The sequence below is a fragment of the Actinomadura chokoriensis genome, assembly GCF_039529475.1.
Lineage (GTDB): Bacteria > Actinomycetota > Actinomycetes > Streptosporangiales > Streptosporangiaceae > Spirillospora > Spirillospora bangladeshensis.
In genome coordinates this window covers 1-112,734 of record NZ_BAAAMW010000005.1, presented here as the reverse complement: position 1 = coordinate 112,734, position 112,734 = coordinate 1, and the positions used below count along the sequence as shown (strand labels likewise).

Below are 112,734 nucleotides of genomic sequence, written 5' to 3'. Positions count from 1 at the left end.
CCGGCCAGGGCCGCCTGGCTCAGGCGGCCGGCGGGTCAGGCTTCGCGGTAGGCGCCGCGGATGTGCCGGAGGTGGTCGCGCATGGCGGCGCTGGCGGCCTCCCCGTCGCCCGCCTCCAGCAGCTCGATGATGTGCTCGTGCTGGTCGTCGACCTGCGTCCAGAACTCGGCGGGCGAGTCGGTGTTCAGGAACCGCGTCCGCAGGACGTGGAAGACCGGCTGCGTCATCATCGTGAGCAGCCCGTTGCCGGTCGCCTCCATGATGATCCCGTGAAAGTGCCGGTGCTCCTGGAACTTCCCGCTCCGGCCGCGGCTGCGCTTCTCGCGCTCCGTCACGGCGCGCAGCGCGTCGAGGTGCCGCTGCTCGCGCCGCTCCGCCGCGACGGCGGTGGCCGGCACCTCCAGCATCTCGCGGGCTTCGAGGATGGCCTGCAGGGGCAGGGCGTCCGAGCCCGACATCAGCCCGATCCCGGCCTCCAGGAAGTCGCTGATCTGGTCGGGCTCGATGTGCGAGACGAACGTGCCGCCGGTGGTGCCGCGCACCGTCTTGACCAGGCCCTGCGAGGCCAGCACGCGCAGCGCCTCGCGGACCGTGCTGCGGCTCACCCCGAAGTTGCCGCCGATCTCGCCCTCCGGCGGGAGGCGGTCGCCCGGCGCGAGCGACCCGTCCAGGATCAGCTCCCGCAGCTGGTCGGCGACCTGCTGGTAGGCCGGGCGCAGCCGGCTCACCGGCAGCGCGGTCGCCGTCCCCGCGCCGGAGCGGCCGGAACTGTTGCCTTTGGTGCTGGGCACGTCGCTGTCCCCCTGGTCGGGCCTTCGTGGTGCTGATTCGTTGAGTCGGGAACTCCGGGACACCGGGACTCACAGCATGGCGAGCATACATCAGACATCGTACTCACCCTGTCTGCGCGGGGGACACATACATCCGACCCGGCCCGGAACCGTTCCCATGACGACGATGACGACGGCGGGCTCGTTGCCCGGCGCGCCATCCGCTACGCTGAGTAGGTCATTGCGTAATACATCAGACATTAGTTTCGGCGAGTGAGGCGGGTCAGTGTTCGACGGCATCGACATCGTGGTCCTTCCGGTGGCCGACACCGCGCCTCTGCACGACCTCTACGCGGACGCGATGGGCTTCGAGGTCGTCGAGGCGGGGCCCGTCCGCGACCCTGGCCTCTGGGCGCGCCTGTGGGGCCTGCCGCTTCCCCCCGCCGACTCGGTGCTGCTGGGCAAGCCCGGCAGCAAGGGCGGCTGGATCCGGCTCGTCGGCGTGCCCGGCCTGCCCCCTCCGGACGCGGCCGGCGCGCCCGACCGTCCCGGCGCCTACGCGCTCGACTTCTACCTGCGCGATCCCGCCGCCACGGAGGACGTCCTCGGGCGGCGGGGCTGGACGTTCGTCAGCGATCCCGTCGACTACCTCCTCCCGGGGACCGGGCATCCGGTCAGGGAGCGCATGCTCGACCAGACCCGCTCGGGGCTGCGGCACGCCTTCGTCCAGTACCGGGAGGGCCGGACGCGGTGCGTGCTCGGTGACCGCCCCGACCTCGGCGTCAGCGAGGTCAACGCCGTCGTGTTCGCCACCGGCGACCTCCCCGGCGCGCGGACGTTCGTGACGGACGTGCTCGGCGGCCATGTCTACTTCTCCGGCCGCTTCGAGGGCCCCGCGATCGAGCGGCTGCTCGCGCTCGCCCCCGGCGCGGGGTTCGATGCCGTCATCGCGCGCGGCCCGGCGTCCCGCAACGCCCGGCTGGAGTTCCTCCGGCACATCGCGCCCGCCGTCCCGAGGCCGCCGCACGCCCACCCGAGGGCCGTCGCGGGCTGCGCGATGGACGATCTCGAAGCCCTCGCCGCCCGTCTCGGCACCGGCGAGCACGGCCCGTCCACGGGCATCGTCGAGACGCCGGACGGCCCGCAGCTGGGGCTGCGCTCCCGCTACGGCGCCTGCTTCCACTTCTGGCAGCGGTGAGAACCGGCGGCTAGCGCTCATGGCACGCGAAGGTGGTCATGGCGCTGATCAGGGCGTCGTCCCGGCCGGGCGCGGCGACCCACTGCAGGCCGATCGGAAGCCCGCCACCGCCGGCCCCGAGCGGCTGGGTGCCGCAGGGCAGCGCGGCCAGGTTCGCGAGGACGGTGTACCGCATATGCGCCTCCGCCAGCGGCACCTCCGCATCGCCGACCGGGATCGTCCCGCCGGCGGCGGCGTCCGCGCGGGGCGCGACGCACGGCATCGTCGGCATCGCGAGCAGGTCGACGCCGGACAGGACCGACAGCGCCTCGCCGCGCAGCACCTGCCGCACCCGCTGCGCCCGCACGTACGCACCGGCCGGGAGCTCGTCGGCGAGGTCGAGCATGGCGCGCACGTCGGCGCCGAACAGCTCGTCGCCGCCCGGCCCGCGCCGCTCGCGGTGGTAGTCGAGGCACTCCGCGAGGATGATCGTCATCCCCGCGGCGACGGCGGCCCAGCCGTGCGGGATCTCCACGTCCACGATCTCGCCGCCGAGGTCGCGGACGGCGGCGAAGGCCCGCTCGACCGCCGCGCCGACGGCGGGATCGATGGGGTCGTCCAGCACGCCCCTCGGCACGCCGACGCGGAGGCCCGCGAACCCGTCCGGACGTGCCACGCCGCCCGCCGGGGCGATGGTCCCGAGGGCCGACGCGAAGCCCGCGAGGTCGCCGGCGGTCGCGGCGATCAGCCCGATCCGGTCCAGCGACCAGGCGAGCGGCAGGACGCCGTCGCCGGGCAGCCGTCCGGGCGAGGGGACGTAGCCGGCCGTCCCGCAGTAGGCGGACGGGATCCGCACCGATCCGCCGGTGTCGCTGCCGAGCGCGAGCGGCACGTGCCCGGCGGCGACGGCCGCCGCCGAGCCGCCGGACGAGCCGCCCGGGATCCGCGCGGTGTCGCGGGGGTTGCGGGTCGGCGGCGTGGTGCCGCCGAACGCGTACTCGTGCGTGGTGGTCTTGCCGACGACCACGGCCCCGGCCTCCCGGAGCCGCCGCACGCAGCCCGCGTCGGCCGCGGGGACGCGCGCCCGGCCCGGCCCGGACAGGTGCCGCGAACCGCCGCCGGTCGGCAGCCCGGCCACGTCGATGAGGTCCTTCACCCCGACCGGGACGCCGCGCAGCGGGCCGTTCCCCGGCTGGCTGCGGGCGCCGTCCGCCTGGGCGCGGGCGCCTTCCGCGTCCACCAGCGCCCACGCCCGGATCTCGCCGTCGGTGGCGGCGATCCGCTCCAGGGCCTGCTCGACGAGCCCGACCGGGACGGGCGCCTCCCCGGTCGGGACGGGCAGCGCGGTCCCGGCCGGCGGGTCGGCCTGGAAGAGCGCGCCGGGCAGGCCCGCCTCGTCCAGCGGGATCCGGTAGAGGCGCGCCAGGTCCGCGCGCAGCCGCGCACCCGGGCTCATCACGCCCCCAGATAGGCCGAGCGGACGACGTCGTCGCCGGTCAGCTCCTCGATGCTGCCCTCGACCACGACCGCCCCCTGCCGCAGCAGGTAGCCCCGGTCGGCCAGCTCGAAGGCCAGCGGCGCGTTCTGCTCGATGAGCAGGATCGACAGCCCGCCCTCGCGCAGCGCGGCGAGCGCGTCGAACACCTCCCCGGTGATCTTCGGGGACAGGCCCATGGACGGCTCGTCCAGGATGAGGATCTCCGGCTCGGCCATCAGCGCGCGGCCCACCGCCACCATCTGCTGCTCCCCGCCGGACATCGTCGAGGTCTGCTGCCCGGCCCGCTTGCGCAGTACCGGGAACAGGTCCATGACCTTCTCCAGCCGCTCCTCGACGGCCGCCTTCGGCACCTTCCCGTGGTAGCAGCCGAGTTCCAGGTTCGTCCGGACGGTCTGCTCCACGAACAGGTGCCGGCCCTCCAGCACGCTGCCGATGCCGCGCGCGACCGCCTCGTGCGGACGCCTGGACAGCGGCTCGCCGTCGACCAGGAGCGTGCCCTCGGCCGGCCGGTAGAGGCCGCCCGCGATTCGGGCGAGGGTCGTCTTGCCGGCGCCGTTCGGGCCGATGACGCAGACGGCCTCGCCTCGGTCCACCCGCAGGTCCACACCCCGCAGCGCGCTGATCGCCCCGTACCGGTAGACGATGCCGCGCGCTTCGAGCAGCGGCCTCTCCGCGTTCCGCGCCTGCGCCATCAGTCCTCCTCGCCCGTGGTCACGGGGGCCTCGACGTCCGAGGCCCGGTGGTGCCGTCCGCCCAGGTACGCCTCCAGGACGGCCGGGTCCGCGGTGACCTCCGCGGGGGTGCCGCGTGCGATCACCCGGCCGAAGTCGAGCACCGTGCAGTTCTCGCAGACCGCGTGCACGAGGTCCATGTGGTGCTCGACGAGGATGACCGTGACGCCCGCGTCGCGCATCTCGCGGAGCATGTCCGCGAGGTCGTGGCGCTCCTGCGGGCTGAGGCCGGCGGCGGGCTCGTCCAGCAGGACGACCGCCGGGTCGGCCACCAGCACCCGGGCGAGTTCGACGCGCCGCTGCAGCCCGTACGACAGGGCCGCGGCCGGCTCGTCCGCGAGGCCGTCCAGCGACAGCCGGGCCAGGACGTCCTCGACCCGCTCCCTCGCCTGCCCCGGGCCGGTCGTCGTCCGCGCCGCGATCACCAGGTTCTGCCGGACCGTCATGCTGGAGAACAGCCGGACGGTCTGGAACGTCCGCACCAGCCGCGCCTTCGCCACCAGCCGGTGGCTCGGCCAGCGGGTCACGTCCTCGCCGCCGATGACCACCGACCCGCCGGACGGGCGCTGGAGCCCGCTCAGGATGTTCAGCAGCGTCGTCTTCCCGGCGCCGTTCGGGCCGATGATCCCGTGGATCTCGCCCTTGGCGACCGCGAAGCTCACGTCCGCGACCGCGGTCAGCCCGCCGAAGCGGCGGGTGATCCCGCGCGCCTCCGCCGTCCCCGGTGTCCTCACTTCGGCACCTCCGTGACCACCGCGCCCGCCCCCGGCGCGCGCCGCCGCATCCGGGCCGCCAGCGCGCGGCCCACCCTGCCGAGGCCCGCGAGCCCGTCCGGCAGCACGGCCATGAACACGATGACGATGACGCCGAGCACGGTCAGCGCCCACGAGCCCCGGCCGGGCACCACCGAGATCAGCCAGGTGAGCAGGGCCGCGCCGCACACCGCGCCGTAGATGCTGCCGAGCCCGCCCAGGATCACCATGACGAACAGCTGGATCGAGATCGCCGCCGAGAACAGCGACGGGTCGATGGCCGTCTGCAGCGGCGCGTTGACGCCGCCCGCGAGCGCGCCGATCCCCGCGGAGACCGCGAACACCTGCACCTTCCGCGCGGTGATGTTCACCCCGACCGAGCGCGCGGCGACCTCGTCGTCGCGGATCGCCGCCAGCTCCCGGCCCATCCGGGCCGTCAGCAGCCACCGCGACCCGAGCAGCACCAGGATCAGCAGGCCCGCGACGAGGAGGTACTGGTCGCGCGGGTCCAGGAACCGGTACCCGAAGATCTCCGGGAACGGGATCGGCGCGTACCCGTTCACGCCGCCGAGCGGGCCCGGCAGCATGAGGAACGCGTGGATGCCGGTGCCGACCGCGAGGGTCGCCATCGCGAGGTAGTGGCCGCGCAGCCGCAGCGCGATGTAGCCGACCAGCACCCCGACGACCAGCGCCATCACGACGCCGAGGACGAGGGCGGGCAGGAAGGCCATCTCCCGGTCGCGCATCAGGTACGCCGTCCCGTACGCGCCGATGGCCATGAACCCGGCCTGGCCGAGCGCGAGTTGCCCCGCGCCGCCGATGGTCAGCGTCAGTCCGACCGCCGCGATGGCCGCGACCCCGATGTTCACGCCGAGGGCGAGGTCGGTCGCGCCGGGGTTGGTGAACGCGAACCCGACCAGGACCACGGCGGTCACGAGGGTCGGGCCGAAGTGCCGCCCGGCCCGGAGGGCGAGGGCTCCGCCTCTGCCCCGGGCTCCGCTGCTGCCTCTGGCTCTGTCAGGCAAGGCGCTGCCTCCTCAGGCCGAACAGGCCGTTCGGCATCACTAGCAGGATGATGATGAGGGCGATCAGCACGATCGGCTCGACGATGTTGTTCGCCAGCACCAGGGCCAGCTCGCTCTCGATGACGCCGAGCAGCACCGCGCCGGCGAGGACGCCCCGGGTGCTGCTCAGGCCGCCGAGCACCGCGCCGGTGAAGCCCTTCAGCGTGAGCGCCGTGCCGAGCGCCCCGCCGGCGAGGGTGATCGGGGCGATCAGGACGCCGGCGAGCGCGGACAGCCCGAACGCCAGCGCGAACGCGATCGCGCGCATCCGCGAGACGTTGATGCCGACGGCGGTGGCGGCGAGCGGGTCGGTGGCCGCGGCGACCATGCCGCGGCCGGTCCGGGACCGGTCGAGCAGGAGCGCGAGCCCGATCCCGACGGCGACGACCACCGCCCAGATCAGCAGGTCCTGGTAGCCGATCCGCACGCCGCCGAGCTCGACCGCGCCGCCGTGCACGGGCGGGAACGGCTTGCCGTCCGGGCCCCAGATGATCTGGCTCCCGTTGGCGAACACCAGCGTGATGCCGACGGTGGCCGCGATCGCGGCGATGGGGCCGTTGCCCTGCGTCGGCAGGATCACGATCGCGTCGTAGGCGACGCCGAGCACGATCCCGATGGCCAGCACGATCAGCGCGACGAGCAGGATCGTGGACAGTCCCTGCCGGACCAGGGTCAGCCCGATCAGGCCGCCGATGATCACCTTGTCGCCCTGGGCGAAGTCGATGACCCCCGTCATCTTGAAGACGAGGTGGAAGCCCAGGGCGACGAGCGCGTAGATGGCGCCGAGCGTGAGCCCGGAGACGAGAAGGTCGATGAAGCGCACGGGCGGGTTCCTTTGACCGGACGGCGGCCGGGCCGGTGCCGGCCCGCCGCCGTCGTCTGCTGCTTGCGGGGGTCAGCCCTCGTCGGGGGCCGCGTACTCGCCGTTCTTGAAGCCGACCGGCTTGAAGGCGTCGGCGTTCGGGCCGCCGTGGTAGGAGTCGGTGTAGGCGAGCGTGCCGATGATGCTCTCGAAGTTCAGCGCCTGGATCGCCTTGGACAGCTCCTCGCCCTTGTAGGCGCCCGCCTTCTCGATGCCCGCGGCGACCATCTTCACCGCCACGTAGGCGTACGCGCTCAGCACGGAGGCGCCCTCGTTGAACTTGGCCTCGTAGGCCTCGAGGAACTTCTTGGTCTCCGGGTCGGGCGACCCGTAGTTGACCGGCGTCAGCGACACGACCCGGTCGGCGGCGTCGCCGGCGGTCTTCGGGATGGTCGGGGTCGAGTAGGCCAGGTCGCCGATGATCTGGCCCTTGTAGCCCGTCGCGACCATGGCCTTGAGCAGCAGGGCGTCGCTGTTGCCGCCGCCGCCGTACAGGAAGACGGCGTCGGGGTTGCGGGCGGCGGCCTTGCTCGCCTGCGCGGTGAAGTCGAACTTGCCGCCGTCGAAGCCCTCGGAGTTGACGATGTCGATCCCGGCCGCCTTGGCGGCGCTGGAGATGTCCTTGTTGCCCTCCTGGCCGTACGGGGTGTTGCCCCAGATGATCGCCGCGGACTTGAAGCCCCGGGCCTTGGCGTAGTTGACCATGGCCTGCGAGTTGGCCTTGCCCGGCAGCGGCACGCCGAAGACGTTCTTCTTGCCGTTGGCGATGTGCGGCTGCGCGACCAGCAGGACCTGGGTGACGCCGTACTGCTCGGCGAGCGGGGCCGACGCCATGGCGTTCGCCGTGATGCCGGGGCCGATCACGACCGGCACCTTGGTGTCGGTGGCGAGCTTCTTGAACCCGGCGGTGGTCAGGTTCACCGAGCCCTGGTCGTCCACGGTCTCCAGCTTGAGCTTGCGGCCCTTGACGCCGCCGGCCGCGTTGATCTCCGCGACGGCCAGCTCCATGCCGCGGGACTCCTGCTGCCCGACCGCGCCGACGGCGCCGGTCATCGAGTTCAGGACGCCGATCGTGTAGGTGTCGCCACTCGAAGCGTCAGACGTATCCGACCCAGATGACCCGCAGGCCGTCGCCGTCAAGGTCAAGGCGGCGAGTGCCGCGATGACCGCGTGGCCGCGTTTGGCTGCTCTCATGGTGTCTCCTCAGTGATCGCCGTGGTCAGGCGATGCAAGGCCACCCCCTCAGGGACAGGAGGTGAATACATCAGAGTTTGCAGTACGAGGTCGGTCCGAGACAACCCCTGGAGGCCGGTGTTCGTACTGGTAGGTCGGATTCAAGCCGGGTCGGACGGGGCTCGTCCCCACCGCCGCCCTCGGCTAGTGTAGGAATACATCAGTCTTTTACATCAGTCATTGACATCCAGGTAACACGGGAGGCCGGTGTGCGTCCGACACCCTCGGCGGCGGAGCTGGACGAGCTGCGCGAGACCGTCCTGCGGATCTGCCGCGAGTACGGGCACGAGTACTACGTCCGCGCGTCCGACACCGGCGACAACGCGCGCGAGCTGTGGCGCGCGCTCGGCGGGATCGGCGCGCTCGGCGCCGGCGTCTCCGCGGAGCACGGCGGCGCCGGCGCGGGCGTCGAGGCGCTCGCCGCGGTCGCCGAGTCGATCGCCGAGGCGGGCGTGCCGCTCATGCTCATCGCGCTGTCGCCCGCCGTCTGCGCGACCATGATCGACGGATTCGGCTCGCCCGCCCAGAAGGCCGCGTGGCTGCCGGGCCTCGCGGACGGCTCCCGGGTGCTCGGCTTCGCCATCACCGAGCCCGACGCCGGCTCCAACACCCACAACATCCGCATGCGCGCCCGCCGCGACGGCGGCGGCTGGGTGCTGTCCGGCCAGAAGTACTACGTCTCGCACGTCGACAACGCCGACGCGCTCCTCACCGTCGCCCGCGTCGAGGACGAGCTCAAGGTCTTCCTCGTCCCTACCGACGCGGACGGCCTGACCGCGAGCCCCATCGAGGTCGAGATCCTCTCCCCCGAGCGGCAGTACAGCGTCTTCTACGACGACGTCCGGGTGGACGACTCCGCGCTGGTCGGGCCGGACGCCGGCATGGCCGTCCTGTACGCGGGCCTCAACCCCGAGCGCATCGTCAGCGCCGCCCTCCTGAACGGCATCGCCCGCTACGCGCTCGACATCGCCGTGGCCTACGCGCGCGAACGCACCGTCTGGGACGTCCCCATCGGCGCGCACCAGGCGGTCTCCCACCCGCTGGCCCGCGCCGAGACGGCCCTGACCGCGTCGCGCCTGCTGACCGCGTCCGCCGCCCGCGCCTTCGACCGCGGCGAACCCGGCGGCGTGGAGGCGGCCATGGCCAAGTACACCGCCTCCGAGGCCGCCTCCGCCGCGCTCGACGCCGCCATGCAGACCCTCGGCGGCAACGGCATGTCCCGCGAGTACGGGCTGGCGACGCTGCACGGGCTGGTCCGCCTCTTCCGGATCGCCCCGGTCAGCTCGGAGATGCTGCTGAACCACATCGCGCACAAGCGGCTGTCGCTGCCGAGGTCGTACTGATGCGCGTCCGGCGCGAGGGCGCGCTGGTCAGGGCGACGCTGTCGCGTCCTCCGGTGAACGCCCTGGACTCGGCGGCCTACCGGTGGCTCGCCGAGACGTGCGGGGCCATGCGCCCGGACGAGTGCCTGCTGCTCGACGCCACCGGCCACGTCTTCAGCGCCGGCCACGACCGCGGCGAGCCGGCCGCGGGCGACGCCCTCACCGCCGGCGCCGCCGCTGTGACCGCCGTGCTGCGCTGCCCCGCCCCGGTGGTCGTCGCCGCCCAGGGACCCGCGATCGGCGCGGGCGCCCTCCTCCTCGCCGCCGCCGACGTCCCCGTGATCGCGTCCTCCGCCTGGCTGCGGCTGCCCGAACTCGACATCGGCGTGACGGTCGGCCAGGCCGTCCTCCGCCGCCTCCTCCCGCCCGCCATGGCGAGCCGCGCCTTCCTGACCTCGGAGAAGATCCCCGCCACGAGCATCGGCACCGCCGTCGTCCGCCCACCGGAGGACGTGTCGCGGGTGGCGGCGGAGGCGGCCCGGGCCGTCCTCGGCAAATCCCCCGCCCTGGTCTCCCTCGCCCGCCGGACCTGGGCCGAGCGCGAGCAGGCCGCGGCCGCCTACGAGGCCGAACTGGCCGCCTTCCTGGCCGCCACCTGACACCCTCACGCCCTGTGATCATCTGATCACTAGACTGTCGGGTGATGGGCACCTCGAACGGCGCGGACGGTCCGGCCCCGGCCACGAGGCGGGGCGGCCGCACGGCCCCTCTCTCGTGGCCGGCCGTGATCCTGTGGCTCGTCGGGATCACGGCGGTCCTCGCGGTGACCGGCGTCATCCTCAGCAGGGAGACGGGCCTCGCGCCGTTCCTGGTCTTCCTGCCCACCCTGATCGCCGGACGGGGCACGGCCCGGCAGACCGCGGTCGCCGCCGGGTGGACGACCCTGGTCATCGCCGGCTCCCTGATCCGCAGCCCGCTGGAGACAGCGGCGGCCAACGCGAGCGTGCTGGTCTTCGCCGTCGCGCTGAACGGCCTGAGCGTCGCCCAGGCCGTCCAGCGCGTCCGCAACGAGGGGGAGATCACCCGGCTGCGGTCCGCGGCCGCCGCGCTGCAACGCCAGGTCCTGCGCCCCTTTCCCCTGGTCACCCACGAGTTGCTCGTGCACGGCCTGTACGAACCCCTGGAGGAGGACAGCCAGGTCGGCGGCGACATCTACGAGGTCGTGGCGACCCCGTACGGCAGCCGGGTGCTCATCGGCGACGTCCAGGGCAAGGGGCTGCCGGCCATCAGCACGGCCTTCGCCGTGCTCAACTCCTTCCGCGAGGCGGCCCTGGCGCAGCCCACCCTCACCGCCGTCGTGGACGCCCTGGAGAGCTCGGTGCAGCACCACAACGCGTTCGCCGCCCAGGCGGGCGAGGCGGAGCGCTTCGTCACCGCCCTCGTCCTGGACATCGGCTCCGACACGAAGATCCAGGCGATCGACTGCGGACACGTCCCGCCCTACCTCCTGGAGCACGGCCGCGCCGGCCAGGTCCCTTTGGGCGAGGCGTCCGTCCCGCTCGGGCTGGCGCCGCTCGCCCCCGAATCACGCACCGTCACATTGGTCGACTTCCCCTACGGCTCCACCCTCCTCCTGTGCACCGACGGGGTCACCGAGGCCCGCGGCCCGTCCGGCGCCTTCTTCCCCTTGGCCGAGCGCGTGGCCGCGTGGAGCGACCTCCCGCCCGAGGACATGGCCCCGGCCATCAGCCGCGAACTGCAGGAACACACCCGAGGCAGCCAGAGCGACGACACGGCCGTCCTGATCCTCCGCCGCAACCCCCGCTAGGGAAGAGCACTCATCGGCCGTCCGGGGCGCCTGCCCTGGACCGAATAGAGCGCATATGAGCGAGCTCGGAAGCCGGGGTGGGCGAGCAGTTCGCGCACGTCGGACAGCTGCCTTTCGGTCATTCCCGCACGGATGAACTTGTCGCGCAGGTGCCGGGTGTGGTGGGCGACCAACTGGAGGCCAGGTGAGTCGGCGTTCCACACGTCGGAGCGGCGGTGGGAGGTGACGCCGGTCAGTCCTGCTCGGCTCATCGCGTCGGACGCCTTGCGTCCCCAGGCGATGTCGACCTCCTCACCGGCCATGATCTGCGCCTTCGCGTCCATGAACGTCCGGTAGAGCCGGTGCGCGGCGGGATCGGGCACCCGCAGGGCGGGCGCGTCGGTGGCGTCGAACTCGTCCACCTGGAGCACGCCGCCCGGTTTGAGGGCCCGGACGAGCCGGTCCAGCACGGCGAGGCGTCCGGGCAGCAGCCGCAGCACCAGGCGGACATGCACGAGATCGAACTCTCCCTCGGGAAGCGGGTCGCGGACGATGTCGTGCCGGACGACGTCCAGACCCGCGACCGCCGGGCCCCGGACGGGCCTGATGTCGGTGGCCACGACCCGACCCGCCGGGGCGACGCGCCGGGCCAGCCATGCCGCGATGCCGCCGTCGCCCGCGCCGACCTCCAGGCACTGCCAGCCCGGTCCGAGGCCGGTCCGGGCGAGGCGTCCGGTGGTGAAGGGGTCGAAGGCCAGGCCCAGGAGGCGGTGCTGCTCGGCGTTGTGGTCGTCGTGTCCGCCGAAGACGGGCGGGGGCCGGAGCCCGGACGTCGCGCTCACCTGCGGCTCCTCACATCCAGGCGTTCGGGCGCAGCGCCGGACGCTCGGTGTCGGCGGTGTCGGCGGTGTCGGGGGCGTCCGCGGGGACGGCGGCCTCGGCGGCGATGCGGGTCAGCGCGGAGACGTCGACCTTCCCGGTCGGGCCGAGCGGGAGTTCGGGCAGCATCAGGAAGCGTTCGGGCAGCCCGCGCTTGTCCAGGCCGCGGTCGAGCAGGTAGGCGATCAGGGCGGCCGGGGTGGGCGGCAGGGCGCCGGGGCGCGGTGCCAGGCAGGCGCACATCCGCTCGCCGAGGTCGCGGTCGCTCACCGGGACGCAGTGCACGTCGGCGATGTCGGGGTGGCCGATGAGCGCGCGCTCCGCCTCGGCCGGGGATATCCCGATGCCGCCGCGGATGACGACGCGCTTGAGCCGGTCGAGCACCCACAGCGCGCCGTCGCCGTCCAGCCGGCCGAGGTCGCCGGTGCGCACCCAGCCGCCGGGGGCGCGGTACCGGGCGTCCAGTTCCGGGGCCGCGACGTAGCACAGCGGGGTCATCGGCCCGAGCGCCCAGATCTCCCCCGCCCGCCCGGCCGGCAGGGACCGGCCCTCCGGGTCGCGGATGCTGATCCGCGCCACGTCGGGGTCGGGGACGCCGGCCAGCCCGGGTTCCCAGCGGTCCGGGTCGTGGCCGGTGTGGCAGTTGACCCCGTCGCTGGAGCCGTAGATGTTGACCGGAGGCATGCCGAACCGGCGGACGCAGGCGTCCCGGACGTGCCGGTGCACCGGCCCCGCGCTGGAGATGACGGCGGCGAGCGACGACACGTCCGCGCCGGCCTCGCATTCGGCCATGCGCCACAGCATCGTGGGCACGGCGAACAGATGGTCGGGGCGGTGCCGCTCGACGGCTTCGAGCGCGGCGGCGGCGTCGAAGCGCGGCAGCAGCACCAGCGTGCCGCCGTGGCGCGCGACGATCACGGAGGTCGCCAGCGATCCGTACGACGACGCGAGGGAGACCAGCACGAGGGCGCGCATGGGGCCGGGCCCGCGTTTCAGGGCGGCCACGTAGTTGCCGCGCCCGCCTCCCATGGCGTTGTGGGAGTAGGCCACCATCTTCGGTTCCGACTCCGAACCCGAGGAGACCAGGATGCGCGCCGGCGCCTCGGGGTCGATGGCTTCAGGCCGCCAGGCCCGGACGTCGCCGTCGCCGGCCTCGTCGAGGGAGTGGACGCCGTCCGCCGGCGGCGTGCCCGGCGTCCACACTTGCAGGTCGTCCGGGCCGCCGGCCGTTGCGACCCGGTCGGGGGCGGTGATGAGCGCGGCGGCTCGGGACCTGGCGAGCAGGCGGGCGACGTCGCGCCGCCCGTGCGTGTGGGGGATCGGCAGGGCCGCGGCGCCGATCGCCGCGATCGCCAGTTCGGCGACGACGGCGTCGCGTCCGTTGGGCAGCAGGACGGCGATGATGTCGGCCGGTCCGCGGCCCGCCGCCCGCAACGCGGCGGCCGCCCGGCGGACGCGGCCGTCCAGCCCGGCGTAGTCGAGGACGCCCGCGCCGTCGATGACGGCGGCGCGCTCGGGCGCGGCCAGGACGTGGTCGCGGAACAGCGCGTAGAGGTCCCGGCCGGGGCAGAGCCCGGCGGCGGTCCACGCCGCGCGCGTCTCGGCGGGGACACGGTCGACCAGCGTGACGCCGTTGGCAGATCTCCAGGTTGAAGCGGCAGCGGATGTCATAGGGCCTCTCTTCATGGGTGGGAGGGCTGCGGAGTGAAGGTCCACGGGCTGCGGCTGTAGGCCGCCTCGCCGTCGGTCTCGAAGAGCGCCTCGTAGGCCGGGTCGGCGGCCATCACCGCGAGGTCTGTGACCACGGGCGCGGTCGGCGCGGTGTCCGCGGCCGGGCGGTCGGCGTGCGCGTCCCGCAGGAGGCGGGCGGCGTCGACCAGCCCGGTCTCGACGCGGACGCCGGTGCCGGTGCGGGCGCGGGCGAGCAGGCCCGCGATGGTCCCTTCGGCGCTGATGAGCGCGCCGAGGACGTCCGTGACGGTCATCAGCGTCGGCGCCGGGGGCCGTCCGCGCTCCGCCAGCAGTGCCGCGACTCCCGTGTACGCCTGGACGAGGTAGTCGGTGCCCATGGGCTGGGGCGCCGGGTGCACCTCGGCCCAGCCACCGGCATGCGCGTAGACGAGGCCGGGCCGGACGGCGGCCAGGTCACCGGCGTCCAACTCGAACAGGTTCGCGCGGCCGGGCGGCCAGTTCTGCAGGAAGACGTCCGACGAGGCGACGAGGCCGAGCGCCGTCTCGCGTCCCGCACGGGTCTTCAGATCGGCCTCGACCGCGCCCTTGCCCCGGTTCAGCGCGAGGAAGCGGACGGAGCAGTCGCCCGCCAGCGGCGGCACGCCGCGCATCGGGTCACCGCCCGGCGGCTCCAGGCGGACGACCTCGGCGCCGAGCAGCCCGAGCAGATGCCCGGCGAGCGGCCCCTGGATCCGGTTGGTGGCCTCGGCGACGCGCACACCGCCGAGAGGAGCGTGACCGCCTGCGGGACGGTGCTCCGGTATCCAGCCGCCCGGTCCGGCGGTCGGACGCAGCCGCCATGGGGACGTGAGCGGCGGCAGCGGCCACCCGGCGTCCTCGTTCACCTCCACGATGCTGACGCCGACGGCGTGGGCGGCGGCGCGGACGTCCTGGTAGGGAAGCGACTCGGCCGCTTCCCGCAACGCGGGTGGAAGGACGCAGGTCGCGGTGGCGAACCGCTGCTGGAAGGGCGGCCAGCCCGCGACGATCGCGGGACGTCCGGCGCCGAGCGCCGTCCAGAAGGCCAGCCAGTTCTCGGCCGCGAACGTCTCGATCTCGAACCGGACGCCGTCGGCCGACCGGAACGGCGGCGTCCGCTCGGCGGCCTCGGGCGGACACCGTCCGGCGCCGGGCTCCGACGTGGCGACGGCGACGTACTGGTTGAGCGCCAACGCGGCGGCCTGGGCGACGGACGTCTCCGCGCGGACGGAGGGCCCGCCGCGCAGCACCGCCAGCATCCCGGCGGCGAGAGCCTTGACCGCCAGGACCCCGGCGCACACCGAGGCGAAGTCGACCGGCAGCGCACGCGGCGCGCCGGCGGCGCGCCCGTGGACGTGCATGATGCCGCAGGCGGCCTGCACATCGCGCTCCCCCTCCATGGGCACCTTCACCGGCCCGGACCAGCCGATGCGGCACTCGGGCAACGCCCGCTCCCCGGACACGAAGGGCGCGCGGACGACGCCCAGCCATCCCGCCGGCGCATCCGGCGGCGCCTCGCGAGCGGTCTCGACCAGGCAGCCGAGCGCGCGCAACCGGGCGGCGGCGACGCGGACCGCACGGGAGTCGCCGAGCGCTCGCACGACCGTCCCGTCCAGGGGCCGGGCCGCGAGGGCTTCCAGGGCCCGGGGCGCGGCCGTCCTCATGTCCATTTCCCCGTCCCGTGGGTCTCGGGCGGCAGGCCCAAGTGCTCGCGCAGGGCCGCCCGCCGCACCTTGCCGGTCGCCGTGCGCGGCATCTGCTCCCAGGTCACGAGGACGGGTTCGGCGAGGTCCGGCAGGTCGGCGACCGCGCCGCGCCACTCGTCCGGGTCGAGGCGGCCGTCGTCGACGACGAGCACGGGCTGCGCGGGACGGCCGGGGACGCTCAGGACGACGCACTCGACGACGCCGGGCAGCCGGTCCTCGATGACGTCCTCGACCTCGACGCAGCTGGCCCTGGGCAGGGAGTCGGCCTCCCGGTCCAGCAGGAGCAGGCGCCCGCTCCGGGTGAGGACGCCGAGGTCGCCGGTGATGAACCACTGCCCCGCGCGCTTGCGCAGATAGCGTTCGTGCTCGGCGACGTAGTCCAGGCACAACGCCCTGGTGCTGCACGCCAGCAGGCCCACGGTGCCGCGCGGGACGGGGCGCAGCGTGTAGCGGTCGATGACGCGCAGCCGCGTGCGGCCGGGGACGGGACGGCCGAGGTCGCGGGTGGTCGGATGCCGCTCGCGCTCGGGGCGCATCGCGCGCCGGGTGAGGAACCGGAAGGTCAGCGGCCCCGTCTCGCTCTGCCCCCACCCCTGCAGCCAGACCGGGCGCGGATGCCGGGTGGCGCCGAGGAACGTCCGGACGGCCGGCGGGTGCACCGCGTCGAACGTGCTGACATAGAGGCGGACGCGGTCGAACGCCCCCGACCGCGCGTGCGAGCGCCAGCGCGCGAACGTCGAGGGCTGCGCCTCCATGATCGTCGGCCGGTGCCCGGCCAGCAGCGGGCGCGCCTCGTCCCAGTCGGCGGACGTGATCACCAGCATCTTCGCGGGGCCGAGGGCCGCGACGGCGGCCGTCCAGGCGAGCGCGCGCCCGTGCGCGAAGGAGAAGGCGGCGGCCGCCACGTCGTCCGGACGGCTCGCGAGCACGGGCCACCGGTGGGCCTCGAAGTCGGCGAGGCGCCGCAGCAGCGTGCGGGTGGAGTGCACGACGAGTTTCGGCACCCCGGTGGTGCCCGAGGTGTGCAGGATGACGAGGGGGTCATCGGCGGGCGGACGCCAGGGCGCGGGCGCGGGATGGCCGCGCACGTCGTCGAGCGACAGCACACCGGGCCCGGCGGCCTCCCCGCCCAGCACGAGCGTCGGGACGGCCGCCGAGGCCGCCGCCGACCGGGCCGCGTCCACGACCAGCAACGCCGGATCGAGCCGTTTGAGCAGAACGTCCAGGACGTCCGGCTCCAGGTGGGCCGACAGCGGCGCGGGCACCGCGCCCACGCGGGCGGCCGCGCAGCACAGCAGCACCATGTCCCAGTGGTCGCGCTTGCTGATGGCGACGCGGTCGCCGGGTTTCACGCCCGCTGCGGCGAGCCATCCGGCGGCGTCCCGCACGAGCCCGGCCAGGGCGGGCAGGTCCAGGACGGTGCCGCGGTCTGGGGCGATGTCCAGCGGGCGGCTGAGGTGCACGACGGTGGAGTGACCGCGGCCGGCCACGTCCTCGAACAGCGTGCCCAGCTCGATGCGCTTTCCGAAGAAGGCCATCCGGTCACCTCGTCTCTTCGCCGGCGGGGACGGCCGCGCGCCGCGCGCACCCCGACAGGTGGGCGCGGACGCGCTCGGCGGCCAGATCGGCCGAGGTGACCGCGCCCTCGCTGCACGGGCGCAGCGGCACCCAGTCGCCCGCGTACTCGACCGCCGCGACGGGCCGGTCGGCGAAGGCGCCGCGCAGCCGCAGCGCGCGCGGCGTCGCCTCGGGCAGCCCGTGCCGGAACCGGTGCACCCGGACCTGGGACGGGCCGGCGGCGTCCAGGCCGGGGACGAAGCGCCCGGCGCGGGCGATCAGCCGCTCCGCGACCGTCCGGTCCGGTGCGTCGAAGAGCTCGCGGCAGCCGCGCGGCGATGGGATGAGCGAGATCAGCGCGCGCCCGCGCGGCGCCCGCCCGGGATGCTTGCGGTGGTCGCGGGTGACGACGTTCAGCAGCGGGTCGGCGGCGGCGGGGACGAGCGTGGCGAAGCTCGCCCGCGCCGGCTCCGGCAGCGCGTCCAGGACGAGGCTGACCCGCAGCATGGGGGTGTACCCGCACTCGGCGAGGAACAGCCGCGCGGCGGGCCGGGGCTCGTCGTACAGGCCGGCCGCGACCGGGGCCGGGACGGCGAGCACCACCGCCCGCGCGGTGACGGTGCCGCGCGGCGACTCCACCCGGACGGCGTCGCCGTCGACCGCCACGCGGGTGACGGGGTGGTCGGTGGTGACGTCCAGGCGGTCGGCGAGGGCGCGGGCCAGGGTGTCCATGCCGTCGCGGTAGGTGTGCCAGGTGTGGGAGCCGCCGGACGCGGCCAGGTGCGCCGCGAACGGGGCGGCGGCCGAACGTGCGGGATCCCAGCCGAAGAACCCGCCGACCAGTGGATGGACGAGGTAGTCGTAGACGTCCGGGTGGTAGGGACGGACCAGGTCGGCCACGGTCTCCTCGGCGATGCCCGCCCGTTCGGGACGGTCGGGGTCGAGGCCGCCGAGCCGCCCCCGCAACCGCATCAGGTCGGCGCGGGCGCGCAGGCTCAGGCCCGCCCCGGTCAGCAGGCCCAGCGGACGGCCGGCGTTCGGGCGGGCCCTGCCGTCCCGCCACACGGCCAGCGCGTCGCGGACGCTCGGCACGGCGGCGGGGTCGCGGTCCAGCCCGAGGTCGGCGATGAGCTTCCAGGTCGCCGGGTAGCCGGCGCGGCCGGGGAACATCTCCGCGCCGGTGTCGATCAGGCAGCCGTGCTCGCGGACGGTCCGCATCCGCCCGCCGACCGCTCCGGCGGCCTCCAAGACCCGGACCGTACGTCCCTGCCCGGCCAGCGCGTACGCGGTGGCGAGCCCGGCCGGCCCTGCGCCGACCACGGCGACGTCCAGCGGCGCGTTCACGCCGTCGCCCCGGCCGCGAGAGCGGCCGCCACCAGCAGGACCACCGTCACGCGGTGGGCGTGGATGGCGATCCGGCGGGCCCGCAGGATGTCGCCGCGGAAGCCGATCACCAGGTGGGCGAGCCGCATGGCGACGAGCGGCAGCATCACCGGGGCGAACCACCACGGCGCGATCCCGGTCAGCGGCGCGGCGGCGATGAGCGCGATCTGGGCGGCCGTCAGGACGGCGATGAACAGGCGGTGCGCCGGGGCGGAGACCATCGTGGCGACGGTGATGCGCCCGGCCGCCCGGTCGCCGCCGGCGTCGTTGGTGTTGGAGTACAGCCCGAACAGCATCGGCCCGGCCCCGAACAGCACCGCCGCCACGAGGGCGAACCCGGTCGTCCCGCCGGTCAGCAGCGCGTACGGCACCAGCGTCCAGCCGATGCCGAGGCCGATGAGGAAGAGCTCCTGGAACCCCCGGTAGCTGATCTTCAGCCCCCACGAGTACTGGACGGACGCGGCCACGCAGACCGTTGCCAGCACGACCGCCCACAGGGGGCGGTGCGGGGCCGCCGCGACGACGGCCGCCCACAGCGCCGACCCGGCCGCGGTGGCCGTCCAGGAGAAGCGCAGCGCCTGTGCCTCGGTGAGCGTCCCCGCGACGAGGGGTTTGCGGGCCAGCCGCCGCCGCGCCGCGTCGGAGCCGTAGTTGGCCGCGTCGCTGCCGTCGCGGTGGCCGGTGATGTCGTCGAAGCCGACCATGGCGGCCACGACGACGACCTCGGCGACCAGCGTCAGCGCGAGCAGGCCGAACGTCCGCGGTTCCCAGCGCGCGGCGGGCGCCAGCAGCGCCCACACGACCGCGAGCCCGAGGTAGTAGTCGTAGATGTCGAGTTTGGCGAGGCGTGCGTAGGCGGCGAGGGTGCCGTGCCCGGACACGCCCGGCACGCGGACAGCGGTCTGGTGGCTCATGCCTGGCCCCCGTGGGTGTCGGCGAACGCGCACACGGTGTCGGCGATGTGCTCGACCTGCGCGTCGGTCAGGTTCGGGTAGAGCGGCAGCGAGATGTTGCGGCGGGCGGCGTCCTCCGCGTTCGGCCAGGACGCGCCGGGCCGCGCGCAGGGGGCGAACGCCGGCTGGGCGGGCAGCGGGCGCGGGTAGTACACGTGGGCGGCGATGCCGTGTTCGGCCAGGTGGGCGCGCAACGCGTCCCGCCGCTCGGTGAGGACGGTGTAGACGTAGTGGAACCGGCCGTCCCCGCCCTCCGGCGGCACCACGAGACCCCGGTCGGCCAGCGGCGCGAGGCGCCGGGTGTAGTGCGCGAAGATCTCCGCGCGGCGGGCGAGGCGGGCGTCGAGGCCCGGCAGCCGGTGCAGTTGGAAGGCGGCCATCACCTCGTCGAAGCGGCTGTTGTGGCCGATCCGGTGGTGGACGAACCGGTGGACGCCGTCCTGCCCGTGGTTGCGGAGCATCCGCACGTCCCTGGCGAGGGCGGCGTCGTCGGTGACGACCACGCCGCCCTCGCCGGGCATGCCGAAGGTCTTGACCTGGACGAACGAGTAGAGGCCCGCGTCCCCCCAGCGGCCCGCGGGCCGGCCCCGCAGCGTCCCGCCCTGGGCGAGCGCGGAGTCCTCGATCAGGCGGAGGCCGCGGCGGTCGGCCAGCGCGCGGAAGGCGGGCATGTCCGCCATCACCGAGAACATGTGGGCGGCCACCAGCGCCTTGGTGCGCGGGGTGATCAGCGCCTCGGCGGCGGCCGGATCGATGGTCAGCCGCACCGGGTCGATGTCGGCGAACACCGGGCGGGCGCCGGCGTCCAGGACGGTCGCGGCCGGCGGCGGGCAGCCGAACGCGGGCACGATGACCTCGTCGCCCGGCCCGACGCCCATCGCCGCGAGGATCAGGGCCAGGGCGGACGTCCCGCTCGAACAGGCGACGGTCTCGCGCGCGCCGATGCGGTCCGCCAGCTCCCGCTCCAGGCGGGCGGTCCGCTCGCCGAGGATGAACGTCTGCTCGGGTGCGGTGCCGATGGCGCGCACGGTCTCCAGGAGCGCCTCCCGGTCGTCCTCGAACAGCTCGGGAGAGAAGAACGGGATGGTCGCGATGGGCGGGGCGGTCATCGCGTCCTCCCGGTGGAGAAGCGCTCGATCTCGTCGCAGACGCGGTCGGCGTGCGCGTCGGGCAGGTCGGGATACAGCGGGAGCGCGATGGCGGCGGCGCAGGCGGCCTCCGCGCGCGGGAAGTCGCCGGGCCGGTGGCCGAGGTGCGCGAAGCACGGCTGCAGGTGCAGCGGGACCGGGTAGTAGACCTCCGTGCCGATGCCGCGCGCGGACAGGTGCGCGGCCAGGGCGTCCCGGTCGTCGACCTGGAGCAGGTAGACGTAGACGACGCGGTTGCTGCCGGCGAGCGGCGGGCGCGCTCCCGGGACGCTCCGGACACCGGGGAGGCCGCGCAGCCGGGCGTCGTAGCGGGCGGCCAGGTCCGCGCGCCGGGCGATGCCCGCGTCGAGGGTCGCGAGCTTGGCCAGCAGGACGGCCGCCTGGACGTCGTCCATCTTGCTGTTGCGCCCCGGCAGCACCGTCGTGTTGGAGATGCCGGGGAAGTTGTCGATCGTGCGGCCGCCGCGCCCGTGGTGGCGGAGCATCCGGGCCGTCTCGGCGACGGACGCGTCACCGGTCAGCACCGCCCCGCCGTCGCCGATGCCGCCGAGCGTCTTGGCGGGGAAGAACGACAGGACCCCGCCGGCGCCGAGCAGCCCGGCGTGGACGCCGTCCATGCGCATGCCGATGGCCTCGGCGCTGTCCTCGACGAGGGTCAGGCCGCGGCGCCGCGCGATGTCCGCGAGTCCGCGCAGGTCGGCCATGCGGTCGAACAGGTGGACCGGCATGATCATCGTGGTGCGCGGGGTGACCGCCGCCTCCACCGAACCGGGATCGACGCCGTGGCCGTCCTCCTCGATGTCGGCGAAGACCGGGACTCCCCCGGCGAGCGCCACGGCGCTGGCCGTCGCGATGAACGAGTAGGCGGGGACGATCACCTCGTCGCCCGGCCGCAGCCCGGCGGCGCGCAGCAGCAGGATCAGCGCGTCCGTGCCGGAGTTGACCGCCACCACGTGGCGGGCTCCGGTCCAGGCGGCGAGCCGGTCCTCCAGTTGCGCGACCTTCGCGCCGTGCGAGAACTTCCCGTTGTCCAGGACGTCGGCGATGTGCCCGCTGATCTCACTCCAATTCTCCTCGAAACTCTCTGCCTGGCTGAAGAACGGAATAGGGGGCGCGGCGGCCGGCGCCGCCGCGGACGGCGTTTTCTGCACTGTTTCCCTTCGCGCTGTGCGGCCTTTCCGGCCGGTGCGAATGGACGACCGGCGCGAATGGACGGCCGGTGCGAATAGACGACGACGGGAACCGTCCGGGGAAGGCCGGGAGGCCCATGGAGCGGTGCCCACGGAACTTCCCCGGACGGCGTTCCTGGCGGACGGCCCGGTCAGCGACCGAGCAGCGGGATGTCGTTCCGGCCGAGGTGGTAGTCGCGGACCGCGTTGACCAGTTCGGCGACCGACAGCTTGCCGCTGCCGTCGGTGTCGAGGTCGCGGAAGGCGCGGTCGGCGACCTCGCCCTCCAGGCCGATCGCGGCGAACCATGCGTGCATCTCCGACGGGGAGATCTCGCCGTCGCCGCTGCGGTCCAGGACGCCGACGATCGCCTCGATGGTCGGCCGCACGACCGCGCCGAAGCCCGCGTCGCCCTTGCCGATGATCTCCTGCTCGGCGGCCGCCAGGAACTGGTTGCGGGACAGCCGGTCGGCGCCGGCGGCCGCGGACAGCTTGTCGAACATGCCGAGGTAGGCCTGCCGGAGCTGGTCCGCCTTCGGGGTGCCCTGCGCGCCGAGCCGGGCGATGATCTCGTCCGCCTCGCGGGCGAAGTCCTCCCGCTCGATGACGCCGTTGCCGTTGCGGTCCCAGAGCCGGAACCGCTCTTCCAGGCGGTTGGACTGGGTGGTGGCCATGACCATGTGCATTTCCTCCTGCCATTCGGGGCTGATGCACTACGTATTTTTCCGGCCGCTGCCCGCCTTGAACGTGCAATTAAGGTAAGGCTTGGATATCTCCCGAACGAAGGCCGTATAGCGGCAATAGACCGAGATCAGGGCATGCGTCATCGCCATTTCTCACAATTCAGTCGGCGACCGGCGAATCGGTCGGTATTCAGCGCGGGAGGCGGCCCTGGCGGAACGCCAGCCGCATTCCCGGCGCCAGGCCGAGCTCGGTCCCGGTACGGGCCGGCTCGGCCCGGACGAGCACGTTGTAGTGGTTGGGCAGATGGCAGCCGTCGAAGCCGAGCAGGACGCCGATGCGCCGCCCGTCGATCCACAGCTCGTCGCCGCGGTCGAGCACGCCCGCCGCGCCGATCTCCGCGAAGCCGAGGAACGCGACCCGGTCGATCCGCGCGCCGGGGGCGGTCTCACCGTGGTCGGTCGCCACCAGCTCGTGCACCTCGCCCGCGCGGACGCACCGGCTGGCGAACGGTTCCAGCCGCATGCCCCGGTCCGTCCGGCGGTGGGCGAGGACCTTGACCACCATCGCGGGGACCACGCTCTTCGGCCCGTCCTCGGCCGGGTTCACGCCGCGCCCCTTCCCCGCGCCGGTGCGGCGGGCGGGTCCGAGGGGCGGCCGGGATCCTCCAGGCGGTAGGCGTCCCGCACGAACCGCAGGGCCGCCAGGCCGCCGTCGCACTCCCCGTCCCCTCGGACATACCGCTCGAAGGCGCGCAGAACCTCCACATATTCGTGCCAGAGGGAGCCTTTGAAGCCGGAGTGTCCGGCGAGCATGTCGGCGCGGACCGTCCGTCCGTCGGCGAGCCGCACCTCGATGTCCTTGCGCTCACCGGGGAAGGACCAGTCGAGCAGGATCCGGGCGCGCCCGCTCCCCGCGCGCAGGCGGATGTCGGCCTGCCGGTCGACACCGCCGGCGTCCCGCGTGATCCGGGCGGACGTCACCTCGGCCGGTCCCAGCAGCAGCCGGACGAGATCGAAGGCGTTGGGCCCGTTGTCGGCGACGCATCCGCCGCCGCAGCGCCGCATGTCGAGGTACCAGCCGTCGGGGCCCGCGTGCTCCTCGATGCGTTCGAAGTAGCGGACGGTGACCTCGTCGAAAGGCACCCCTGCGCACTCGTCCCGCAGCCGGGCGACCGCTTCGTTGTAGCGGCGGTGGAAGGCCGTGAACAGCGGGACGTCCCGCTGCTCGGCCAGCTTCCGGAGCGCGGTCCCCTGCGCGGTGTCGAGGGCGAGGGGCTTCTCCACGCAGACGGCGACGCCGTGCTCCAGCGCGTCCGCGCAGACCTGCGCGTGCACGTCGTTGGGCACCGTGACGACCACCGCGTCCGGCCGCGTCTCGCGGAGCATCCGGCGATGGTCGGTGTGGCCCGGCACGGGATGCGCCGCCAGCCTCGTCAGGTCGCTGTCGCAGACGGCGACCGGCTGCATCGCGGACGAGTCGCGCAGCGCGGCGAGGTAGAAGCGGGAGATCACCCCGAGGCCGACGACGGCGACCCGCAGCGGCGCCGTCATGAGAACTCCAGCAGGGCGGGCGCGGGCACGCCGTGGCACGCGGCGACCTCGCGCAGTTCCCCGTACAGCTCCCCGCCGAGGGGGACGCCGTGGCGCCGGCGCTCCCGGGCGCGCCGGTGCTCATGCCAGCCGGGGTAGCGGACCGGTTCGGACGGGTCGGCGGCCGGGCAGTCGAGCAGGGCGCCGAACAGCGTGCCCGCGTCGCCGTCCGCACCGGTGCGCAGCGCGCCCGGCGCGATCGCGACGGTGCAGAGGCCGATGTCGTCGTCCCGGCCGCCGGGCCCGCCGTCGCCGCGCAGCGCGTCCGGATGCGCGCCCAGGCCGGCGCCGGACACCACGGCGGACAGGACCTCCACCGCGATCCCGAGCCCGAACCCCTTGTACTGCCCGGCCTCCCCGCCGAGCCACAGCAGGTGCGCCCGGCCCTCGTCGAAGGCCGCCGGATCGGTGACCGCGGCGCCGTCGTCGCCGGCCAGCACGCCCTCGGGGATCGTCCGCCCCTCGCGGGCCGCCTGCCGGACGCGTCCGGTGGGCGCGGCGGTCGTGCTCATGTCCAGGACGAACGGCGGGTGCTGCCCGGCCGGCGCGGCGACGCTCAGCGGGTTGGTGCCGAGCATCGCCAGCGCGCCGCCGGGCGGGCGGGCGATGCGCTGCCCGCCGCAGTTGGCGGTGACCAGCCCGATCATGGAGCGCTCCACGGCCCGCAGCGCGTGGTGCCCGGCGCAGCCGACATGGGTGGCGCCGCGCACGCTCACCATCCCGATCCCGAAGGTCGCGGCGCGTTCGCAGGCGAGGTCCATGGCGGCCTCCGCCAGCCACAGGCCGAGGGCGCCGCGGGCGTCCAGGAGCACCGCCGCCCCGCGATCGGCGACCCGGCACGGCTCCGCCTTCGGATCGACCCGCCCCTCCTCGAACAGCGGCAGGTAGAGGCGGGTGAGATTGGTCAGCCCGTGGGACGTCATGCCGGTGAGGTCGCCGTAGCAGAGCGCGCGCGCCGCCGACCGCGCCCGGTCGGGCGGCATGCCGAGCGAGGTGAACACGGCGGCGGCGAAGCCGAGCAGATCGGCGTACTCCACCCGGAGCGGGGAGTCGGCGGACGGGAGCGGCGGGGCGGGAGCTTGAACCGGCGTCCTGGCGGACGGGGTCACGGTCACGGTGATCTGTTCCTTTCATCGGTGAACGCGGTGTCGAGGAAGGCGGTGTCGGTGAACGCGGTGTCGGTGAACGCGGTGAGCAGGCGGGAGACGGCGGCGGCGAAGTCGGCGAGTTCGGCGGCGGAGGCGAACTCGCCGGAGGCGTGGGCGTTGTTGGCGGCGAGGTCCCCGGGCCCGAGGACGACGGTGCAGGCGCCGGGCACCTGCGCCATCCAGATGGCGTCGCAGGTGAAGGCGGGTTCGGCGGCGGGCCACGGCGGGATTCCCGCGCGGTCGCGCAGCAGCGCGTGGCCCCACGCGTCGCGGTCGTCCAGCACGGGCAGCCCGTGCTTGCGCCACTCCAGGCGGGTGATGGCGGCGGCGTCGGCCGCGGTGCGGCCGAACAGCGCCGTGCCGGCGAAGGCGGCGGCGAATTCCTTGATGCCCTCGTCCAGGGCGTCCCGCAGCAGGTGCTCCAGGCGGTGGGCGGCCGCCGGCGAGGCGTAGCCGATGTTCAGCAGGAGGGAGCCGCCCCCGTACACCTTGTTGTGCTGCGTGCCCGTGTGCAGGCCGGCGACGCACACCGCCGCATCGGACGCCGCCGGGTCGAGCGCGCGGCCGAGGTGCTGGGCGAGGAAGCCCAGCAGGACGCTGGCGTTGTGCCCGCCGCCCGGACGGTCGTCGATCGCGTCCGAGCCGTCCACGACGATGCGCGCCGTCATCGCCGCCGTGCTGCGCGGCAGGAAGCGCCCCCGGGTCGGTTCGCAGAAGACGTTCAGGCGCCCGGTGAAGCCGCGCTGGACCAGGGGACGCGTGCCGAAGACGCCCATCGCCCCGCCCTCTTCCCCCGCGACGGCCTGCACCAGCACACCGATGTCGCGTCCCAGCGCGGGACGGCGGGAGCGCGCGGCGCGGATGCCCGCGAGGAGCGCGACGGCCGGCCCCTTGGCGTCGATGGCCCCGCGCCCGTGGAAGCGTTCGCCGTCGAAGCGCGCCGGTTGCAGTCCGGCGACGGTGTCCAGATGGACGTTGAACATCACCGTGCGGGCGGCGGGCAGGTCGTCCGGCCCCAGCCGCAGCACGAGGCTCGGCTGGTCGGCGAGGAACCGCGGGCACGCCATGGCCTCGCGAACCGGCGCGGGAACGGGCCCGGAGGCCAGTTCGGCCGGTTCCGCCGGGGCATGCCGCACGACGCGCAGGCCGATCGCGGCGGCATGGCGGCCGTAGGCGTCCTGGGCTTCGGCGAGGCGGGACGGCGGCGCGTCCGGCCCGGTCTCGAGCGGACCTGCGGTCGGCAGGTCGAGGAGCCGGAGCAGCAGGTCGCGGTCGCCGGACGTCAGCGGCGCGGGTACGGCGCGCGCGGTCATCGTCCGCCGCCGGGGGTGAGCGCCGTCCGCGCGATGAGGCGTTCGAGGGCGCGCCCGCAGGCGACGAACGCCTCGCGGTCGCCGGTGCCTGACCCAAGATGCGGCTGCAACTTCACGTGCGGCTCGATGGACAGCACACCGCCGTACCCGCTCCGGAACAGCACCTCCAGGCACTCGGCGACCTGGGCCTCACCCTCGCCGGGCGGGACGAAGACGACCTTGCCGCCGGCGCCGACCCGCGCGTCCTTCACATGGACGTGCACCACATGCGAGACGATCGCGCGGAGCGTCGGCAGCGGCGGATAACCGTGCGCCACGCCGTTGCCGATGTCGAACAGGAGCCGCAGCGCCGGGCTGCCGATGCCCGTGACGAGGTCGAGCATCCGGTCGGCGCGGTCGCCCGCCCAGCCGGCGCAGTTCTCGTGCGCCAGCACCAGCCCGTGGTCCTCGGCGCGGCGCGCCAGCTCGCGCAGCCGCTCGCGGGCGCGGCGGCCCCACTCGGGCTCGTCCAGGCCGCCGCGGGGATACGACATGACCCGCACCAGCGGGGTGCCGAGCACGGCGCAGCGGCGGGCGAGGACCTCCAGTTCGCGGACGTCCGCGGCGAAGTCGCCGGTGACCGGACGCGACCAGTCGCCGATCTTGGACGCGACGCCGGCCACGGACGTCCCGGTGGCCTCCAGCCGTTCGGCCGCCCGCCGGAACGCGTCCTCGTCGAGGTCCGCGAGGGGCGTGCCGCCGATGCCGCGCAGTTCCAGCCGGTTCCAGCCGAGGTCGGCGACCGCGCCGATCTGGCCCGCGAGATCCGGCGCCGCCTCGTCCCCGATACCCGCGAGGCGGACCTCCGCCGGGACGGCCTCAGCGAACGGCATCGCGGACCTCCTCTCGCCGGAGGGCCCCGGCCCCTTGCAGGGCGCACAGCCGCTTGGCCTCGGTGAGCAGCCGGACGGTGTCGACCTGCACCGGCAGCGTCCGGTGCAGGCCGGCCGCCGGCCCCGCGTACCGGGCGTAGACGCCGCGCAGGAACGCCGCGAACGCGTCGTCGGTGAACACGCTCCGGGCCGCCTCGCGGCCGGCCTGGACGACGCGCAGCTGCGCGGTGTGGTCGGCCTCGCTGCAGGGGTAGTGGCCGACGAGGACGGCCCGGTCGAACTCCAGCGTGATGCGCCGCTCGCGCACCGGCGAGGTCAGATCCGAGTCGATCTCGGTGCGGGCGCCCGTGAAGTGGTCGAGCCGGAGCCGGGCGCGGCCGAGGCGCGGGATCCGCAACGGCTCGACGACCATGTCGTCCCAGGAGGCGGCGGTGATCCGCGCACCTCCCGCGAGGCTGAGCACCACGGCGAGCGCGTGCGGCAGCTCGACGTCGAACGCGGTCGGATGGTCCTGGGCGGCGGCGCTGCGCGTGAACCGCGGCTTGTTCTGGATCACCTCGATGCGGCGCAGCTCCCCGTGCCGCCCGCCGTGCACCGCCGCGCGCAGCCGCCGGGTGAGGGCGCTGTCGAGCCAGTGCGTGACGACGGTGACGTCCAGGCCCCAGCGGCGCCGGATCCGGGCCACGTCCACCAGCCCGGCGAGGTCCACGGCCAGCGGCTTCTCCACGATGATCTTGCGGTAGCCGAGCCGGGCGAGGCCGGCCAGGACGCTCGCGCGGGCGCCGGGGGGCGTGCAGAGGTGCACCACGGTCCGGGCGGGCGGGCGCAGCCGCGCCGCCTCCTCCAGCGACCCGGCCGCGACCACCCCCGCGACCTCGGCCGGCGGACGGAACGGGTCGACGGCGACGACGGGCGTCCGGGCCAGCAGGCCGGGGGCCGCGGCGCGCACGCGGGCCAGCGCCGGCAGGTGCAGGCCCTGCCCGGACCTGCCCATTCCGACGATGAGAGTATGCAGCATCGCAGGTCAAAGCCCTTTCCGGTGCACGCGGAGAATCCGCTCGGACGGCACGGAGAACCGGCGGTCCGACAGCGAGCCAAGCTAATTGACATACCGTCACCGATCAATGACTCTCCGTCGCAACGATCATTACCGCGACACGAAACTGCACGTCAGAGACCGATGTCGAATCAGAAGTAACTACAAACAGCTACAGAGACCTTGCTGAGCGTTACAAGCGGATGCGGCGAGGGCATCAACACGGCGTTCCTCCCGCCCCCATCGCACAAGGAGAGGCATGCCCAAGCCCGCACGCACCCCCGCCGCCGTCCTCGCCGCCGCAGCGCTTTCGGCGGCCCTGCTCACCTCCGCCGCCGCGCCGGCGAACGCCCGGGAACGGGCCGCCGCCCCGGAAGGAAAGATCATTGTTTTCGTGACCGAGGGCGCCGAGATCGCCTGGGCCGGAACGAAGCTGAGGGAATACCCGGCCTCGGCGAAGTGCCAGGCCCTGCCCCCGGGCGCGCACGTGGTCGCCAACTACGGCACCACGCGGCTGCTCTTCTTCACGGACCCGTTCTGCCTGTTCCCCGTCCCGCCGCCGTTCAATTTCATCTCCCCCGGATATGGCGCGCACGTCTCGCCGACCGGCAGCTTCCGGGCCGGCTGACCGCCCCCGAACCGAGCCCCTCCGCCACTCCGCCCCTCCGCCACTCCCCGGCCATCTCGTTGACCTGCGGCGTGTTGTTGCTTCCGACTGGCTCATAACAACAACACGCCGCAGGTCAACGCACCCGGGCCAGCACCGTCCGCCATACCGAGGCGCTCGGTGGAGTCGTGATCGGGCTGACGGGTTCACGCTGACCTCGGCGTTCTGCGCGCTGGCGTCCTCGTTGTCTCCGCCGTGCTCTACGCCGTGGCGGCGCTCGTGATGGTCGCCCTCCCGAAGAACGCGGCCGAGCACGTCGACCACTGACGCGTGCGCGGGAAGACCGTCCGCTCAGCCCGCTTTGGGGGCTTTCGGAGACGCTGGTTCCCGGCTTGCCGCGCTGGGTTCCGCCACCGGGCGGTTCGCGTGCCTCTCGATGCGGGCCGGGGACGGCCAGTGGACGTCGTGGGCCCAGCCCAGCCGTTCGAGCAGGCGGATCAGGGCCGCGCTGGGGTCGGTCTGCCCTTTGAGGACGCCGTGGCGGGCGCTGGTCGGCTCGATGTGGTGCCAGTTGTGCCAGCCCTCCCCGAACGTCAGCACCGCCACCCAGCGGACGTTCGAGGAGCGGTCGCGGGAGGCGAACGCGCGGTCGCCGAAGCAGTGCGCGATCGAGTTCACCGACCAGGTGACGTGGTGGACGATCGCGTAGCGGACGAGGCCGGCCCAGAAGAAGGCCGTCCAGAAACCCGTCCACGACCAGGAGAGCAGGCCGCCCGCCGCGGCGGGTAACAGCAGGGACGCGGCCGCGATCGCCGGATAGGCCGCGTCCACCCGGCGGATGTCGGGGTCGGCGAGCAGGTCGGGCACCCAGTGGTCGCGGTTGGACCGCCGCCGGGCGCTGTAGAACCAGCCGACCTGAGCGTGCAGCAGGCCGCGCAGCAGGGCGAAACCGGTGTCGCCGTACACCCAGGGCGAGTGCGGGTCACCCGGCTTGTCGGAGTACTTGTGGTGCCTGCGGTGCTCTGCGGCCCACAGTGTGGGCGGCCCCTGGAGGGCGAGCGCGCCCGCCAGGGCGAAGGCCACCCGGACCGGCCGGGGGCACCGGAAGGACCGGTGGGTCAGCAGGCGGTGGTAGCCGACGCTGATACCGAAGATGTTGACGGTGTACATGGCCAGGGCGAGCAGGACGTCCAGCGGCCCGATCGCGCGGCCCCAGGCGACGGGCACCGCGGCGATCACGGCGAGGGGCGGCAGGACCACCAGCACGATCAAGTAGGCATGCCGGCGGGCCTCCGAGACCTGGACGGTCTCCCCCTTCACACGCTCCGCCATACCGCTCCCCCCGAGACTCGGACCCCATTGAACTGCGGAAACACGCCGCAAGGCAGTTGCCCGAGAGTTAGGCAATCGTCACCGTCTGAATTGACTTAACTACTCATAGTGGCGAATCCCTTGGCGACGGCAGTACCGATTCCTTACTCTCTGGATTCGGCCGATCACGAGTTCGGAGTTGGTGCCATGCAGCCTGACGGTCTTCTCGCCGCCTACGACGCTCTCGTCCGGACCGATCCGGCCGGCGCCCAAGCCCGGCTGGCCGAGTGGTTACGGGCCGACTGGCGGCGGTTGTTCGCCGAGCTGCGCGCCGACCGGCCCGTCCTCGCCGCCCCGGCGTTCACGCTGGTCACCCGGCACGCGGACGTCGTCGACGTGCTGTCGAGCCCGGCGTCGTTCCCGGTCAGCGCCTACCGGCCGTCGATGGAGGCCGCGCTCGGCGGCCCGATCATGCTGACCCGCGACGGGACCCCGCTGAACTGGCGCGAGAAGGGCCTGATGCAGGCCATGCTCGCGCCCGAGGACGTGCCCGCCGTGCGCGCGCTCGCCGGGGATCTCGCCGACCACGCCCTGGACGAGGCCGGCGGTGAGCTCGACGCGGTCCCCGGCCTGTTCCGGGGCGTCCCGCTGAAGGTCTGCGCCCGCTACTTCGGCTTCCCTGGGCCCGACGAGCGGACGCTGTCGCGCTGGTCGCGGGCCATCATGACCGACGTCACCGCCAACTTCGCGGGCGACCCCGGCCCGCGCGCCGCGTCGGTCGCCGCGGGCGCGGAGATGATGGCGTACCTGCGCGGTCTGGTCGCCGAGCGGCGGGCGGCGCCGGGCGGCGGGGACGTCCTCGGCCGGCTGGCCCGCACGCGGCTGCCCGCCGAGCTCGGCTTCGACGACGAGCGCGTCGCGGTCAACGTCGCCGGGCTGCTGCTCGGGTTCGTCGAGAACGCGGCCGGGTCCATGACGAACGTGGTGTCCCTGCTGCTCGGCCGGCCCGAGTTGCACGCCGAGGCCGCCGCGGCCGCGGGCGACCCCGAGCGGTTCGACCCCTATGTCTGGGAAGCGCTGCGGTTCGACCCCTTCCTGAAGATGATCGCCCGCTACTGCGCGCGGGACCACGTACTGCCCAGCGGGGCGACCGTCCCGGCCGGACGCCTCGTCCTCGCCGCGGTCGCCTCCGCCATGTTCGACGACGCCGCCGTCGATGACCCCGCGTCCTTCCGGACCGACCGGTCCGAGGACGCCTGGATGCACTTCGGGCACGGTCCGCACGCCTGCCTGGGCGTGCACCCGGGCCGGGTCGTCATCGCCGAGACCGTCCGCCGGATCATGCTGAGACCGGGCCTGCGCGCCGGCGGGGACGTCCGCCGCGACCTGGGCGTCTTCCCCGACGGCTACCCGCTGCGGTTCGACGCCCCGGCACACGAGGGGGCATGACTGTGCGAGAGGCCCGTCCGAGCGCCCGCGGCTTCGCCTCCGACGGCGCGCGCAACCGGCTGAAGTACCTGGCGCTCACGCACGGCCGGCCGCTGTGGCGGCTCGCCGAGAGCTCCACCCCGCTGCGCCGCCGCATCAACGCGACCGTCATCGACCAGGCCGTCCGGGAGATGCCGCCGCGGCCCGAGCCGCTGAGCACCATGGCGCCCTACACGTCGTGGTCCTCGCTGACCGACCGCACCTACAGCGGGCGCCACCTGCCGCCCGTCCCCGACCAGGAGTCCGGCCGCCCGACCGTGGAGCAGGCCGCCGACCTGTTCGTCCGCGACGGCGAGATGACGCCCTGCCCCCGCTCCACCGTCCTGTTCGCCTACTTCGCCCAGTGGTTCACGGACGGGTTCCTGCGCGGGGAGTCGCGCGAGCCCCGCGACCCGCGCCGCAGCACGTCCAACCACGAGATCGACCTCAACCCGCTGTACGGGCTGACCGCCGAGGCGACCGACGCCGTCCGCGCCCACGAGGGCGGCCTGCTCAAGAGCCAGCTCCTCAACGGCGGCGAGTTCCCGCCCTTCCTCTGCGAGAACGGCAAGGTCAAGCCGGAGTTCTCGACGCTGACGGCGGTGCGCATGGAGCTGCTCACCGACGCGCAGCGCGACACCCTGTTCGCGACCGGCGGCGACCGCGGCAACGTGCAGGTCGGCTTCACGATGATGACGGTGCTGTTCCTGCGCGAGCACAACCGGGTCGCCCGGACGCTCGCCGCGGAGAACCCCGGCTGGGACGACGAGCGCCTCTTCCAGACCGCCCGCAACATCGTCATCGTCGAGGTCATCCGGCTGGTCGTCGAGGAGTACATCAACCACATCACGCCCTACCACTTCCGGTTCCTGCTGGACCCGCGCCTCGGCCGGACGCTGCGGCGCGCGCCCTGGCACCGGCAGAACTGGGCGTCGGTCGAGTTCAACCTCGTCTACCGCTGGCACAGCCTCATCCCGTCCAGCCTGGTCGTCGGCGACACCGAACTGCCCGCCGCCCGGACGCTCTTCGGGGCCGCGCTGATCCCCGGCCCCGGGCTCGGCCGGCTGTTCGAGGACGCCTCCGAGCAGCGCGCCGGACGCATCGGCCTGTTCAACACCGACCCGCTGCTGCGCGAGGTCGAGGTCTCCTCGATCGCCGACGGCCGCGCCCTGCAACTGGCCCCCTACAACGACTACCGCGCCCACTGCCGCTTCCCCCGGGTCCGCGACTTCGCCCAAGTCTCGGGCGACCCGCGCGTCCAGGACGCCCTGGCCGACCGGTACCGGAGCGTGGACGACCTGGAGCTGTACGTCGGCCTGTTCGCCGAGGAGCCCGGCTCCGCCGCCGCCGTCCTGCCGCCCCTCCTCACCAAGATCATCGCGATCGACGCGTTCTCGCAGGCGCTCACCAATCCGCTGCTGGCCCCGCGGGTGCTGACCCCGGCGACGTTCACCCGCACCGGCCTGCGGATCATCGCCGAGACCCGCACGATCAGCGACGTCCTCGCCCGCAACACCCCCGAGGACCCGCACCCCCGCTTCGTGAGCATGACCTGGCGCGGAGCCCTCCGATGACCACCCCGACACCCGACAACACGCCCGCCGGCACAACCGGCGGGGGTGGTGTGTCGGGGCTGTTGGGGGCTGCGCGGGAGTTGGCCGAGATCGCGCATGCGCTTCGCGAGGCGTCCGCGCACGCCACGGCGGCGCTCGGTGATCCGCAGGTCGCCGCCGCCGCGTGCCGCGCGCCGCGGGAGGGGTGGCGTGCGCAGCGGGCGCTGGTCCGGGCGATCACCGACCCGGCCGGGCTCGGCTGGGCCCTGTCGGGCGGCGTGCTCGGCGTCCTCGGCGCGAAGATCGGCGGCTTGGCGGGCGCGTCCAGCCTCCCGGTCGCGGTCATGACCACGTCGCTGCGGCTGCGGATCGCCGCGGTCGCCCGCACCGATCCCGCGCTCACCGGCGATCCGCTGGTCGGCCGCCTGATCGAGGCGGTCGGCGAGGGCCGGACGGGCGTGGCGGCGGCGCTGCGCGACCTGGTCGGGGAGCGCGGGGCGGCGGGCGCGCTGACCGCCGTGTCGCCCGTGTTCAGCGAGGTCCTCGCGCTGCGCGCGCTGCTCGACCGCAACCCGCTGAACGACCGCACGGCCTGGCTCATCGCCACCGGCATGGGCGCCGCGACCGCCGACCCGCTGACCGGGCTGAGCAACCGCGCCATCGCGCGCCTGGACCGCGGCTTCGGCGCCGCCGTGCGCACCGAGCCGTCCCCGCGGGAGGCGGCCCGGTTCTGCCGGGAGGCGTCGCTGCTCGGCCTGCTCGGCGACCTGCGCGCGATCGGGCCGACCGGCCGCGCGCTGGTGCTCACCGTGCGCGGCCCCGACGGGGTCGAGCGGTACGTCCTGCTGGCCCCCGGCATGCGGATGGGCGTCCCCGACGACGCCTCGCCCGCCGACCTGCTCGGCGCGTTCAGCAGCACCGTCCAGGACAGCGGCCCCTACAGCCGCTCCCTCGCCAAGGCCCTCGCCGACCACCGGATCCCGGCCGGCGCCGACCTCGCCATGATCGGCCACAGCGCCGGCGGCGCGGCGGTCATGAGCCTGAGCCGGGACGCCGCGCTCAACGCGCGCTACCGGCTCACCCACGTCATCGCGATCGGCTCGCCGATCGACTTCAAGGAGCCGGCCGACCCCGCCACCTGGGTCGCCAGCGTCACCAACCAGCACGACATCATCCCCAGCCTGGACGGGCAGGGCGCCGGGAACTGCTTCGCGGAGCGGCCCGGCCGGTACGTCGTGGACTACACCGATCCGACGCACCTGTTCCCCGCGTGCCACAGCCTGGAGCACTACGCCGCCAACATCGAGCACGACCTCCCCGAGGCCCGCGCGCACATCGAGCGGCGGCTCGCGCCCTACACCGGCCCCGTCGTCCAGCGCCGGCTCTACCAGCTCTACGACGACGCGCGGCGCCCGGCGGGCTTCCCGTTCCTGACGGTCGCCTCCCGCGCCGCGCCCACTCCCGACGGCCCGGTGGAGCTGCCCGCGCGCACCTCGGACGCGGCGACCCTCACGGCGTGGTTCGCGACCGACGCCGCCTCGGCCGCGGCCGTGCTCGGTGATGCCGCCGGCGCCGTCCCGGTCCGTGCCGGCGGACGTTCACTGGTCGCGCTCCACGTCCACGACCACCGCGAGAGCACGCTCGGCCCGCACCACGAGATCTCCCTGGGCCTGCTCGTCCACGATCCGTGGTGCCCCCGTCCGGTCGGCGTCTGGCTGGACCTGCTGCACCGCCCGCACCTGCGCGGCGCCGGCCTGTGGACGCTCGCGACCGCGCTGAGCACTCCCGCCGCCGGCGCCGCCCACCGGAACCTGTGGAGCGACGACGCGTTCACCGCCCCCACGCGCGTCCGCTTGGACGCCCGGAGCGCCGCCGTCACCATCGACACCCCGCACGACCGCATCCTGACCTTCGCCGGATCACTGGGCGCGAGCAGCGCGGCGCACTCCGGCGACCTGGTGCTCTACTCCGCGCTCGGGGACGCCACGCTGCGCTCGCTCGTCCACACCCATGGACCGTCCCGCCTGCACCTCGCGCCGCGAGCCCGCCTGCACGCCGCCGGCGACCATCCGCTGGCCGACCGGCTGCGCACCCTCGGCCTCGACGGCGCCCGGCCGATGCTCTGCCTCAGCAGCCCGCACCGGATGCTCCGGCGCGACGCGGGCACTCCCGTCTTCCCCGCCTAGGAGGCCGCCTTTGCCCGCCCGCCGCTCGGTCGCCGACACCGCCGCCCTGCTGCTCACCGACGCCGAGGCCGTCGCGGACGCCGCCGCGCGCCTGCACGCCCTGGCACAACGCCTCCAGGACGACCCGGCGACCCCGCCCTGGTTCGCCGCCGCAGCCAACGCCCACCTAACCGCCGCCACGATCGCCGCCGCCGACCTGACCACCGCCGCCACCACCCTCCGAACCCTGTCCGAATCAGCCGCCCGCACCGTCCCACCACCTGCTCGCGCTCCAGGCGGCACGGACGGCTGAACCGGAGAGCACGGCCCTCCAAGCGGTCAGCGGCCGAGCTCCTCGGTGAGCATCCGGGCCGTAGCCGGTCACGGCGGTCCCTTCGTCCAACGGAGTTGGGTACAGCCAACATTTAGATGTTCTTATCATCCAGATGATGTGAGTATGCTGATCGCCGTGACGAACGCGGAGGGGGTCCGTCGATGGTGCGGCTGACCCGGGCGCAGCAGCAGGCCCGGACGCGCGCCGCCGTGCTCGCGGCGGCGGTGGCGGAGTTCACCGAGCACGGCTTCGCCGCCGCCAAGGTCGACCGCATCGCCGCCCGCGCCGAGCTGACGCGCGGCGCCGTGTACTCGAACTTCCCGAGCAAGCGGTCGCTGTACCTGGCCGTGCTGCTGGACACCGTCCAGCGCGAGGCGTCCGGCACGCCGGCGCCGGGCCGGGCGGAGCCCCTCGACCTGCCGGACGGCACGGAGGCGTTCGCCCGCGCGTGGCTCGAACGGCTGCCGCTGGCCGGCGACTCGCCCGACGCGGGCAAGGTCCGGTCGCGGTCGCTGACCGGGGTGTTCGAGGACGAGCCCGGCCGCGCGGCCATGGCCGGGCTCGCCGGGCTGGACGCTCTGCTGGTGGCGCTCGCCCTGGAGTCGTGCCGGACGCCGCGTCCGGGCCGCCGGGTGCGGCTGGCGGAGCTGGTCCTGACGCTGCTGCACGGGGCGGGGCATCTCGCCGAGACGGCGCCGGGCTTCGGCGACCCGTTCGACGTGGCGCGCGCCTGCCGCCGGCTCGCCGATCACGCGGTGGAGGACGTCTGGGACCCGCCGCACCTCCCGTACGTCGCCGCGCCGACGCTCTGCCGCGACGCCTGGACGCCGCCCGGCGACCTGACCGACGTGCTCACCGGCCGACCCGTGGGCTTCGACGGGGACGGGATCATCGCGGTCCTCGGCACCGGCCGGCTCGGCGCGGCGGAGGAGGCGGTGCGCGCCGCCCGGCCGGGCGACACCGTCACCGTGGCGCTGGTGACGGACGATCCGGCCGAGACCGGGGCGCTCGCCCGGCTGCGGGTCACCGACCTCGCCGGGTGCCTGCGGCGGGCGTTCGGGCCGGACACCCGGCTGCCGGTGCGGCTCGTCCTCGACGAGCGGGCCGTGCTCGCGACCGCCGTCGGCGCCGGGACGGCCGCCGGCACCGAGGCCGCCGTACGCGTCCAGGACGGGACGGTCACCGCGCGGGCGACGGGGAGGGGTGCCGCGTACGCGGCGGCGACCGCACCGTCCCCCGCCGAGCGGCGCACCGGAACGGACCGGGCATGACGGGCTCCGGCGAATCGGCGGTGCTGCACGTCCTGCGCTGCATCGGTCACGCCGAGCTGTCCCGGGTCGCCGACGCCGCCGGGCTCTCCGGCCCCGACGCGGAGTCCTGCCTGATCGACCTCGCGGTGGCGGGGCTGGCGACGCGGACGTCCGGGGCATGGGGGCTCACCAGCGCGGGCCGCGACGAGGACGCCCGGCGCACCGCCCGCGAAGTCGACGCCGGCGGCGTCCTGGGCGCGCTGACCGCGGCGTACGAGCGGTTCATGGTGCTGAACCCGGAGCTGCTCGACCTGTGTTCGGCGTGGCAGGTGCGCACCATGGACGGCGTGGCGGCGCCGAACGACCACTCCGACGCGTCCTACGACGCCCGCGTCCTGGACAGGTTCGCCGATCTGGACCGGCGCGCCGAGGCCGTCATCACGGACCTGGCCGCCGCGCTCCCCCGGTTCGGCCGGTACCGGGTCCGGCTCGGCACGGCGCTCGGCCGCGCGCGGGCCGGTGAACGGGAGCACCTCGCGGACAGCATGACCTCGTACCACACCGTGTGGTTCCAGCTCCACGAGGACCTGCTCGCCACCCTCGGCATCCCCCGCCGGCAGGCCGACGCCCGATGACCTGGATCCATCCGCTCGCGCCCGAGACCAGGGAGTCCGCGGACGTCCTCGGCGGCAAGGGGCACGGCCTCGTCGTGCTGCGGCGCCTCGGCCTGCCCGTGCCGCCGGGGTTCGTCATCGGCACCCGCGCCTGCCGGGCCTTCCTCCGCGACGGACGCTTCCCGGACGGCCTGGACGCCGAACTCGCCGCCGCCGTCCGGCTGCTCGCCGCGACGCCGGCGGACGGCGGCGTGCCTGCGGTGGCAGTGCGGTCCGGTGCCGCCGTGTCGATGCCCGGCATGCTGGACACCGTGCTCGACGTCGGCCTCGACGCCGACGCGGCGGGCCGGCTGCACGCGGCCGTGCGGGAGGTCCTCGCGTCCTGGCACAGCCCGCGCGCCACCGCGTACCGCGAGCTGAACGGCATCCCGCACGACCTCGGGACGGCGGTGGTCGTGCAGGCGATGGTGTTCGGCGACCGCGACGAGCACAGTGGGAGCGGCGTCGCCTTCAGCCGCGACCCGAACACCGGCGCGAGGGCCCCGTTCGGCGACGTCCTGTTCGGACGGCGGGGCGAGGACGTCGTCTCCGGACGCTCCTCCCCGCGGCCGCTCTCCGAACTCGCCGCCCGCGAACCGGCGGTGGCGGAGCGGCTCGTGGCCGCCCTCCGCCGCCTCGAACGGCATTACCGCGACGCCTGCCACGTGGAGTTCACCTTCGAGGCGGGCGTCCTGTGGTTCCTGCAGGTGCGTCCCGGCGGCCTCACCGGCCGCGCCGCCGTCCGCACCGCCGTCGACCTCGCCGACGACCGGCTCATCGACCGCCGCACGGCCCTCCGCCGGATCTCCCCGCGGCATCTCCAGGCCGCCCGTACACCGCGCATGGACACCGGCGACGGGACCGACCTGCTCACTCGCGGGCGAGGCGCCTGCCCCGGCGTCGCGTCCGGGCGCATCGCGGTCACCGCCGACCGGGCCGCCCGCATGGCCGCCGGCGGGCGCGGGCCGGTGATCCTCGTCCGTCCGACCACCTCACCGCTCGACATGCACGGACTCGCCGCGGCCGCCGGGGTGGCCACGAGCCTCGGCGGCCCCACCAGCCACGCCGCCGTCGTCGCGCGGGCCATGGGCAAGCCCGCGGTCGTGGACGCGGCCGGCCTCACCGTCGACACCGAGGCGGACCACGTCCGCATCGGCGGGCGCGTCGTCCCCGCGGGCACGCTCATCACCATCGACGGCACCGGCGGAGAGATCGCCCTGGGCGAGCCCGGCATCACCACCGGGAACGCCGGCGTCCATCTGCACCGCCTGCTCGCCTGGGCGGACGAGGTGTCCGGCGACCGCTCGCCCCGCCCCGACCACGAACGCCTCAGCGCGGCCCATGCCCGGCTACGGCAGAGCCCGCCGCCGTGACGCGTACGCGGGCTACGGGGTGTTGCGGAGGAAGTCGGTCACCAGGCGGTTGAACTCGGCGGCGTGCTCGATCATCGCCCAGTGGCCGCAGCGGTTGAGGAGGACCAGGCGGCTGTCGGGGATGTTCGCCAGCAGGTAGAGGGAGTTCTCGAAGGGGACCACGCGGTCGTCGCGGCCGTGGATGAGCAGGGTCGGGGTCTGGATGGCCGGGAGGAGTTCCGGCTTGACCCAGGTCGGCAGGGGGGCGCCCTTCGGCAGGCCCTCGACGTAGTTGCGCAGGTGCTCGGGACGGGCGAGGGCCGCGTCCGAGCGGGCCCGGCACAGCTCCGGGGTGGCGAACGCGGCCGTGTCGAAGCACATGATCTCGACGAGGCGGCGCATGTTCTCGGGGGTCGGCTCGCGGTAGGTCTCGATGAGGACCTTCAGGCCCTCGGACGGGCCGCCGCCGGGGGCGAAGAGGCCGGGGGTCCGGCCGACCGGCGGGCCCATGGTGACCAGGTGGCTGATCCGGTCGGGGTGCTCGGTGGCGAGGCGGAGGGACGTCTGGCCGCCCATCGAGTTGCCGACGAACGCGGCCCTCTCGATGCCGAGGGCGTCCAGGAACTGGATCGCGGCGTCGACGTGGTCGAGGCGGTCGACGGTGGCCGCGTCCGAGTCGCCCCAGCCGGGCATGTCGACCGCGTACACGTGGAAGTGCTCGGCGAGCGCCCCGATGTTGGCGGAGAAGTTGCTCCAGCCGGTGGCGCCGGGGCCGCTGCCGTGCAGGAGAACGACCGGGTGCCCGTCGCCCGCCTCGTAGTAGCGGAGCTTCCAGTCCTTGGTCGTGACAGTGCGGGCCGTCTCGGCCTGGGTCAGCGGCATCAGCGGGCGTCCTTTCCGGCGAGCAGGGCCGCGACGGCCCCGGGCGGGCGGTGGCCCCAGCTGTGCAGCCTGTCCAGGGTCTTGACCTGCCAGGTCTCGTCGTCGACGAGCAGTCCGCCCCAGCCGTACTCCACGCTGAAGCCGGACGGGGTCTGGACGTAGAAGCTGAACATGCGGTCGTTCGGGTGCATGCCGAGGGTCATCTCGAACGGCTGCCCGGCGTCCATGCAGCGGTCGTAGGCGGTGCCGACGTCGCGGATGTCGGTGACCTCGACCATGAAGTGGTGGGTCTTCTTCGGGTGCGGCATGTCCCCGAACGCCACGGAGTGGTGGCGCGGGTTGCAGCGCAGGAAGATCAGGTCGGCGACGACGCCGGGCGCGAGTTCCTCGACGATGATGTCGGAGATCCGGAAGCCGAGGAGTTCCTCGTAGAAGGCCAGGTAGGTCTCGCGGGCGACGCCCTTGGAGAGCAGCACCTGGTGGCCCGCGCCTCCGCTGCCGGTGACGAACTCGCCGAGCAGCACGTCGGAGTGGAACGGGGCGGCGGCGTCGGCGAAGCCGGTGACGAGCTCGACGCGGTTGCCCATCGGGTCGGTGGTGACCAGGATGCGCTCGACCTTGCGGGACGCGGCGAGGGCGGCGTCGCCCTCGGCGGCCTCGACGCCGGCGGCCGTCAGCCGGGCGGCGATCGCGTCCAGGGCCGCGTCGCTCTCGACCTCGTAGCCGCTGGCCGCGAGGTCGTCCGCCGGGCCCTGCCGGACGAGCCAGCGGTACGCCTTCGCGTCGGTCCGGAAGGCGACGGCGCCGGCGCTCTTGTCCGCGAGCTGCATGCCCAGCAGGTCGACGGCGAAGTGCTCCCAGTCGGCGAGGCTGCTCGCCTCGTAGACGACGTACGCGAGTTCCTTGACTCCCGTCATGGTGATCGCTCCTTCTCTTAAGCGGGCTCTAGGCGGGCTCTAGGCGGGCACGGCCAGGCCGGAGGCGTCGGCCGCGGCGACGAACCTGTCGGGACGCACCGCGACGGCGCGGACGCCGTACCGGGCCAGCCACGGCAGCAGGACCTCGTCGAGGTCGACCAGTTCGTCCGGGCCCTGCGTGTAGGCGGTCTTGGGACGGATCGCGAGGTACCGGGCGCCGAGCTCGTCCCACGCGGCCCTCTCCTCGGGCGTGAGGAGCGCCGCCGGGTCGGTGTCGGCGCCGAGCAGGACGAAGCCGTCGCCGAGCAGGTCGTCCAGGCGCGCCATCCACCCGGTCGTGTCGCCCGCGATGGGCTGCGGGACCATGCGTCCGACGATGCTGGCGTCCCCGACCGGGCCGCGCAGCCAGCCCGCGTCGAGGACGGGCGGCGCGGTCAGCGGCGGCTCGAACGGGGTGACCGTGTTCTCCGGGACGCGGTTCATCTCCTCGATCTCGGCCGGGGTCGCCTCCTGCTTGATGACGCGGCCGAGCTGGACGGCCAGCCCGGTGTAGAAGGCCGCGTTCGGGCGGCGCTCGGCCTCGTAGGTGTCGAGCCAGCCCTCACCGAGGTCGCCCTTGAGGACGCGGGCGAGCTTCCAGCCGAGGTTGTGGGCGTCCCGCATGCCGGTCTGCATGCCGGCTCCGGCCCACGGCGGCATGAGGTGGGCGGCGTCGCCGGCGAGGAAGACCCGCCCCGCGCGCCACGTCTCGGCCATCCGGGTGTGGTGGCGGTAGAAGGCCCACTGGTGGATCGAGACGTCGTCGGTGCTGACGCCCATCGCCTTGAGCAGCGGCCACACGTCGTCCTCGGACGCGAAGTCCGCCTCGGTCTCGTGCGCTTTGAGCGGGATCTCCCAGCGGTGGTTGCCGGCGGAGAGCGCGATGTCGACCACGGGACGCTGCTTGTCGGACCAGAACGTGAGGAAGTCGCGGTCGGGCCACCAGCGCTTGACGCGGCAGTCGATGACGATCCACTGCACGTCGAGGGTGTCGCCGAGCAGCTCGGACCCGATCATCGCGCGGGTGGCGCTGCCGCCGCCGTCGGCGCCGATCACGTAGCGGGCGCGGACGGTGCGCGTCTCACCCGTCGCGGCGTCGACCGCCGTCACCGTGACGCCGCCGGCGTCCTGCTCCAGCCCGGTCACCTCGACGCCGTAGCGGACGTCGATCAGGTCGCCGCACTCGGCGGCGCAGGCGCGGAGCTCGGTCTCCATGGCCGGTTGGTAGATGTTGTAGAAGCGGGGCTTCGGGCCGAGCGCGGACGGCGGGTGCTCGACCCGCATGATCTCGGTGCCGTCGTAGGTCACCCAGCGCAGCGCCCGCTGCGGCTCGATCACCCGGGTGATCCGCTCGTCGATGCCGAGGCTCTGGAAGATCCGCATCGTCCAGTCGTTGACGGTGACGGCGCGGGCGCGCGGGTAGATGTCGCGGTCCCGTTCGAGCGCGACGACCGACGCGCCGTGCTTCGCCAGGGTGAGCGCGGCGGTCACCCCGGTGGGGCCGTAGCCGACGATCGCGACGTCGGCGTCGAATTGCTGGGTCATGCGGGCTCCGAAGGGCGGTCCGATCGACAAGTCCAAGTTTTGTACCGATCGTTCGGTACGATCGTGACCACCTTCACACGCGCGCGGGCGGGCGTCCACGCTTTTCCGCAGGACAGAACCGCAGGTGGCGGGCGTGCCGGCGCGGACATCTATGCTTCAACGCGTGGCGGACGAGAAGAACGGCAACCGCCGTGGCCGCAGGTCCCGGGAAGAGATCCTGGACGTCGCCTCACGGGTCATGGCGGAGCGCGGCTACGCCGCCACCTCGCTGTCGGTGCTGAGCCGCGAGACCGGCCTCCCGAAGAGCGCGGTCTACCACCACTTCCAGTCGAAGGCCGGGCTGCTGTCGGCGGTCATGGCGCGCGGCGCCTACGAGTTCTTCGCCGCCATGCGGGACGCGCAGGCGGGCGGGCCCGAGGGCGGCACGCCCCGCGAGCGGCTGACGTGGTTCCTGCTGCGCACCGGCGAGGTCTTCGCGGCGCGCCCCGACTTCCTGCGCCTGCACCTGATCCTGATCATGAGCGCGGAGGCCGCCGAGGCCGAGGTGGACGCCATCATCGAGCAGGTGCGCCACGACGGCCGCGTGCACATGAACGAGATGATCGCGGCGTCCTTCGCCGCGGAGGGCGCGGAGATCGCGCAGGCCGTCGCGGACGAGCTGGAGTACTTCGGCATCGCCGGGTTCGACGGCGCCTTCGTCGCGACGCAGGCCGACCCCGCCCGCGACCTCGCCCCGCAGATGACGCTGCTCGCCGAGGCCATGGCGGCACTCGGCGAGGCACGGGCGGCCGCCCTGCGCGGCCAGTGACCCTCGACGGGCTGCGGTCAGTCGGCGCGGAGGGTCTGTTCGAGGGCGGTCGCCGCGCCCTTGAGGGTGACGACCAGGCGCGGCAGCTCCTCCTTGCCGTAGCGGATGCTCGGCATGGAGACCGAGAGGCCGGCGACCGCCGTCCCGTCCGGGTCGCGGACCGGGACGCCGACCGCGACGAGGCCGCGCTCGGAGCGGCCGTCGTTGACCACGAAGCCGTTGCGGCGGACCCGCTCCAGCTCGGCCCGCAGCTCGGCCGGGTCGGGCCGGGCGGCGGACTCGTCCTGCCGCGGCCCGGCGTAGAGGGCGTCCAGCTCGTCCGGCGGCAGCTCGGCGAGCAGGAGGAGGCCGCCGGTGGTGCGGTGCGCGGGGAAGACCATGCCCTCGCGGGAGCCGACCCGCAGCGCCTGCGACGACTCGACGCTCGCGATGAACCGGGCGGTCCGGCCGGTGCGGACGGTCAGGTTGGCCGACTCGTCGAGCAGGTCGACCAGCCGGCGCAGGTGCGGCAGCGCGGCGGCGCGCAGCCGGGACGCGGCCGACTGGGAGTGCGCGGCCAGCTCCAGGACGGGGCCGACGCGGTAGGAGCGGTCCGCGTCCTGGACGGCGAAGTCGCGGTAGACGAGCATCGCCAGCAGCCGGTGCGCGGTCGAGCCCGCGACCCCGAGCCGCCCGGCCACCTCCGTGACGGTCATCGGCCCTTCCAGCTGGAGCATCGCGGCGATGCGGAGGGCGTTGTCCACGCTCGCCACGGCGTACGGCGGCGGCGTCTTCAGCGGCTTGTCCACAAGGCGACCCCCGTTCTGCGCACCAGAATGACCTTTCTGGCCTGCGAAACCCACGGCCAGGGTACGTGCCCGCCGCCCGTGGTGGAGCCTCCGCGGGGCGGCCCGCCGCTCGTCCGGGGCCTCATCCCCCGGCGATCGCCTCCTCTCGTCCCGCGTCCGAGCGGCCGCGGCGGGTTTCAGCGGCGGCGGCCAGGAGGAGGTAGGCGCTGGCCGTCCAGGTGTAGGCGCGGTCGCGGAGGCCGGCGCCGGTGAGGGCGTCGAAGTTCTCGGCGAAACCGGAGCGCTCGCAGAGGGCGCGGAAGCGGGCGCTGATCTCGTCGGCGAGCGCGGTGCGGCCGGCGCGGCGCAGGCCGTCCTCGATCAGGACGGTCGCCGGGGCCCAGATGGGGCCGCGCCAGTACCCGTCGGAACGGTAGTGCGGCGACGCGGGAAGCTCGGTGGCCAGGCCGAACTCCGTGAGGTGCGCGGTGATCCGGCCGGCGAGGGCGTCCGCGGCGGACGGCGGGAGGCCGGCGCCGAGGACGATCGGCATCAGGTCGAGCAGGCCGTCGGTGTGCCAGGTGTCCCCGGAGCCGACGCCCCGGGTGGCGAAGCGGTCGCCCTGCCAGAGGCGGGCGAAGAGTTCGGCCTGCAGCTCGTCGGCGGCGGCCGTCCAGTGGGCGGCGGGACGGCCGAGTTCGGCGCCGAGCCGCGCCAGCTCGCGCATCTGCAGGATCAGGAACGCGCTCAGGTCGGCGGTCTCGACGACCCGTTCGGGGTCGAAGGCCGTCGCGTTGTCCCAGCCGCTGTCGTTGCCGTGCTCGTAGTGCGGGAACGGGCTGCCCGGGGCGCGGCGCGCGGTGAGCCAGAACCGCGTCCACGCTTCGAGCTGGGTGTGGACGCGTTCGAGCTCGGAACGGTCCAACCGCAGGCGGCGGCGCAGGTGGCCGAACGCCCAGCCGTGGATCGGCGGCTTGACGTAGTTGAAGAGGACCTCCGAATGCGTCACCGAGTCGGGCAGGGCACCGGACGGGTCCTGGTGGTCGAACAGGATCTGGTACTGGTCCCAGGCCAGCGCGGGGTCGCCGGCGGCCAGGGCGAGGGCGTTGAAGCAGTGGTCCCAGCTCCACACCTTGTCCATCCAGTGCTTGGACATCAGGACGCCCGGACGTCCGAGGAAGCCCGCCGGACGGACGGTGGCCGACCACAGGACGTAGGCGGCCAGTTCGGCGGCGGGGGTGTCCGCGTTGCGCCAGGGCGCGATGGCGTCCGCGAAGGCCGCGAAGGCCGACAGCGACGCCGCGCTGACGGCGTCGAACGGCGCGGACGGGGAGTAGGGCGGACGGGCCGTGCCGTACTCCTCGACCGCCGCCTCCCAGTTCCCGCCGCCGGCGCCGAACGTCAGGCCGCGTCCGGCGTCCCCGAGGGCTTGGGCGCCGTGCGCGGCGGCCTTGCCCGCGATCAGCGTCACGCGGTAGCGGTGGCCCGTCTCGTAGGAGGTGAAGACGTGGGCGCCGGCGGCGTCGTAGAAGTAGGTCCCGGTGAACGGGGTCAGCTCGGTGATCGCGGCGTCCAGCCGCAGCGCGAGGCCGGAGCCGCGGAGCCGCACCGTGTCGGGCGACTCGAACGCCGCCTCGATCGTGCCGGACGGATGCGCCCAGGCGAGCCGGCCGGGGGTGGCGGTGATCGTCGTTTCCGCGCGGGCGCCGCCCGAGAGCGGGGTGAGGCGCAGCACCGGGTTCAGACCGCCCCGGTGGGAGACCAGGTGGAGGTCGTCGGCGTAGGTCGCCAGCGCGGTGACGGGCGAGAGGGCGAGCCAGGAGCCGAAGGTGCTGAACGGGATTTCCTGGACGGAGAAGGAGGGTCCGGGAGTCATGGAGAAGCGAACTCGTTTCTGAAGAAGGGGGAGGGAGTCAGTCCTTGACGGCACCGGCCGTGGCCCCTGCGGCGATGTAGCGCTGCGCGCCGATCAGGATCAGCGTGGTCGGGATCGACGCCACGACCGCGGCGGCCATGATGGCGTTCCACTGCTGGTTGTTGTTGCCGATGTAGTGGTAGATCCCGAGGGTGATCGGCCGGTACCGCCCGCCGCCGTCCAGCGTGCTGGCGAAGATGAAGTCCGACCAGGACCACAGGAACGCGAACAGCGAGACGGTGACGACGCTGTTGCGGCTGATCGGCAGCACGATCGACCAGAACGTGCGGAACGTCCCCGCGCCGTCCACGCGGGACGCCTGCAGCAGCTCCCGGGGGATGCCCGCCATGAAGGCGGTGAAGATCAGCACCCCGAACGGGACGGCGAGCGTGGAGTCGGCGAGGATCAGGCCGGGCAGCGTGTTCAGCACACCGAGGTTCAGGTAGATCGCGTAGAACCCCATCGCCATGATGATCCCGGGGATCATCTGCGCGGCGAGCAGCAGGAAGCTCAGCGCGCCGGAGCCGCGGGGGCGCAGCAGGCCGAGCGCGTAGCCCGCCGGCGCGGCGATCACCACGGTCAGCAGCACGGTGCCGAGCCCGACGAGCAGGCTCGTGCCGAGGTAGGGGAGCTGCTGGTCCAGGACGGCGCGGTAGCCGTCCAGGGTGGGATGCGCGGGGAAGAAGGACGGCGGGGTGCGCCGCATGTCCTCGTCCCGGGTGAGCGAGTTGTTGAGCATCCAGTAGACCGGGAACAGCATGATCGCGGTCAGCAGCAGCGCGATCCCGGTCTTCCACCACGATCCCGCCGCCTTCACGGTGCCGCCCTTGATGCCGCCCTTGGTGCCGGTCATGCCGCCTCCCGCTGCCGCCGCTCGAAGCGGATGTAGAGCAGGCCGAACGCCAGCGCCGCCAGCACCAGCAGGTTGCCGACGGCGGCGCCGGGCCCGAAGGACGGCAGCGGGTTGGCGAACCCGAGCTGGTAGGACCAGGTCGCGAACGTCGCGGAGGAGTCCGCGGGCCCGCCCCGCGTCATGATCCAGATGAGGTCGAACACCTTCAGCGTGTAGACGAGGCCGAGCATCAGCGTGATCGCCGAGACGGGCCGCAGCAGCGGGAAGGCGATCCGCCAGAACCGCTGCCAGGCGGACGCGCCGTCCAGCGCCGCCGCCTCGTACAGCTCGTCCGGGACCGATTGCAGCCCGCTGTACAGGATGACCAGGTTGAACGGGATGCCGATCCAGATGTTGGCGATCGTCACCGAGGCCAGCGACCAGTGCGGCGAGGTCAGCCAGTCCACCGGCCCGATCCCGGCGAGGCCGAGCAGCCAGTTGACGGCGCCGGCCTCGGAGTTGAGCAGCAGCGTCCAGGTCGAGGCCGACACGATCAGCGGCAGCAGCCACGGCACCAGGAAGAGGGCCCGCAGCACCACCGACAGCTTGAAGTGCCGGTTGAAGAACACGGCGAGGCCGAGCCCGATCGAGAACTGGAACACCAGCGACACCAGCGTGAAGACGACCGTGTGCCACAGCGCGGGCCAGAACGTCGCGTCGCGCACGACCTCGGCGTAGTTGTCCAGCCCCGCGAACGGCGCCCCGCCGTGGACGAACGACCGGACGTTGTAGTCCCGCAGGCTCAGCTCGACGTTGCGGTAGAGCGGATAGGCGTAGAAGAGGACGAGGTAGGCCACCAGCGGCAGGAGGAACGCCCAGGCCGTCCAGTGGCCCGTGCGCCGGCGCCGCGGGCGTCCGGGCGCCGTTTCAGCGCGGACCAGCAGGTCGCCTCCCGCATCGATCATCGTGTCGTTCACCGTGTCGTTCACCGTGTCGGTCACCGGAGCCGCGTCACTTCACCGAGGTCTGGGCCTTCGCCATCGCCTCCTGGGGCGTGGCGGAGCCGCTCAGCGCGCTCTGCACGGCCGTCCACATCTGCTGGGAGATCTTCGGGTACTTGGTGCCGAGGTTGTCGCTGGTGCGCCCCTTCGCCGCGTGCACCGCGTCCACCCAGACCTTCAGCTCGGGCTTGGCCTCGACCTGCTTCTGCTGGATCTGGGTCGTCGGCGCGATGTAGGACAGCGTGCTGACGGCGGTGTAGGAGTCGTCCCCGCTGGTCAGGCAGTCGCCGATCTTCTTGGACGTGGCGTACCGGCCGGTGTCGTCCTGCACCGGGACGGTCACGAACTCGCCCCCGGTCGGGGCCGGGGCGGTGCCGCCGTCCTTCCCGGGGATCGGGATGATCCCGTACGGGAAGCCCGCCTTCTTCACGTTCTCCAGTTGCCAGGTCCCGTTCTCGGCGAAGGCGTAGTCGCCGGTCGCGAACTCCTGCCAGCTGGTGGTCTGCGTGTTGTTCAGGACGGACTTGGGCGCGTACCCCTTCTTCAGCCAGTCGGACCACAGCGTCAGCGCGTCGACCGACTGCGGCGCGTCGAGGCCGGTGAGCTGCGCGCCCGCGCCCCAGAACCAGGGCAGGAACTGGAAGCTGCCCTCCTCGGTGCCGATGGCGGAGAACGTGATGCCCTTCTCGCCGGCCGCCTTCACCTTCTGGAGCGCGGCGGTGAGGCTCGTCCAGTCCTTGATGGCGGAGACGTCGACGTCCGCGGCCTTCAGGATCTTCTTGTTGTAGAAGAGCGCGAGGGTGTTCGCGCCGATCGGGATCCCGTAGGTCTTGCCGCCGGCCTGCCCGGCGGCGAGCAGGTTCGGCTGGATCTTCGAGGTGTCGGTGCCGGTCTCGGCCGTCGTCGTCAGGACGCCGGCCTCGGCGAGCGTCGACACGACCGGGTTGTCGACGATGAGGACGTCCGGCGCGTTGCCCTGCTGCGCGGCGAGCAGCGCCTTGTTGGTGAGGTCGGTCGTGTCGTAGGCGGTGCGCTTCACCTTCACGCCCGCGGCGGTGCCGCACTTGTCCAGCAGCTTCGCCCAGTCGGAGCCGGCCTGGTACTGGGGGTAGGGGTCCCAGACCGTGTAGGTGCCGGAGTCGGCGGTGCCGCCGCCGGACGAACAGCCGGCGAGCACGGCCGCCGCGAGGGCGGCGGCAGTGCCGGCCGCGAGGAGGCGCGTCCTGCGGGGGTGGTGGGGGTGGGTCATCGCGGTCGTCCTTTCCGGGTGCGCGCGCCCCGGCGCGGCACTGCATCGAACCGGTTCGCCGAACCGGTTCGATGCACGATAAGCGCCTAGCCGCCACAGGTCAATGGATTGGCTTACCGATTAGCGAACCGGTTCGATGATGCGCTACAACCGATATCGTGACTGGACGGGTTGGAGGAGCCTTGTCGAATCGGTTCGATGACGCGGCGGCCGTGACCATCGGGGAGATCGCCCGGCGGGCGCGGGTGTCGCGCAGCACGGTGTCCTACGCGCTGAGCGGGAAGCGCCCGGTGTCGGAGACCACCCGGCTGCGCATCCAGCAGGTCATCGACGAGATGGGGTACCAGCCGAACGCCAGCGCGCGGGCGCTCGCCCGCGGCGAGACGCGGACGCTGGGCCTGGTCTTCCCGCCCGCGAGCACGCACTACACCGACATGCAGCTCGACTTCATCGGCGGCCTGGTCGACGCCGCCGCCGTCCGCGACTACGACGTCCTGATGTCGCCGGCCGGGGCCGAGGACCGCGGCTTCCACCGGCTGATCGGCGAGCGGCGGGTGGACGGCGCGGTCCTGATGGAGATCCGGCTGCAGGACGCCCGCGTCGACCGGATGCGCGCGACCGGCTTCCCCTTCGTGACGATCGGCCGCACCGCCGAGCCGGAGGGCACGAGCTGGGTCGACCTCGACCACGGGCGGCTCGTCCGGCACTGCGTCCGGCATCTGGCGCAGCTCGGCCACCGCCGGCTCGCGCTCGTGAACCGGTCCGAGGAGCTGATCCGCGCCGGGTACGAGTCGGCGCGGCGCGGCCAGGACGGCTTCGAGGCGGCGCTCGCCGAGCACGCGGTCTCCGGCCGCTCCTACCAGTGCGGGGACGACGCCGCGTCCGGCGAGTCCTGCGTCGAGCGCATCCTGTCGGACGACCCGGGCGTGACCGGCATCGTCACGCTGAACGAGGCGGCGCTCGGCGGGCTGTACCGGGGCCTCGGCGCCGCCGGGCGGGAGGTCCCCCGCGACATGTCGGTCACCGGCATCGTCGGCAGCCGGTGGGCCGAGGCCGTGACGCCCGCGCTGACCGCGGCCGACGTGCCCTCACGCGAGATGGGCCGCATCGCCATCGACCTGCTCCTGGAACGCATCGGCGCCCCCACCGCGCCCCTCCGCCACCAGCTCCTGACCCCGCCGATCTCCCTACGCGCCAGCACCGGCCCCGCCACCACCCCACCGGGGTGATCAGGCGGGGGCGGTCGAGTCGCGGATGATGAGGCGGCCGGGGTGGTGGACGACGCCGGTGCGCCGCTCGCCCTCCAGGGCCGCGATCAGGTGGTGGGCGGCGGTGGCGCCGAGGCGTTCGAGGTCGAGGTCGACGGTGCTGAGCGGCGGGCGGCTCTCGGTCGCGAAGATCTCCCAGTTGTCGTAGCCGATGACGGCGACGTCGTCCGGGACCCGGCGGCCGAGGTCGTGCAGCGCGTCGATGGCGCCGTACGCGATCTGGTCGCTGCCGCAGAACAGCGCGTCCACCCCGGGGTCGGCGGCGAGGAGCATGCGGGTCGCCTGCCGTCCCCAGCGCTGGGACCAGGCGCCGAAGGACGGGCGGCCGCCGGCGAGGGGCAGGCCCGCGGCGTCCAGCACGGCCAGCAGCCCGGCCGCCCGGTCCCGCGCGGCCCGGTAGCCCTCCTCGCCGGTGATGTGCGCGATGCGGCGGCGGCCGAGGGCGAGGAGGTGCTCGGCGGCGAGGCGCGCGCCCCCCACGTCGTCGGCGACGACGGACAGGTCGCCGGGGTCGTCGGACTGCCCGTAGGCGTACACGACCGGGACGGGGATGTCGCCGGTGAGCGACGCGCGGACGTCGTTGCGGTCGCCGAGGACGATCAGCCCGTCGACCTGCCGGGCCAGCAGCGTCCGGATGTGCTGCCGCCGCCGGACGGCGTCGCCGCGCGCGTCGCACAGCAGCACCGACATCTCGCCGTCGCCGAGCGCGTTCTCGACGCCCAGCAGGACCGGGATCGCGAAGCGCCCCGCGAGTTCGTCGGTGAGCAGCCCGACCGTGCGGCTGCTGCCGGACAGCAGGCCGCGGGCGAGCGCGTTGGGTTGGAAGGACAGCTCCTCGGCGACCGCGAGGACGCGGGTGCGGGTCTGCGGGGCGACGTCCGGGCGCGCGTTCAGCGCCTTGGAGGCCGTCGCCACCGACACCCCGGCGCGCCGGGCCACCTCGGTGAGGGTCACGGGTGCGGATGGACGTCTGGTCACCGAAAACCTTTCCGGGCTCCGAGCATTGTAAGCGGCGCGTGACGGAAACGACCCCTTGACAACCCGGCGCGGACGTTCTTACCTTCCTCCCGAAAACCTTTTCGGAGCTTGGTCGCCGCGGCCGCCGGGCTCACCGCACGCACCCCGCACGCCCTCTGCACGCACCCCCCGCTCCCCCGCCCGCCGCCGTCCTCCGCCTTCAGAGGGCACCGGCGGCCCCACCCCCGAGGTGATCCATGAGTTCCAGACGCCGGACGTTCCTCGCCGCCGGACTCGCCGTGAGCGCGATCGCCGCGCTCCAGACGGCCGTCCCCACCACCCCCGCGCACGCCGACGGAGCCACGCTCGTGGTGAACGCCGCGGCGCCGTTCCGCCCCGTCACCCATGCCGCCGCCGGCGGCCTCTACGGGCTGATCGAGGGCAACCGGCCCGCCAACGCGCTGATGTACCCGCTGCACCTGCGCACGGTCACCCAGCCCGCGCCCGGCGTCCGGCAGGCGCCGAACGGCCAGCCTCCCGCCGGGGACGCGCTCCTGGTCGCCCCGCAGGCCGACAGGCTCGGCGCGTCGGTGATCATCCGGATGCCCGACATCTACCCGAACTTCCCCTACAGGTGGGTGAGCTGGGACGACTGGCTCGCCAAGGTCGACGCCCAGGTGAACGCCCGGCTCGCCAGGACCGACGTCACCAACATCGAGGGCTACGAGCTCTGGAACGAGCCGGACGGGACGTGGAACACCGCGGCGGCGGGCGACTTCAACGCCGGCTGGGCCCGCACCTTCCGCCGCGTCCGCGCCAAGGACCCGGTCACGCCGATCATCGGGCCGAGCCTGAGCTGGTACAACGGGAACTACATGCGGTCGTTCCTGACCTACGCCCGTGACAACGGCGTGCTGCCGGACGTCGTCTGCTGGCACGAGCTGGCGCAGGACCCGTCCGCGATCGCCGCCGACATCGCCGCCTACCGGGCGCTGGAGCGCTCGCTCGGGATCAGCCCGCGCCGCATCGCCGTCAACGAGTACGCGGGCACCGACGCCGTGGACCGTCCGGGCGCGGCGGCGAGCTTCATCGCCAAGCTCGAACGCGGCGGCGTCGACTCGGCCGACCGCGCGTTCTGGTACGAGTACGGGACGCTCAACGGGCTCGTCACCGACGGGCGTCCCACCGGCACGTACTGGCTGTACAAGTGGTACGGCGACATGGCCGGGTCCATGGTCGCCACGACGCCCGCCGCGCAGACCGGGCTGGACGGCTTCGCCTCCTACGACGGCACCCGCAAGATCGTGAACGTGGTCGCGGGGCACGCGTCCGGGACCAACACCGTCCGGGTCACCGGGCTGAACGCGCTCGGCCCGTCCGTCCGGGTGCGGCTCGAGTCGACGCCGTACTCGGGACGGCACACCGCGGTCGCGGGCCCGACGGCCGTGTGGGACAGGACGTACACCGTGAACAACGGCGAGATCTCGGTCCCGGTCTCCGGCATGGACGCGAGCTCCGCCTACCACCTGTCCATCGAGCCGACCGGCGGGGTACCCGCCTACCAGCACCGGTACGAGGCCGAGAACGCCGCGGTGTTCCGGGCCGAACGGCTCTCCTCCGGGAGTGCCTCGAACGGCGGGTACGTCGGCCGGATCGACAACACGGGCGACCCCCGCACCGACAGCTACGTCGACTTCATCGTGAACGTCCCGTCCGCCCGGACGTACACGATGAAGATCGGCTACGCCAACGGCACGGGGGCGACGGCGACGCAGGGCATCGCCTACAACGGCGGCGCGTGGTCCACGATCAGCTACCCGCCCACGGGCGGCTGGGGCCAGTTCGGCTCGACCGTGTCGACGACCGTCAATCTGCCCGCCGGGTACAGCGTGATCCGGCTGGCGAAGGGATCGCCGTACTTCCAGGGCGGCACCGGCTACGCCGAACTCGACTACATAGAGCTCAACTAGAGCGCGGCTCCTCGGCCGTCCCGCTCGCCGGGCGGGACGGCCGACGAGCGGCCTGCGACCGGCCTGCGACCGGCCTGCGACCGGCCTGCGACCGGCCGGGGCCGTGGTCAGCGTGCGCGGATGCCGTTGAGGATCAGCGAGACGACGTCCTCCGACTCGGCTTCGGCCTCCGGGGTGTTCCACTCCTCGGCGTGCACCGGATCGTGGAAGCGGCTGGTCGCGTTGAGGACGGCCCGCGCGATCACCTCGGGCTCACCGTCCGCGAAGTCGCCGCTCGCGATGCCGTCGGCGACGATGGCGCGGATCTGCTCGACCAGGAAGCCGACATGGGCGGACGACACGCTGCTGTGCTCGGCCGCCAGCACCCGGAAGGTGGCGAACAGCTCCGGGTCCTCCTTCGCCTTGGCCCATTTCGCGGCGAACATGCCGGTGAGCAGGCCGCGCAGCCGCTCCACCGGGGGCCGTCCCGAGTCCTGGGCGGCGGCGGCGAAGTCGTCCCGCACCCGGTCGAGCCAGCGCCGGATCACGGCCTCGCGCAGCGCCGCCTTGGACGGGAAGTGCCGGTACACGCTCCCGTGGCTCACGCCCAGCAGCCGCGCGACGTCGAGCACCGTGGTCTTCTCCGGTCCGTGGCGGCGCAGCACCTCTTCGGTGGCCGACACGACCGTCTCCGCGTCCAGCGGCTCCCCGCGCATCACTCCTCCTCGCCTGCCCAGCTCACCCCGTCCGACCCGCCCTGTCCGACTCGCCGGTCCCCCAGCGAGGAACGTACGTGAAGGACTGACGGAAACCAACTCTCGCCCGTCCGTCACCTGTCGATGCGATGACAGATTTTGAAATCTGTCAGTTGTCACCTGTACGGTGTCGCCATGACCACGTCGCGAGGAGGCACCCCATGACCATGAGCACCCCGACCGCCGCGCTCGCCGGACGCACCGTGTCCCGGGTCGGCTACGGCGCGGCCCAGCTCGAACGCCTCTCCGACCGCCGCGACGACGCCGTCGCCCTGCTGCGCCGCGCCGTGGAGCTGGGCGTGGACCATGTCGACACCGCCGAGTTCTACGGCTTCGGCTTCGCCAACGCCGTCATCCGCGAAGCACTGCGACCCGAAGACGGCGTTCTCGTCGCCACCAAGGTCGGCGCCGAGCCGGACCCGGGCGGGCGCGTCCCGCTGCGGATCGCGCAGCGGCCCGAGCAGCTGCGGGCCGGTGTCGAGGACAACCTGCGCAGCCTCGGCGTCGACCGGCTCGCGGTGGTCAACCTCCGCCGCCTCGACACCGGCCCCGGCATGCGTCCCGAGGGCGACCAGGTCGTGGACCTCGACGACCAGCTCGCGGTGCTGACCGCCCTGCGCGACGAGGGCAAGATCGGCGCGATCGGCCTGAGCAGCGTCACGCCGGACGTCCTGCGCCGCGCCCTGCCGGCCGGCATCGCCTGCGTGCAGAACGCCTACAGCCTCGTCTCCCGGGACGGCGAGGACATGCTGCGGCTGTGCCTGGACGAGGGCATCGCCTGGGTCCCGTTCTTCCCGCTCGGCGGGGCCTTTCCGGGTCTGCCCAAGGTGACCGAGGAACCGGCCGTGCACGCCGTCGCCGCGTCGATGGGCGTCACCGCGTCCCAGGTCGGGCTCGCCTGGCTGCTGCACCACGCCCCGAACGTGCTGCTCATCCCCGGCACCGCAGACCCCGCCCATCTGGAGGCCAACATGGCGGTCGGCGAGATCACGTTCGACACTGCCGCCCTCGCCGCCCTGGACGCCGTCGAGTCGCGCTCCAGCGAAGTCCTGCTCGGCTAGGAGGACGATCATGAAGGCCGTGATCTACCGCGGCAGCGGCGGGCCCGGCGTGCTCCGGCTCGTCGACCGCGATCTGCCCGTGCCCGGCCCCGGCGAGGTCCGGGTCCGGGTCGCTGTGTCGGGCGTAAACCCGGCCGACGTGCAGGCTCGCTCCGGCGGCCCCATGGGATTCCCCGAGATCACCCCGCACCTGGACGGCGCCGGCGTGATCGACGCCGTCGGTGCGGGGGTCGACGGGAGCCGGGGCGGTGAGCGGGTCTGGCTGTTCATGGCCGCCGCCGGACGGCCCACCGGCACCGCCGCCGAGTTCACCGTCGTGCCCGCCGACCGGGCCGTCCCGCTGCCCGACGGGGTCGGTTTCGACGCCGGCGCCGCGCTCGGCGTCCCCGCGCTCACCGCGCACCGCGCGCTCACCGTCGCCGAGGACGGGCCGCGCCGGCTGCGTCCCGGCGCGCTCGACGGCCGGACGGTGCTCGCGGCGGGCGGCGCCGGGGCGGTCGGGCACGCGGTGGTCCAGCTCGCCCGCTGGGCCGGCGCCACCGTGATCGGCACGGTCAGCGGCCCGGAGAAGGCCCGGCTCGCCACCGCCGCCGGCGCGCACCACGCGGTCGACTACCGCGCGGACGACCCCGCCGCCGAGATCCGGGACATCGCCCCGGACGGCGTCGACATCGTCGCCGAGGTGGCGCTCGGCGCGAACCTCGCCCTGGACCTGGCGGTGCTGCGGCCGCGCGGCACGATCTCCACCTACGCCAACGTCGGCGGCGGGCCAGTCGAACTGGACGTCGTGCGGAACATGGTGCTGAACACCCGCTTCCAGTTCCTGGTGCTCTACACGGCCGGTCCGGAGGCACGTGCCGCAGCCGTCGAGGACGTCGCCGCCGCCGTCCGCGACGGCGCGCTGCCGGTCGGCGAGGAGCACGGCCTTCCCCTGCTCCGGTTCCCGCTCGACCGGACTGCCGACGCGCACCGCGCGGTGGAGGGAGGCGCGGTCGGCAAGGTGGTCGTCGACGTCCCGTCGTGACGCCGTCAACCCTCGTCGTCGAGCACTCTGGTCAGGTAGCGGCGTCCCGGCTCGGTCCGCGCGGGGTCGAGGGCGCGGCGGTAGGCGTCCCGGGCCTCGGCGGCGCGGCCGGCCCGGCGCAGGAGGGCGGCGCGGGTCGAGTGGTAGCAGCGGTAGTGGTCCAGGCCGAGGCCGTCGAGGATGGCGAGACCGGCGACGGCGCGGTTCATCTCGACGACCGGGGAGCGGGTCCGCTCGGCGAGCGTGCCGTACAGGGCGGCGATCTTCCGCCAGTCGCGGGGCTCCCGAAGGTGCAGGTCGGCGCGTCGAGGGCGAGCGACGGATGGCAGCAGGTGAAGATCAGCTCCAGCCGCTCGTCCGGGATGGCGGCGCGGTCGTCCATGGCGTCCTCCGGTGGCGGCGGCCCGGTCTCCAGGTCGCGGGCGAGCAGCGCGGTCTTGCCGGCCAGCCGCCGGCGGCGGCGCAGCTGGTCGACGGCCCGGTTGCGGGCGGTCGTGACCAGCCGGCCGGCGGGGTTGGCGGGCTCCCCGTCGCGCGGCCAGCGCTCGGCCGCGACGGCGAACGCCTCAGCGGCGGCGTCCTCGGCGATGTCGCGGAGTCGGCGCGCCCCATGGAGAGCGCCGCGCGAGGCTGCTACTACATTTGTAGAAGCAGGGTTAGGGTCGATGGAGACCACGATGAGCGGAGGATCCGATGCCTTTCTGGGACAAGCTGCGCGAGTCGACGCAGACCATGCAGACGCAACTGCTCAGTAAGAAGAACGAACTGAAGAGCGGGGCGTTCCGGGACGCCAGCATGGCGATGTGCGCGCTGGTCGCCGCGGCCGACGGGAGCGTGGACCCGTCCGAGCGGCAGCGCACCGCCTCGCTGATCGCCTCCAACGAGGTGCTGCAGAACTTCCCGGCGGACGACCTGCAGCGCCGCTTCAACGACTACGTGTCCAAGCTCACCGCCGACTTCGACTTCGGGAAGGTCTCGGTCCTGCAGGACATCGGCAAGACGAAGAAGAAGCCCGCCGAGGCGCGCGCCGTCATCCAGATCGGCATCGTGATCGGCGGCGCGGACGGGAACTTCGACAGCAGTGAGAAGGCCGTCGTCCGGGAGGCGTGCTTCGCGGTCGGCCTGGACCCGGCCGAGTTCGAGCTCTGACCGGCGCGCCGCGCTCGCTCTGCGCGGGGTCAGCGGAGGGCGAGCAGCGGCAGCAGGGACGACGCGATGACGTGATCGAGCTGCAGGGTCGCGGCGGTCAGCGAGCCGGAGACGACGCCGTTGCCGAGGAGCAGCAGCGGCCCGGTGACCGCGTTCTTCGCCGGGGGCGTGCCCAGCAGCGCCTCGACGCGCTCCACGACCCCGGACTCGGCGAACGCGGTCGCCGCCGGCCGGGCCGGGCGCGGCTGGGCGAGCGCGACCTTGGCGAGCGTCCGGGCGACGGAGGCGCGGTCGCCGGTCGCCTCGGCGGCGTCCTCGTCCGCCCACCGCTCCACCGCCAGCCGCAGCCGGCCGTCCAGGGGCCGCAGCGGCGGCAGCACCGCCGCGGCCAGCGCCCCGGCGGCCAGGTACCGGTGGTGGCGGTGCCGGAGATGGGACGCCTCGTGCTGGAAGACGACGTGGAGTTCTTCGGGTGACAGGTCGCGCAGCAGCCCCCGCGAGACGATGACCCCGCCATGGCGGCCGGGGACGGCGACGGCGATCGGGACGTCGGTGTCGAGCGGCTCCCGGACGTCGACCCGCGCGGCCCGCACCTCGCGCACCCAGCGGACGACGGTCCGCCCCGCGACCAGGGCCCCGAGCACCGACAGCGCGCCCGCCGCGATTCCGATCGCGTCCGGGACGGGCCGGTCGTCGCCGAACAGCGCCCATTCGGGGACGTGCGCGGCGGCGGACGGCGCCAGCGTCGCCGCGTAGTTGATCGCCACGAACACGCCCGTTCCGAGCGCGGCGACCGCCGTCATCGCGCCGGTCGTCGCCAGCAGCCGCGCCGACCAGGACGGGTGCAGCCGTAACGGCGCCCGGCCGAGGACGGTGCCGAGCGTCAGCATGATGGCCAGGGGCAGGAAGGTGAACCAGTTCACCCGTCGCCTTCCGGACGGTCGAGGAACTCGCGCAGTTTGCGCGCCTCCTCGACGCTCAGCGACCGCGCGAACCGGTTCAGCACGGTACCCGGATCGCTGGCGTGCCGGAGATGCTCGCGCATGCGCCCCGCCACCAGCTCCGACTCGTCCACGGCGAGCCGGTACCGGTAGTGCCGCCCCGCCCGGACCCGCGTGACCAGCTTCTTCTCGTGCAGCCGGTGCAGGATCGTGTTCACCGTCGTGTAGGCCGGATCGCCGTCCAGCCGCGCCCGCAGCTCGGCCGTGCTGGCCGGGCCGCCCGCCGCGGCGAGCGCCGCCAGGACCTCGGCCTCCAGCCGCCCGAGCGGCCTGCGCGTCACCGCCCTCACCCGCCTTTTCGCAGGACGTCCGGCTCCAGGTAGACCAGGCGGGCGATCGGCACCGCCGCCCGGATGCGCGCCTCCGCGTCGTTGATCGCGTCGGCGACCTCGCGGGCGTCGTCCTGCAGGTCCACGGCGATCTTCGCGGCGACCAGCAGCTCCTCCGGCCCGAGGTGCATGGTGCGCATGTGGATGACCGCGGGGACGTCGCGGCTCGCCACGATCGCCTCCCTGATCAGCCGGACGTGCTCCGGCCCCGCCGACTCGCCGATGAGCAGGCTCTTCACCTCGGTGGCCAGCACGATCGCGATGGCGGTGAGCAGCACGCCGATGGCGGCGGTGCCGATCCCGTCCCAGACCCCGTTGCCGGTGAGCAGCGTCAGCCCGACCCCGCCGAGCGCGAACACGAGGCCGAGGAGCGCGCCGGTGTCCTCCAGCAGGATCACCGGCAGCTCCGGCGACTTGGACCGCCGGACGAACTGCACCCAGCTGGACGTGCCCCGGCTGCGGTTCGACTCCTTGACCGCCGTGCGCAGCGCCGTCCCCTCCAGGGCGATCGCGACCAGCAGCACGGCGATCGGCACCCACTGCCACGTGTCGATCGGATGCGGGTCGCGGATCTTGTGCCACGCCTCGTACAGCGCGAACAGGCCGCCCAGGCTGAACAGCACGATCGCGACCAGGAACGCGTAGATGTAGCGCTCGCGCCCGTACCCGAACGGGTGCTCCTCGGTGGCGCGCCGCTCCGCGCGCTTGCCGCCGATCAGCAGCAGCGCCTGGTTGCTGGAGTCGGCGACCGAGTGGATCGCCTCGGCCAGCATCGAGGACGAGCCCGTCAGCGCGAACGCCACGAACTTGGTGACCGCGATCCCCAGGTTCGCGCCGAGCGCGGTGAGGACGGCCCTGGTGCTTCCTTCGGCGCTCACGTACTCCCCCGCCGCCGTCCGGTCGGATGCGCCCGCCCGGACGCACCCATGGAAACTACACTTGTAGCAGACCGTGTCCGCCCGCGGGGGATGCACACCGGACATACGGAAAGGGGCCGGCTCCGCATGCGTCCGGTCAGCTCCGCTCCCGCCGCGGAGGCCGCGCTTCCTCCCCGGCGGCCGCCTCGTCCCGCTCCTCGCGCTCGTCGCCGCTCCGGTGGAACCTGTTCCACAGGAAGCGGCCGCCCTCGATGAGCCCGGTGATCGCCAGGGCGATGCCGAATCCGAGGATCAGCCCCTTGACCGGGTCCTCCTCGAAGGCGGCGCCGCCCAGGTAGCCGATGAGCCCGGTGTAGGACGCCCACGGGACGGAGGCGACCGCGTCGAACGGCGTGAAGTGGCGCAGCGGGTACCGCACGATGCCCATGAGCAGCGTCGCGGTCGTGCGCCCGCCGGGGATGTAGCGGGCGATGATGATGACGAGGCCGCCGCGCTCGTCGAAGATCCTCGCGGCCCGGTCGTAGGCGTCGCGCCTGCGGCGTCCGGACCGGATCCACCGTTCCAGCCGGCCGCCGGCGAAGCGGCCGATGAAGTACGACACATGGTCGCCGCAGAAGGCGCCCGCCGCCGAGAAGGCGATGACCAGCAGCAGGATCGTGTCGCCGCTCGCCGCGTACACGCCCGCGGTGATGATCAGGGTCTCGCTGGGGACGACGGGGAAGAACGCGTCCAGCAGCGCCAGGCCGAACAGCGCGGCGTAGATCCACGGCGACGTCATCGTCCCCTGCAGGGCGTTCATGATGGCATCGCCCACGACCAGTCCCCCTCGCCGCTGTGGTGCGCCTGGCCAGGACGGACGCACCGGCCACCTGCCCTGTTTCCCGAGCAGCGGATCTGATGCCGGCGAGGGGGACATTCACCGACGTCAGGGCCGGTTCGAGTGGCGCCAGACCGTCCCGATCTGGGTACCCGCCCAGACCGTGGCCGTGTGCGGGACGCGGGTCATCGAGTACGCCGTCACCGCGACGGGCGGGGTCGCGCGCGTCCAGGAGGACCCGTCGAAGTGCAGCAGGTGGGCGGGGTCGAACGGGCTGGACAGCCACACGCCGCCCCGCCCGTCGGAGGCCATCGAGCCGAGGAACCCGACCACGGACATCGGGCGCACGTCGCCGACCGGGTCGGACGGCCCCGGGATCTGGTGGACGGTGAACTCGGAGCCGTTCCAGTGGTGCAGCGTCGGCGGCAGGAACAGCGGATGCTGCTCGATGGCGTAGAACCACACGTCGTCGGGGGCGACGTACTCGATCTGCAGGATCCAGTGGGCGTAGGTCGTCCCCCACGGGATGCGCGTCCACTCCGTGCCGTCGAAGTGCCACAGCGGGGTCGGTCCGGTCTGCGACTCGCCCGGTCCGCCGACCCAGACGTCGTCGGCCCTCCCGGCGGCGATGGCGTTGAGTCCGGACGGCCGCTCCAGCGTGAGGGAGTCCGCCCACCGGCCGTGCCGCCGCACGGACACCGTCGTGGCGTCCCCGGCGATGCCGGTCGCCCACAGGCCGCCGGTCCGGTCCAGGTCGATGGCCTGGAGCAGCGTGCCGGCGGGCCCGGACGCCGTCGTCCAGCGGCGGCCGTTCCAGTGCAGCAGGTCGGTGCGCTCGCGGGCCTCCGGACCGGCGGCGAGGGCCCAGGCGCTCGCGGCGTGCCGGGCGCGGAGGTCGTTGACGGCGGCCAGCCCCTCGGGCAGCGCGGCCCGCGTCCAGCCGCGCGGGGTCCGGTGCAGCATGACGGCCCGCGCGTCCGGCTGGAACACGTTCTCGCTGCCGCCGGCGAAGACGTGCCGCGGGTCCGGCGCGGCGATGCCGAGCAGCTGGCTCCGCCCGGACGGCGGCGGCACGGGCACGTCGACCCACTCGCCGGGCGGCGGGGCGGCGGCGCGCGCTCTCCCGGCGAGTGGGCCGGTGAGGGCGGCGCCGAGCAGCGCGGCGCCGCCGAGGGTGAAGGCCCGGCGGGACGGAAGGGGGTGCGGATGATCCACGGCGTCTCCTCGACGAGGCAGGGCGGATGATCATTGCCAGTATTTGGTGGCATGATTACCGGGATCCACACCCTGACCGGTAGCGGTCAGGGGGCACGCCGCACGCCGGAGTCAGAAGGGGAAGTCGCGGTCCTGGTCGCGTGTGGTGATCCACTGGAGCTCGCAGAACTCCTCGGCGGCGAAGCCCAGGCCGAAGCGGCCCCAGCCGGTGTCCTTGACGCCGCCGAACGGCATCTGCGGCTCGTCGTTGACCGGCTGGTCGTTGACGTGGACGATGCCGACGTCGAGCGCGGAGGCCAGCCGGAGGCCGCGCGGGCGGTCGCCGGTGATGACCGAGGCGACGAGCCCGAAGTCGGAGGCGTTGGCGCGGGCGACGGCGTCCTCGGCCGAGTCGACCGCCTCCAGGACGACGACCGGCCCGAACGTCTCGCCCTGCGCGATCTCGGCCTCGTCCGGGACGTCGGCGAGGACGGTCGCCGGATAGCAGGGCGGCTCGGGGACGCCGCCGGCGAGGACGCGGGCGCCGAGCCCGACGGCCTCCTGGACGCGGCGGTCGATGAGCGCGAGCGCCCACTCGTTGATCACCGGGCCGATCACGGTGGCCGGGTCGGACGGGTCGCCCGCCGGCAGCGCCGACGCCCTGGCCGCGAACCGCGTCGCGAACTCCTCGGCCAGCGGACGCTCCACATAGACGCGGCGGGCGCACATGCAGACCTGGCCCTGGTGGACGAAGGCGCCGTAGGTGGCGGCGTCCACGGCGTAGTCGAGGTCGGCGTCGGCCGCGACGATCAGCGGGTTCTGGCCGCTGAGCTGGAGCACCATCCGCTTCAGGTGCCGGCCGGCCTTCTCGGCGAGGCGGCGGCCGGTCGCCGTGGAGCCGGTGAAGTTGATCCGCTTGACGAGCGGGTCGGCCAGCAGCGCGTCGGCGATGCCGCCCGCTTCGCCGGGGGCGTGCGTGACGACGTTGAGGGCGCCGGGCGGCAGGCCCGCCTCCTGCAGGATCTCCGCCCAGAGCGCGCCGCCGGTGTACGGGGAGTCCTCGGACGGTTTCAGCACGACCGTGTTGCCGAGCGCGAGCGGGCCGACGATCCCGCGTCCGGCGAGGGTCAGGGAGGCGTTCCACGGCGTTATCGCCGCGACCACGCCGACGGGGCGGCGGACGGCCATCGCGGTGGTGCCCGCGACGTCCGACGGCAGCAGTTCTCCCGCCGGCCGGTAGGCGAGCTGCGCGGCCTGGCGGAGCAGCCTGATCGCGAAGCCGAGCTGGACGCCGCCGAAGCCGGCGCCGCAGCCGGTCTCGGCGGCGAGGGCGGCGAGCACCTCCTCGCCGCGGCGCTCCAGGACGTCGGCCGCGCGCAGGAACACGAGCTGGCGCTCGTGCGGCAGCGTCCGCGCCCAGCCGTCGAACGCCGCGTGCGCGGCGGCGACGGCCCGGTCGGCGTCCTCGATGTCGCCGGCGGCGACCTCGCTGAGCGTCTCGCCCGACCACGGCGAGAGGTTCAGGTACGAGCGCCCGGAGGCGGAGTCGCCCCACTCTCCGCCGATGAAGTGTCCGACGCGCGGCTTGCGCCAATCCGCCATGGGGCCCGGTTCTCCTCGCTCGCGTCGTCGTCCTACGGCCCTAGAAGATTGCCACCGCGGGTCCGGCGGTCAAAAACGTTCGAATACCTGGAACGGTCAGGCCATATTCTGACCATCGTGACCGATGAAGACTCCCCGCGGCGGCGTCCCCGCCCCGCCGCCGATCCCTCCTTCTCCGCCTCGCTGGACCGCGGGCTGCGCATCCTGTCGGCCTTCACCGGCGACCGCTCGGTGCTGGGCATCGCGGACCTGGCGCGGGCGGTGGCGCTCAACAAGAGCACCACGCACCGCTACGTCGCCACGCTCACCAAGCTGGAGTACCTCCAGCAGGACCCGGAGACCAAGAAGTACTCGCTCGGCCCGCGCGCGGTCGACCTCGGGTTCGCCGCGATCGACTCGATGGAGCTGACCGGGATCGCCGGCCCCCCGCTCCAGACCCTGGCGGACGAGACCGGCTACACGGCCAGCATGGGCCTGAGCGACGGCCTCGACGTCGTCTACGTCGACCGCAGGCGCAGCGGGCGGCGCAGCTCACTGGCCATGGACCTCAACCTCCACGTCGGGTCGCGCCTCCCCGCCTACTGCACGTCGATGGGGAAGGTGCTGCTGGCGTACAAGGACGCGGCCGAGCTGCGCCAACTCCTCGACCGCACCGACATGGCGCGCCGGGGGCCGAAGACGATCACCAACCGGGAGCAGCTCATGGCGGCCCTCGCCCGGGTGCGGCAGAGCGGCGTCGCGGTCAACGACGAGGAGCTCGCGCCGGGCCTGCGGTCGTTCGCCGCGCCGGTGCGCGACCGCTCGGGCTCGGTGATCGCGGCGGTCAACGTGGCCGTCCACCTGACGGTCGCGCCCGCGTCGGTGGACGCCCTGGCGGGACGCGTCGAACCGCCGCTGCGGCGCGCCGCCGCGGAGATCTCCCGGCGGCTCGGATATCGCCCCACGTCAGAGCCGCGTTCCAAATAGCAAAGTCGCGTTCGAACTCTCGGAACACACTGTTGCTCCGCTGGTCACGGGACCGTACGGTCGCCTCAACTTTCCGCCGTCCGGGCCGTGACCTCCTCGGCCGCGCGGCGGTCACCAGTGTTTCCCGAGCTACCGAGGCGTTCCCCCGAGGACGGGCCGGCCCCTGCCGTGCGAACGCCGCGGCGACAAGGAGTTCAGCGTGAGCGAGATCTCGGCACGCGGTGTGAACCGCCGTTCCTTCCTCAAGACGGCCGCGATCCTCGGCGGCGGCGCGCCGCTGCTGAGCGCGTGCGGCGGGCTGAAGGGCACCGGCGGCTCGTCCTCGGACGTCCTCAAGATCGGCTACGTCAGCCCGCAGACGGGCCCGCTCGCCGGGTTCGCCACCGCCGACAACTTCGTGGTCCAGCAGATCCAGAACGCGCTGAAGGGCGGCTTCACCTCCGGCGGCAAGAAGCGCCGGCTCGAGATCGTCGTCAAGGACACCCAGTCCAACTCCAACCGGGCCACCGAGGTCACCCGGGAGCTCATCAACAGCGACAAGGTCGACCTGATCGTCGGCTCGTCCACCCCGGACACCACCAACCCCGTCGCCGACCAGTGCGAGGCCAACGGCATCCCGAACGTCACCACGATCGCCCCCTGGGAGGCGTGGTTCCACGGCCGCAACGGCAAGGACGGCGAGGGCTTCAAGTACACGACGCTCTTCTTCTTCGGGATGCAGGAGTTCGCCGACTGCTTCTTCCCCATGTGGGAGCGCATGGACGTCTCCAACAAGAACGTCGCGTCGCTGTGGCCCAACGACACCGACGCCAACGCCTTCCGCCAGGGCCTCGGCCCGATGATGAAGAAGTCCGGCTACACCCCGGTCGACGGCGGCGCCTACCAGAACGGCGCGACGGACTTCACCGCGCAGATCGCGAAGTTCAAGGACTCGGGCGCCGAGCTGTTCACCTGCACGCCGATCCCGCCCGACTTCCAGACGTTCTGGAAGCAGTCCCGGCAGCAGGGCTTCAAGCCGAAGCTGGCGACGGTCGCCAAGGTCATGCTCTTCCCGTCCGAGGCGGAGGCGCTCGGGCAGCTCACGAACAACATCGCGACCGACTTCTGGTGGAGCCCGGCGCACCCGTACAAGTCCGTGCTGGACGGCCGGAGCGCCAAGCAGCTCGCCGACGACTTCGCCGCGTCCACCGGCAAGCAGTGGACGCAGGCGCTCGGCTCGGTGTACTCGCTGTTCGAGATCGCCGTGCAGGCGTTCAAGGACGCGAGCGACCCGAAGGACCGCGACGAGGTCGCCTCGAAGCTGCGCACCATGAAGATCGAGTGCATGAGCGGGAAGCTCGACTTCACCGCCGGCCCGCAGCCCGGCATCGCGATCCAGCACCCGGTCGGCGGGCAGTGGCGCAAGGGCGACAAGTTCCCCTGGGACGTCGTCATCGTCGACAACTCGGCCAACAAGGACGTCCCGATCGGCGGCGACCTCAAGCCCACCAACGCGTGATGACCTCGCAACCGACCACCCCGCAACCGACCACAGAGCCGCTTCTCCACCTCGACGGGATCACCAAGAGCTTCGGCCGGGTGACGGTCGCCCAGGACCTGACGCTGCGCGTCGAGCCGGGCGAGGCGCTCGGGATCGTCGGGCCGAACGGGGCCGGCAAGTCCAGCCTGTTCGCGATGATCTCGGGCGACCTACGGCCGGACGCCGGCGCGGTCCGGTTCGGCGGGCGGGACGTCACCGGCGTCCCGCCGCACGCCCGCACCCGCGCCGGCGTCGGCCGCACCTACCAGGTGCCGCGGCCGTTCGAGGACCTCACCGCGTTCGAGAACGTGCTGGTCTGCGCGTACCAGGGCGCGGGGCTCAAGGGCCGGAAGGCGCAGGCGCACGCCATGGAGGTGCTGGAGCGCACCGGCCTCGCCGACCTCGCCAACACTCCCGGCGGGCGGCTCACCCTGCTCCAGCGCAAGCGGCTGGAGGTGGCCCGCGGCCTCGCCACCGGCCCGCGGCTCCTGCTGCTGGACGAGGTCGCCGGCGGGCTGACCGAGCCGGAGGTGCTGGAGCTCGTCGAGATCATCAAGGACCTGCACGCGGGCGGCCTCGGCATCGTCTGGATCGAGCACGTCGTCCACGCCCTGGTGAAGACCGTCGGCCGGATGGTGTGCCTGGCGGGCGGCGACCTCGTCGCCGACGGCGCGCCGATGGACGTGCTGGCCGACGCGAAGGTGCGCGAGCTGTACCTGGGCGGCGGCCCCGAAACCGGCCTGCCCGACGAGGACACCGGCCTGCCCGGCGAGGACACCGGCCTGCCCGGCAAGGAAGGGGGCGAGGGCTCGTGACGCTGCTGTCGGTCCGCGACCTCACCGTCCACCACGGCCAGCTGCGCGCGGTGGACGCGCTCAGCCTGGACGTCGCGAAGGGCGAGGTCCTGGCGATCATCGGGGCGAACGGCGCGGGCAAGTCCACGCTGCTGCGCGCCCTCGCCGGGCTGAACCCGCCGACGTCGGGCTCCGTCCGGCTCGACGGCCGCGACATCACCCGGCTGCCCGCGCACAAGCGGGTGGCGGAGGGCATCGCCCTCGTCCCGGAGGGGCGGCGGCTGTTCCGCTCCCTCACCGTGGAGGAGAACCTGCTCGCGGGCACCTACCGCAAGCGCCCCGGGCCGTGGACGGTCGCCGCCGTCATCGAGCTGTTCCCGTGGATGGCCGACCGGCGCGGGCAGAACGCGTCCCAGCTGTCGGGCGGCGAGCAGCAGGCGGTGGCCATCGGCCGGGCGCTGCTGTCCAACCCGGACCTGCTGCTCATCGACGAGCTGTCGCTCGGCCTCGCCCCCGTCATCGTCCGCAGGATCTACGAGATCCTCCCGGACATCGTGGGCGCCGGCACCACCGCGCTGATCGTCGAGCAGGACGTCTCGCAGGCCATGCGGGTCGCCGACCACGTGCACTGCCTGCTGGAAGGCCGGTCGGTGCTCCAGGGGCGGCCCGCCGACCTGACGGCGGAGCAGGTCGAGCACGCCTACTTCGGCATCGGCGCCGGCACGAGCACCGACCCGGGCACGGGCACCGGCACCGACACCGGCACCGACACGGGAGCGGCGCTCACCGGCCAGGAAGGACACGACTGATATGGGCTGGCTCAACGCCGTCATCCAAGGAGTGCTGCTCGGCGGCCTCTACGCGCTGTTCGCGGCGGGCCTGTCGCTGATGTTCGGCGTCATGCGGATCGTCAACCTGGCGCACGGCGACCTCGGCGTCGTCGCGGCGTTCCTCGCGCTGGCCATGGTCAGCGGGACGGGGCTGCCGCTGTGGATCGTGCTGGTGGTGACCGTCCCGCTGTTCGCGCTGCTCGGCTACCTGACCCAGCGGGTGCTGCTGCAGCGCAGCCTCGGCGCCGGGCCGCTCGCGACCCTGCTCGTCACGTTCGGGCTGTCGATCGTGCTGCAGAACGTCCTGCTGGAGGTCTTCTCCGCCGACACCCGCACCCTCGACGGCGGCTCCTTCGCCACCGGGTCGTTCAAGGTGACCGACTCGATCTCGGTCGGCTACCTGTCGGCGGCGACGTTCCTGCTGGCCTGCGGCGCGCTGATCGGCATCCAGGTGTTCCTGTCGCGGACCGGGCTCGGGCGGATGCTGCGCGCCTCGTCCGACGACCAGGAGACCGCGAGCCTGATGGGCGCCGACAGCAGGCACGTGTACGGCATCGCGACCGCGATCGCGTTCGCGACCGTCGCGCTCGCCGGGCTGATGTTCGCCATCCGGTCCTCCTTCGACCCGGCGATCGGCCCGTCGCGGCTGATCTTCGCGTTCGAGGCGGTCGTCATCGGCGGGCTCGGCTCCCTGTGGGGGACGCTGATCGGCGGCATGGTCCTCGGCATCACGCAGTCGCTCGGCGCGCAGATCGACCCCGCGCTGACGCTGCTCGCCGGCCACCTCGTCTTCCTCGCCGTGCTGGCCTTCCGGCCGCAGGGCCTTCTCACGGGACGGACCGCATGACGATCTCCGAGATGGTGGCGGCCCGCGCGGCGGGCGCGCTGCAGGTGAACCGGGCGGCCCGGTCCTCGAAGCTGTCGGCCGCCGGGATGGCGCTCGGGACGGTCGTCCTCGCGGCCCTGCCGTTCCTCGTGTTCAGCTCGGTCACCGACACGATGGTCAACCTGTTCGTGCTGATCGCGCTCGCGAGCATGTGGAACCTGCTCGCGGGGTTCGGCGGCCTCGTGTCGGTGGGCCAGCAGGCGTACATCGGCATCGGCGCCTACAGCCTGATCGCGCTCGCCGACCTGGGCGTGCAGCCGTACCTCGCCGTCCCGCTGGCCGCGCTGACGTGCGTGCTGTTCGCCCTGCCCACCTCGTGGCTGGCGTTCCGGCTGCGCGGCGACTACTTCGCCGTCGGGACGTGGGTCATCGCCGAGGTGTACCGGCTGCTGGTGGTGCGGGTCGACAGCCTCGGCGGCGGCAGCGGCAAGGGGCTGACCGGCCTGTCGGGCATCGACCAGACGCTGCGCGGCGCCCTGACCTACTGGGTGGCGCTCGCGCTGGCGCTGTGCACGATCGCCGGCTGCTACCTGCTGCTGCGCGGACGGCTCGGCCTGTCGCTGATGGCGGTGCGGGACGAGGAGACCGCGGCCGGCTCGGCGGGCATCGACGTGCGGCGCGCCAAGCTGCTCGTCTACCTGGTCTCGGCGGCCGGGTGCGGCGCGGCCGGGGCGGTGATCACGGTCAGCTCGCTCAGTGTCAACCCCGACTCGATCTTCAGCGTGCAGTGGTCGGCGTACATGATCTTCATCGTGGTGATCGGCGGGATCGGGTTCGTCGAGGGCCCGCTGCTCGGCGCGATCATCTTCTTCGGCCTGCAGGAGCTGCTCGCCGACTACGGGTCCTGGTACCTGGTCGTGCTGGGCGCCATCGGCATGGCGGTGGCATTGTGGCTTCCGGGCGGGTTGTGGGGCCTGGTCCGCGGAAGGACCGGGTTGAGTCTGTTCCCCGTCGGCTACCACGTGCGGAGGCCCGATGTCGCTCAGTGAACCGGCCGCCGCCCTCGCCGCCGGACGGCTGTCGCCGGTCGAGCTGACCGAGCGGATGCTGGCCGCGGTCGAGGCCACCGAGCCGCACGTGCACGCCTACGCGACCGTCACGGCGGACGAGGCCCGCGCGCGGGCCGCCGAACTGGCGGAGGCCGCGCCGGCGGAGGCGGCGGAGCGCGGCCCGCTGCACGGCGTCCCGGTCGGGATCAAGGACCTGATCGACACGGCGGGCGTCCGCACCGCCTACGGGTCGCCGCGGTTCGCCGACCACGTGCCCGCGCGGGACGCGGAGGCCGTGCGGCTGCTGCGCGAGGCGGGCTGCGTGATCCTCGGCAAGCACACCACCCACGAGCTGGCCTGGGGCGGACGCACCGACAGCGCGTTCTTCGGCCCGACCCACAACCCGTACCGGCGGGGACGCATCCCCGGCGGCTCGTCGGGCGGGTCGGCGGCGTCCGTCGTCGCGGGCAGCAGCCTCGGGGCGGTCGGCTCCGACACCGCCGGGAGCGTGCGCATCCCGGCCGCGCTCAGCGGCTGCGTCGGGTTCAAGCCGTCCCGCGGCCGCGTCCCGCTCGACGGGGTGCTGCCGCTGGCGCCGTCCCTGGACCACCTCGGCGTCCTCGCGGGAACGGTGGACGACGCCGCGCTGCTCGCGTCCGCCCTCACCGGGTCGCCGTTGGACGGCCCCGCCGCGCGACCGCGCGTGGGGTGGCTCGTCGGCTGGTTCGACGCGGTGCTGGCCCCCGAGGTGCGCGCGGCCCTCGCGGACGCGCGCGCCCGGCTCGAAGTGCACGGGGTGCACGTCGAGGACGTCGTCGTCCCGGACGAGCCGCGCATGCCGGAGGCCGTCCTCAACCGGATCGTCGCCGAAGCGGGCGCCTTCCACCGCGACGCGTTCGAGCGCGACCCCGGCCTGTTCGGCCCCGACATCGCCGAACTGATGCGCATGGCACCGCGCACCGCCGGGCAGGCCGAACAGGACGAGGCCGCGATCGCCCGGATGACGGCGTTCATGGAGCGGGCGCTCGGCGCCTACGACGTGCTCGCCGGCGCCACCGTGCCGATCACGGCCCCGCCGATCGGCGCGATGACCGTCGGGGTCGGCGGCCGGGAGTGGCCCATCGAGTTCGTGCTGACCCGGCTGACCTCGCTGTTCAACGCCGCCGGGCTGCCCGCGGTGTCGGTGCCGATCGCCCTGGCGGGCGGCCTGCCCGTCGGGCTCCAGCTCGCCGGGGCCGCCGGACGCGACGGCGCCGTCCTGGCCGCGGCCCGGCTCGTCGAGCGGCTGACCCCGCCGCTGCCCCGTCCGACCTTCGCCGAGAGGAGCCCGGTATGAGAGTGACCGCCGCCGTCGTGGACGAGCTCGGCGGGCCGTTCCGCGTCGAGGACCTCGACCTCGACGCGCCCGGCCCCGGTGAGGCGCTGGTGCGCATCGTCGCCACCGGGATCTGCCACACCGACGAGATCACCCGCCACGGCGACCTGCCGATGCCGTTCCCGAGCGTCCTCGGCCACGAGGGCGCGGGCGTGGTCGAGGCGGTCGGGGACGGGGTGGCCTCCGTCCGGCCGGGCGACCACGTCGTCATCGGCTGGCCGTCCTGCGGGACGTGCCGCAACTGCCGCGACGGCGAGCCCCGCTACTGCGCCCGCCTCGGCGAGGCGCTGGCCGGCGGCGGCCGGCTGCTCGGCCCGCGCGCCGGGCAGAGCGCGCTGCGCCGCCCGGACGGCTCGCCCGTGCACAGCCACTTCTTCGGCCAGTCCTCGTTCTCGACCTACTCGCTGACCTGGGCGGACTCGCTCGTCGTGGTGCCCGCCGACGCACCGCTGGAACTGCTCGGCCCGCTGGCCTGCGGCATCTCCACCGGCGCCGGGGCGGTGTTCAACACGCTCCGCCCGCGCACCGGATCGCGCCTGGTCGTCTACGGCGTCGGCGCGGTCGGGCTGGCCGCCGTCATGGCCGCCCGGCTGTCGCCCGCCACGACGATCATCGCCGTGGACCGGCACGCGTCCCGGCTCGCGCTGGCCGCCGAGTTCGGCGCGACCCACACGATCGACGCCGGGGCGACCGACCCGGTCGCGGAGATCCAGCGGATCTGCGGCGGCCCGGCCGACTACGCGCTGGAGTGCACCGGCGTGATCGACGTCGTGCGGCAGGCCGCCGACAGCGTCGGCATGCTCGGCACCTGCGTGCTCATCGGCGGCGCGCCCGCCGGCGCCGAGTTCTCCCTCGACCACCTGACCACGCTGTGGGGCAAGCGCGTCGTCGGGACGCTCGGCGGCAGCGGCCGCAGCGACGTCCTCATCGGCGCCCTGGTCGAGCTGCACCGGCAGGGCCGCTTCCCGTTCGACCGCCTCGTCCGCTTCTACGACCTGGCCGACCTCGACCGCGCCCTGGCGGACAGCCGCAGCGGCGAGGTGCTCAAGCCCGTGCTCCGCATGAAGCACTGACACACGACAGAAGAAGGAGGAACCGCCGTGGGACTGCTCGACAGCGTCGACTGGCAGGGCAACATCTTCAAGAACGGTGCGTGGACGGCGGCGCAGGGCGGCGGCGACTACGCCGTGGTCGAGCCCGCGACCGGCGCCGAGCTCGGCCGGATGGGGCAGGCCACCGCGCAGGACGTCGCCGAGGCCGCCGCGAGCGCCGCCGCCGCGCAGCGGGAGTGGGCGGCGCTGCCGCACACCGCCCGCGCCGCCGTGCTGCGCAGGGCCGGCGACCTGTGGCAGCGGCACGCCGAGGAGATCAGCGGCTGGAACGTCCGCGAGGTCGGCGCGGTCCCCGGCATGGCCGGGTTCGCGCTGCACGTCGCGGCCGAGGAGTGCTACGAGGCGGCCGGGCTGCCGTCCCGCGCGATCGGCGAGATCATTCCGTCGGAGGAGCCGCGGCTGTCCATGGCGCGGCGCATGCCGGCCGGCGTGGTCGCGGTGATCTCGCCGTTCAACGTGCCGATCATCCTCGGCATCCGCTCGGTCGCCCCGGCGCTCGCGCTCGGCAACGCCGTCCTGCTCAAGCCGGACCCGCGCACCGCCGTCACCGGCGGCACGCTGATGGCGCGGGTGTTCGAGGAGGCCGGGCTGCCGCCGGGCGTCCTGCAGATGCTGCCCGGCGGCGCGGACGTCGGCGAGGCGCTGATCACCGACCCGAACGTGCGGGTCATCTCCTTCACCGGCTCCACCCCGGTCGGCCGCCGCATCGGCGAGCTGGCCGGCCGCCACCTCAAGCGCGCCCACCTGGAGCTCGGCGGCAACTCCGCCCTCCTCATCCTGGACGACGCCGACGTGGACGCGGCGGTGAACCTCGCGACCTGGGGCTCGTTCTTCCACCAGGGCCAGATCTGCATGACCACCGGCCGCCACCTGGTCGCCGACCGGCTCTACGACGACTTCGTGGAGCGCCTCGCCGCCAAGGCCGGCGCGCTCTCGGTCGGCGACCCGGTCGGCGGGGAGGTCGCGCTCGGTCCGGTCATCGACGCCGGCCAGCGCGACAAGATCCACGGCATGGTCACCGCGAGCGTCGACCAGGGTGCGAAGCTCGCGTCCGGCGGCACCTACGAGGAGCTGTTCTACCGTCCGACGGTGCTCGCCGACATCCCGCTGACCGCGCCCGCGTTCGCCGAGGAGGTCTTCGGCCCGGTCGCCCCGGTCACGCGCGTGTCGTCCGTCGCCGAGGCGGTGGAGCTGGCAGGGGCCGGCGACTACGGCCTGTCGCTGGGCATCGTGACCCGGGACGTGATGCGCGGCCTCGCCGTCGCCGAGCAGATCCCGACGGGCATCGTCCACATCAACGACCAGACGGTGAACGACGAGGCCAACGCCCCGTTCGGCGGCGTGCGCGCGTCCGGCACCGGCTCCCGCTTCGGCGGCGCCGCCGCGAACATCGAGGCCTTCACCGAGACCCGCTGGATCACCATGCGCGGCGAACCCGCCCAGTACCCCCTCTGACCCACCCCGGCCGCCACCTCGTTGATCTGCGGCGTGTTGTTGTTTTGGAAGCGCTCATAACAACAACACGCCGCAGGTCAACGCATTCGGTGGCCGCGTTAGACGGCTGGCTTCACCCTGGGACGGTCGTCGACGAGGAACGCCGCGAGGCGTTCTGCCTCCTCTGCCACCTCCGCTCGGGCGGGTCTCGGGAGGTCGTGCAGCGGGGTGATGACGACGGTGCCGGTGCCGGCGTCAGTGCCGGTGCCGGCGTCAGTGCCGGTGCCGGCGTCAGTGCCGGTGCCGGCGTCAGTGCCGGTGTCGACCGTCCAGGTGGCGGCGACGCGGCCGTCGACCAGGACCACCCGCTCCCCGGCGACCGAGAGGCCGCGGTGGGCGTCGTCGATGATGCGCCCGCGGTCGTGGTAGCCGAGGATCGCGTTGTCGAACGCCGGCAGGAAGCGCACCGGGGCCGGCGTGTCCGGGTCCGGGCGGGGGGCGTCGGGGAGGTCGAGCAGCTCGCGGCCGCGTTCGTCCCGGAACGCGACCAGTTCGCCGCGCACCGCGGCGACCGCGGCCGGCAGGCCGGCGAGGCCGCACCAGGCGCGCAGGTCGGACGAGGCGGCGGGACCGAACGCGGCGAGGTAGCGCCGGACCAGCTTCTGGCCGACCGGGTCGGCGTCATCCGAGGGCAGCGGGTCGATCTCCCGGCCCAGCCAGGCGGGGAGCAGGACGTGGCGCACTCCGGCCTTGGTCCGCCACAGGCCGCGCGGCGGCGCCTGCACCATCGGGACCACCGCGCCCAGCATCTCGCCCAGCGCTCGCCGTGCCACCGGCGACCAGCGCTCGGGGAGCCCCTGGACGAGTTCCGCCGTCGTGCGGAGCTGTCCGTCGGACATCAGCGCGCGTCCCGCCTCGGCGAGTTCGTGGAGGTCCACTCCGTCGAGTTCGCGGCGGTAGACGCCGAGCACCCGCTGGCGCAGCATGGCGTCGTGGCGCGCGCGCCAGGCGAGCGCGTCGGCAGCGGTCACCAGGTGGACGGTGCGCCGCATGAGGGGCGTGCGCACGACCTGCCGTCCGGTCAGGAGATCGTTGAGTACGGCCGGGTCGAACGCGCGCAGCCGTGACCACAGGCCGACGAACGGTTCCTGCGGTTCCTGGGCCTGCAGGCCGCCGAGGTGGGCAACGGCGTCCAGCACCGGTACGTCGGCGCGTTCGAGCAGGAACTGCCGGGCGAGGGCGGCCCGGTTGAGCGCTCGGTCGTCCAGAACGGTCATGCCTCCACCGTCGCAGGAGAAGCGGTCAGATTCTGTCCGCTTCTCGCGGGCGCAGGGCGCCGGCCGCCGGTTCACTCGCGGGACGCGGCACGACGAGCGCTCGGCCGGCGCAGGCGAGGAGTACGCCGAGCCCCCAGCCGGCGATGGCGTCGGTCGGCCAGTGGTAGCCGAGGACGACGGTCGCGGTCGCGACGGCGATCGCCATGGCGTGGGCGGCGGCCGTCCAGCGGCGGGACGCACCGGTCACCGCCGCGATGAACAGCAGGCAGGCGGCGGCGTTGGCGGCGTGGCCCGACGGATACGACAGGTACCCGTCGGTGAAGAACGTGTCCTGACCGGTGCGCGGCGGCGTCCGCGCGAGGACGATCTGCGCCCCGCGAATGATGAGTTCGCTGGTCACGAGCCACACGCCGGCACGGATCAGGAGGCTCGCACTGCGGCGCCGCCTGGCGGCGATGACGGAGACGACGGCCGTGATCGAACCGACCAGCCAGTACTGGCCACCGTTGACGATCGTCCGCCAGCCGAAATGCCAGGCACCGCTGCGCGGCGGCAGGCCGTCGGCGAAGACGCCGCCGTCGACGTGCCGCAGCGCGCCGCCGGCCAGGACGTCCGCCGTCACCGCCGCCGTGACGAACGCGGCGACCAGCGCGAGCCTGTACGGCCGCGCTCGGGCGAGGAGCACCCCGCCCCCTGTCCGAGGCTCCCGCATCCCTCAATCCTGCCCGATTCGGCGGACGACCTGCTTAGCGCATGGCCAATAATGGCGATCATGCATGATGCGGGGACCGGCGACGAACCGGTCGAGTTCGGGCCGGGGACGGCGCGGCGCCTGGCGTGGGCGGTCGTCGCCCTGCTGCTGGCCGGGGGCGTGGTGGCGTACGCCATGCTCGCGCCCAAGGCCCTCCTGGTCCCGCTGGTGTCGGCGGCCCCGCTCGTCCCGCTCGCGGTCGCCGGGATCCTCGGGCGGGTCCGTCCGCCGACCGTCGTAGACCGGGACGGCATCCGGTGCCACACGGCGTTCTCGTACCAGGTGCGGCGGCAGTTCGTGCCGTGGACGGCGATCGCGCGCATCGACGTCCAGAAGCGCGGGCGCCGGACGTTCGCCGTGCTCCAGCTGACCGACGGGGCCCGGATGATCCTCCGGCATCCGGCGGGCCCGCACCTGCGCGAGGCGGTCGCGTCCATGCAGCAGCGGCACCTGGCGGCCTGCGGCGGACGGCTGCCGGCGGTCGACCGGGTCCCTCTCCCCTGGCGCCGCTTGCGAGCCTGGGTGCTGGTCGCGGCGATCGCACTCCCCGTCGTCAGCGTGATCGGGCTGGTGACCTGGATGTCCGCAGCGATCGGGAGTACGAGGTCCCCCGACGATGTCGCCGCCTGCGACCAGATCCCCCGGGAGGCCGTCGCCCGCGTGCTGCCGGACGGCGGCGTCCACGGCTTCGGCAACCGGGCGGCCTGCCGGTGGAGCACCGGTTCGACGTCGGAGAACGGCACGTGGATCGACTTCCACATCGTCGCCCGCCCGCCGTCCGAAGCCGAGCGGTCGTACCGGGAGTCGCTGAAGGCGATGCGGTCCGCCGGGCGTGCGCCGCACCTGCTGCGGGACGCCGACGCCTACACCGTGGCCTGGCAGGACGCCTGGGGGTTCACGGCTCAAGGAAGGGCGAACGTGAAGGGCTACCAGGTGATGGTCGCGCTCCACAGCCGGAAGGCGGCCTCCGCCGACGAGGCCGAGCGGCAGGTCGGCGATGTCCTGCGCGCGGTGACGGAGAAACTGGCATGAGGCTGAACAGGCGCGAGAGCGGGCTGCTCATGGGGATGCTGCTGCTGTCGGCCTTCCTGTGGGCACCGTTCCTGACGGTCAAGGCCGCTCTCGGATCGGGCGACGACGACGAGCACGTGCCGCCGCGAACCCCGCTGGTGGACCTGTGCGCCTGGTTCCCGTCCCCGAAGGCCGCGGAACTGGTGCCGAAGGCGCGCGCCCCCAAGCTGGAGGCCTACTTCTTCGGGCAGGTGCGGTGCGACTGGGTCGGTGACGACGAACGCACCAAGTTGGGGGTGAGCGCCTTTCGTCCTTCCGGGACGCTGACCCCCGAAAAGGAGTCCGCCAAGGCGCGGGAGTTCTACATCGGCCAGACCGATGGCGGCGACCCGGCGGGCATCGGCGACATGAGCGCGATCAGCGTCAAGCACGGGTCCGACTACTCCGAGGCGCATGTCGTCGTCCTCGACGGCGTACTCGTCGCCGAGGTCACCTACCGCCTGCCCGGCAAGCGCACGGACGTCGCCGCCAAGGCCAGGGAAGCCGCCGTCGAACTCCTGAAGGTGCTGCCTCCCAAGGGCCTGTGACCACGCCAAGGGCCTGTGACCACGGCCTCGGCTGAGCTTGGAATCGCGGGACTCCCAGTAGCGGTCGCGCAACTGCCGCTTGAGCGTCTCCTGGACCGGCCGCCCATCCCCCACGACCGCATGGTGGACGAGCTCGCCGAACTCGTCATCCGCTACATCCGGAACCGACCCCCGCCGGCCCGCCCGGACCACCCCGGACCACCCCGGCCCCGGCACCGAAAAGCTTGATCAACTTGCCGCTGCATCTGGCGCCCCGAACGGAGTTCTAGTAAGCAGAAGGGACCAACGGCTGCCGTATGTCCCATCAGGAGGCACCAGTGCAAACACGAGCGGCGATTCTGTGGGAACCGCACACCGACTGGAGCATCGAGGACATCGAACTCGACGATCCGAAGGCCGGTGAGATCAAGGTCAAGCTGGCGGCCTCGGGGCTGTGCCACTCCGACGAGCACCTGGTCACCGGGGACATGGTGCTCGACCCCGAGATCGCCACGCTCATGGGATGGGAGCAGTTCCCGGTCATCGGCGGCCACGAGGGCGCCGGCGAGGTCGTCGAGGTCGGCCCCGGCGTGACCACGCTCAAGGAGGGCGACCACGTCGTCCTGTCGTTCATCCCGGCGTGCGGCCGCTGCCCGTCCTGCGCGATGGGCCGCCAGCACATCTGCGACCTGGGCGCGGTGCTGCTGGCCGGCAAGCAGATCGGCGACATGACCGCCCGGCACCACTCCAAGAGCGGCAAGGACCTGGGCATCATGTGCTGCACCGGGACCTTCTCCCCCTACACCGTCGTCAACGAGGCGTCCGCCATCAAGATCGACGACTGGATCCCGCTGGACAAGGCCGCGCTCGTCGGCTGCGGCGTCACCACCGGGTGGGGCGCGGCCGTCAACGTCGCCGACGTCCAGCCCGGCGAGACCGTCGTGGTGATCGGCATCGGCGGCATCGGCATGAACGCGGTGCAGGGCGCCGCGGCGGCGGGCGCGCGGCACATCTTCGCCGTCGACCCGGTCGACTGGAAGCGGGAGAAGGCCACCGAGTTCGGCGCCACCCACGGCGCCGCGTCCATGGAGGAGGCGGCCGCCCAGCTCGCCGAGCTCACCTGGGGCGCGAACGCGGACAAGGTCATCCTCACCACCGGCGTCGCGACCGGCGACCTCATCGGCCCGATGATGGGCATGGTCGGCAAGGGCGGCCGCGGCGTCGTCACCGCCGTCGCGCCCGTCGCCCAGGAGGACGTCAAGCTCAGCCTGTTCGACCTGGCGATGCAGCGCAAGGAGCTGGTCGGCTGCATCTTCGGCAACGCCAACCCGCGCCGCGACATCCCGCGCCTGCTGCGCCTCTACGACGAGGGCAAGCTCAAGCTGGACGAGCTCGTCACCAACACCTACACCCTCGACGAGGTCAACAAGGGCTACCAGGACATGCGGGACGGCAAGAACATCCGCGGAATGATCAAGTACTGACGGGTCGGAGTCGTCCGGCCGGGCGCCCCGGGTGGTGGGCACCGGCCGGGACCGCCGGACGGCCCGTGCCCCGGTGGGTGGGCACGGACCGTCCGGGGTGCGGGGCCGTCAGCAGGTCAGGTCGCCTCCGGCCGGGACGCCGAGCAGCTGCGTGAACCGCTGGTAGGCGTTCACCCGGCTCTGGACCTGCGCCGGGTTCCGGCCGTCGCATTCCAGGGAGCCGTTGATGCTGCGGATCGTCTCGCCGAAGCCGCGGCCGTTGACCATGGCGTTGTGACCGGTCATGGTGCCGGGACCGTTCTGCGTCATCCAGTACCAGAGCCCGGTCTTCCAGGCCACGGCCGCGTCACGCTCGACGAGCCACGGGTTGCCCAGCAGGTCGATGCCGAGGGCGTCCCCCGCCGCCTTGTAGTTGAAGTTCCAGCTCAGCTGTATCGGACCGCGGCCGTAGTAGGCCGCCGTCCCTGCCGGGCAGCCGTAGGGCCGGCCCGCGTCGCAGTAGTGCGGGTAGTTCGCGGTGTTCTGCTCGACGATGTAGACCAGACCGCCGGTCTCGTGGCTGACGTTGGCGAGGAAGGCCGCGGCCTCCTGCTTCTTCACCGTGTCGCTTCCGGTGTTGGCGAACGCCGGGAACGCCGCCATAGCCGAGGTCAGTCCGGCGTAGGTGTAGAAGGAGTTCCGGCCCGGGAACATCTGGTTGAACTGCGCCTCGCTCACCACGAAGCCGCCGGGGTCGGGCGGGTCCGAGGGCCCCGGGTCGGTCGGGCCGTCGCAGGCGTACGGGTCCCAGTACCAGTTGCTGATCACGGGGTCGTATCCCGGGTTCTCGTGGACGGCGATGTAGTACTTGCCGTCGGTGTACCTGACGACGCTCCCGACGGCGTACCACTGCCCCGCCGTCCAGTTCGGGGCGGAGCAGCCGGGTCCGGACGTCCCGCCGCCGCAGGCGCCCTGGTCGGTCCAGACCTCGGCGCTGCCGGGGGTCTCGTTCTGCGTCCACCATCGCGCCGACCAGTTGTGCCCGTTGTAGGACACGGACGCGCCGCCGTTGTAGGCGGCGGACCCGTTCCACGCCGCCGCGCACTCCGCGGCGGTGGCCGATGCCGCCGGCAGGACGGCCGACAGCGCTCCCGCCGCGAGCACCGCGGCGCCGAGCATCGTCAGGAGACGTCGCACCTGATCACTTCCTTCGGGGGTTCTGTGTTGCGGGGTGGGTGCCGGCGACGGCCGCCGCGGGCGGGCGGCCGTCGCGGGCGAGAGGGCGGGTCAGCCGACCTGCAGGTCGATGCAGGCGTAGAAGGCGTTGGCGGTGTCGGCGATGTTCCAGACGGCGAGGACCTTCTGCCGTCCGGTCGCGCCGCCGAGGTTCACGGTGTGGGAGACGGTGGACGGCGGCTGCTGGTCGTGGCCGTCGACGACCGCGATGCGCCTGCCGCCGAGGTAGTACTCGTAGTTGAGGGTGCGGTGCCGGGCGGTGAACGTCCAGGTGAAGGTCACCGTGCCGCCGACGGACGTGGCCCTCCACGGCAGGCTGTCGTCGTCGAGCTCGCGGAAGCGGGCGTTGCCGCCGCTGCAGCTCCGCAGGCCCTTCGGGCCCTCGACGCTCTGCGGCTCCCACTGGATGGATCCGCACTGGACGATGCGCGCCGCGCACTGCGCCTGCCGGCTCATGGGCGCCGAGACGTAGCCGTGCGCGAAGGCGGCGGTCGCCGGGAGGACGACGGCGACGAGGGGGGCGACTCCGAGGCCGGCCGCGATCGCGGCGGTCCTGCGTCGGACTTTCTTCATGGCGGGGGGTCCTTGCGTGAGCGGGGTGGACGGGGGATGCGTCGCTGCCACCCGGCGATGGAGGTGAGCGGGGCATGGGAGCTCCATCGGATAGGAAACTTTCCTATCTAGTACGTCGCACGGTAACCCCGCGTTCGACACCGTTCAAGGTTCCCGATGGACCCCGGACGGAGGGCGGGCATGACCAGCCCAGGCAGGGAGCTGAACCAGCTCAGGGCGCCCCGAAGTTAGGCATGATCTGCCAATGAACGGGCCGCCGACCGGCACTGATCGCTCAAAGCATGAGCGAGCCGGGAGAGCGGGGTGGGCTCTCCCGGCTCGCTCGGCGGGTTCGCCTTCGGAGGCTACGCCCCTCTCACCGCACGTAGATCTGCGGCTGGGGCGGGGTCGCCATGCGGTCGCCCAGGAAGAAGCTCGGATGCGGCGGCTGGTTGTAGGCGGTGTTCTGCCAGGCCAGGGCCGTCCGGTACTGGGTGTCGTGCAGGAGCGTGTAGATCTTCCGGTCGGTGACGTCCCGGGTCGTGTAGATGCGGAGCCGCGTGTCGTCGCCGGTAGGCCAGATGACCTCTTCCCTCCAGTCGCCGAACAGGTCGCCGCTCAGCGACGGGACGGCCTTGGTGCCGTTGTTCGAATGGACGCCCGAGGCCGTCAGCAGCCGGGTGTCGCCGGACGGCCCGTACTTGTCGATGTGGGTCCCGTCGAGCAGCTCGCGCACCGGGTCGGCGTCCCACCACACGAGGAAGTTCGCGGACGACGGCTTGCGGCCGGCGTTGTTGCCGGTGACGCTGCGCAGTTCGGAGACGCTCGACGACCAGAACTCGGCGCCGATCCGCCCGTTCCAGATGTCCCCGGCGACACCCCGCCCGTTGTCGCAGCACGCGGACGTCCGCCACAGCACCTGCCCGTTGTGCGGGTCGATGTAGAGCGACGACGGCTGGCTGGACGACTCGCTGACCTTGAAGTACTCCAGCCCGGGACGCGCCGGGTCGAAGTCGCCGAGGTGCTGGGCGTCGCCGTGGCCGGTGCGGGTCGTCCACATGCCGTAGCCGTTGTCGTCCACCGCCATCGCGCCGTAGACGATCTCGTCGCGGCCGTCCTGGTCGATGTCGCCGACGGACAGGCTGTGCGACCCCTGGCCGTCGAAGCCCCGGCCGGTGTTGGTGGAGCTGTTGGTGTCGAACGTCCAGCGGCGGGTGAAATGCCCGTCCCGCCAGTCCCAGGCGGCGATGACGGTCCGGGTGTAGTAGCCCCGCGCCATGATCAGGCTGGGCCGGGAGCCGTCCAGGTACGCGGTGCCGGCGAGGAACCGGTCGACGCGGTTGCCGTACGAGTCGCCCCAGGACGAGACGCTGCCGCGCGGCGGCACGTAGTCGACCGTCTGCATCGCCGCGCCGGTCCGCCCGTCGAACATGGTGAGGTACTCGGGGCCGCTGAGGATGTACCCGCTCGCGTTGCGGTAGTCGGCATCGGCGTCGCCGATGACCCGGCCGGTGCCGTCGACCGTGGCGTCCGCCGTCTTCATGGCGACCTCGGCGCGGCCGTCGCCGTCGTAGTCGTACACCTGGAACTGGGTGTAGTGCTGCCCGGCGCGGATGTTGCGGCCGAGGTCGATCCGCCACAGGCGCGTGCCGTCCAGCCGGTAGGCGTCGACGAAGACGTCGCTGGTGTAGCCGCTCTGCGAGTTGTCCTTGGAGTTGGACGGGTCCCATTTGAGGACGATCTCCAGGCGCCCGTCGCCGTCCAGGTCGCCCACGCTCGCGTCGTTGGCGCTGTACTCGGACCCGGGCCGCTGGATCGGCACGTCCAGATACCCGTCGCCGAAGCGCAGCGACGCCTCGGACGCCGCCCCCTCACTCCCGTTCACGATCGGCCGGACCGTGTACGAGGCGTCGGCGGGCGCGCCCTGGTCCCAGTAGTTGGTCGAGCCGGTGACCGTGGCGATCCGGGACGACCCCCGGTACAGGGCGAACGTCGTACCGGCCGGGTCGGTGCCGAGCAGCCGCCACCCGACGTAGTTGCCGTCGCCGGAGCGGACGCTGATCAGCCCGCGGTCGAGGTCCTCCACCTGGCGGGCGGCGGCGGCCGTCGCCGTCACGGGCACGGTGGCGACCGCCGCGGCGACGGCCAGGGGCAGCAGATGCCGGAGCAGGGGGATGCGTCTCACGGGGACTCCCTCGGGAGTTGGCGGGGGACTTTCCCCCTAGTCGCCCGGCGGGCCCCGGAAGGTTGCCGCTCGACCGCGAGCAGCCGCGTCAACTCGGCGACGCCCTTGGCGGTCTGGCTCTTGACCGTGCCGACCGCGATGCCGAGGGCCTCGGCCGTCTCCTTCTCCGACATGTCGAACGCCAGCCGCAGCACCACGCACGCCCGCTTGCGCTGCGGCAGCCGCAGCAGCGCCGCACGGACGTCCACGATCGCCGGCACGTCCGGCCCGCACAGGCGCTCGTCGAACCCGGCGCCCATCCGCTCGACCCGGTCGCGCTCCCGCACGAGCACCCGGATCCGGCTCCGCGACATGTTGACGACCATCCGCCGCACATAGGCGAGCGGCTGATCAGCGGCCCGGACCCGATCCCACCGCCGCCAAGCCGCCGCCATGACGTCCGCCGCCAGATCGTCCGCCCCGTCCAGATCCCCGAGCATCACGACCGCCAGCCGAGCCAACTCCCGGTGATGCCGCCGAAAGAACCGTTCGAACTCACGATGGGAGCCCTCCCACTCCTGCCCGGGCACCACCGCCAAAGACTCCACCCGGTCACCCCGAGACCCGGAGCCCACAAGACCGCGATAAGGCCCGGCGACCGCCCCACCAGGATCCGTCCACCGACCCTCCTCAAGTGGAGCCTTCACAGAAAGCGCTTTCACAAGAAGGTAGGAACGCACACGACCCCCGTCAACGCCCCTTCCACAAATCACCACGCGCCGACCGCACGCCCTGCGCCAGGAAGAAAGCGCACGCGACAGGGCCGCCGCCTCGTTGATCTGCGGCGTGTTGTTGCTTCCGACGCGCTCATAACAACAACACGCCGCAGATCAACGCACCCGGTGAACCAGCCCTGCGAAGGTGGTGCGGTCGGTCTCGAGTGGGGTCAGTCTTGGACGCCGGCGGCGAGCATGGGGGTCAGGGTCAGGCCCGGGTGCTCCCGTTCGAGGGCGCGGAGGCGCCATTTGTCGGTGAATACCGCCACCAGGGAGCCGTCCAGCGGGCGGGACAGGACCTCGGCGCCGCGGCGGCCGGCCAGTTCCTCGGCGGACTCCTTGTCGGTGATCCGGGCGGTCGAGTAGTCGAGGCGGGTCAGTTCGATCGGGGCGCCGAACTCGGTGTCCATGCGGGCGGCGACGACCTCGAACTGCAGCGGCCCGACCGCGGCGAGGACCGGGGCCTGGTCGCCGCGCAGGTCGCTGCGCAGCACCTGCACGACGCCCTCGCCGCCGAGCTGCTCGATGCCGCGCCGGAACTGCTTGGCGCGGCCGTTGTCCTTGGCGCGCGCCACCATGAAGTGCTCGGGCGCGAACGCGGGGATGGGCGGGAACTCCACCGGGGTCTTCGTGTAGAGGGTGTCGCCGACGGTCAGGCCGGACGTGTTCGGCAGCCCGATCACGTCGCCGGGGTAGGCGGCGTCCAGCGTCGAGCGGTCGCGGCCGAACATCGTCTGCGCGTACTTGGTCGCCAGCGGGCGTCCCGTGGAGGCGTGGACGAGGGTCATGCCGCGCTCGAACCGGCCCGAGCACACCCGGATGAACGCGAGCCGGTCGCGGTGCGCCCGGTCCATGCCGGCCTGCACCTTGAAGACCTGGCCGGAGAACGGCGCCGCCACCGGACGCTCGGTCCCGCCCGTGTCGGCGCGCGCGGACGGGGCGGGCGCCAGCCGCCGGACGGTCTCCAGCAGCGCGCCGACGCCGAAGTTGGGCAGCGCCGCCCCGAACAGGACGGGCGTGCACACCCCGGCGTGGAAGGCGTCCATGTCGAGGACGGCGCCGATCTCGTCGAGCAGTTCCAGCTCTTCGAGGGCGGTCCGCCAGGCGTCGCCCTCCTCGCGCACCGCCTGCTCGGCGGGCACCCGCTCCTCGATCGCGCGGGTCGCGCCGCCGGGGGTGCGGCGGAACCGGGTGAACGCGCCGGTGGCCCGGTCGACGAGGCCGCGGAAGTCGCCCGCGGCGCCGACCGGCCAGGTCAGCGGGGCGGGACGCAGGCCGATGCGCTGCTCGACCTCGTCCAGCAGTTCGAGGGGCTCGCGTCCGGGCCGGTCCCACTTGTTGACGAACGTGATCACCGGGATGCGGCGGTGCCGGCACACGTCGAACAGCTTCAGCGTCTGGGCCTCCAGGCCCTTGGCCGAGTCCAGCAGCATGACGGCGCCGTCGACGGCCGCGAGCACCCGGTAGGTGTCCTCGGAGAAGTCGGCGTGGCCGGGGGTGTCGAGCAGGTTCAGCAGCGCGCCGCCGAACTCGAAGCGCAGCACGGAGGACGTGATCGAGATGCCGCGGGAGCGTTCGATGTCCATCCAGTCGGACCGGACGCCGCCGCGTCCCGCCTTGCCGTGCACCGCGCCCGCCTGCTCGATCGCCGCCGCGTGCAGCGCGAGCGCCTCGGTCAGCGTCGACTTCCCCGCGTCCGGATGGCTGATCATCGCGAACGTCCGGCGGCGTGCCGCCTCGGCCGCGACGTCCTCCGGCGTCCCCGTTCCGCCGCTCAACCGCGGCCCCTTCCCGTCGTCTCCCCGGCCGTTGCGCCGTTCCGAGCCTATGCGCTGCCGCCACCGCGGCCCGCCGTCCGACGCAGGTCAAGTGTTGCACAGGGCAATAGTTAGCCCGGCTTCGCAGTCGCGGTCGAGGGGTGCGGGACGGGGGCTCCGGGCCTTGTACTACGGTTCGTAGTACACCATGCGTCCGGACACCACGAGCGACACGACGCGCGCCGACGGCGGCATGAGGCTGCTGAGGTCGGCGGCGTTCTCGGCCGTCTGCACGGCGGTGTCGGCCACCGCGCACGCGGCGGCGTCCGGGGACGGGGTGCCGTGGTGGTCGCTGCTCACCGGATGGGCCGTCACGCTGTGCCTGGTGGCGCCGCTGGCGGGACGGGAGCGGTCCAGGCCGGGCATCATCGCCATGCTGCTGTGCGGGCAGATCGTCCTGCACACGGTGTTCTGCTTCGGGCAGTCCCCGGCGCCGGCCATGCCCGGCCATCACGGCGGCACGGGCGTCGAGCTGATGCCCGGGCCCGCCATGTTCGCCGTGCACCTCGCCGCCGCGTTCCTGCTCGGCCGGGTCCTGCACGGAGGCGAGCGCGCCCTCTGGCGGATGGTGCGGATCTCGCGGCGGACGGCGGGCGCGCTCTTCGCGTTCGTCCTCGTGCGACCGGCGGTCGCCCGGCCATCGGCCGCGCACTCCGGGACGCGCCGCCGCACCGATGAGGAGACCGGACGGGGCGAGACCCCGCTGCTGGCCCACGCCGTGGTCCGGCGCGGCCCGCCCGTCCCGGCGATGGCCTGAGCCGATCCCTTCTACGCCGTGCCCCGGTGGGCGCGGCGTGCTCGACCCTGCGTCGCCGACTCTGCGTCACCGACCCTGCGTCACCGACGCTCCTCATCTCCTCATCTCCGGAGGCTTCATGCCTGCCCCGTTTCCGATGACCGTGCCCGCCCGGCTGGCCGTCGCCGCCGCGGCGGTCGCGCTGGCCGCGTCCGCGTGCGGCGGCGCCCCGGCCGAGAGCCGCCCGGCCGCCGCCGCGACCGCGACCGCGACCGCCGGCCCGTCCGGGTCCGCGATCCGGCTGGACCGGCCGCTGCCGAAGCCCGAACTGACGCTCACCGACGACGAGGGCCGCCCCTACGACCTGGTTGAGCGGACGGCGGGCAAGCCCGTCCTGATGTACTTCGGCTACACCCACTGCCCGGACGTGTGCCCGACGACGATGGCCGACATCGCCAACGCCGTGAAGGGGCTGCCGGACTCGGAGCAGCGGAAGCTGCAAGTGATCTTCGTGACGACCGATCCGGCGCGCGACACCCCGAAGCGGCTGCACGCGTGGCTCGCCGCGTTCGACTCCCGCTTCATCGGGCTGAGCGGCGACTTCGCCGCCATCCAGAAGGCGGCGCGCGGCCTCGGCATCGCCGTGGAGAAGCCGGAGAAGACCGCCGGCGGCGACTACGAGGTCACCCACGGCGCGCAGGTGCTCGCCTTCTCCCCCTCCGACGACAAGGTCCACCTCATCTACACGTCGGGGACCACGACCAAGCAGTACGCCGCCGACCTGCCGGAGCTCATCGGGGGGACGGCGTGAGGCGCCCCGCCGCCGCCCTCGCGGCCCTCGTGCTCACCGCCGGAACCGCCGCCGCCTGCGGCTCGGGCGGCTCGGACGGCAAGGAAGCCCCGGCCGGGCCGCGCCTCGCGGTGAGCGGCGCGTACGTCAAGGAGCCGCCGATGCCGGACATGGCGGCCGGCTACTTCACGATCGCCAACACCGGCGGGAAGGCCGACACGCTGACCGGGGTGACCAGCGACATCGCCGAGCACGCCACCGTCCACACCACGAAGGCGAACGGGGCGATGGCCGAGGCGGGTCCGCTGGCCGTTCCCGCCGGCGGCCGGCTGGTGCTCCGCACCGGCGGCTACCACGTGATGCTGATGGACCTGAAGCGCAAGCCGAGGACGGGCGACACGGTCACGCTCACGCTGCGGTTCGCGACCTCGTCCCCCATCACCGTGCAGGCGCCCGTGCGGCCCGCGTCCTACCGGCCAGAGCAGTGACCGAGCGGCGCGGGATCACCCGGCGGCGGCTGCTCGGCACGGCGGGCGGCGTCGGGGCCGCCGGGGTCACGGGCCTGGCCGCCGGCGGCCTCGCCGGGCAGCGCTGGGCGAGCGGCGACGGCCCGCCGCTCACCGCCGTCGGCGGTACGTCCGTCCCGTTCCGCGGCCGGCACCAGGCCGGGATCACCACCCCGGTGCAGGCGTCCGGCCACCTGGTCGCGTTCGACCTGCGGCCCGGTGCCGGACGCGGCGGGGCGGCGGCGCTGCTGCGCCGCTGGTCGAACGCCGCCGAGGCGATGGCGGCGGGACGTACGCCCGCCGGCGACGACCAGGTCGCGCTGGACGCCGGCCCGTCCTCGCTGACCGTGACGTTCGGCTTCGGCCGCTCCTTCTTCGGCAAGACGGGACTGGCGGACCGCATGCCGGACGCCCTGGTGGAGATGCCGCCGTTCCCCGCCGACGCCCTCGACCGCTCGCGCAGCGACGGCGACCTTTGGGTGCAGATCGGCGCCGACGACCCCCTGGTCGCCGTGCACGCGCTGCGCGTGCTGCAGAAGGGCGCGTCCGGCACGGCGGAGGTCCGCTGGATGATGAGCGGCTTCAACCGGGCGCGGGGCGCGACCGACCGCCCCCGGACCGGCCGCAACCTGATGGGCCAGATCGACGGCACCGGCAACCCGGACCCGTCCGAGTACGACGCCGAGATCTTCGTCGCGGACGCCACCGGCCCGCACGCGTGGATGAACGGCGGCTCGTACGCGGTCGTCCGGCGCATCCGGATGCTGCTGGACACCTGGGACCGGCTGCCCCTCGCCCGCCAGGAGCGGATCATCGGCCGCCGCAAGTCCGACGGCGCCCCGCTGTCCGGCGGGACGGAGACGACGCCGGCGAACCTCGGCGCGGTCGGCCCGGACGGGGCGCTCGCCATCGCGGGCGACGCCCATGTCCGGGTGGCCGCGCCGTCGTCCAACGGCGGCGCGACGATGCTGCGCCGCAGCTTCTCCTACCACGACGGCCTGCGCCCGGACGGCGCGCCGGACGCCGGCCTGCTGTTCGTCGCCTGGCAGGCGGACCCGACGACCGGCTTCATCCAGGTGCAGCGCAAGCTCGACGGTGCGGACGGCCTCACCCGCTTCCTGCGGCACGAGTCCAGCGCGATCTTCGCCGTCCCGGGCGGCGCCGATCCCGGCGGTTACGTCGGCCGATCGCTCCTGGAGGCTTGACCTTCGAGCCGGGTCGAAGGTCTACCGTCGCGGCATGAGCACGATGCGGATCTCACAGCTCGCCGAGCGCAGCGGCGTCCCGGCGACGACGCTGCGGTACTACGAGAGCGCGGGCCTGCTGGCCGCGGACCGCACCCCGTCCGGCTACCGGACGTACGGGGAGGACGCGGTCACCAGGCTCGCGTTCATCGGCTCGGCCAAGCACCTCGGCCTCCCCTTGGACGAGATCGGGGAACTGCTCACGGTCTGGGAATCCGGGGCGTGCGCCGACGTGAAAGCCGACCTGCGCCCCCGCGTGGCCGCCCGCCTGACCGAGTCCGAGCGGCGCCTCACCGAGATCGAGGCGTTCACCCGGTCACTGCACGACGTCCTTCACCACCTGGACGAACTCCCCGACCGGACGGTCCCCTGCGACGCCGAATGCGGCCTCCCCGACGCCCCGCCCCGTGCCGAGCAACACGCGGACACGGTCGGTGAGGCCGAGGAGCAGGCGATCGTCTGCTCGCTCTCCGGGGACGGCATGGCCGATCGGGTCGCCGGATGGCGGACGCTCCTCGACGGTGCCCGACCGGAGGACGTCGACGGCGGCGTACGAGTCACGCTGCCCGCCGCCAAGGCCGGAGCGGTCGCCGAACTGGCCGGGGCCGAGCAGCGGTGCTGCCCGTTCTTCGACTTCCGGCTCTGCTTCGATGGTGACGTCGTTCACCTGGAGGTCCGCGCCCCCGCGGACGCCGCCGGCCTGATCGACGACCTGTTCGCCCCATGATCTAGGACGCCACCGTGCTCGTCGCCCGCTCCATCGCCCTGTTCGCCGTCGCCGCCGTCCTGGAGATCGGCGGCGCCTGGCTGGTGTGGCAGGGCGTGCGCGAGCACCGCGGCTGGCTCTGGGCCGGCGCGGGCGTCATCGCGCTCGGGCTGTACGGCTTCGCCGCCACGTTCCAGCCGGACGCCCACTTCGGCCGCGTCCTCGCCGCCTACGGCGGCATCTTCGTCGCCGGGTCGATCCTGTGGGGCGTGGTCGCCGACGGCTACCGCCCCGACCGCTTCGACATCGCCGGCGCCCTGATCTGCCTCGCCGGCATGGCCGTCATCATGTACGCCCCACGCGGCCACTGAGGACCCGGCCGGGTCATCAGGGCCGCGCAAGGCTGCGCTGCGGGCGTGCGGCGGGCCTACCGGCTGCCGTCGGGGGCGGACAGGTAGTCGTCCCTCAGCCGCGCCTTGTGGATCTTGCCGACGGGGGTCAGCGGGACCTCGGCGGTGACGACGAACTGGCGGGGCACCTTGTAGTCGGCCAGGCGGTCGCGGCAGTAGGCGGCGAGCTCGTCGGCGGTGGGGGGCTCGGCGCCGGGGCGCGGGACGACGTAGAAGCGGCCGATCTCCCCGAGCACCTCGTCGGGGACGCCGATGCCGGCGGCCATCGCGACGCCGGGGTGCGCGGTCAGGACATTCTCGATCTCGACCGGGTACACGTTGAAGCCGCCCTGGATGTACATCTCCTTCTTGCGGCCGCGCAGGACGAGGTGGCCGTCCGGCTCCATCTCGACCATGTCGCCGGTGGCGAGCCAGCCGCCCGGCAGGAAGACCTCGGCGGTCTCGTCCGGCATGTCCCAGTAGCCGGCGGTGACGCAGCCGCCGCGGATCTGCAGCTCACCGGTCTCGCCCGGGGGCAGGACGGTGCCGTCCGGGCCGGTCACGCGGGCCTCGAAGTCGCCGATGATCGCGCCGAGGGTGCGGGCGACGGTCTCCGGGTCGTCGTCCAGCGGCGACAGGACGCAGGCGCCCGAGGACTCCGACAGGCCGTACAGGCCGTAGAGCGGCGCGCCGGGGAAGGCGCGGCGGATCGACTCCGCCAGCGCCGGTTCCACGTTGGACCCGCCCGCCATGCACAGCCGGACGGACGAGACGTCGTGGTCGGCGAAGTCGTCGCGGCCGAGCATCAGCACGTACATCGTGGGGACGGCGCCGAGGAACGTCACCCGGTGCCGCTCGATCGCGCGGAGCGCGCCGTCCGGGGAGAAGGCGGGCAGCAGCGCCACCGACCCGCCGCTGACCAGCGCGGCCATGATCGTGCAGGTGATGCCGCCGACGTGGTTGAACGGCAGATGCCCGAGCAGCACGTCGCCGTCGGTCATCACGAAGTGGTCGGCCTGGGCGCGCGCCGACGCCAGGATGCTGCCGTGCGTGATCACCGCGCCCTTGGGGCGCCCGGTCGTCCCCGAGGTGTAGAGGATCATCAGCGGGTCGTCCGGGGCCACGGCGTCGCGCGCCGCCTCCAGCGCGGCCGGGTCGGCGGGCGCCGCGGCCAGTTCGTCGAAGCCCTCGCCGAAGAACACGTAATCGGTCACGCCGGGCGCTTGCGGACGGAACTTCTCGAAGAACGCCGTGAAGTCGAAACCCGGAATGGCGGGGGCGCTGATGACCATTCTCGCGCCGCTCTGGCCGAGCATGTACGCCAGCTCTTGTTCGCGGTAACGGACGTTGAGCGGGACGACGACGGCGCCGATCCGCGCCGCCCCGAAAAAGGCCGCGAGCCATTGCACCGTGTTGAGGCCGAGCAGGCCGATCCGGTCGCCGCGCCCGATTCCGCGTGCGAGCAGCCCGCTCGCGACGCGGTCGGTCAGCGCGTCGAACTCCGCGAACGTGACGGTGCCGTCACCGTCGTACAGAAATGCCTTGTCACGCGCCGCCGCGTTCTCCAGCGCCGTCCCGACCGTATTCGCCCGCATGCCGCCTCCCCTTTGTGGCCCGTCCCGCCCCAACGATCACGCATCCGGGGCGTTCTGCCAATACCCGCCGCCGGGGCTCAGGGCTTGCGGCCGACGCCCGCGTAGAACCAGACCGGAAGCGCCTCCTCCAGGGAGATGGACCGTTCCGGCCGCCACAGCGGCGCCCACACGAGGCCGGGGTCGAGCAGTTCGAAGTCGCCGAACAGCCCGGTCACCTGCTCGCGGGTGCGGGGGGTGCCGGGCGCGGACGTCCGCTTGTAGACCTCCACGACCTTGGCGACCACGTCGGGGACGCCGTCGGCGGACGCGTGGGTCAGCACCAGGTGGCTGCCCGAGGGGAGCGCGTCGCGCAGCTCGGCCATGATGCCGGGCGGGTCGTCCTCGTCCGGGATGAAGTGCAGGGTCGCGACGAGCAGCAGCGCGATCGGCCGGTCGAAGTCGAGCAGCCGCCGCACCTCGGCGTTGCCGAGGATCGCCTGCGGGTCGCGGACGTCGCCGACGATCATCCGGGTGCCCTCGGAGTCGGCGAGCAGCGCGCGGCCGTGCGCGACCACCTGCCCGTCGTAGTCGACGTAGGCGACGCGGGCCTTGGGGTTCACCGCCTGCGCGATCTGGTGGACGTTCTGCTGCGTCGGGAGCCCGGTGCCGATGTCGAGGAACTGGTCGATGCCCTGCTCGGCGAGGTACCGCACGGCGCGGCCGAGGAAGGCGCGGTTCTCCCGGATCAGGGTGATCAGCGTCGGATCGGCCTCGATCGCCGCCTCCGCGGCGGCGCGGTCGGCCGTGTAATGGTCCTTGCCGCCCAGGTAATAGTCGTACATTCGGGCGATATTCGGCACATTTGGGTCGAAACCGCTCGGCTGCGGCCGGTCAGCTGCCACCATTTCTCCTCACAGCCGCGAGGGCGGGGGCTCACGGCCCCACCAGGCTACGCGATCATGAACGCCTTTCGCGCTCGGCGGGTTCCGCCGGAATCTCGTCGAAGATGAGCCAGGTCCGGGTGGCGCGGACGCCTTCGACCGCGTGAATGCGGGCCAGCACGACATCGCGGAGCGAGGCGTTGTCCGGGGTGCGGACGAGCATGACCAGGTCGACGTCGCCGCCGACGAACGCCAGGTGCTCGACATGGGCCATCGTCCGGAGCTCGGCCGACACCTTGCGCCAGGAGTTCTGCTCGATGTTGACCAGGACGTAGGCCGCCGTCCCGAGGCCGGCCCGGACGGGGTCGACCTGCGCGGCGAACCCGGTGACGACGCCGTCGGCGATGAGCCGCTCCACCCGCGTGTAGGCGTTGGAGCGGGAGACGCTGACCTTCTCGGCGAGGGCGCGCATGGAGATGCGGCCGTCCGCGCGCAGCTCGCGGATGATCGCGCGATCGAGGTCGTCGAGCGGTGCCGCCGAACGTCCGTCATGTCCGGCGAGCGGTGGGGTATCAGGAGACAGATGGTCCATGAATGCTCCACTGGTTGGCCGTATGTCCTGGTTTTTGGCCGTCTATTGAGACCTATGGCCGATCTGGTTCATATTCCTAGCACCGATCGAGTGCGGAGGTGGAGGCGTATGGCGGCGGGCCGGATTGAGACACCCCGGGCCGAGTCGGGCCGGGTCGAAGCGGGCCGGATCGAGGCGGGCCGGGTCGAGGCGCTGCTCCCCTCGGCGGAGCCCGTGCGGTTCCTGACCGACGGCGGAGCGGCCGTGCGCGGGAAGCAGCGGTACGCGGTCCCGGATCCGGAGCTGCTGCGCCGGGCGCACCGTGCGATGGTCGTCGGGCGGCGGTTCGACGCGCAGGCGACCGCGCTCACCAAGCAGGGCCGGCTGGCGGTGTACCCGTCCAGCCACGGGCAGGAGGCGTGCCAGGTCGGCTCGGTGCTCGTCCTGGAGGACGGCGACTGGTTCTTCCCCACCTACCGGGAGTCGATGGCGCTGGTGTCGCGCGGCATCGACCCGGTCGAGGTGCTGTCGCTGCTGCGGGGCGACGCGCACTGCGGATACGACCCGCAGGTCCACCACACGGCGCCGCAGTGCACGCCGCTCGCGACGCAGACCGTCCACGCGGCGGGCCTCGCGTACGCGGAGCGGCGCAAGGGGACGGGACGGGTCGCGCTCGCCTGCGTGGGCGACGGCGCCACCAGCGAGGGCGACTTCCACGAGGCGCTGAACTTCGCCGCCGTCTTCAAGGCGCCGGTCGTGTTCTTCGTGCAGAACAACCAGTACGCCATCTCGGTGCCGCTGGAGAGGCAGACCGCCGCGCCCTCCCTCGCCTACAAGGGCATCGGCTACGGCGTGCGCTCCGAACGGGTGGACGGGAACGACCCGGTCGCCGTGCTGGCCGTCCTGTCGGCGGCCGTCGAGCACGCCCGCTCCGGCCATGGACCGTTCCTGGTCGAGGCCCACACCTACCGGCTGGACCCTCACACCAACGCCGACGACGCATCCCGCTACCGCACGGACGCCGAAGCCGACGCCTGGCGGAAACGCGACCCGGTCGCCCGCCTGGAGTCCTACCTGCGGCGGCGCGGGCATCTCACCGACGAGGACGTCGCGGCGGCGTCCGCCGAGGCGGAGGAGTTCGCCGGACGCCTCCGCGACCGGATGAACGCCGACCCCGAACTCGTCCCGCTGGGGCTGTTCGACCACGTCTACGGCACCCCCGACCCGCAGCTGGACGAGCAGCGGGCCCAGCTCCGCACCGAGATCGAGGAGACGCCGTCATCCGAGGAGGCGCTGTCATGACGACGATGGCCCAGGCGCTCAACACGGCGCTCCGCGAGGCGATGGACGAGGACGAGCGCGTCCTGGTGTTCGGCGAGGACGTCGGCGCGCTCGGCGGCGTCTTCCGCATCACCGACGGCCTGTCCGCCAAGTTCGGCGACGACCGCTGCTTCGACACCCCGCTCGCCGAGGCGGGGATCGTCGGGTTCGCGGTCGGCATGGCGATGGGCGGCTTCCGGCCCGTCATCGAGATGCAGTTCGACGCGTTCGCCTACCCCGCCTTCGAGCAGATCGCCTCGCACGTCGCGAAGATGCGCAACCGCACGCGCGGCCGGGTGCGCCTGCCGCTGGTCATCCGCATCCCCTACGCGGGCGGGATCGGCGGCGTCGAGCACCACTGCGATTCCAGCGAGGCGTACTACGCGCACACTCCCGGCCTCAAGGTCGTCACGCCGGCGACGGTCGAGGACGCGTACTCCCTGCTCCGCGAAGCGATCGAGGACCCCGACCCGGTCGTGTTCATGGAGCCGAAGAAGCTGTACTGGTCGAAGTCCGGCATCGAGCACCTGGAGCGGACCGAGCCGTTCGGCCGCGCCGCCGTCCGCCGCCCCGGCCGGGACGCGACGGTCGTCGCGTACGGGCCGAGCGTGCCGGTCGCGCTGGAGGCCGCGGACGCGGCGGCCGCCGAGGGCTGGGACCTGGAGGTCATCGACCTGCGCACGATCGTCCCGTTCGACGACGCGACCGTGGCCGCGTCCGTCCGGAAGACGGGCCGCTGCGTGGTCATCAGCGAGGCCGCCGGGTTCGCGGGCGTCGGCGCGGAGATCGCCGCCCGCGTCCAGGAGCGCTGCTTCCACAGCCTGGAGGCCCCGGTGCTGCGGGTGACCGGCTTCGACATCCCCTACCCGCCGCCGATGCTGGAGCACCACCACCTGCCGGGCGTCGACCGCGTCCTGGACGCCCTCGACCGCCTCCAGCGCGACGACCGCCCCGACACGCGTTACCTGGGCGGTGCGGCATGAGCGCAGCGAACCGGGGGGTGCGGGGGGTCGTCCCCCCGCAGGAGACACGCGTGAGCCCGACGGTCTTCAAGCTGCCCGACCTCGGCGAGGGCCTCACCGAGGCCGAGATCCTGGAGTGGAAGGTCTCCGTGGGCGACACCGTCACGGTCGACCAGGTCATCGTCGAGGTGGAGACCGCCAAGGCCGCCGTCGACGTCCCGATCCCGGTCGCGGGCACGGTCACCGAGCTCTACGCCAAGGCCGGCACCGTCGTGGACGTCGGCTCCCCCTTGATCGCCGTCACCGCCGCGCCGCCCGCGAATGGCAGCGCGGCCGGCGCCGGGAACGCGGCGGCGGAGCAATACCGCGAGGAGGAGCGAGCCGGGTCCGGCAACGTCCTCGTCGGCTACGGAACATCCACGAACCGCCGCTCACGCCGCCGCACCCCGAAACCGCCGTCCGCACAGTCCGCGCCGCCGGTCCAGGCGGCGACCGCGTCTCACAACGGGGTGCCGCGGGTCATCTCGCCCGTGGTGCGACGGTTGGCGAAGGAGAACGGGATCGACGTCGCGGCACTCGCCCCGACCGGCCCCGGCGGCGTCATCCTGCGCCGGGACGTGGAAGAGGCCATCGCCAACGCCGCGTCCGACACCGCCCCCACCACCACCCCGACCCACGGCACGCGCCACGAAGACGCCGACGTCGTGCGCGTCCCGCTCAAGGGCGTGCGGCGGACGATGGCCGACAAGCTGTCGCGCAGCCGCCGCGAGATCCCGGACGCCACCACTTGGGTCGACGTCGACGCGACCCGCCTGGTCAAGCTCAAGAACAAGATCGCGCAGGCGGACCCGGAGGCGCGCGTGGGCATGCTGGCGCTGCTCGCCGCCGTCTGCGTGACGGGCCTGCGCCGCTTCCCCGAGCTCAACGCCTACGTGGACACCGAGCGGCAGGAGATCGTCCAGCTGCCGCACGTCCACCTCGGGTTCGCGGCGCAGACCGACCGGGGCCTGGTCGTACCGGTCGTCCGCGACGCGCACGCGATGACGCTGGCCGAACTCGCCGCCGCGCTCAGGGAGCGGACGGAGGCGGCCCGCGAGGGGCGCCTGTCCCCGAGCGACCTCACCGGCGGCACGTTCACGCTCAACAACTACGGCGTGTTCGGCGTGGACGGCTCGACCCCGATCATCAACCACCCCGAGGCCGCCATGCTCGGCGTCGGCCGGATCACCGACAAGCCGTGGGCGCACAAGGGGAAGGTCAGGCTGCGCAAGGTGACGCAGCTGTCGTTCACCTTCGACCACCGGGTCTGCGACGGCGGCGTCGCCGGCGGCTTCCTGCGGTTCGTCGCCGACTGCGTGGAGCGTCCCGAAGTGCTGGTCACCCACCGCTAGGTTCCGCGCGGCGGCGCAGTCCGTCGAACGCGACCTTGCAGAGCGCGTCGGCGATCTCCCCTCCACTCGCGCCGCCGCGCGGCCGGTACCACTCGATCAGCGAGTTGACGAGCCCGAACAGCAGCCGCGCGGCGATCGCCGGGTCGATGTCGGGGCGGATGTCGCCGTCCGCCTCGGCCTCCGCGACCAGCCCGGACACCAGGTGGTCGAACTCGCGGCGGCGGGCCAGCGCCCGCTTCTCGACGGCGGTGTTGCCGCGCACCCGCAGCAGCAGCGTGACGAACGGCTGCTGTTCGACGAGGACGGCGACGCTGGCCCGGACGAGGTGCTCCAGCCGGTCGATCGCGCGCCCCTCGACGGCCGCGGTCTCCGCGGCGGCGGCGAACAGCCCGTCGAGGGCCCGGTCGACGGCGAGCTGGAGCAGCTCGTCCTTGCCGGAGACGTGGTGGTAGATCGCGGACTTGCCGATCCCGAGCCGCTTCGCCAGGTCGTCCATGCTGGTGCCGTCGTAGCCGCGCTCGTTGAACACCTTCACGGCGACCCGCAGCAGCGACTCCCGGTCGTATCCGGGCCGCCCGCGCCGGTTCGCCCGCCCGCCGCCCACAGTGCTCACGGCGGCCATTATCGCAGCGCCGGGGCCGGTCCGGCTCTTCTCCCCGGGCCCTTCCCCGGGTTAATATCTGACTGAACGTACGGTCAGTAATTCGAGGAGGGCCGATGGCTCCGCTGCCCAGCTACACCTCCGGCGCATGGCATGTCCCGCCGGACGAGGGCGCGCCGCTCACCGACGCCGTCACCGGCGAGGAGGTCGCCCGCATCTCCTCGACCGGCATCGACATGGGCGCGGCGCTGGAGTACGGGCGCCGGACGGGCGGCCCCGCCCTGCGCGAGCTGACCTTCCACCAGCGCGCCGCCCTGCTGAAGAAGCTCGGGCTTCACCTGCGCGAACACCGCGACGAGCTGTACGCGCTGTCGGCCCGCACCGGCGCCACCCTCGCCGACTCCAAGATCGACGTGGACGGCGGCATCGGCGTCCTGCTGGCGTACGCGAGCAAGGGCAAGCGCGAGCTGCCCAACGACACCGTCCTCGTCGACGGGGACGTGGAGCCGCTGAGCAAGGGCGGCACGTTCGCCGGACGGCACATCTGCACGCCGCTGCAGGGCGTCGCCGTGCAGATCAACGCGTTCAACTTCCCCGTGTGGGGCCCGCTGGAGAAGCTCGCGCCCGCGTTCCTCGCCGGGATGCCGAGCCTGGTCAAGCCGGCGCCGCAGACGGCGTACCTGTCCGCGCGGCTGGTCGAGCTGATCATCGAGTCGGGCATCCTGCCGGAGGGCACGCTCCAGCTCGTCTGCGGCGACCCCGGCGACCTGCTCGACCACCTGACCGAGCAGGACGTCCTCGCGTTCACCGGGTCGGCCGCGACCGGGCGGCTGCTGCGCGAGCACCCGGTCGTGACCGGGCGGTCGGTCCGGTTCAACGCCGAGGCCGACTCGCTGAACTGCTCGATCCTCGGCCCGGACGCCCGTCCCGGCACGGCCGAGTTCGACCTGTTCGTCAAGCAGCTCGTCGCCGAGATGACGGTGAAGGCGGGCCAGAAGTGCACGGCCATCCGGCGCGCGCTGGTGCCGTCCGAGCTGATGGACGACGTCGCGCAGGCGGCGAGCGAGCGGCTCGCGCGGGTGAAGATCGGCAACCCGTCCGACCCGGACGTCCGGATGGGCGCGCTCGCCACCCTCGACCAGCGCGACGAGGTCCGCCGGCAGCTGAAGAAGCTCCTGGACGCGGGCCGCATCGTGTTCGGCGACCCCGACCGCGTCGAGGTGGTCGGTGCCGACGCCGAGCGCGGCGCGTTCATGTCCCCGATCCTGCTGCGCGTGGACGACACCGACCGTCCCGAACCGCACGAGGTCGAGGCGTTCGGCCCGGTCAGCACCCTTCTCCCTTACGACGGCGGCGCAGAGCAGGCCGTCGCGCTGGCGGCCCGCGGCCTGGGCAGCCTCGTCGGCTCGGTCGTCACCGCCGACCCCGAGTTCGCGCGCCGGGTCGTGATCGGCGCCGCGCCCTGGCACGGGCGGCTGCTCGTCCTCAACGAGGAGGACGCGAAGGAGTCCACCGGGCACGGCTCCCCGATGCCGGGCCTGGTCCACGGCGGCCCGGGACGCGCGGGCGGCGGCGAGGAGATGGGCGGGATGCGCGGGGTCATGCACCACATGCAGCGCACCGCCGTCCAGGCCGGGCCGTCGATGCTGTCCGCGATCACCGGGCGCTGGACGCCGGGCACGTCCCGCACCGAGACCGGCGTCCACCCGTTCCGCAAGCACCTCGAAGAGCTGCGGATCGGCGACACGGTCGTGGCCGGTCCCCGCACCGTCACCCTTGCGGACATCGAGCACTTCGCCGAGTTCACCGGCGACACCTTCTACGCGCACATGGACGAGGAGGCCGCCAAGGCGAACCCGTTCTTCGGCGGCCGGGTCGCGCACGGATACCTCGTCGTCTCGTTCGCGGCGGGCCTGTTCGTCTCGCCCGAGCCCGGCCCCGTCCTCGCGAACTACGGGCTGGAGAACCTGCGGTTCCTCGCCCCGACGTTCCCCGGCGACGAGCTGACGGTGAAGCTCACCGCCAAGCAGATCACCCCGCGCGAGAACGCCGGCTACGGCGAGGTCCGCTGGGACACCGAGGTCACGCGGCAGGACGGCGCCGTCGTCGCGACGTACGACGTCCTGACCCTCGTGGCCAAGCGTCCGGAGGAGGAGGCATGACGGAGGCGCGGGAGACCCGGCCGGAGCAGGAGCACTTCGAGCGGACGATCGACCGCGACCAGCGGATCGAGCCGCGCGACTGGATGCCCGACAAGTACCGGGCGACGATGATCCGGCAGATCGCGCAACACGCGCACTCGGAGATCATCGGCATGCAGCCGGAGGGCCTCTGGATCACCCGCGCGCCGTCGCTGCGCCGCAAGGCGATCCTGCTCGCCAAGGTGCAGGACGAGGCCGGCCACGGCCTGTACCTGTACTCGGCGGCGGAGACGCTCGGCGCCGACCGGTCCGACCTCACCGGCAAGCTGATCTCCGGGAAGCAGAAGTACTCGTCGATCTTCAACTACCCGACGCTGACGTTCGCGGACGTCGGCGTGATCGGCTGGCTGGTGGACGGCGCCGCAATCTGCAACCAGGTGCCGCTGTGCCGCAGCTCCTACGGCCCCTACGCCCGCGCGATGATCCGGATCTGCAAGGAGGAGTCGTTCCACCAGCGGCAGGGCTACGAGCTGCTGATGACCCTCATGCGCGGCACCGGCGCGCAGCGGGAGATGGTGCAGGACGCCGTGAACCGCTGGTGGTGGCCGTCCCTGATGATGTTCGGCCCGCCGGACGCCGACTCCACGCACACCGCGCAGTCGATGGCCTGGAAGATCAAGCGGCACACCAACGACGAGCTGCGGCAGCGGTTCGTCGACATGACCGTCCCGCAGGCGGAGGCGCTCGGCGTCACGCTCCCCGACCCGGACCTGCGCTGGAACGAGGAGCGCGGCCACCACGACTTCGGCGAGATCGACTGGTCGGAGCTGAAGCGCGTCATCAGCGGCGACGGCCCCTGCAACGCCGAGCGGATCGAGCGGCGCCGCAAGGCCCACGAGGAAGGCGCCTGGGTGCGCGAGGCCGCCGCCGCGTACGCCGCGAAGCAAACCCGCAAGGAGGTGGCGTGATGGAGAAGGACTGGCCGCTCTACGAGGTGTTCGTCCGCGGCAAGCGGGGGCTGAACCACGTGCACGTCGGCTCGCTGCGCGCCCCCGACGCCGAGATGGCGCTGCGCAACGCCCGCGACCTCTACACGCGGCGGAACGAGGGCGTCAGCATCTGGGTGGTGCGGTCGGAGGACATCACCGCGTCCAGCCCGGACGAGAAGGACCCCTTCTTCGCCCCGAGCGGCGACAAGGTCTACCGGCACCCGACGTTCTACGACATCCCCGAGAACGTCCCGCATATGTGAGGCTCCCGATGTCGCCTGAGTACCCGTCGTCGCACAACCCGTCGTCGCACGACCCGTCGTCGCACGACCCGTCGTCGCACGACCCGTCGTCGCACAACCCATCGTCGGACAACCCGTTCGAGGCGCTCTCCGAGGAGAGCGACGACGCCCGCTGGGCGTTCGGCACCGGCTTCGACGACCCGCTCGCCGGGATCGACCCGTCCGTCCCGGACGGCGTCGACCGCGGCGCGCTGGCCGCGTACTGCCTGATGCTCGGCGACGACGCGCTCGTCATGTCGCACCGCCTCCAGGAGTGGTGCACGCACGCACCCGAGCTGGAGGAGGAGGTCGCGCTCGCCAACATCGCGCTCGACCTGCTCGGCCAGGCCCGGCTGCTGCTGGCCCGCACCGGCGTCGCCGAGGACAAGGGCCGCGGCGAGGACGACCTCGCCTACTTCCGGGACGCGTCCGACTTCCGCAACGTCGGCCTGGCCGAGGTGGAGAACGGCGACTTCGCGCACTCGACCGTCCGGCTGCTGCTGTTCGCGACGTGGCGGCTGGCGCTCCTGGACCACCTCACCACGTCCCGCGACCCGGTCCTGGCCGCGATCGCGGCGAAGGGCGTCAAGGAGGTCGCCTACCACCGCGACCACGCCGCGCTGTGGACGATCAGGCTCGGCGACGGCACCGACCTGTCGCACGAGCGCGCGCAGCGGGCGCTGGACGACCTGTGGCCGCACACCGGCGAGCTGTTCACCGCGCACGAGGTCGAGCGGCTGCTGGCCGGCGCCGGTGTCGCCGTCGACCCGGCCGACGTCCGCGCGGAGTTCGACGCCGTCCTCGACGAGGTGCTGGCGAGGGCGACCCTCCGCCGTCCCGGGCCCGTCCCGGCGCACCTGGCCGGACGGGACGGTGCGCACTCGCCCGCGCTGGCCCGCCTCCTCACCGAGATGCAAAGCCTCGCCCGCGACCATCCGGGGGCGGCATGGTGAGCGCCCGGACGATCGCCGAGACGGTCACCGACCCCGAGCTGCCGATGCTCTCGCTGGCCGAACTGGGCGTCCTGCGCGACGTCACGGAGGAGACCGGCCGCGTCGAGGTGACGATCACGCCGACCTACACCGGCTGCCCGGCCCTGGACACGATGCGCGCCGACCTGCGGCACCGGCTCGCCGACGCCGGGTACACCGACGTCCGGGTCCGCACGGTCCTGGACCCGCCGTGGACGACCGACTGGATCAGCGCCGCGGGCCGCCGCAAGCTGCACGAGGCCGGGATCGCGCCCCCGGGCCCGGCACCCCGCCGCGCGTCCGGCCCGATCCCCCTCACGCTGGGCCCGACCCGGCGCATCCGCTGCCCGCACTGCGGCTCCGCCGAGACGGTCGAGCTGTCCCGGTTCGGCGCGACGGCCTGCAAGTCGCTGCGCCGCTGCGACGCCTGCCGCGAGCCGTTCGAGCACTTCAAGGAGATCTGAGTGACGCTCACCGAGGTCGCCCCGCGCCGCGCCGGGTTCCACGCGCTGCGCGTCGCGGGCGTCGAGCGCCTGTGCGACGACGCGGTCGCGGTCACGTTCGACGTGCCGCCGGACCTGGCGGACGTCTACGCCTTCCGCCCCGGCCAGTTCCTCACGCTCCGCCGCACGATCGACGGGCGGGAGGAGCGCCGCTCCTACTCGATCTGCGCGCCCGCCGGGGCCGCGCCGCGCATCGGCGTGCGGGAGATCCCGGACGGCCTGTTCTCGTCCTGGCTCGTCCACGACGTGCGGCCGGACGACGTCGTCGACGTCCTGCCCCCGTCGGGCACCTTCACGCCGGACACGGTCAGCCTGGAGACCACGGCCGCGCACCACGTGCTGATCGCCGCCGGCTCGGGGATCACCCCGGTCATCTCCATCGCCGCGTCCGCGCTCGCCGACCCCGGCGCCCGCGTCACCGTCCTGTACGGGAACCGGCGCAGCGGCACGGTCATGTTCGCCGACGAGCTCGCCGACCTGAAGGACGCGCACCCCGGCCGCTTCGAGCTCGTGCACGTCCTCTCCCAGGAACCGCGCGAGGCCGAGCTGTTCAGCGGACGCCTCGACGCCGGCCGGCTCCGCACGCTGCTCCCCCTCCTCGTCCCGGTCGCCGACGTCGACCACTGGTGGCTGTGCGGCCCGTTCGGCATGGTCACCGACGCCCGCGACGTCCTGCGGGGGTTCGGCGTGCCGCGCGACCGCGTCCACCAGGAGCTGTTCTTCGTGGACGAGGCCCCGCCCGAGCCGAACCGGAGGCAGTCGGCCCCGACCGGCCCGGCGTGCGAGGTCACGGTCATCCTGGACGGCCGCTCCACGACCCTCACCCAGCCCGAGGACGCGAGGATCCTGGACTCCGCCCAGCGCATCCGCCCCGACCTCCCCTTCGCCTGCAAGGGCGGCGTCTGCGGCACCTGCCGCGCCCGGGTCGTCGAGGGCGAAGCGGACATGCACCGCAACTTCGCCCTCGACCCGGCCGAAGTCGACGCCGGCTACATCCTGACCTGCCAGTCCACCCCGGCCACCCCGCACGTCACCGTCGACTACGACTCCTGACGCGCCGGCGGCCGCTCACACCGGCCGGATCCGGCAGAACCCTGCGCCGACCTGGCATGACGGTGCATCCTTGGACGTTCACGTCACCCGTGGAGGAGCTTCCCCGATGCCCATCAGCCTGGACAAGGTGCAGTCGACCGCGCCCGGCCTCGTCAGCCTCTACAAGGCCGCCAAGGTCAACCTGGAGAAGCGCGGGCTCGGCGGGGAGCGCGCCGCCGTCTACCTCGTCCTGGACCGCTCCGGGTCGATGCGCCGCTACTACAAGGACGGCACCGTCCAGCACCTGGCCGAGCAGGCCCTCGCGCTCGCCGCGCACCTGGACGACGACGGCGTCGTCCCCGTCGTGTTCTTCGACAAGATCGCGCACCCGGCGGTGGAGGTGAGCCTCACCCGCTACCAGGGCCGGATCAACGAGGAGCACGAACGCCTCGGCCACATGGGGACGACGAACTACGCCGCCGCGATGCAGGCGGTCATCGACCACTACCGGGCCACCGCGCCCGCCGCGCCCGCGTTCGTCATCTTCCAGACGGACGGATCGCCCGACTCCCGGACGGCCGCCCAGAAGACCCTCTGCGACGCGTCCACACTCCCGATCTTCTGGCAGTTCGTCGGGTTCGGCGACGACGAGTTCAAGTTCCTCCGCAAGCTGGACGACCTGCCCGTCCCGCGCAAGCGCGCGATCGACAACGCCGACTTCTTCCCTGCCGGCCCGGAGCCGAAGGCCATCGCCGACGACGAGCTCTACGCAAGGCTGATGAACGAGTTCCCGTCGTGGCTCACCGACGCCCGCACCGCCGGCATCCTCCGCTGAGCCGCCCGCACGGCAGGGGGGCACTGACACACGGCTACTCGGACGCGCAGACCAGGTCGCGCGCGGGGAGCCGACCGGTCAGCAAGTCGATGTGCTGCAGGAGGTCGCGGTCCGTCCGCGCGCACCGGGCCGCAAGGTCCTTGGCGAACACGACGGCACGGTCATAGGAGCGGTGCGTCAGACCGGCGCCTTTGCTCCAGGTACCGGCGGGCCGGCCGCAGTCGACCGGGGTGCTGCGGCCGCCGTCCAGCGGATCACCCTCATCGCTCCACCTCGCAGAGGGCGGCCTGGACGATCTCCAGCTCGTCGTTCCACGCCTCCACCGTCGGCGCGTTCTCGTTGAACATCACGGTGACGCGGCGGCCGGACGGCCCCACACCGGCGAACGTGGTGAACCCGTCGGTGCCGCCCGCGTGCCCCCACCACGCGCCGCCGCAGCGCAGCGACGTCCGGATGAGGCCGAGGCCGTAGTGCGCGCCCTCCCACACGCGGTCGGGATCGGCGCGGACGGTCCGCTGCATCTCCGCGAGCATCGCCGGGGGCAGCAGCCGTCCGCCCAGCAGGGCGCCGAAGAAGGCGTTCACGTCACGCGGGCTGGAGATCAGCGCGCCGCCCGCCCCCGCGACCGTCGTGTTGAACGCCGTGTAGTCGGCGTAGGAACCGTCCTTGCCGCGGACGTAGCCGTGCGGATGCGGTCCCCGGATGCGGGTCTCGTCGCCCGGCCAGTAGGTGTCGCGGAGCCGCAGCGGCGTGATGAAGCGCCGGGCGACCTCGTCCTCCAGCGTGCGTCCGGTGACCTGCTCCACGATGAGCCCGGCGATGACGTAGTTGGTGGTCGAGTAGTACCAGTCCCCTCCCGGCGGCGTCCGGGTCAGCGCGCGGGCCACCAGTTCCTCCGGCTCGAAGTGGCGGAAGCGGAACTCGTCGGTGGTGCGGAAGGTGTCCATGTGGTCGGGCAGTCCGCTGGTGTGCCGCAGCAGGCTGCGCACGGTGATCGTCCGCCCGTCGTAGCCGTTCCGGTCGAGCAGGCCGGGCAGGTAGCGCTCGACCGGGGCGTCCAGCGAGATCCGGCGCTCGGCGGCGAGCGCGAGCACGGTCGTCGCCGTGAACGTCTTGGTGACGCTGGCGATGCGGGTCCGCAGGCCGGCGCGCATGGGCCGGTGCGTCCGCCGGTCGGCGACGCCGCTCGCCGCCGTCCACGCGCCGCAGCGGGGATCGTCGATCCGCACGGCCGCGCCGGTGAGGCGGTACACGCCCGTCATGCGCTCCAGCGCGGCGCGCGTCGCGTCGTGGTCGCCGCAGCGAGAGGCGGCGCCGGCCGGGGACGGCACCGCCCCGACGGCGGCGACCGCAGCCGCCGCGACCAGCACAACGGCAACCCGCCTAGCAGCCTGTCTCGCCCCAGTCGGTCTCGCCCCAGTCGGTCTCGCCCCAGTCGGTCTCGTCGCGGTCTGTCTCGCCCCGGTCTGTCTCGCCCCAGTCGGTCTCGTCGCGGCCTGTCTTTTCGCAGTCTGCCTCGTCCTGTTCATGCCCTCTGACGCTAAGCACGCCGGCCCGGCGGCACATTGGGGCGATCACCCGGAGCCGTGGTGGAGCAGACCCCCGGTGCCCCGTACGGGTTCCGGTCATCGGGACAGGGGTTGGCCGGGCGTCCCCGGCCACTTACGATCGCCGCACCCATTCCCGCCTGCACGGCGGTGCCGATCGGGCCAGGCGCGGGCCCTCGACTGGGGTCGTCCGCGCGTGCGCGGGCGCCGCCGTGAGAGGAAGACCATGGACCAGACCGCCGACTACGTCGTGGTGGGGGCCGGGAGCGCGGGATGCGTGCTGGCGCGGCGACTGGCCGATTCGGGGGCCAGCGTCGTCCTCGTGGAGGCGGGCGGCCCGGACCGGACGCCGCTGGTCCGCAAGCCGGGGCTGATCGCCGTCTTCCACAACGTCCCGCAGCTGAAGAAGAAGCTGGACTGGGGCTTCTACTCCGCCCCGCAGAAGCACGCGCTCGACCGGAAGATCCCGCAGACGCGCGGGAAGGTCCTCGGCGGCTCCGGGTCGATCAACGGGATGCTGTTCGTGCGGGGGCACCGCAGGAACTACGACGACTGGGCCGCGGACGGCTGCGACGGCTGGGGCTACGACGACGTCCTCGCCAGCTACAAGCGCATGGAGAACTGGGAGGACGGCGCCAGTGAGCTGCGCGGCGCCGGCGGCCCGATCCAGGTGACCCGGCAGCGCGACCTGACGCCCGCCTCGGAGGCGTTCATCGAGGCGCTGATCGAGACGGCCGGGGTGAAGCGCAACGACGACTACAACGGCGCGGAGCAGGAGGGCGCCGGCATCTTCCAGCAGAGCATCGACAAGGGCCTGCGCTACAGCTCGTCCGTCGGCTACCTGGACGACCACGGGCTCGCGAACCTGACCGTGCTGACCGGCGCCACTGTCGGCCGCGTCGTGATCGACAAGGGCCGCGCGACCGGTGTCGAGGTCGTCACGAAGAAGGGGCCGGGGACGATCCGGGCCACCAAGGAAGTGGTGCTGGCGGCGGGCGCGTTCGGTTCGCCGCAGCTGCTGATGCTGTCCGGTGTCGGCCCGGCCGCGCACCTGCGGGAGCACGGCATCGAGGTGCACGCCGACCTGCCCGTCGGCGACAACCTGCACGACCACATGTTCGTGCCGATGACGTTCATCATGGACACGGCCCGCCACAAGGGCACCGCGCCCTACTTCGGGCGCGGCGTCGCCAAGGAGTGGACCAAGGGCGGGACGTGGGTCGCCCGCAGTGTGTTCGAGGCGGTCGGATTCGTCCGCACCGGGCAGGCCGGCGACATCCCCGACCTGCAGATCCACGCGCTGCCGTGGTCGTACCCGTTCCCGAACCAGGACGCGCCGGTGCGCCACAAGGTCGACAAGCGGCCCGCGCTGACGATCATGCCGACGCTGATCTACCCGAAGAGCCGCGGCACCGTCCGGCTCGGGTCGGCGGACCCGTCCGCCGCGCCGGTGATCGACCCCGGCTACCTGTCCGAGCCCGACGACGCCCGGCTGCTGCTGGACGGCATCGACCTCGTCCGCGAGGTCATGGCGAACAAGGCCATCGCCGGCGACGTCAAGGCGGAGCTGTCCCCCGGCCCCTCCTACCCGGACCGCGCCGCGATGGCGAAGGAGCTGCCGAACCGCGCGACGACCGTCTACCACCCGGTCGGCACCTGCCGGATGGGCGCGGACGAGCGCGCGGTCGTCGACCCGGCGCTGCGGGTGCGCGGCATCGAGGGCCTGCGAGTCGCGGACGCCTCGATCATGCCGAGCATCATCGGCGGCAACACCAACGCGCCGAGCATGATGATCGGCGAGCACGCCGCGACCCTGATCCTCGACGCCTGACCACCCCGACTCCGTTGATCTGCGGCGTGTTGTTGTTATGAGCGGCCGTATAACAACAACACGCCGCAGGTCAATGGGTCAGGTGCTGGGGAAGCGGGCCGCCCAGCGTCGCTGCCAGGGCGTTTCGACGGCGCGCGGGTGGTGGTGCTCGCGCGCCCAGGCGACGGCGCCGGACGGGTCCACCCCGGACAGGACGGCGAGGCACGCGATGACGGTGCCGGTGCGTCCGACGCCGCCGCCGCACGCGACCTCCACCGCCTCGCCCGCGCGGGCCCGCTCGTGCAGGGCGCGGATCTGCCGGACGGCCTCGTCCCGGTCGCGCGGCAGCCGGAAATCGGGCCAGTCGAGCCAGGCCGCGTCCCAGCGCAGGTCGGGTTCGTGGCGGCGCCGCAGTTTCGCGGAGCCGAGGTAGAGACCGAAGACGGGCTCGGGCCCATCGGGCATCGGATGGCGAAGGCCGCGCCCCCGAATCCAGGCGCCGTCCGGCAGCCGGATGGCCCCGGTGAGCGATGCGGTCATCGGACCTCCTCCCGGCGGCGCGCGCGGTGGTTGGCGACGTTCATCCGGTTGCCGCACCGCTCCGGCATGCAGTAGCGGCGGCGTCCGGCGCGGCTGGCGTCGGCGAACACGCCCCCGCAGCCCGGCGCGGCGCACGTGCGGAAGCGTTCATGGCCGAGCGCCCGGACGAGCCCGAGCAGCGCGACACCGACGACGGCCGCCACTTCGCCGACGAGCGACGCGTCCCGGGCCGTGGGCACGTACCACTGCCACCGCCCGGACGGGTCGCGGCGCAGCACGGGCGCGAGCCCGGCATGCCCGGCCATCAGCGCCGCGCCCTCCACGGCCCGCTCCTCGGTATCGGCCTCCATGACGGCGCGCACTTCACGCCTGAGGAGGCGCACCTGTTCGACGTCCTCGACCGCGGGCGTCCGGAAGTCGTACGCCGCGAGAAGGCCGGCCAGGTCGGCGGGCCCGGAGAGCGCCTCGGCCCCCCGCACCTCCGGCGACGTGCTGACCAGCCCGTTGGCGACCTCGGCACCCGCCGCGTAGTCGGCGATGGAAATGAGCAAGGCAGGCACCCCCCATACAGCTCTGTAAGGCTTATAGGGAGACTATAGCCATTACTCCGTGGTCACGTCGAACTGGAGCCCGCCGTTCACCGCCGACACCTCGACATGCCGCCCGTGCTCCAGGTCGCCGGACAGCAGCAGGTCGGCCAGCTGGTCGTCCACCTCGCGCTGGATCGTGCGCCGCAGCGGCCGGGCGCCGAACTCCGGCTGGTAGCCGCGCTCGGCGAGCCAGTCGACGGCCTCGGTCGTGAAGTCGACGTCGACGTCCTGGGCGCGGAGGCGGCGGCGCGTCTCGTCCAGCAGCAGGTCGGTGATCTGCCGGAGCTGCCCCGCCTCCAGCCGCCGGAACACGATGATCTCGTCGATCCGGTTGAGGAACTCGGGCCGGAACGACTCGCGCAGCCGCCGCATGATCCGGTCGCTGAGCCCGCTCCCCTCGCCGTCGCGCCCGCCGAACCCGATCTCCGTCGTCCCGGTGATCAGCTCCGAGCCGAGGTTGGACGTCATGATCACCACGGTGTTGCGGAAGTCGACGGTGCGGCCCTGCGCGTCCGTCAGCCGGCCGTCGTCGAGGAGCTGGAGCAGGACGTTGAACACGTCCTGGTGCGCCTTCTCGATCTCGTCCAGCAGGATGACCGAGTAGGGCTGCCGCCGGACGGCGTCCGTCAGCTGCCCCGCCTCCTCGTACCCGACATATCCGGGCGGGGCGCCCATCAGCCGGCTGACGGTGTGCCGCTCCTGGAACTCGCTCATGTCGAACCGGATCATCCGGTCCTGGCTGCCGAACAGCGCCTCCGCCAGGGCCTTCGCCAGCTCGGTCTTGCCGACGCCGGTCGGCCCGAGGAACAGGAACCCGCCGATCGGCCGGTCCGGGTCGCCCATGCCCGCGCGGGACCGCCGGACGGCCCGCGCCACCGCCGCCACCGCGTCCTCCTGCCCGACGACGCGCTGGTGCAGGTGCTCCTCGAGCCGCGTCAGCCGCTCCCGCTCCATCTCGGTGAGCTGCGTGACCGGCACGCCGGAGATGCGCGACACGACCTCGGCGATGTCCTCCGTCGTCACCTCGGGGACGGTCACGGGGGCGTCGTCGTCGCGCGCCGTCTCCAGGTCCTTCTGCAGCCGGCCGATCTCGTCCCGCAGCTCCGACGCCTTCTCGTAGTCCTCGTCCGCGACGGCCTGGTCCTTCTCCCGGCGCCGCCGGTCGAGCCGCTGCTCCAGCTCGCGGCGGCCGCCGTCCCGCGTCCCCGACCGGAGCCGCACCCGGGCCCCCGCCTGGTCGATGAGATCGATGGCCTTGTCGGGAAGGAACCGGTCGGTGAGGTACCGGCTGGAGAGATCGACGGCCGCCACGAGCGCCTCATCGGTGAACCGCACGGAATGGTGCGCCTCATACCGGTCCCTCAATCCGCGCAGGATCTCGATGCTGTCATCGGGACTGGGCTCCGACACCAGGATCGGCTGGAACCGGCGTTCCAGCGCCGCGTCCTTCTCGATGTTGCGCCGGTACTCGTCGATGGTCGTCGCGCCGACCACGTGCAGCTCGCCCCGCGCCAGCGGCGGCTTCAGCATGTTCCCGGCGGACACCGCGCCCTCGGCGCTTCCCGCGCCCACGATCGTGTGGATCTCATCGATGAACACGACCAGCTCGTCGCCGTGCTCGCGGATCTCGTCCACGACCTTCTTGAGCCGCTCCTCGAAATCACCCCGGTACCGAGTGCCGGCCACCAGACCGCTCAGATCCAGCTGGACGATCCGCCTCCCCCGCAGCGTCTCCGGCACGTCGTCGTCGACGATCCGCTGCGCGAGCCCCTCGGCGATCGCCGTCTTCCCGACGCCCGGGTCGCCGATCAGCACCGGATTGTTCTTGGTGCGCCGCGACAGCACCTCGACCGTCTCCTCGATCTCCTGCTGCCGCCCGATCACCGGGTCGATCCGCCCCTCCCGCGCCAGCGCGGTCAGGTCGCGGCCGAACTCGTCCAGCGTGGGCGTCTCGGACGGCTGCCCGCCGCCCCCGCCGCCGGGCGGCTGCCCCGGCCCGCCGCCGGTCGCCGCCTGCTGCAGCGAATCCGGCGTGACATGCTCATGATCAAGGATCCGCCCCGCGCTGGACCCGCGGTCGAGCGCCAGCGCGAACAGCACGTGCTCGGGCCCGATATACGACGACCCGAGCGCCCGCGAAACCTGGTGCGAGTCGAGCAGCGCCCGCTTCGCGGACGGGGTCAGCTCCGGCGGGACGTCCCGCGGCTCCCCCCGCCGCCCGTGGCTCTCGATCTCGTCCTTGATCTTGTCCGGGTCGGCCCCGGCCCGCACGATCCACTGCCGCGTCCCCTGCTGCCGCGTCGCCGCCCACAGCAGATGATCGGTGTCCAGATCGACGCTGCCCCACTGCGCCGCCTGCGCCGCCGCGTCCCGCACCAGCTCCCGCGCCGGCTCGCTCATCAGCCGCGCGATGCTGATCCGCTCCTGCGGCCGCCGGTGCGCGCGCGAGCCGAAGAACCGGGCGAGCATCTCCTCGAAGGGATCCATCCCCCCGGCCCCGTACCATCCCGCGGTCATCTCCGAAACCCCCCGGTCGTCGAAGGACACGTCATAGCAATGGTGACTCACGTGCCCGTGGCGGGCCCGCAGAAACCAGAGCCCGCCCCTCCTTCACGCCCCCGCGCGCACGCCCCGGCGGCGCCGCACGAGATCATCCGCGGCCTCCCGCCACCGCGGCCACTCGAACGCGAACCCCGCGTCCGCGAGCCGGCCGGGGACGACGCGGCGGCTCTTCAGGAGCAGCTCGGTGTCGGACCGGAGGGCCAATGCTCCGATCTCCGCCATCCATGTCGTCGCGGGCAGGCCGACCGGCACCCCCCACGCACCCCGCAGCGCGCGCATGAACACCCGCTGCGGCAGCGGCTCCGGAGCGGCCAGGTTCACCGCCCCGGCCAGGTCGTCCCGTCCGATCAGGAACTCGACCGCCCGGACGAAGTCCCGATCATGGATCCACGACACATACTGCGCACCCCCGGCGACCGGCCCCCCGAGCCCGAGCCGCGCAAGCCACGACAGGACATCGAAGACGCCCCCGCGGTCTGGACTCATCACCATGGCCGCCCGCAACGCCACCTTACGAGTGGACGGCGTCTCGGCCCTCTCCTGCTCCCGCTCCCAGTTCTCAGCGATCCGGACGCTGTAGGCCCAGTACTTCGGCACCCCGACCTCGCCGCCACCGATCACACCGGTCGCTTCATCATTGGCGGCGTCGAACCTATGGGCGTAGACGGTGGCGGTACTCATCTGCAGCCAAACCCGCGGCGGCCGCGCAGCCGCTGCGATCGCCTGCCCGACGACCCGCGCGGACAGCACCCGCGAATCCATCATCTCCTGCAGATTCCGAGGCGTGTACCGACAACTGACACTGCGCCCGGCCAAGTTGATCACGACATCGCTGCCGTCGATCACCTCGGCCCAGGCCCCGAGCGTCCGCCCGTCCCACCCGACCTGCCCAGGCCCCCCGGGCCGCCGGGTCAAGACCACGACCTCATGCCCCGCCGCCCGAAGCGCCCGCTCCAGCACCGTCCCCACCTGCCCGGTACCACCGGGCATCACAACCTTCATCCCGCCTCCAACCATCGCCCCCACGACCCTAACCCATTTTTGAACACGTTCAAAGAAGTGCGACGCCGATGAACGGCGCTAGGCACCCGCTGGGCCACCGCAGGTACTGGGCGTTGACGAAGAAGAGCGCGACAGGCCAGGGAAGACCAGCACGATCCCAAGGACACAGCTACACAGCAGGGCGGTCGCGAACAGGCACGGGACCACCCTCAGCCCAAACCCAACGCAGCTGGCCTTCACTCAGACAGCCACGGCAAGGACGCGTCACCCGGGACGGCACCCGCTCCAACCCCCACCTGGGCGTCTCGGCGTTCTCGGAGCACACCGTCGGTTGATGCTGACGGAGGTGGGAGGGACGCGTTGTGGCGACGGCATAGCCTTTTGCTCGGCAGTCTGCTGCGCGGCCCTCCAGCACCGCGCAGCGCGCCGGCGGGCCGCGCACAACCACCGCCAACTGAAGCAAGACAAGTTCCGAGGCGGCCCAGACAGAACCCCGCATAATGCGTAGCCGGCGTTGCATCAGCACCTGGCCCCCAGAACCGCGTGTGGCGGGACGATGCGCCCCGGTCGATGCCGTCGAACAGCGCCCATCATCGGGCCTCGCCCAAAGAGGTGACCACCGTGTCCTGCGCCAAGGGGTTGGTCACCCGCATGCCAGCGGCCAAGATCAAGTGACCCCGGCGCTCCGGGCGCGCGGACATCTGCGGTTCTCCCATGGACAACCCGCACTCCTCATTGGCAGGCCCGTCGACGGCGCACCCAGGGGCGACCTCTGTTCCAGACGTAGTGACCGGTCACGTTGAGTCTTCGCCTGACGCGAGGGCACCGTGCCACGTTCAAACCGGCAGGGTCGCCTCGCCCGACAGCACCATCCATGCCAGGCACACGCGGGACGACCCATCCTGGAGAACTGCTCCTAGAGCCGTACGGGAGGTGGCCGACCACGGGAGGGCCTGGCGTGAGCTCGCTGCTGCTTGGCGGGGCTACGGCATGTAATCCGAACCACCCGGCATGAAGCTTCACCGGTCAGGTGCGGCCCGGCGACCGCACTCACCCACCCCCAGGCGTGGTCGATGAATGATCGACCACGCCCAATGGTGCGCATGCCGGGGAAGGACGCTGCCGTCCTTGAAGGCAACAACGTCGTCGGCACACTCCTCGCGCCTGGGTGCGAGCCCCGCAATCAGGCGGCCTGCTGCCAGGGCGGCGGGCGACCCGGGGCGAGAAGAACCCGGGTGCCGGGTGGGTGGAGGCGGTAGGTGTAGCGGCCGTCCGGTCCCCGGCTGATATCGAGGTGGTCGGGGTTGGCGGCTTTGTACCTGTTGTGCCATCCGCAGCACAGAGCGAGTTGGTCGATGTCAGTGGCCGATCCGAGGGCCCAGCCGCGGACGTGATCGACCTCGGCCAGGGTGCCGGGGACTTCGCAGCCTTCGACGGCGCAGGTGGGATAGAGAGTCTCCAGGACGCGGCGTTGCCCCGGGCTGGCGAACCGTTCGGCGCGCCCAAGGTAGAGCGGAATGTGCCCGCGCCCGAGCAGCAGGGGTGAGACCCCGGCGGCCAGGGCGATGCGGCGGGCTTGGGCGGCGGGGATGGGTGTTCCGTCGGCCAGCCGGGCGGGTGTGGTGCCGCCGGTGAGGGTGTCCAGGTCGCAGATGACGGTGACCTTGGTGGCCTTGTGCCCGCCCGACAGGACGCTGCTCAACGCTGCGGCGGTGCGTTCGGCCTGGTCGCGGTGGTCGTCGGTGCCG

105 protein-coding genes are annotated in these 112,734 nt (G+C 73.3%); 47 read left to right on the top strand and 58 right to left on the bottom strand.

What is annotated here, in order from left to right; all coding sequences use genetic code 11:
* Nucleotides 1-35: 35 nt before the first annotated feature.
* A complete protein-coding gene (locus tag ABFX46_RS13530; RefSeq protein ID WP_346042306.1) occupies nt 36-791 on the bottom strand; it encodes a FadR/GntR family transcriptional regulator in 756 nt (251 codons plus the stop codon).
* Between the two features lie 265 nt (nt 792-1,056).
* On the opposite strand from ABFX46_RS13530, the gene ABFX46_RS13525 reads away from it, so the two are divergent.
* Complete coding sequence (locus ABFX46_RS13525) at nt 1,057-1,968, top strand: hypothetical protein (RefSeq protein ID WP_346042304.1); 912 nt, start codon at nt 1,057-1,059, stop codon at nt 1,966-1,968.
* 10 nt (nt 1,969-1,978) lie between these two features.
* Here ABFX46_RS13525 and ABFX46_RS13520 read toward each other — a convergent pair whose 3' ends face one another.
* From ABFX46_RS13520 to ABFX46_RS13495, 6 genes are all read right to left on the bottom strand, one after another.
* Complete coding sequence (locus tag ABFX46_RS13520; protein WP_346042303.1) at nt 1,979-3,403, bottom strand: amidase; 1,425 nt, start codon at nt 3,401-3,403, stop codon at nt 1,979-1,981.
* Complete coding sequence (locus tag ABFX46_RS13515; protein WP_346042301.1) at nt 3,403-4,137, bottom strand: ABC transporter ATP-binding protein; 735 nt, start codon at nt 4,135-4,137, stop codon at nt 3,403-3,405. Before ABFX46_RS13515 ends, ABFX46_RS13520 begins: the two co-directional genes overlap by 1 nt.
* On the bottom strand, nt 4,137-4,910 hold the full coding sequence (locus ABFX46_RS13510) for an ABC transporter ATP-binding protein (RefSeq protein ID WP_346042300.1): 774 nt from the start codon (nt 4,908-4,910) through the stop codon (nt 4,137-4,139). The genes ABFX46_RS13515 and ABFX46_RS13510 overlap by 1 nt, the downstream gene beginning before the upstream one ends.
* A complete protein-coding gene (locus tag ABFX46_RS13505; protein ID WP_346042299.1) occupies nt 4,907-5,953 on the bottom strand; it encodes a branched-chain amino acid ABC transporter permease in 1,047 nt (348 codons plus the stop codon). The genes ABFX46_RS13510 and ABFX46_RS13505 overlap by 4 nt, the downstream gene beginning before the upstream one ends.
* A complete protein-coding gene (locus ABFX46_RS13500) occupies nt 5,946-6,815 on the bottom strand; it encodes a branched-chain amino acid ABC transporter permease (protein ID WP_346042297.1) in 870 nt (289 codons plus the stop codon). Before ABFX46_RS13500 ends, ABFX46_RS13505 begins: the two co-directional genes overlap by 8 nt.
* 72 nt (nt 6,816-6,887) lie before the next feature.
* Nucleotides 6,888-8,048: an ABC transporter substrate-binding protein gene (locus tag ABFX46_RS13495; RefSeq protein WP_346042296.1), complete on the bottom strand. Its 1,161-nt coding sequence runs from the start codon at nt 8,046-8,048 to the stop codon at nt 6,888-6,890.
* A 248-nt stretch (nt 8,049-8,296) separates the two neighbouring features.
* Here ABFX46_RS13495 and ABFX46_RS13490 point away from each other — a divergent pair, with 248 nt between their 5' ends.
* Genes ABFX46_RS13490 through ABFX46_RS13480 form a run of 3 tightly spaced genes read left to right on the top strand, consistent with a single transcriptional unit; the run spans nt 8,297 to nt 11,237 of the window.
* Nucleotides 8,297-9,430 (top strand): acyl-CoA dehydrogenase family protein, encoded by a 1,134-nt coding sequence (locus ABFX46_RS13490; RefSeq protein ID WP_346042294.1) that lies wholly within the window; start codon nt 8,297-8,299, stop codon nt 9,428-9,430.
* The gene (locus ABFX46_RS13485) at nt 9,430-10,068 is read left to right on the top strand and encodes an enoyl-CoA hydratase/isomerase family protein (protein WP_346042292.1); all 639 of its coding nucleotides are present in this window, start codon (nt 9,430-9,432) and stop codon (nt 10,066-10,068) included. Before ABFX46_RS13490 ends, ABFX46_RS13485 begins: the two co-directional genes overlap by 1 nt.
* 44 nt (nt 10,069-10,112) lie before the next feature.
* The gene (locus ABFX46_RS13480) at nt 10,113-11,237 is read left to right on the top strand and encodes a PP2C family protein-serine/threonine phosphatase (RefSeq protein ID WP_346042290.1); all 1,125 of its coding nucleotides are present in this window, start codon (nt 10,113-10,115) and stop codon (nt 11,235-11,237) included.
* On the opposite strand, the gene ABFX46_RS13475 is transcribed toward ABFX46_RS13480, so the two are convergent.
* From ABFX46_RS13475 to ABFX46_RS13405, 15 genes are all read right to left on the bottom strand, one after another.
* Nucleotides 11,234-12,058 carry a class I SAM-dependent methyltransferase gene (locus ABFX46_RS13475; RefSeq protein WP_346042288.1) on the bottom strand — a complete coding sequence of 275 codons (825 nt, stop codon included), beginning with the start codon at nt 12,056-12,058 and terminating at the stop codon, nt 11,234-11,236. The two genes, ABFX46_RS13480 and ABFX46_RS13475, sit on opposite strands and share 4 nt — an antisense overlap.
* A 10-nt stretch (nt 12,059-12,068) precedes the next feature.
* Nucleotides 12,069-13,766, bottom strand: a complete 1,698-nt coding sequence (locus ABFX46_RS13470; RefSeq protein ID WP_346042287.1) for a class I adenylate-forming enzyme family protein — start codon at nt 13,764-13,766, stop codon at nt 12,069-12,071.
* A gap of 11 nt (nt 13,767-13,777) precedes the next feature.
* Nucleotides 13,778-15,469, bottom strand: coding sequence for a CoA transferase (locus tag ABFX46_RS13465; RefSeq protein WP_346042286.1), 1,692 nt, complete (start codon nt 15,467-15,469; stop codon nt 13,778-13,780).
* Nucleotides 15,466-17,049 (bottom strand): class I adenylate-forming enzyme family protein, encoded by a 1,584-nt coding sequence (locus tag ABFX46_RS13460; protein WP_346042284.1) that lies wholly within the window; start codon nt 17,047-17,049, stop codon nt 15,466-15,468. The genes ABFX46_RS13465 and ABFX46_RS13460 overlap by 4 nt, the downstream gene beginning before the upstream one ends.
* Nucleotides 17,050-17,053: 4 nt before the next feature.
* Entirely contained in the window at nt 17,054-18,412 is a 1,359-nt protein-coding gene (locus ABFX46_RS13455) for a protoporphyrinogen/coproporphyrinogen oxidase (protein ID WP_346042282.1), read from the bottom strand.
* A complete protein-coding gene (locus ABFX46_RS13450; RefSeq protein WP_346042281.1) occupies nt 18,409-19,365 on the bottom strand; it encodes a UbiA family prenyltransferase in 957 nt (318 codons plus the stop codon). The genes ABFX46_RS13455 and ABFX46_RS13450 overlap by 4 nt, the downstream gene beginning before the upstream one ends.
* A complete protein-coding gene (locus ABFX46_RS13445) occupies nt 19,362-20,513 on the bottom strand; it encodes a DegT/DnrJ/EryC1/StrS family aminotransferase (RefSeq protein WP_346042279.1) in 1,152 nt (383 codons plus the stop codon). Before ABFX46_RS13445 ends, ABFX46_RS13450 begins: the two co-directional genes overlap by 4 nt.
* Nucleotides 20,510-21,703: a DegT/DnrJ/EryC1/StrS family aminotransferase gene (locus ABFX46_RS13440; RefSeq protein WP_346042278.1), complete on the bottom strand. Its 1,194-nt coding sequence runs from the start codon at nt 21,701-21,703 to the stop codon at nt 20,510-20,512. The genes ABFX46_RS13445 and ABFX46_RS13440 overlap by 4 nt, the downstream gene beginning before the upstream one ends.
* Nucleotides 21,704-21,873: 170 nt before the next feature.
* Nucleotides 21,874-22,401, bottom strand: a complete 528-nt coding sequence (locus ABFX46_RS13435) for an EF-hand domain-containing protein (protein WP_346042276.1) — start codon at nt 22,399-22,401, stop codon at nt 21,874-21,876.
* Nucleotides 22,402-22,594: 193 nt separating this feature from the next.
* Nucleotides 22,595-23,011: a DUF6917 domain-containing protein gene (locus ABFX46_RS13430; RefSeq protein ID WP_131944574.1), complete on the bottom strand. Its 417-nt coding sequence runs from the start codon at nt 23,009-23,011 to the stop codon at nt 22,595-22,597.
* Nucleotides 23,008-23,955: a Gfo/Idh/MocA family protein gene (locus ABFX46_RS13425; protein WP_346042274.1), complete on the bottom strand. Its 948-nt coding sequence runs from the start codon at nt 23,953-23,955 to the stop codon at nt 23,008-23,010. The genes ABFX46_RS13430 and ABFX46_RS13425 overlap by 4 nt, the downstream gene beginning before the upstream one ends.
* Nucleotides 23,952-25,109, bottom strand: coding sequence for an Ldh family oxidoreductase (locus ABFX46_RS13420; protein WP_346042272.1), 1,158 nt, complete (start codon nt 25,107-25,109; stop codon nt 23,952-23,954). Before ABFX46_RS13420 ends, ABFX46_RS13425 begins: the two co-directional genes overlap by 4 nt.
* Nucleotides 25,106-26,455, bottom strand: a complete 1,350-nt coding sequence (locus ABFX46_RS13415; RefSeq protein WP_346042271.1) for a M20/M25/M40 family metallo-hydrolase — start codon at nt 26,453-26,455, stop codon at nt 25,106-25,108. The genes ABFX46_RS13420 and ABFX46_RS13415 overlap by 4 nt, the downstream gene beginning before the upstream one ends.
* The gene (locus tag ABFX46_RS13410) at nt 26,452-27,327 is read right to left on the bottom strand and encodes a sugar phosphate isomerase/epimerase family protein (RefSeq protein ID WP_346042269.1); all 876 of its coding nucleotides are present in this window, start codon (nt 27,325-27,327) and stop codon (nt 26,452-26,454) included. The genes ABFX46_RS13415 and ABFX46_RS13410 overlap by 4 nt, the downstream gene beginning before the upstream one ends.
* Nucleotides 27,314-28,321 (bottom strand): Gfo/Idh/MocA family oxidoreductase, encoded by a 1,008-nt coding sequence (locus ABFX46_RS13405; protein WP_346042268.1) that lies wholly within the window; start codon nt 28,319-28,321, stop codon nt 27,314-27,316. Before ABFX46_RS13405 ends, ABFX46_RS13410 begins: the two co-directional genes overlap by 14 nt.
* Before the next feature lie 301 nt (nt 28,322-28,622).
* Between ABFX46_RS13405 and ABFX46_RS13400 the strand changes: the two genes are divergently transcribed.
* The gene (locus tag ABFX46_RS13400; protein ID WP_346042266.1) at nt 28,623-28,991 is read left to right on the top strand and encodes a hypothetical protein; all 369 of its coding nucleotides are present in this window, start codon (nt 28,623-28,625) and stop codon (nt 28,989-28,991) included.
* A gap of 330 nt (nt 28,992-29,321) precedes the next feature.
* Here ABFX46_RS13400 and ABFX46_RS13395 read toward each other — a convergent pair whose 3' ends face one another.
* The gene (locus ABFX46_RS13395; RefSeq protein ID WP_346042265.1) at nt 29,322-30,302 is read right to left on the bottom strand and encodes an acyl-CoA desaturase; all 981 of its coding nucleotides are present in this window, start codon (nt 30,300-30,302) and stop codon (nt 29,322-29,324) included.
* 186 nt (nt 30,303-30,488) lie between these two features.
* On the opposite strand from ABFX46_RS13395, the gene ABFX46_RS13390 reads away from it, so the two are divergent.
* From ABFX46_RS13390 to ABFX46_RS13360, 7 genes are all read left to right on the top strand, one after another.
* Complete coding sequence (locus ABFX46_RS13390; protein WP_346042263.1) at nt 30,489-31,730, top strand: cytochrome P450; 1,242 nt, start codon at nt 30,489-30,491, stop codon at nt 31,728-31,730.
* The gene (locus tag ABFX46_RS13385; protein WP_346042262.1) at nt 31,727-33,322 is read left to right on the top strand and encodes a peroxidase family protein; all 1,596 of its coding nucleotides are present in this window, start codon (nt 31,727-31,729) and stop codon (nt 33,320-33,322) included. Before ABFX46_RS13390 ends, ABFX46_RS13385 begins: the two co-directional genes overlap by 4 nt.
* Nucleotides 33,319-35,487 (top strand): alpha/beta hydrolase family protein, encoded by a 2,169-nt coding sequence (locus tag ABFX46_RS13380; RefSeq protein ID WP_346042260.1) that lies wholly within the window; start codon nt 33,319-33,321, stop codon nt 35,485-35,487. The genes ABFX46_RS13385 and ABFX46_RS13380 overlap by 4 nt, the downstream gene beginning before the upstream one ends.
* 10 nt (nt 35,488-35,497) lie before the next feature.
* Nucleotides 35,498-35,779, top strand: coding sequence for a hypothetical protein (locus tag ABFX46_RS13375; protein WP_346042259.1), 282 nt, complete (start codon nt 35,498-35,500; stop codon nt 35,777-35,779).
* Between the two features lie 182 nt (nt 35,780-35,961).
* On the top strand, nt 35,962-37,071 hold the full coding sequence (locus ABFX46_RS13370; RefSeq protein ID WP_346042258.1) for a TetR/AcrR family transcriptional regulator: 1,110 nt from the start codon (nt 35,962-35,964) through the stop codon (nt 37,069-37,071).
* Entirely contained in the window at nt 37,068-37,685 is a 618-nt protein-coding gene (locus ABFX46_RS13365) for a transcriptional regulator (RefSeq protein WP_346042256.1), read from the top strand. The genes ABFX46_RS13370 and ABFX46_RS13365 overlap by 4 nt, the downstream gene beginning before the upstream one ends.
* Nucleotides 37,682-39,076: a PEP/pyruvate-binding domain-containing protein gene (locus ABFX46_RS13360; RefSeq protein ID WP_346042255.1), complete on the top strand. Its 1,395-nt coding sequence runs from the start codon at nt 37,682-37,684 to the stop codon at nt 39,074-39,076. Before ABFX46_RS13365 ends, ABFX46_RS13360 begins: the two co-directional genes overlap by 4 nt.
* A gap of 12 nt (nt 39,077-39,088) precedes the next feature.
* On the opposite strand, the gene ABFX46_RS13355 is transcribed toward ABFX46_RS13360, so the two are convergent.
* Genes ABFX46_RS13355 through ABFX46_RS13345 form a run of 3 tightly spaced genes read right to left on the bottom strand, consistent with a single transcriptional unit; the run spans nt 39,089 to nt 42,438 of the window.
* Nucleotides 39,089-39,937, bottom strand: a complete 849-nt coding sequence (locus tag ABFX46_RS13355) for an alpha/beta fold hydrolase (RefSeq protein WP_346042253.1) — start codon at nt 39,935-39,937, stop codon at nt 39,089-39,091.
* Nucleotides 39,937-40,854 carry a VOC family protein gene (locus ABFX46_RS13350; protein ID WP_346042252.1) on the bottom strand — a complete coding sequence of 306 codons (918 nt, stop codon included), beginning with the start codon at nt 40,852-40,854 and terminating at the stop codon, nt 39,937-39,939. The genes ABFX46_RS13355 and ABFX46_RS13350 overlap by 1 nt, the downstream gene beginning before the upstream one ends.
* A 39-nt stretch (nt 40,855-40,893) precedes the next feature.
* Nucleotides 40,894-42,438, bottom strand: a complete 1,545-nt coding sequence (locus ABFX46_RS13345) for a bifunctional 3-(3-hydroxy-phenyl)propionate/3-hydroxycinnamic acid hydroxylase (RefSeq protein ID WP_346042250.1) — start codon at nt 42,436-42,438, stop codon at nt 40,894-40,896.
* A gap of 163 nt (nt 42,439-42,601) precedes the next feature.
* Between ABFX46_RS13345 and ABFX46_RS13340 the strand changes: the two genes are divergently transcribed.
* On the top strand, nt 42,602-43,246 hold the full coding sequence (locus tag ABFX46_RS13340; protein ID WP_346042248.1) for a TetR/AcrR family transcriptional regulator: 645 nt from the start codon (nt 42,602-42,604) through the stop codon (nt 43,244-43,246).
* Between the two features lie 17 nt (nt 43,247-43,263).
* On the opposite strand, the gene ABFX46_RS13335 is transcribed toward ABFX46_RS13340, so the two are convergent.
* From ABFX46_RS13335 to ABFX46_RS13315, 5 genes are all read right to left on the bottom strand, one after another.
* The gene (locus ABFX46_RS13335; protein ID WP_346042247.1) at nt 43,264-44,034 is read right to left on the bottom strand and encodes an IclR family transcriptional regulator; all 771 of its coding nucleotides are present in this window, start codon (nt 44,032-44,034) and stop codon (nt 43,264-43,266) included.
* Nucleotides 44,035-44,155: 121 nt separating this feature from the next.
* A complete protein-coding gene (locus tag ABFX46_RS13330) occupies nt 44,156-45,889 on the bottom strand; it encodes an amylo-alpha-1,6-glucosidase (RefSeq protein WP_346042245.1) in 1,734 nt (577 codons plus the stop codon).
* A 37-nt stretch (nt 45,890-45,926) separates the two neighbouring features.
* The gene (locus ABFX46_RS13325; protein ID WP_346042244.1) at nt 45,927-46,781 is read right to left on the bottom strand and encodes a carbohydrate ABC transporter permease; all 855 of its coding nucleotides are present in this window, start codon (nt 46,779-46,781) and stop codon (nt 45,927-45,929) included.
* On the bottom strand, nt 46,778-47,761 hold the full coding sequence (locus tag ABFX46_RS13320) for a carbohydrate ABC transporter permease (protein WP_346042242.1): 984 nt from the start codon (nt 47,759-47,761) through the stop codon (nt 46,778-46,780). The genes ABFX46_RS13325 and ABFX46_RS13320 overlap by 4 nt, the downstream gene beginning before the upstream one ends.
* 10 nt (nt 47,762-47,771) lie before the next feature.
* Nucleotides 47,772-49,010, bottom strand: coding sequence for a sugar ABC transporter substrate-binding protein (locus ABFX46_RS13315; protein ID WP_346042241.1), 1,239 nt, complete (start codon nt 49,008-49,010; stop codon nt 47,772-47,774).
* 182 nt (nt 49,011-49,192) lie between these two features.
* On the opposite strand from ABFX46_RS13315, the gene ABFX46_RS13310 reads away from it, so the two are divergent.
* A complete protein-coding gene (locus ABFX46_RS13310) occupies nt 49,193-50,239 on the top strand; it encodes a LacI family DNA-binding transcriptional regulator (RefSeq protein WP_346042240.1) in 1,047 nt (348 codons plus the stop codon).
* Here the strand turns inward: ABFX46_RS13310 and ABFX46_RS13305 are convergent, their stop codons facing one another.
* Nucleotides 50,240-51,256 (bottom strand): LacI family DNA-binding transcriptional regulator, encoded by a 1,017-nt coding sequence (locus ABFX46_RS13305; RefSeq protein ID WP_346042238.1) that lies wholly within the window; start codon nt 51,254-51,256, stop codon nt 50,240-50,242.
* Between the two features lie 236 nt (nt 51,257-51,492).
* Between ABFX46_RS13305 and ABFX46_RS13300 the strand changes: the two genes are divergently transcribed.
* On the top strand, nt 51,493-53,205 hold the full coding sequence (locus tag ABFX46_RS13300; protein WP_346042237.1) for a carbohydrate-binding protein: 1,713 nt from the start codon (nt 51,493-51,495) through the stop codon (nt 53,203-53,205).
* A 107-nt stretch (nt 53,206-53,312) separates the two neighbouring features.
* On the opposite strand, the gene ABFX46_RS13295 is transcribed toward ABFX46_RS13300, so the two are convergent.
* The gene (locus ABFX46_RS13295) at nt 53,313-53,900 is read right to left on the bottom strand and encodes a TetR/AcrR family transcriptional regulator (RefSeq protein ID WP_346042235.1); all 588 of its coding nucleotides are present in this window, start codon (nt 53,898-53,900) and stop codon (nt 53,313-53,315) included.
* Nucleotides 53,901-54,100: 200 nt separating this feature from the next.
* Between ABFX46_RS13295 and ABFX46_RS13290 the strand changes: the two genes are divergently transcribed.
* Both ABFX46_RS13290 and ABFX46_RS13285 read left to right on the top strand, forming a co-directional pair.
* Nucleotides 54,101-55,000 carry an aldo/keto reductase gene (locus ABFX46_RS13290; protein ID WP_346042233.1) on the top strand — a complete coding sequence of 300 codons (900 nt, stop codon included), beginning with the start codon at nt 54,101-54,103 and terminating at the stop codon, nt 54,998-55,000.
* Between the two features lie 10 nt (nt 55,001-55,010).
* Complete coding sequence (locus ABFX46_RS13285; RefSeq protein WP_346042232.1) at nt 55,011-56,024, top strand: NADPH:quinone reductase; 1,014 nt, start codon at nt 55,011-55,013, stop codon at nt 56,022-56,024.
* Nucleotides 56,025-56,029: 5 nt separating this feature from the next.
* Here ABFX46_RS13285 and ABFX46_RS13280 read toward each other — a convergent pair whose 3' ends face one another.
* Both ABFX46_RS13280 and ABFX46_RS13275 read right to left on the bottom strand, forming a co-directional pair.
* Nucleotides 56,030-56,233: a hypothetical protein gene (locus ABFX46_RS13280; RefSeq protein WP_346042230.1), complete on the bottom strand. Its 204-nt coding sequence runs from the start codon at nt 56,231-56,233 to the stop codon at nt 56,030-56,032.
* Nucleotides 56,230-56,700: a hypothetical protein gene (locus ABFX46_RS13275; RefSeq protein ID WP_346042229.1), complete on the bottom strand. Its 471-nt coding sequence runs from the start codon at nt 56,698-56,700 to the stop codon at nt 56,230-56,232. Before ABFX46_RS13275 ends, ABFX46_RS13280 begins: the two co-directional genes overlap by 4 nt.
* Nucleotides 56,701-56,717: 17 nt before the next feature.
* Here ABFX46_RS13275 and ABFX46_RS13270 point away from each other — a divergent pair, with 17 nt between their 5' ends.
* Nucleotides 56,718-57,173 (top strand): tellurite resistance TerB family protein, encoded by a 456-nt coding sequence (locus ABFX46_RS13270; protein ID WP_346042227.1) that lies wholly within the window; start codon nt 56,718-56,720, stop codon nt 57,171-57,173.
* 29 nt (nt 57,174-57,202) lie between these two features.
* On the opposite strand, the gene ABFX46_RS13265 is transcribed toward ABFX46_RS13270, so the two are convergent.
* The 6 genes from ABFX46_RS13265 to ABFX46_RS13240 form a co-directional block, all read right to left on the bottom strand.
* Nucleotides 57,203-58,096: a M56 family metallopeptidase gene (locus tag ABFX46_RS13265; RefSeq protein WP_346042226.1), complete on the bottom strand. Its 894-nt coding sequence runs from the start codon at nt 58,094-58,096 to the stop codon at nt 57,203-57,205.
* Nucleotides 58,093-58,455 (bottom strand): BlaI/MecI/CopY family transcriptional regulator, encoded by a 363-nt coding sequence (locus ABFX46_RS13260; protein WP_346042224.1) that lies wholly within the window; start codon nt 58,453-58,455, stop codon nt 58,093-58,095. Before ABFX46_RS13260 ends, ABFX46_RS13265 begins: the two co-directional genes overlap by 4 nt.
* A gap of 5 nt (nt 58,456-58,460) precedes the next feature.
* Nucleotides 58,461-59,381 (bottom strand): cation diffusion facilitator family transporter, encoded by a 921-nt coding sequence (locus ABFX46_RS13255; protein ID WP_346042223.1) that lies wholly within the window; start codon nt 59,379-59,381, stop codon nt 58,461-58,463.
* A gap of 136 nt (nt 59,382-59,517) precedes the next feature.
* The gene (locus ABFX46_RS13250; protein ID WP_346042221.1) at nt 59,518-60,195 is read right to left on the bottom strand and encodes a DedA family protein; all 678 of its coding nucleotides are present in this window, start codon (nt 60,193-60,195) and stop codon (nt 59,518-59,520) included.
* Nucleotides 60,196-60,306: 111 nt separating this feature from the next.
* Nucleotides 60,307-61,413, bottom strand: a complete 1,107-nt coding sequence (locus ABFX46_RS13245) for a hypothetical protein (RefSeq protein WP_346042220.1) — start codon at nt 61,411-61,413, stop codon at nt 60,307-60,309.
* A 111-nt stretch (nt 61,414-61,524) separates the two neighbouring features.
* Nucleotides 61,525-62,994, bottom strand: coding sequence for an aldehyde dehydrogenase family protein (locus ABFX46_RS13240; RefSeq protein ID WP_346042218.1), 1,470 nt, complete (start codon nt 62,992-62,994; stop codon nt 61,525-61,527).
* 117 nt (nt 62,995-63,111) lie between these two features.
* Between ABFX46_RS13240 and ABFX46_RS13235 the strand changes: the two genes are divergently transcribed.
* The 9 genes from ABFX46_RS13235 (at nt 63,112) to ABFX46_RS13195 (ending at nt 72,920) form a co-directional block, all read left to right on the top strand.
* Entirely contained in the window at nt 63,112-63,960 is an 849-nt protein-coding gene (locus tag ABFX46_RS13235) for an IclR family transcriptional regulator (RefSeq protein WP_346042217.1), read from the top strand.
* Between the two features lie 199 nt (nt 63,961-64,159).
* Nucleotides 64,160-65,458, top strand: coding sequence for an ABC transporter substrate-binding protein (locus ABFX46_RS13230; RefSeq protein WP_346042215.1), 1,299 nt, complete (start codon nt 64,160-64,162; stop codon nt 65,456-65,458).
* Nucleotides 65,458-66,294: an ABC transporter ATP-binding protein gene (locus tag ABFX46_RS13225; RefSeq protein ID WP_346042214.1), complete on the top strand. Its 837-nt coding sequence runs from the start codon at nt 65,458-65,460 to the stop codon at nt 66,292-66,294. Before ABFX46_RS13230 ends, ABFX46_RS13225 begins: the two co-directional genes overlap by 1 nt.
* The gene (locus tag ABFX46_RS13220; protein WP_346042213.1) at nt 66,291-67,082 is read left to right on the top strand and encodes an ABC transporter ATP-binding protein; all 792 of its coding nucleotides are present in this window, start codon (nt 66,291-66,293) and stop codon (nt 67,080-67,082) included. The genes ABFX46_RS13225 and ABFX46_RS13220 overlap by 4 nt, the downstream gene beginning before the upstream one ends.
* Before the next feature lies 1 nt (nt 67,083).
* Nucleotides 67,084-67,950: a branched-chain amino acid ABC transporter permease gene (locus ABFX46_RS13215; RefSeq protein ID WP_346042211.1), complete on the top strand. Its 867-nt coding sequence runs from the start codon at nt 67,084-67,086 to the stop codon at nt 67,948-67,950.
* Complete coding sequence (locus tag ABFX46_RS13210) at nt 67,947-68,978, top strand: branched-chain amino acid ABC transporter permease (protein WP_346042209.1); 1,032 nt, start codon at nt 67,947-67,949, stop codon at nt 68,976-68,978. Before ABFX46_RS13215 ends, ABFX46_RS13210 begins: the two co-directional genes overlap by 4 nt.
* Entirely contained in the window at nt 68,965-70,314 is a 1,350-nt protein-coding gene (locus ABFX46_RS13205; RefSeq protein WP_346042207.1) for an amidase, read from the top strand. The genes ABFX46_RS13210 and ABFX46_RS13205 overlap by 14 nt, the downstream gene beginning before the upstream one ends.
* Nucleotides 70,311-71,426, top strand: coding sequence for an NAD(P)-dependent alcohol dehydrogenase (locus ABFX46_RS13200; RefSeq protein ID WP_346042206.1), 1,116 nt, complete (start codon nt 70,311-70,313; stop codon nt 71,424-71,426). The genes ABFX46_RS13205 and ABFX46_RS13200 overlap by 4 nt, the downstream gene beginning before the upstream one ends.
* 27 nt (nt 71,427-71,453) lie before the next feature.
* Nucleotides 71,454-72,920, top strand: a complete 1,467-nt coding sequence (locus ABFX46_RS13195) for a benzaldehyde dehydrogenase (protein ID WP_346042205.1) — start codon at nt 71,454-71,456, stop codon at nt 72,918-72,920.
* A gap of 98 nt (nt 72,921-73,018) precedes the next feature.
* Here ABFX46_RS13195 and ABFX46_RS13190 read toward each other — a convergent pair whose 3' ends face one another.
* Together ABFX46_RS13190 and ABFX46_RS13185 are read right to left on the bottom strand one after the other, a co-directional pair.
* Nucleotides 73,019-74,176 (bottom strand): winged helix DNA-binding domain-containing protein, encoded by a 1,158-nt coding sequence (locus ABFX46_RS13190; protein WP_346042204.1) that lies wholly within the window; start codon nt 74,174-74,176, stop codon nt 73,019-73,021.
* 25 nt (nt 74,177-74,201) lie between these two features.
* Nucleotides 74,202-74,888: a phosphatase PAP2 family protein gene (locus ABFX46_RS13185; RefSeq protein ID WP_346042202.1), complete on the bottom strand. Its 687-nt coding sequence runs from the start codon at nt 74,886-74,888 to the stop codon at nt 74,202-74,204.
* A gap of 60 nt (nt 74,889-74,948) precedes the next feature.
* Here ABFX46_RS13185 and ABFX46_RS13180 point away from each other — a divergent pair, with 60 nt between their 5' ends.
* From ABFX46_RS13180 to ABFX46_RS13170, 3 genes are all read left to right on the top strand, one after another.
* Complete coding sequence (locus ABFX46_RS13180) at nt 74,949-75,959, top strand: PH domain-containing protein (protein ID WP_346042200.1); 1,011 nt, start codon at nt 74,949-74,951, stop codon at nt 75,957-75,959.
* Nucleotides 75,956-76,525, top strand: coding sequence for a hypothetical protein (locus tag ABFX46_RS13175; RefSeq protein ID WP_346042198.1), 570 nt, complete (start codon nt 75,956-75,958; stop codon nt 76,523-76,525). The genes ABFX46_RS13180 and ABFX46_RS13175 overlap by 4 nt, the downstream gene beginning before the upstream one ends.
* Before the next feature lie 317 nt (nt 76,526-76,842).
* A complete protein-coding gene (locus ABFX46_RS13170) occupies nt 76,843-77,988 on the top strand; it encodes an NDMA-dependent alcohol dehydrogenase (RefSeq protein ID WP_346042197.1) in 1,146 nt (381 codons plus the stop codon).
* 108 nt (nt 77,989-78,096) lie between these two features.
* On the opposite strand, the gene ABFX46_RS13165 is transcribed toward ABFX46_RS13170, so the two are convergent.
* From ABFX46_RS13165 to ABFX46_RS13145, 5 genes are all read right to left on the bottom strand, one after another.
* On the bottom strand, nt 78,097-79,146 hold the full coding sequence (locus ABFX46_RS13165; RefSeq protein ID WP_428831260.1) for a glycoside hydrolase family 19 protein: 1,050 nt from the start codon (nt 79,144-79,146) through the stop codon (nt 78,097-78,099).
* A 108-nt stretch (nt 79,147-79,254) separates the two neighbouring features.
* Nucleotides 79,255-79,776 (bottom strand): lytic polysaccharide monooxygenase auxiliary activity family 9 protein, encoded by a 522-nt coding sequence (locus tag ABFX46_RS13160; RefSeq protein WP_346042194.1) that lies wholly within the window; start codon nt 79,774-79,776, stop codon nt 79,255-79,257.
* 355 nt (nt 79,777-80,131) lie between these two features.
* Entirely contained in the window at nt 80,132-81,940 is a 1,809-nt protein-coding gene (locus ABFX46_RS13155) for a rhamnogalacturonan lyase (protein WP_346042192.1), read from the bottom strand.
* A complete protein-coding gene (locus tag ABFX46_RS13150; protein WP_346042703.1) occupies nt 81,937-82,509 on the bottom strand; it encodes a SigE family RNA polymerase sigma factor in 573 nt (190 codons plus the stop codon). Before ABFX46_RS13150 ends, ABFX46_RS13155 begins: the two co-directional genes overlap by 4 nt.
* Before the next feature lie 356 nt (nt 82,510-82,865).
* Nucleotides 82,866-84,473 carry a peptide chain release factor 3 gene (locus ABFX46_RS13145; RefSeq protein ID WP_346042190.1) on the bottom strand — a complete coding sequence of 536 codons (1,608 nt, stop codon included), beginning with the start codon at nt 84,471-84,473 and terminating at the stop codon, nt 82,866-82,868.
* Between the two features lie 187 nt (nt 84,474-84,660).
* Here ABFX46_RS13145 and ABFX46_RS13140 point away from each other — a divergent pair, with 187 nt between their 5' ends.
* From ABFX46_RS13140 to ABFX46_RS13115, 6 genes are all read left to right on the top strand, one after another.
* Nucleotides 84,661-85,269, top strand: a complete 609-nt coding sequence (locus ABFX46_RS13140) for a hypothetical protein (protein ID WP_346042189.1) — start codon at nt 84,661-84,663, stop codon at nt 85,267-85,269.
* 118 nt (nt 85,270-85,387) lie between these two features.
* Nucleotides 85,388-86,059: an SCO family protein gene (locus ABFX46_RS13135; protein WP_346042188.1), complete on the top strand. Its 672-nt coding sequence runs from the start codon at nt 85,388-85,390 to the stop codon at nt 86,057-86,059.
* On the top strand, nt 86,056-86,526 hold the full coding sequence (locus ABFX46_RS13130; RefSeq protein ID WP_346042186.1) for a copper chaperone PCu(A)C: 471 nt from the start codon (nt 86,056-86,058) through the stop codon (nt 86,524-86,526). Before ABFX46_RS13135 ends, ABFX46_RS13130 begins: the two co-directional genes overlap by 4 nt.
* The gene (gene efeB, locus ABFX46_RS13125) at nt 86,523-87,749 is read left to right on the top strand and encodes an iron uptake transporter deferrochelatase/peroxidase subunit (protein ID WP_346042184.1); all 1,227 of its coding nucleotides are present in this window, start codon (nt 86,523-86,525) and stop codon (nt 87,747-87,749) included. Before ABFX46_RS13130 ends, efeB begins: the two co-directional genes overlap by 4 nt.
* A gap of 34 nt (nt 87,750-87,783) precedes the next feature.
* A complete protein-coding gene (locus ABFX46_RS13120; protein ID WP_346042183.1) occupies nt 87,784-88,515 on the top strand; it encodes a MerR family transcriptional regulator in 732 nt (243 codons plus the stop codon).
* A gap of 14 nt (nt 88,516-88,529) precedes the next feature.
* A complete protein-coding gene (locus ABFX46_RS13115; RefSeq protein WP_346042181.1) occupies nt 88,530-88,865 on the top strand; it encodes a YnfA family protein in 336 nt (111 codons plus the stop codon).
* 56 nt (nt 88,866-88,921) lie between these two features.
* Here ABFX46_RS13115 and ABFX46_RS13110 read toward each other — a convergent pair whose 3' ends face one another.
* The 3 genes from ABFX46_RS13110 to ABFX46_RS13100 all read right to left on the bottom strand — a co-directional run bounded on the left by ABFX46_RS13110 (nt 88,922) and on the right by ABFX46_RS13100 (nt 91,930).
* Nucleotides 88,922-90,478 carry a class I adenylate-forming enzyme family protein gene (locus tag ABFX46_RS13110; protein ID WP_346042179.1) on the bottom strand — a complete coding sequence of 519 codons (1,557 nt, stop codon included), beginning with the start codon at nt 90,476-90,478 and terminating at the stop codon, nt 88,922-88,924.
* A 77-nt stretch (nt 90,479-90,555) separates the two neighbouring features.
* A complete protein-coding gene (locus tag ABFX46_RS13105) occupies nt 90,556-91,362 on the bottom strand; it encodes an SAM-dependent methyltransferase (protein WP_163062491.1) in 807 nt (268 codons plus the stop codon).
* Between the two features lie 52 nt (nt 91,363-91,414).
* The gene (locus ABFX46_RS13100; RefSeq protein WP_346042177.1) at nt 91,415-91,930 is read right to left on the bottom strand and encodes an Lrp/AsnC family transcriptional regulator; all 516 of its coding nucleotides are present in this window, start codon (nt 91,928-91,930) and stop codon (nt 91,415-91,417) included.
* Between the two features lie 108 nt (nt 91,931-92,038).
* Here ABFX46_RS13100 and pdhA point away from each other — a divergent pair, with 108 nt between their 5' ends.
* From pdhA to ABFX46_RS13085, 3 genes are read left to right on the top strand one after another with little or no spacing between them, the layout of a single operon-like run.
* Nucleotides 92,039-93,211 carry a pyruvate dehydrogenase (acetyl-transferring) E1 component subunit alpha gene (gene pdhA / locus ABFX46_RS13095; protein WP_346042176.1) on the top strand — a complete coding sequence of 391 codons (1,173 nt, stop codon included), beginning with the start codon at nt 92,039-92,041 and terminating at the stop codon, nt 93,209-93,211.
* On the top strand, nt 93,208-94,212 hold the full coding sequence (locus ABFX46_RS13090; protein WP_346042175.1) for an alpha-ketoacid dehydrogenase subunit beta: 1,005 nt from the start codon (nt 93,208-93,210) through the stop codon (nt 94,210-94,212). Before pdhA ends, ABFX46_RS13090 begins: the two co-directional genes overlap by 4 nt.
* Before the next feature lie 50 nt (nt 94,213-94,262).
* Entirely contained in the window at nt 94,263-95,582 is a 1,320-nt protein-coding gene (locus ABFX46_RS13085) for a dihydrolipoamide acetyltransferase family protein (RefSeq protein WP_346042173.1), read from the top strand.
* On the opposite strand, the gene ABFX46_RS13080 is transcribed toward ABFX46_RS13085, so the two are convergent.
* On the bottom strand, nt 95,569-96,204 hold the full coding sequence (locus ABFX46_RS13080) for a TetR/AcrR family transcriptional regulator (RefSeq protein ID WP_428831250.1): 636 nt from the start codon (nt 96,202-96,204) through the stop codon (nt 95,569-95,571). The two genes, ABFX46_RS13085 and ABFX46_RS13080, sit on opposite strands and share 14 nt — an antisense overlap.
* A gap of 95 nt (nt 96,205-96,299) precedes the next feature.
* On the opposite strand from ABFX46_RS13080, the gene paaZ reads away from it, so the two are divergent.
* The 7 genes from paaZ to ABFX46_RS13045 all read left to right on the top strand — a co-directional run bounded on the left by paaZ (nt 96,300) and on the right by ABFX46_RS13045 (nt 102,935).
* On the top strand, nt 96,300-98,345 hold the full coding sequence (gene paaZ, locus ABFX46_RS13075) for a phenylacetic acid degradation bifunctional protein PaaZ (RefSeq protein ID WP_346042171.1): 2,046 nt from the start codon (nt 96,300-96,302) through the stop codon (nt 98,343-98,345).
* Nucleotides 98,342-99,292, top strand: a complete 951-nt coding sequence (paaA, locus tag ABFX46_RS13070; RefSeq protein WP_346042169.1) for a 1,2-phenylacetyl-CoA epoxidase subunit PaaA — start codon at nt 98,342-98,344, stop codon at nt 99,290-99,292. Before paaZ ends, paaA begins: the two co-directional genes overlap by 4 nt.
* Complete coding sequence (gene paaB / locus ABFX46_RS13065; protein ID WP_346042700.1) at nt 99,292-99,576, top strand: 1,2-phenylacetyl-CoA epoxidase subunit PaaB; 285 nt, start codon at nt 99,292-99,294, stop codon at nt 99,574-99,576. Before paaA ends, paaB begins: the two co-directional genes overlap by 1 nt.
* 8 nt (nt 99,577-99,584) lie before the next feature.
* Entirely contained in the window at nt 99,585-100,547 is a 963-nt protein-coding gene (paaC, locus tag ABFX46_RS13060) for a 1,2-phenylacetyl-CoA epoxidase subunit PaaC (RefSeq protein ID WP_346042167.1), read from the top strand.
* Nucleotides 100,541-101,029 carry a 1,2-phenylacetyl-CoA epoxidase subunit PaaD gene (gene paaD, locus ABFX46_RS13055; RefSeq protein ID WP_346042166.1) on the top strand — a complete coding sequence of 163 codons (489 nt, stop codon included), beginning with the start codon at nt 100,541-100,543 and terminating at the stop codon, nt 101,027-101,029. The genes paaC and paaD overlap by 7 nt, the downstream gene beginning before the upstream one ends.
* Entirely contained in the window at nt 101,030-102,121 is a 1,092-nt protein-coding gene (gene paaE / locus ABFX46_RS13050) for a 1,2-phenylacetyl-CoA epoxidase subunit PaaE (RefSeq protein WP_346042164.1), read from the top strand. It begins immediately after the preceding gene.
* A gap of 106 nt (nt 102,122-102,227) precedes the next feature.
* Entirely contained in the window at nt 102,228-102,935 is a 708-nt protein-coding gene (locus ABFX46_RS13045) for a VWA domain-containing protein (protein ID WP_346042163.1), read from the top strand.
* Nucleotides 102,936-103,195: 260 nt separating this feature from the next.
* Here the strand turns inward: ABFX46_RS13045 and ABFX46_RS13040 are convergent, their stop codons facing one another.
* Entirely contained in the window at nt 103,196-104,305 is a 1,110-nt protein-coding gene (locus ABFX46_RS13040) for a serine hydrolase domain-containing protein (RefSeq protein WP_346042161.1), read from the bottom strand.
* Between the two features lie 403 nt (nt 104,306-104,708).
* On the opposite strand from ABFX46_RS13040, the gene ABFX46_RS13035 reads away from it, so the two are divergent.
* Nucleotides 104,709-106,313, top strand: a complete 1,605-nt coding sequence (locus ABFX46_RS13035; protein ID WP_346042160.1) for a GMC family oxidoreductase — start codon at nt 104,709-104,711, stop codon at nt 106,311-106,313.
* A 78-nt stretch (nt 106,314-106,391) separates the two neighbouring features.
* Here ABFX46_RS13035 and ABFX46_RS13030 read toward each other — a convergent pair whose 3' ends face one another.
* The 5 genes from ABFX46_RS13030 to ABFX46_RS13010 all read right to left on the bottom strand — a co-directional run.
* The gene (locus ABFX46_RS13030; RefSeq protein ID WP_346042159.1) at nt 106,392-106,832 is read right to left on the bottom strand and encodes a phosphatase domain-containing protein; all 441 of its coding nucleotides are present in this window, start codon (nt 106,830-106,832) and stop codon (nt 106,392-106,394) included.
* Nucleotides 106,829-107,383 carry a CGNR zinc finger domain-containing protein gene (locus tag ABFX46_RS13025; RefSeq protein ID WP_346042157.1) on the bottom strand — a complete coding sequence of 185 codons (555 nt, stop codon included), beginning with the start codon at nt 107,381-107,383 and terminating at the stop codon, nt 106,829-106,831. The genes ABFX46_RS13030 and ABFX46_RS13025 overlap by 4 nt, the downstream gene beginning before the upstream one ends.
* Before the next feature lie 51 nt (nt 107,384-107,434).
* Nucleotides 107,435-109,939, bottom strand: coding sequence for an ATP-dependent Clp protease ATP-binding subunit (locus tag ABFX46_RS13020; protein WP_346042156.1), 2,505 nt, complete (start codon nt 109,937-109,939; stop codon nt 107,435-107,437).
* Nucleotides 109,940-110,032: 93 nt separating this feature from the next.
* Complete coding sequence (locus ABFX46_RS13015) at nt 110,033-110,974, bottom strand: DUF1731 domain-containing protein (RefSeq protein WP_346042699.1); 942 nt, start codon at nt 110,972-110,974, stop codon at nt 110,033-110,035.
* Nucleotides 110,975-112,169: 1,195 nt separating this feature from the next.
* Nucleotides 112,170-112,734: HNH endonuclease signature motif containing protein (locus ABFX46_RS13010; protein WP_346042154.1), on the bottom strand; the 565-nt coding region annotated here is incomplete at its 5' end.

Bases quoted from the DNA above. Each gene is read 5' to 3' on its own strand.
- ABFX46_RS13520 (WP_346042303.1), bottom strand. From the start codon at position 3,403: ATGAGCCCGGGTGCGCGGCTGCGCGCGGACCTGGCGCGCCTCTACCGG.
- ABFX46_RS13515 (WP_346042301.1), bottom strand. From the start codon at position 4,137: ATGGCGCAGGCGCGGAACGCGGAGAGGCCGCTGCTCGAAGCGCGCGGC.
- ABFX46_RS13495 (WP_346042296.1), bottom strand. From the start codon at position 8,048: ATGAGAGCAGCCAAACGCGGCCACGCGGTCATCGCGGCACTCGCCGCC.
- ABFX46_RS13485 (WP_346042292.1), top strand. From the start codon at position 9,430: ATGCGCGTCCGGCGCGAGGGCGCGCTGGTCAGGGCGACGCTGTCGCGT.
- ABFX46_RS13480 (WP_346042290.1), top strand. From the start codon at position 10,113: ATGGGCACCTCGAACGGCGCGGACGGTCCGGCCCCGGCCACGAGGCGG.
- ABFX46_RS13470 (WP_346042287.1), bottom strand. From the start codon at position 13,766: ATGACATCCGCTGCCGCTTCAACCTGGAGATCTGCCAACGGCGTCACG.
- ABFX46_RS13465 (WP_346042286.1), bottom strand. From the start codon at position 15,469: ATGAGGACGGCCGCGCCCCGGGCCCTGGAAGCCCTCGCGGCCCGGCCC.
- ABFX46_RS13460 (WP_346042284.1), bottom strand. From the start codon at position 17,049: ATGGCCTTCTTCGGAAAGCGCATCGAGCTGGGCACGCTGTTCGAGGAC.
- ABFX46_RS13450 (WP_346042281.1), bottom strand. From the start codon at position 19,365: ATGAGCCACCAGACCGCTGTCCGCGTGCCGGGCGTGTCCGGGCACGGC.
- ABFX46_RS13445 (WP_346042279.1), bottom strand. From the start codon at position 20,513: ATGACCGCCCCGCCCATCGCGACCATCCCGTTCTTCTCTCCCGAGCTG.
- ABFX46_RS13435 (WP_346042276.1), bottom strand. From the start codon at position 22,401: ATGGTCATGGCCACCACCCAGTCCAACCGCCTGGAAGAGCGGTTCCGG.
- ABFX46_RS13425 (WP_346042274.1), bottom strand. From the start codon at position 23,955: ATGACGGCGCCGCTGCGGGTCGCCGTCGTCGGCCTCGGGGTGATCTCC.
- ABFX46_RS13415 (WP_346042271.1), bottom strand. From the start codon at position 26,455: ATGACCGCGCGCGCCGTACCCGCGCCGCTGACGTCCGGCGACCGCGAC.
- ABFX46_RS13410 (WP_346042269.1), bottom strand. From the start codon at position 27,327: ATGCCGTTCGCTGAGGCCGTCCCGGCGGAGGTCCGCCTCGCGGGTATC.
- ABFX46_RS13405 (WP_346042268.1), bottom strand. From the start codon at position 28,321: ATGGGCAGGTCCGGGCAGGGCCTGCACCTGCCGGCGCTGGCCCGCGTG.
- ABFX46_RS13400 (WP_346042266.1), top strand. From the start codon at position 28,623: ATGCCCAAGCCCGCACGCACCCCCGCCGCCGTCCTCGCCGCCGCAGCG.
- ABFX46_RS13395 (WP_346042265.1), bottom strand. From the start codon at position 30,302: ATGGCGGAGCGTGTGAAGGGGGAGACCGTCCAGGTCTCGGAGGCCCGC.
- ABFX46_RS13390 (WP_346042263.1), top strand. From the start codon at position 30,489: ATGCAGCCTGACGGTCTTCTCGCCGCCTACGACGCTCTCGTCCGGACC.
- ABFX46_RS13385 (WP_346042262.1), top strand. From the start codon at position 31,727: ATGACTGTGCGAGAGGCCCGTCCGAGCGCCCGCGGCTTCGCCTCCGAC.
- ABFX46_RS13380 (WP_346042260.1), top strand. From the start codon at position 33,319: ATGACCACCCCGACACCCGACAACACGCCCGCCGGCACAACCGGCGGG.
- ABFX46_RS13370 (WP_346042258.1), top strand. From the start codon at position 35,962: ATGGTGCGGCTGACCCGGGCGCAGCAGCAGGCCCGGACGCGCGCCGCC.
- ABFX46_RS13365 (WP_346042256.1), top strand. From the start codon at position 37,068: ATGACGGGCTCCGGCGAATCGGCGGTGCTGCACGTCCTGCGCTGCATC.
- ABFX46_RS13360 (WP_346042255.1), top strand. From the start codon at position 37,682: ATGACCTGGATCCATCCGCTCGCGCCCGAGACCAGGGAGTCCGCGGAC.
- ABFX46_RS13355 (WP_346042253.1), bottom strand. From the start codon at position 39,937: ATGCCGCTGACCCAGGCCGAGACGGCCCGCACTGTCACGACCAAGGAC.
- ABFX46_RS13350 (WP_346042252.1), bottom strand. From the start codon at position 40,854: ATGACGGGAGTCAAGGAACTCGCGTACGTCGTCTACGAGGCGAGCAGC.
- ABFX46_RS13345 (WP_346042250.1), bottom strand. From the start codon at position 42,438: ATGACCCAGCAATTCGACGCCGACGTCGCGATCGTCGGCTACGGCCCC.
- ABFX46_RS13330 (WP_346042245.1), bottom strand. From the start codon at position 45,889: ATGACTCCCGGACCCTCCTTCTCCGTCCAGGAAATCCCGTTCAGCACC.
- ABFX46_RS13325 (WP_346042244.1), bottom strand. From the start codon at position 46,781: ATGACCGGCACCAAGGGCGGCATCAAGGGCGGCACCGTGAAGGCGGCG.
- ABFX46_RS13315 (WP_346042241.1), bottom strand. From the start codon at position 49,010: ATGACCCACCCCCACCACCCCCGCAGGACGCGCCTCCTCGCGGCCGGC.
- ABFX46_RS13300 (WP_346042237.1), top strand. From the start codon at position 51,493: ATGAGTTCCAGACGCCGGACGTTCCTCGCCGCCGGACTCGCCGTGAGC.
- ABFX46_RS13295 (WP_346042235.1), bottom strand. From the start codon at position 53,900: ATGCGCGGGGAGCCGCTGGACGCGGAGACGGTCGTGTCGGCCACCGAA.
- ABFX46_RS13290 (WP_346042233.1), top strand. From the start codon at position 54,101: ATGACCATGAGCACCCCGACCGCCGCGCTCGCCGGACGCACCGTGTCC.
- ABFX46_RS13285 (WP_346042232.1), top strand. From the start codon at position 55,011: ATGAAGGCCGTGATCTACCGCGGCAGCGGCGGGCCCGGCGTGCTCCGG.
- ABFX46_RS13280 (WP_346042230.1), bottom strand. From the start codon at position 56,233: ATGAACCGCGCCGTCGCCGGTCTCGCCATCCTCGACGGCCTCGGCCTG.
- ABFX46_RS13270 (WP_346042227.1), top strand. From the start codon at position 56,718: ATGCCTTTCTGGGACAAGCTGCGCGAGTCGACGCAGACCATGCAGACG.
- ABFX46_RS13240 (WP_346042218.1), bottom strand. From the start codon at position 62,994: ATGGCGGATTGGCGCAAGCCGCGCGTCGGACACTTCATCGGCGGAGAG.
- ABFX46_RS13225 (WP_346042214.1), top strand. From the start codon at position 65,458: ATGACCTCGCAACCGACCACCCCGCAACCGACCACAGAGCCGCTTCTC.
- ABFX46_RS13215 (WP_346042211.1), top strand. From the start codon at position 67,084: ATGGGCTGGCTCAACGCCGTCATCCAAGGAGTGCTGCTCGGCGGCCTC.
- ABFX46_RS13210 (WP_346042209.1), top strand. From the start codon at position 67,947: ATGACGATCTCCGAGATGGTGGCGGCCCGCGCGGCGGGCGCGCTGCAG.
- ABFX46_RS13205 (WP_346042207.1), top strand. From the start codon at position 68,965: ATGTCGCTCAGTGAACCGGCCGCCGCCCTCGCCGCCGGACGGCTGTCG.
- ABFX46_RS13200 (WP_346042206.1), top strand. From the start codon at position 70,311: ATGAGAGTGACCGCCGCCGTCGTGGACGAGCTCGGCGGGCCGTTCCGC.
- ABFX46_RS13190 (WP_346042204.1), bottom strand. From the start codon at position 74,176: ATGACCGTTCTGGACGACCGAGCGCTCAACCGGGCCGCCCTCGCCCGG.
- ABFX46_RS13185 (WP_346042202.1), bottom strand. From the start codon at position 74,888: ATGCGGGAGCCTCGGACAGGGGGCGGGGTGCTCCTCGCCCGAGCGCGG.
- ABFX46_RS13180 (WP_346042200.1), top strand. From the start codon at position 74,949: ATGCATGATGCGGGGACCGGCGACGAACCGGTCGAGTTCGGGCCGGGG.
- ABFX46_RS13175 (WP_346042198.1), top strand. From the start codon at position 75,956: ATGAGGCTGAACAGGCGCGAGAGCGGGCTGCTCATGGGGATGCTGCTG.
- ABFX46_RS13165 (WP_428831260.1), bottom strand. From the start codon at position 79,146: ATGCTCGGCGCCGCGGTGCTCGCGGCGGGAGCGCTGTCGGCCGTCCTG.
- ABFX46_RS13160 (WP_346042194.1), bottom strand. From the start codon at position 79,776: ATGAAGAAAGTCCGACGCAGGACCGCCGCGATCGCGGCCGGCCTCGGA.
- ABFX46_RS13140 (WP_346042189.1), top strand. From the start codon at position 84,661: ATGCGTCCGGACACCACGAGCGACACGACGCGCGCCGACGGCGGCATG.
- ABFX46_RS13135 (WP_346042188.1), top strand. From the start codon at position 85,388: ATGCCTGCCCCGTTTCCGATGACCGTGCCCGCCCGGCTGGCCGTCGCC.
- ABFX46_RS13120 (WP_346042183.1), top strand. From the start codon at position 87,784: ATGAGCACGATGCGGATCTCACAGCTCGCCGAGCGCAGCGGCGTCCCG.
- ABFX46_RS13110 (WP_346042179.1), bottom strand. From the start codon at position 90,478: ATGCGGGCGAATACGGTCGGGACGGCGCTGGAGAACGCGGCGGCGCGT.
- ABFX46_RS13105 (WP_163062491.1), bottom strand. From the start codon at position 91,362: ATGGTGGCAGCTGACCGGCCGCAGCCGAGCGGTTTCGACCCAAATGTG.
- ABFX46_RS13100 (WP_346042177.1), bottom strand. From the start codon at position 91,930: ATGGACCATCTGTCTCCTGATACCCCACCGCTCGCCGGACATGACGGA.
- pdhA (WP_346042176.1), top strand. From the start codon at position 92,039: ATGGCGGCGGGCCGGATTGAGACACCCCGGGCCGAGTCGGGCCGGGTC.
- ABFX46_RS13090 (WP_346042175.1), top strand. From the start codon at position 93,208: ATGACGACGATGGCCCAGGCGCTCAACACGGCGCTCCGCGAGGCGATG.
- ABFX46_RS13080 (WP_428831250.1), bottom strand. From the start codon at position 96,204: ATGGCCGCCGTGAGCACTGTGGGCGGCGGGCGGGCGAACCGGCGCGGG.
- paaZ (WP_346042171.1), top strand. From the start codon at position 96,300: ATGGCTCCGCTGCCCAGCTACACCTCCGGCGCATGGCATGTCCCGCCG.
- paaA (WP_346042169.1), top strand. From the start codon at position 98,342: ATGACGGAGGCGCGGGAGACCCGGCCGGAGCAGGAGCACTTCGAGCGG.
- paaB (WP_346042700.1), top strand. From the start codon at position 99,292: ATGGAGAAGGACTGGCCGCTCTACGAGGTGTTCGTCCGCGGCAAGCGG.
- paaC (WP_346042167.1), top strand. From the start codon at position 99,585: ATGTCGCCTGAGTACCCGTCGTCGCACAACCCGTCGTCGCACGACCCG.
- paaD (WP_346042166.1), top strand. From the start codon at position 100,541: ATGGTGAGCGCCCGGACGATCGCCGAGACGGTCACCGACCCCGAGCTG.
- ABFX46_RS13045 (WP_346042163.1), top strand. From the start codon at position 102,228: ATGCCCATCAGCCTGGACAAGGTGCAGTCGACCGCGCCCGGCCTCGTC.
- ABFX46_RS13035 (WP_346042160.1), top strand. From the start codon at position 104,709: ATGGACCAGACCGCCGACTACGTCGTGGTGGGGGCCGGGAGCGCGGGA.
- ABFX46_RS13030 (WP_346042159.1), bottom strand. From the start codon at position 106,832: ATGACCGCATCGCTCACCGGGGCCATCCGGCTGCCGGACGGCGCCTGG.
- ABFX46_RS13020 (WP_346042156.1), bottom strand. From the start codon at position 109,939: ATGACCGCGGGATGGTACGGGGCCGGGGGGATGGATCCCTTCGAGGAG.
- ABFX46_RS13015 (WP_346042699.1), bottom strand. From the start codon at position 110,974: ATGCCCGGTGGTACCGGGCAGGTGGGGACGGTGCTGGAGCGGGCGCTT.